The organism is Pandoraea sp. (assembly GCF_041919235.1).
GTDB lineage: Bacteria > Pseudomonadota > Gammaproteobacteria > Burkholderiales > Burkholderiaceae > Pandoraea.
Map to the genome: position 1 here is coordinate 147,860 of NZ_JAYRUC010000003.1, position 102,867 is coordinate 250,726.

96 protein-coding genes and 1 tRNA gene are annotated in these 102,867 nt (G+C 63.4%); 66 read left to right on the top strand and 31 right to left on the bottom strand.

Annotated elements, in window-relative coordinates; genetic code table 11:
- Positions 1–54: 54 nt before the first annotated feature.
- Positions 55–699: an endonuclease III gene (nth, locus tag ACE3UG_RS03495; RefSeq protein ID WP_374619691.1), complete on the bottom strand. Its 645-nt coding sequence runs from the start codon at positions 697–699 to the stop codon at positions 55–57.
- Positions 700–764: 65 nt separating this feature from the next.
- Positions 765–1,703: an electron transport complex subunit RsxB gene (gene rsxB, locus ACE3UG_RS03500; RefSeq protein WP_374619694.1), complete on the bottom strand. Its 939-nt coding sequence runs from the start codon at positions 1,701–1,703 to the stop codon at positions 765–767.
- A gap of 104 nt (positions 1,704–1,807) precedes the next feature.
- On the opposite strand from rsxB, the gene ACE3UG_RS03505 reads away from it, so the two are divergent.
- Entirely contained in the window at positions 1,808–2,446 is a 639-nt protein-coding gene (locus tag ACE3UG_RS03505) for a TetR family transcriptional regulator (protein ID WP_374619697.1), read from the top strand.
- 112 nt (positions 2,447–2,558) lie between these two features.
- On the opposite strand, the gene ACE3UG_RS03510 is transcribed toward ACE3UG_RS03505, so the two are convergent.
- Positions 2,559–3,800, bottom strand: coding sequence for a polyhydroxyalkanoate depolymerase (locus ACE3UG_RS03510; protein ID WP_374619699.1), 1,242 nt, complete (start codon positions 3,798–3,800; stop codon positions 2,559–2,561).
- A gap of 218 nt (positions 3,801–4,018) precedes the next feature.
- Positions 4,019–5,218, bottom strand: coding sequence for an amino acid aminotransferase (locus tag ACE3UG_RS03515; RefSeq protein WP_374619702.1), 1,200 nt, complete (start codon positions 5,216–5,218; stop codon positions 4,019–4,021).
- A gap of 318 nt (positions 5,219–5,536) precedes the next feature.
- On the opposite strand from ACE3UG_RS03515, the gene uvrB reads away from it, so the two are divergent.
- The 12 genes from uvrB (at position 5,537) to iscX (ending at position 16,554) form a co-directional block, all read left to right on the top strand.
- Positions 5,537–7,624 carry an excinuclease ABC subunit UvrB gene (gene uvrB / locus ACE3UG_RS03520; RefSeq protein ID WP_374619705.1) on the top strand — a complete coding sequence of 696 codons (2,088 nt, stop codon included), beginning with the start codon at positions 5,537–5,539 and terminating at the stop codon, positions 7,622–7,624.
- Positions 7,621–8,097, top strand: a complete 477-nt coding sequence (locus ACE3UG_RS03525; protein ID WP_374619708.1) for a low molecular weight protein-tyrosine-phosphatase — start codon at positions 7,621–7,623, stop codon at positions 8,095–8,097. Before uvrB ends, ACE3UG_RS03525 begins: the two co-directional genes overlap by 4 nt.
- A 185-nt stretch (positions 8,098–8,282) precedes the next feature.
- Complete coding sequence (locus tag ACE3UG_RS03530) at positions 8,283–10,391, top strand: site-specific recombinase (RefSeq protein ID WP_374619710.1); 2,109 nt, start codon at positions 8,283–8,285, stop codon at positions 10,389–10,391.
- Positions 10,392–10,507: 116 nt separating this feature from the next.
- Positions 10,508–11,044, top strand: a complete 537-nt coding sequence (gene iscR, locus ACE3UG_RS03535; protein ID WP_374619712.1) for a Fe-S cluster assembly transcriptional regulator IscR — start codon at positions 10,508–10,510, stop codon at positions 11,042–11,044.
- Positions 11,045–11,075: 31 nt separating this feature from the next.
- Positions 11,076–12,299: an IscS subfamily cysteine desulfurase gene (locus tag ACE3UG_RS03540; protein WP_374619715.1), complete on the top strand. Its 1,224-nt coding sequence runs from the start codon at positions 11,076–11,078 to the stop codon at positions 12,297–12,299.
- Positions 12,300–12,317: 18 nt separating this feature from the next.
- Entirely contained in the window at positions 12,318–12,725 is a 408-nt protein-coding gene (gene iscU / locus ACE3UG_RS03545; RefSeq protein WP_374619718.1) for a Fe-S cluster assembly scaffold IscU, read from the top strand.
- Between the two features lie 31 nt (positions 12,726–12,756).
- On the top strand, positions 12,757–13,080 hold the full coding sequence (gene iscA, locus ACE3UG_RS03550) for an iron-sulfur cluster assembly protein IscA (protein WP_374619721.1): 324 nt from the start codon (positions 12,757–12,759) through the stop codon (positions 13,078–13,080).
- Positions 13,046–13,291: a DUF3565 domain-containing protein gene (locus tag ACE3UG_RS03555; protein ID WP_374619724.1), complete on the top strand. Its 246-nt coding sequence runs from the start codon at positions 13,046–13,048 to the stop codon at positions 13,289–13,291. The genes iscA and ACE3UG_RS03555 overlap by 35 nt, the downstream gene beginning before the upstream one ends.
- A gap of 159 nt (positions 13,292–13,450) precedes the next feature.
- The gene (gene hscB / locus ACE3UG_RS03560) at positions 13,451–13,981 is read left to right on the top strand and encodes a Fe-S protein assembly co-chaperone HscB (protein ID WP_374619726.1); all 531 of its coding nucleotides are present in this window, start codon (positions 13,451–13,453) and stop codon (positions 13,979–13,981) included.
- An 86-nt stretch (positions 13,982–14,067) separates the two neighbouring features.
- The gene (hscA, locus tag ACE3UG_RS03565; RefSeq protein WP_374619728.1) at positions 14,068–15,945 is read left to right on the top strand and encodes a Fe-S protein assembly chaperone HscA; all 1,878 of its coding nucleotides are present in this window, start codon (positions 14,068–14,070) and stop codon (positions 15,943–15,945) included.
- Between the two features lie 21 nt (positions 15,946–15,966).
- Positions 15,967–16,308 carry an ISC system 2Fe-2S type ferredoxin gene (gene fdx, locus ACE3UG_RS03570; protein WP_374619731.1) on the top strand — a complete coding sequence of 114 codons (342 nt, stop codon included), beginning with the start codon at positions 15,967–15,969 and terminating at the stop codon, positions 16,306–16,308.
- Positions 16,309–16,362: 54 nt separating this feature from the next.
- Positions 16,363–16,554 carry a Fe-S cluster assembly protein IscX gene (gene iscX / locus ACE3UG_RS03575; RefSeq protein ID WP_039373678.1) on the top strand — a complete coding sequence of 64 codons (192 nt, stop codon included), beginning with the start codon at positions 16,363–16,365 and terminating at the stop codon, positions 16,552–16,554.
- A gap of 163 nt (positions 16,555–16,717) precedes the next feature.
- Here the strand turns inward: iscX and ACE3UG_RS03580 are convergent, their stop codons facing one another.
- The 5 genes from ACE3UG_RS03580 to ACE3UG_RS03600 all read right to left on the bottom strand — a co-directional run bounded on the left by ACE3UG_RS03580 (position 16,718) and on the right by ACE3UG_RS03600 (position 21,588).
- Complete coding sequence (locus ACE3UG_RS03580; protein ID WP_374619735.1) at positions 16,718–17,374, bottom strand: glycine zipper 2TM domain-containing protein; 657 nt, start codon at positions 17,372–17,374, stop codon at positions 16,718–16,720.
- Between the two features lie 608 nt (positions 17,375–17,982).
- On the bottom strand, positions 17,983–19,527 hold the full coding sequence (lysS, locus tag ACE3UG_RS03585) for a lysine--tRNA ligase (protein WP_374619738.1): 1,545 nt from the start codon (positions 19,525–19,527) through the stop codon (positions 17,983–17,985).
- 16 nt (positions 19,528–19,543) lie between these two features.
- On the bottom strand, positions 19,544–20,023 hold the full coding sequence (locus tag ACE3UG_RS03590; RefSeq protein WP_374619741.1) for an Ivy family c-type lysozyme inhibitor: 480 nt from the start codon (positions 20,021–20,023) through the stop codon (positions 19,544–19,546).
- A 3-nt stretch (positions 20,024–20,026) separates the two neighbouring features.
- A protein-coding gene (prfB, locus tag ACE3UG_RS03595) for a peptide chain release factor 2 (protein ID WP_374619744.1) occupies positions 20,027–21,131 on the bottom strand; the annotation gives its coding sequence in 2 pieces (ribosomal slippage) (positions 20,027–21,058 and positions 21,060–21,131; 1,104 coding nt in all).
- A gap of 235 nt (positions 21,132–21,366) precedes the next feature.
- Positions 21,367–21,588, bottom strand: coding sequence for a hypothetical protein (locus tag ACE3UG_RS03600; protein ID WP_374619747.1), 222 nt, complete (start codon positions 21,586–21,588; stop codon positions 21,367–21,369).
- A gap of 217 nt (positions 21,589–21,805) precedes the next feature.
- Here ACE3UG_RS03600 and ACE3UG_RS03605 point away from each other — a divergent pair, with 217 nt between their 5' ends.
- Entirely contained in the window at positions 21,806–22,720 is a 915-nt protein-coding gene (locus ACE3UG_RS03605) for a LysR family transcriptional regulator (RefSeq protein WP_374619749.1), read from the top strand.
- A gap of 98 nt (positions 22,721–22,818) precedes the next feature.
- Here the strand turns inward: ACE3UG_RS03605 and recJ are convergent, their stop codons facing one another.
- Complete coding sequence (recJ, locus tag ACE3UG_RS03610) at positions 22,819–24,516, bottom strand: single-stranded-DNA-specific exonuclease RecJ (protein ID WP_374619752.1); 1,698 nt, start codon at positions 24,514–24,516, stop codon at positions 22,819–22,821.
- Complete coding sequence (locus tag ACE3UG_RS03615; RefSeq protein ID WP_374619754.1) at positions 24,513–25,592, bottom strand: regulator; 1,080 nt, start codon at positions 25,590–25,592, stop codon at positions 24,513–24,515. Before ACE3UG_RS03615 ends, recJ begins: the two co-directional genes overlap by 4 nt.
- A gap of 172 nt (positions 25,593–25,764) precedes the next feature.
- On the opposite strand from ACE3UG_RS03615, the gene ACE3UG_RS03620 reads away from it, so the two are divergent.
- From ACE3UG_RS03620 to ftsB, 9 genes are all read left to right on the top strand, one after another.
- Positions 25,765–27,018, top strand: coding sequence for a lipoprotein-releasing ABC transporter permease subunit (locus ACE3UG_RS03620; RefSeq protein ID WP_374619757.1), 1,254 nt, complete (start codon positions 25,765–25,767; stop codon positions 27,016–27,018).
- A complete protein-coding gene (gene lolD, locus ACE3UG_RS03625; protein ID WP_374619760.1) occupies positions 27,011–27,754 on the top strand; it encodes a lipoprotein-releasing ABC transporter ATP-binding protein LolD in 744 nt (247 codons plus the stop codon). Before ACE3UG_RS03620 ends, lolD begins: the two co-directional genes overlap by 8 nt.
- 218 nt (positions 27,755–27,972) lie before the next feature.
- On the top strand, positions 27,973–28,821 hold the full coding sequence (locus ACE3UG_RS03630) for a TatD family hydrolase (RefSeq protein WP_374619763.1): 849 nt from the start codon (positions 27,973–27,975) through the stop codon (positions 28,819–28,821).
- A gap of 44 nt (positions 28,822–28,865) precedes the next feature.
- The gene (locus ACE3UG_RS03635; protein WP_374619766.1) at positions 28,866–31,901 is read left to right on the top strand and encodes a DNA internalization-related competence protein ComEC/Rec2; all 3,036 of its coding nucleotides are present in this window, start codon (positions 28,866–28,868) and stop codon (positions 31,899–31,901) included.
- A 320-nt stretch (positions 31,902–32,221) separates the two neighbouring features.
- Positions 32,222–33,052: an alpha/beta fold hydrolase gene (locus ACE3UG_RS03640; RefSeq protein ID WP_374619769.1), complete on the top strand. Its 831-nt coding sequence runs from the start codon at positions 32,222–32,224 to the stop codon at positions 33,050–33,052.
- A gap of 179 nt (positions 33,053–33,231) precedes the next feature.
- Complete coding sequence (locus tag ACE3UG_RS03645) at positions 33,232–34,890, top strand: CTP synthase (RefSeq protein ID WP_374619771.1); 1,659 nt, start codon at positions 33,232–33,234, stop codon at positions 34,888–34,890.
- Between the two features lie 36 nt (positions 34,891–34,926).
- Entirely contained in the window at positions 34,927–35,781 is an 855-nt protein-coding gene (kdsA, locus tag ACE3UG_RS03650) for a 3-deoxy-8-phosphooctulonate synthase (protein WP_374619774.1), read from the top strand.
- 396 nt (positions 35,782–36,177) lie between these two features.
- Entirely contained in the window at positions 36,178–37,461 is a 1,284-nt protein-coding gene (gene eno, locus ACE3UG_RS03655) for a phosphopyruvate hydratase (RefSeq protein ID WP_374619777.1), read from the top strand.
- 72 nt (positions 37,462–37,533) lie between these two features.
- On the top strand, positions 37,534–37,965 hold the full coding sequence (gene ftsB / locus ACE3UG_RS03660; protein WP_374619780.1) for a cell division protein FtsB: 432 nt from the start codon (positions 37,534–37,536) through the stop codon (positions 37,963–37,965).
- An 84-nt stretch (positions 37,966–38,049) separates the two neighbouring features.
- Here the strand turns inward: ftsB and ACE3UG_RS03665 are convergent, their stop codons facing one another.
- The 3 genes from ACE3UG_RS03665 to ACE3UG_RS03675 form a co-directional block, all read right to left on the bottom strand.
- Positions 38,050–38,517: a hypothetical protein gene (locus tag ACE3UG_RS03665; protein ID WP_374619782.1), complete on the bottom strand. Its 468-nt coding sequence runs from the start codon at positions 38,515–38,517 to the stop codon at positions 38,050–38,052.
- A 115-nt stretch (positions 38,518–38,632) separates the two neighbouring features.
- On the bottom strand, positions 38,633–39,568 hold the full coding sequence (gene hslO, locus ACE3UG_RS03670) for an Hsp33 family molecular chaperone HslO (RefSeq protein ID WP_374619785.1): 936 nt from the start codon (positions 39,566–39,568) through the stop codon (positions 38,633–38,635).
- A gap of 214 nt (positions 39,569–39,782) precedes the next feature.
- A complete protein-coding gene (locus ACE3UG_RS03675) occupies positions 39,783–40,307 on the bottom strand; it encodes a gamma carbonic anhydrase family protein (RefSeq protein WP_374619787.1) in 525 nt (174 codons plus the stop codon).
- Between the two features lie 298 nt (positions 40,308–40,605).
- Between ACE3UG_RS03675 and ACE3UG_RS03680 the strand changes: the two genes are divergently transcribed.
- From ACE3UG_RS03680 to ACE3UG_RS03725, 10 genes are all read left to right on the top strand, one after another.
- The gene (locus tag ACE3UG_RS03680) at positions 40,606–41,415 is read left to right on the top strand and encodes a ferritin-like domain-containing protein (protein WP_374619790.1); all 810 of its coding nucleotides are present in this window, start codon (positions 40,606–40,608) and stop codon (positions 41,413–41,415) included.
- An 88-nt stretch (positions 41,416–41,503) separates the two neighbouring features.
- On the top strand, positions 41,504–42,394 hold the full coding sequence (locus tag ACE3UG_RS03685) for an alpha/beta fold hydrolase (RefSeq protein ID WP_374619793.1): 891 nt from the start codon (positions 41,504–41,506) through the stop codon (positions 42,392–42,394).
- Positions 42,395–42,505: 111 nt separating this feature from the next.
- Positions 42,506–43,339, top strand: a complete 834-nt coding sequence (locus ACE3UG_RS03690; protein WP_374619796.1) for a 3',5'-nucleoside bisphosphate phosphatase — start codon at positions 42,506–42,508, stop codon at positions 43,337–43,339.
- Between the two features lie 12 nt (positions 43,340–43,351).
- Positions 43,352–43,978 (top strand): L-threonylcarbamoyladenylate synthase, encoded by a 627-nt coding sequence (locus ACE3UG_RS03695; protein WP_374619799.1) that lies wholly within the window; start codon positions 43,352–43,354, stop codon positions 43,976–43,978.
- 73 nt (positions 43,979–44,051) lie between these two features.
- The gene (locus ACE3UG_RS03700) at positions 44,052–44,717 is read left to right on the top strand and encodes a site-2 protease family protein (protein ID WP_374619802.1); all 666 of its coding nucleotides are present in this window, start codon (positions 44,052–44,054) and stop codon (positions 44,715–44,717) included.
- Between the two features lie 25 nt (positions 44,718–44,742).
- On the top strand, positions 44,743–45,945 hold the full coding sequence (locus tag ACE3UG_RS03705; RefSeq protein ID WP_374619804.1) for a tryptophan--tRNA ligase: 1,203 nt from the start codon (positions 44,743–44,745) through the stop codon (positions 45,943–45,945).
- A complete protein-coding gene (locus ACE3UG_RS03710; protein ID WP_374619807.1) occupies positions 45,942–46,541 on the top strand; it encodes a class I SAM-dependent methyltransferase in 600 nt (199 codons plus the stop codon). Before ACE3UG_RS03705 ends, ACE3UG_RS03710 begins: the two co-directional genes overlap by 4 nt.
- A gap of 42 nt (positions 46,542–46,583) precedes the next feature.
- Positions 46,584–47,501: a 4-hydroxy-tetrahydrodipicolinate synthase gene (gene dapA, locus ACE3UG_RS03715; protein WP_374619809.1), complete on the top strand. Its 918-nt coding sequence runs from the start codon at positions 46,584–46,586 to the stop codon at positions 47,499–47,501.
- A gap of 51 nt (positions 47,502–47,552) precedes the next feature.
- Entirely contained in the window at positions 47,553–48,695 is a 1,143-nt protein-coding gene (gene bamC / locus ACE3UG_RS03720; protein ID WP_374619811.1) for an outer membrane protein assembly factor BamC, read from the top strand.
- 8 nt (positions 48,696–48,703) lie between these two features.
- Positions 48,704–49,495 (top strand): MBL fold metallo-hydrolase, encoded by a 792-nt coding sequence (locus ACE3UG_RS03725; protein WP_374619814.1) that lies wholly within the window; start codon positions 48,704–48,706, stop codon positions 49,493–49,495.
- A gap of 178 nt (positions 49,496–49,673) precedes the next feature.
- Here the strand turns inward: ACE3UG_RS03725 and ACE3UG_RS03730 are convergent, their stop codons facing one another.
- Together ACE3UG_RS03730 and ACE3UG_RS03735 are read right to left on the bottom strand one after the other, a co-directional pair.
- Positions 49,674–49,931 carry a hypothetical protein gene (locus ACE3UG_RS03730; RefSeq protein ID WP_199071419.1) on the bottom strand — a complete coding sequence of 86 codons (258 nt, stop codon included), beginning with the start codon at positions 49,929–49,931 and terminating at the stop codon, positions 49,674–49,676.
- A gap of 178 nt (positions 49,932–50,109) precedes the next feature.
- Positions 50,110–51,330, bottom strand: coding sequence for a JmjC domain-containing protein (locus ACE3UG_RS03735; protein WP_374619819.1), 1,221 nt, complete (start codon positions 51,328–51,330; stop codon positions 50,110–50,112).
- 245 nt (positions 51,331–51,575) lie between these two features.
- On the opposite strand from ACE3UG_RS03735, the gene ACE3UG_RS03740 reads away from it, so the two are divergent.
- The gene (locus ACE3UG_RS03740; protein ID WP_374619822.1) at positions 51,576–52,103 is read left to right on the top strand and encodes a peptidylprolyl isomerase; all 528 of its coding nucleotides are present in this window, start codon (positions 51,576–51,578) and stop codon (positions 52,101–52,103) included.
- 172 nt (positions 52,104–52,275) lie between these two features.
- Here the strand turns inward: ACE3UG_RS03740 and ACE3UG_RS03745 are convergent, their stop codons facing one another.
- Both ACE3UG_RS03745 and mutS read right to left on the bottom strand, forming a co-directional pair.
- Entirely contained in the window at positions 52,276–53,667 is a 1,392-nt protein-coding gene (locus tag ACE3UG_RS03745) for a hypothetical protein (protein ID WP_374619825.1), read from the bottom strand.
- 11 nt (positions 53,668–53,678) lie between these two features.
- The gene (mutS, locus tag ACE3UG_RS03750; protein WP_374619828.1) at positions 53,679–56,387 is read right to left on the bottom strand and encodes a DNA mismatch repair protein MutS; all 2,709 of its coding nucleotides are present in this window, start codon (positions 56,385–56,387) and stop codon (positions 53,679–53,681) included.
- A gap of 312 nt (positions 56,388–56,699) precedes the next feature.
- On the opposite strand from mutS, the gene ACE3UG_RS03755 reads away from it, so the two are divergent.
- The 24 genes from ACE3UG_RS03755 to ACE3UG_RS03870 all read left to right on the top strand — a co-directional run bounded on the left by ACE3UG_RS03755 (position 56,700) and on the right by ACE3UG_RS03870 (position 79,654).
- Positions 56,700–58,691: a diguanylate cyclase domain-containing protein gene (locus ACE3UG_RS03755; protein ID WP_374619832.1), complete on the top strand. Its 1,992-nt coding sequence runs from the start codon at positions 56,700–56,702 to the stop codon at positions 58,689–58,691.
- A gap of 302 nt (positions 58,692–58,993) precedes the next feature.
- Positions 58,994–59,365 carry a response regulator transcription factor gene (locus ACE3UG_RS03760; protein ID WP_374619835.1) on the top strand — a complete coding sequence of 124 codons (372 nt, stop codon included), beginning with the start codon at positions 58,994–58,996 and terminating at the stop codon, positions 59,363–59,365.
- 428 nt (positions 59,366–59,793) lie between these two features.
- Complete coding sequence (locus ACE3UG_RS03765; RefSeq protein ID WP_374619838.1) at positions 59,794–60,798, top strand: NAD(P)H-quinone oxidoreductase; 1,005 nt, start codon at positions 59,794–59,796, stop codon at positions 60,796–60,798.
- Between the two features lie 217 nt (positions 60,799–61,015).
- Complete coding sequence (gene tpiA / locus ACE3UG_RS03770; protein ID WP_374619951.1) at positions 61,016–61,783, top strand: triose-phosphate isomerase; 768 nt, start codon at positions 61,016–61,018, stop codon at positions 61,781–61,783.
- Between the two features lie 93 nt (positions 61,784–61,876).
- A complete protein-coding gene (gene secG / locus ACE3UG_RS03775; RefSeq protein ID WP_374619841.1) occupies positions 61,877–62,245 on the top strand; it encodes a preprotein translocase subunit SecG in 369 nt (122 codons plus the stop codon).
- Positions 62,246–62,388: 143 nt separating this feature from the next.
- Positions 62,389–62,473, top strand: a tRNA-Leu gene (locus ACE3UG_RS03780).
- Positions 62,474–62,602: 129 nt separating this feature from the next.
- On the top strand, positions 62,603–62,962 hold the full coding sequence (locus ACE3UG_RS03785) for an NADH-quinone oxidoreductase subunit A (RefSeq protein WP_010807414.1): 360 nt from the start codon (positions 62,603–62,605) through the stop codon (positions 62,960–62,962).
- A 48-nt stretch (positions 62,963–63,010) separates the two neighbouring features.
- Positions 63,011–63,490: an NADH-quinone oxidoreductase subunit B family protein gene (locus ACE3UG_RS03790; protein WP_010807413.1), complete on the top strand. Its 480-nt coding sequence runs from the start codon at positions 63,011–63,013 to the stop codon at positions 63,488–63,490.
- A 12-nt stretch (positions 63,491–63,502) separates the two neighbouring features.
- Positions 63,503–64,102: an NADH-quinone oxidoreductase subunit C gene (locus ACE3UG_RS03795; RefSeq protein ID WP_374619844.1), complete on the top strand. Its 600-nt coding sequence runs from the start codon at positions 63,503–63,505 to the stop codon at positions 64,100–64,102.
- 9 nt (positions 64,103–64,111) lie between these two features.
- A complete protein-coding gene (locus ACE3UG_RS03800; protein WP_374619847.1) occupies positions 64,112–65,365 on the top strand; it encodes an NADH-quinone oxidoreductase subunit D in 1,254 nt (417 codons plus the stop codon).
- Between the two features lie 171 nt (positions 65,366–65,536).
- Positions 65,537–66,037 carry an NADH-quinone oxidoreductase subunit NuoE gene (gene nuoE / locus ACE3UG_RS03805; RefSeq protein ID WP_374619849.1) on the top strand — a complete coding sequence of 167 codons (501 nt, stop codon included), beginning with the start codon at positions 65,537–65,539 and terminating at the stop codon, positions 66,035–66,037.
- Complete coding sequence (gene nuoF, locus ACE3UG_RS03810; RefSeq protein ID WP_374619852.1) at positions 66,034–67,326, top strand: NADH-quinone oxidoreductase subunit NuoF; 1,293 nt, start codon at positions 66,034–66,036, stop codon at positions 67,324–67,326. The genes nuoE and nuoF overlap by 4 nt, the downstream gene beginning before the upstream one ends.
- 29 nt (positions 67,327–67,355) lie before the next feature.
- Positions 67,356–69,668, top strand: a complete 2,313-nt coding sequence (gene nuoG, locus ACE3UG_RS03815; RefSeq protein ID WP_374619855.1) for an NADH-quinone oxidoreductase subunit NuoG — start codon at positions 67,356–67,358, stop codon at positions 69,666–69,668.
- The gene (nuoH, locus tag ACE3UG_RS03820; protein ID WP_374619858.1) at positions 69,669–70,733 is read left to right on the top strand and encodes an NADH-quinone oxidoreductase subunit NuoH; all 1,065 of its coding nucleotides are present in this window, start codon (positions 69,669–69,671) and stop codon (positions 70,731–70,733) included.
- Between the two features lie 23 nt (positions 70,734–70,756).
- Positions 70,757–71,248: an NADH-quinone oxidoreductase subunit NuoI gene (nuoI, locus tag ACE3UG_RS03825; protein WP_374619860.1), complete on the top strand. Its 492-nt coding sequence runs from the start codon at positions 70,757–70,759 to the stop codon at positions 71,246–71,248.
- 79 nt (positions 71,249–71,327) lie between these two features.
- Positions 71,328–71,963, top strand: coding sequence for an NADH-quinone oxidoreductase subunit J (locus ACE3UG_RS03830; RefSeq protein ID WP_374619863.1), 636 nt, complete (start codon positions 71,328–71,330; stop codon positions 71,961–71,963).
- A 9-nt stretch (positions 71,964–71,972) separates the two neighbouring features.
- Complete coding sequence (gene nuoK / locus ACE3UG_RS03835; protein ID WP_023596640.1) at positions 71,973–72,284, top strand: NADH-quinone oxidoreductase subunit NuoK; 312 nt, start codon at positions 71,973–71,975, stop codon at positions 72,282–72,284.
- Between the two features lie 17 nt (positions 72,285–72,301).
- Positions 72,302–74,353, top strand: a complete 2,052-nt coding sequence (gene nuoL / locus ACE3UG_RS03840) for an NADH-quinone oxidoreductase subunit L (RefSeq protein WP_374619867.1) — start codon at positions 72,302–72,304, stop codon at positions 74,351–74,353.
- Between the two features lie 18 nt (positions 74,354–74,371).
- A complete protein-coding gene (locus ACE3UG_RS03845) occupies positions 74,372–75,853 on the top strand; it encodes an NADH-quinone oxidoreductase subunit M (protein WP_374619869.1) in 1,482 nt (493 codons plus the stop codon).
- Between the two features lie 20 nt (positions 75,854–75,873).
- Entirely contained in the window at positions 75,874–77,343 is a 1,470-nt protein-coding gene (nuoN, locus tag ACE3UG_RS03850; protein ID WP_374619872.1) for an NADH-quinone oxidoreductase subunit NuoN, read from the top strand.
- A 206-nt stretch (positions 77,344–77,549) separates the two neighbouring features.
- A complete protein-coding gene (locus ACE3UG_RS03855) occupies positions 77,550–77,864 on the top strand; it encodes a DUF2818 family protein (protein WP_374619874.1) in 315 nt (104 codons plus the stop codon).
- A 76-nt stretch (positions 77,865–77,940) separates the two neighbouring features.
- Complete coding sequence (locus ACE3UG_RS03860) at positions 77,941–78,534, top strand: NUDIX domain-containing protein (protein WP_374619876.1); 594 nt, start codon at positions 77,941–77,943, stop codon at positions 78,532–78,534.
- A gap of 65 nt (positions 78,535–78,599) precedes the next feature.
- Entirely contained in the window at positions 78,600–79,091 is a 492-nt protein-coding gene (locus ACE3UG_RS03865; protein ID WP_374619878.1) for a DUF1178 family protein, read from the top strand.
- A gap of 107 nt (positions 79,092–79,198) precedes the next feature.
- Positions 79,199–79,654: a MaoC family dehydratase gene (locus ACE3UG_RS03870; RefSeq protein WP_374619881.1), complete on the top strand. Its 456-nt coding sequence runs from the start codon at positions 79,199–79,201 to the stop codon at positions 79,652–79,654.
- Positions 79,655–79,708: 54 nt separating this feature from the next.
- Here the strand turns inward: ACE3UG_RS03870 and ACE3UG_RS03875 are convergent, their stop codons facing one another.
- The 7 genes from ACE3UG_RS03875 to ACE3UG_RS03905 form a co-directional block, all read right to left on the bottom strand.
- The gene (locus ACE3UG_RS03875; protein WP_374619883.1) at positions 79,709–80,044 is read right to left on the bottom strand and encodes a YegP family protein; all 336 of its coding nucleotides are present in this window, start codon (positions 80,042–80,044) and stop codon (positions 79,709–79,711) included.
- A gap of 305 nt (positions 80,045–80,349) precedes the next feature.
- Positions 80,350–81,042: a glutathione binding-like protein gene (locus ACE3UG_RS03880; RefSeq protein ID WP_374619885.1), complete on the bottom strand. Its 693-nt coding sequence runs from the start codon at positions 81,040–81,042 to the stop codon at positions 80,350–80,352.
- A 182-nt stretch (positions 81,043–81,224) separates the two neighbouring features.
- Positions 81,225–82,463, bottom strand: coding sequence for an acyl-CoA dehydrogenase family protein (locus ACE3UG_RS03885; protein WP_374619887.1), 1,239 nt, complete (start codon positions 82,461–82,463; stop codon positions 81,225–81,227).
- 11 nt (positions 82,464–82,474) lie between these two features.
- Positions 82,475–83,584 carry a phosphotransferase gene (locus tag ACE3UG_RS03890; protein WP_374619890.1) on the bottom strand — a complete coding sequence of 370 codons (1,110 nt, stop codon included), beginning with the start codon at positions 83,582–83,584 and terminating at the stop codon, positions 82,475–82,477.
- Between the two features lie 136 nt (positions 83,585–83,720).
- Positions 83,721–84,437: a histidine phosphatase family protein gene (locus ACE3UG_RS03895; protein ID WP_374619955.1), complete on the bottom strand. Its 717-nt coding sequence runs from the start codon at positions 84,435–84,437 to the stop codon at positions 83,721–83,723.
- A gap of 145 nt (positions 84,438–84,582) precedes the next feature.
- Positions 84,583–85,362 carry an oxepin-CoA hydrolase, alternative type gene (locus ACE3UG_RS03900; RefSeq protein ID WP_374619893.1) on the bottom strand — a complete coding sequence of 260 codons (780 nt, stop codon included), beginning with the start codon at positions 85,360–85,362 and terminating at the stop codon, positions 84,583–84,585.
- Positions 85,363–85,378: 16 nt separating this feature from the next.
- Positions 85,379–86,935: a 3-hydroxyacyl-CoA dehydrogenase gene (locus tag ACE3UG_RS03905; protein ID WP_374619896.1), complete on the bottom strand. Its 1,557-nt coding sequence runs from the start codon at positions 86,933–86,935 to the stop codon at positions 85,379–85,381.
- A gap of 570 nt (positions 86,936–87,505) precedes the next feature.
- Between ACE3UG_RS03905 and ACE3UG_RS03910 the strand changes: the two genes are divergently transcribed.
- Complete coding sequence (locus ACE3UG_RS03910; protein ID WP_374619899.1) at positions 87,506–88,162, top strand: glutathione S-transferase; 657 nt, start codon at positions 87,506–87,508, stop codon at positions 88,160–88,162.
- A gap of 398 nt (positions 88,163–88,560) precedes the next feature.
- On the opposite strand, the gene ACE3UG_RS03915 is transcribed toward ACE3UG_RS03910, so the two are convergent.
- Both ACE3UG_RS03915 and ACE3UG_RS03920 read right to left on the bottom strand, forming a co-directional pair.
- Positions 88,561–89,754 carry a pyridoxal phosphate-dependent aminotransferase gene (locus ACE3UG_RS03915; protein WP_374619902.1) on the bottom strand — a complete coding sequence of 398 codons (1,194 nt, stop codon included), beginning with the start codon at positions 89,752–89,754 and terminating at the stop codon, positions 88,561–88,563.
- A 139-nt stretch (positions 89,755–89,893) separates the two neighbouring features.
- Positions 89,894–90,340, bottom strand: a complete 447-nt coding sequence (locus ACE3UG_RS03920) for a putative toxin-antitoxin system toxin component, PIN family (protein WP_374619958.1) — start codon at positions 90,338–90,340, stop codon at positions 89,894–89,896.
- Positions 90,341–90,453: 113 nt separating this feature from the next.
- Here ACE3UG_RS03920 and yaaA point away from each other — a divergent pair, with 113 nt between their 5' ends.
- Positions 90,454–91,233 carry a peroxide stress protein YaaA gene (yaaA, locus tag ACE3UG_RS03925; protein ID WP_374619905.1) on the top strand — a complete coding sequence of 260 codons (780 nt, stop codon included), beginning with the start codon at positions 90,454–90,456 and terminating at the stop codon, positions 91,231–91,233.
- 66 nt (positions 91,234–91,299) lie between these two features.
- A complete protein-coding gene (locus ACE3UG_RS03930; RefSeq protein WP_374619907.1) occupies positions 91,300–92,448 on the top strand; it encodes a M14-type cytosolic carboxypeptidase in 1,149 nt (382 codons plus the stop codon).
- A gap of 120 nt (positions 92,449–92,568) precedes the next feature.
- Here ACE3UG_RS03930 and ACE3UG_RS03935 read toward each other — a convergent pair whose 3' ends face one another.
- The gene (locus ACE3UG_RS03935) at positions 92,569–93,267 is read right to left on the bottom strand and encodes a BspC domain-containing protein (protein ID WP_374619910.1); all 699 of its coding nucleotides are present in this window, start codon (positions 93,265–93,267) and stop codon (positions 92,569–92,571) included.
- 273 nt (positions 93,268–93,540) lie between these two features.
- Here ACE3UG_RS03935 and ACE3UG_RS03940 point away from each other — a divergent pair, with 273 nt between their 5' ends.
- Positions 93,541–94,281 carry a tRNA (guanosine(46)-N(7))-methyltransferase TrmB gene (locus ACE3UG_RS03940; protein ID WP_374619912.1) on the top strand — a complete coding sequence of 247 codons (741 nt, stop codon included), beginning with the start codon at positions 93,541–93,543 and terminating at the stop codon, positions 94,279–94,281.
- 126 nt (positions 94,282–94,407) lie between these two features.
- On the opposite strand, the gene ACE3UG_RS03945 is transcribed toward ACE3UG_RS03940, so the two are convergent.
- The 3 genes from ACE3UG_RS03945 to ACE3UG_RS03955 form a co-directional block, all read right to left on the bottom strand.
- Complete coding sequence (locus ACE3UG_RS03945; protein WP_374619914.1) at positions 94,408–95,586, bottom strand: DUF2863 family protein; 1,179 nt, start codon at positions 95,584–95,586, stop codon at positions 94,408–94,410.
- A gap of 135 nt (positions 95,587–95,721) precedes the next feature.
- Positions 95,722–96,282, bottom strand: a complete 561-nt coding sequence (locus ACE3UG_RS03950) for a methylated-DNA--[protein]-cysteine S-methyltransferase (protein ID WP_374619961.1) — start codon at positions 96,280–96,282, stop codon at positions 95,722–95,724.
- Between the two features lie 50 nt (positions 96,283–96,332).
- Entirely contained in the window at positions 96,333–97,814 is a 1,482-nt protein-coding gene (locus ACE3UG_RS03955; RefSeq protein WP_374619916.1) for an AlkA N-terminal domain-containing protein, read from the bottom strand.
- Between the two features lie 315 nt (positions 97,815–98,129).
- On the opposite strand from ACE3UG_RS03955, the gene ACE3UG_RS03960 reads away from it, so the two are divergent.
- From ACE3UG_RS03960 to ACE3UG_RS03975, 4 genes are read left to right on the top strand one after another with little or no spacing between them, the layout of a single operon-like run.
- A complete protein-coding gene (locus tag ACE3UG_RS03960) occupies positions 98,130–100,295 on the top strand; it encodes a type I secretion system permease/ATPase (RefSeq protein ID WP_374619919.1) in 2,166 nt (721 codons plus the stop codon).
- 2 nt (positions 100,296–100,297) lie between these two features.
- A complete protein-coding gene (locus tag ACE3UG_RS03965) occupies positions 100,298–101,725 on the top strand; it encodes an HlyD family type I secretion periplasmic adaptor subunit (RefSeq protein WP_374619922.1) in 1,428 nt (475 codons plus the stop codon).
- Between the two features lie 18 nt (positions 101,726–101,743).
- Positions 101,744–102,325: a hypothetical protein gene (locus ACE3UG_RS03970; RefSeq protein ID WP_374619924.1), complete on the top strand. Its 582-nt coding sequence runs from the start codon at positions 101,744–101,746 to the stop codon at positions 102,323–102,325.
- A 23-nt stretch (positions 102,326–102,348) separates the two neighbouring features.
- The gene (locus ACE3UG_RS03975) at positions 102,349–102,822 is read left to right on the top strand and encodes a hypothetical protein (RefSeq protein ID WP_374619927.1); all 474 of its coding nucleotides are present in this window, start codon (positions 102,349–102,351) and stop codon (positions 102,820–102,822) included.
- Positions 102,823–102,867 lie beyond the last annotated feature (45 nt).

Sequence of the window (102,867 nt, forward strand, 5' to 3'; positions counted from 1 at the left end):
CGATGTCGGGGCCGCCCGCTTGCGTTTTCGGGGCTGCGCGCGGTAGGCAGTGGGTCAGTGCTTGGGGGCAGGTGTTTTGGGACGGAAGTCGCACAGCGGCTCGATGGCGCAATGCCAGCACTCCGGCTTGCGCGCCTTGCACACATAGCGGCCGTGCAGGATGAGCCAATGATGCGCGTCGTGCTTGAACTCGCGCGGGGTCACGCGCTCCAGCGCCAGTTCCACGGCCAGTGGGTCCTTGCCGGGCGCAAGGCCCGTGCGGTTCGCCACGCGAAAGATATGCGTGTCGACGGCAATGGTGTCTTCGCCGAACGCAGTATTGAGAACGACGTTGGCCGTTTTGCGGCCAACGCCCGGCAACGTTTCTAGCGCCTCGCGCGAGCGCGGCACCTCACCGCCGTGCACGTCGAGCAGCAACCGGCAGGTAGCGATGACGTTCTTGGCCTTGGTGCGATACAGGCCAATCGTTTTGATGTATTCAGCCAGACCCGCTTCGCCGAGCGCGAGCATTTTCGCCGGCGTGTTCGCCACGGCGTAGAGTTTGCGGGTGGCTTTGTTCACGGAAACGTCGGTCGCCTGGGCGGAGAGCAGCACGGCAATCAGTAACTCGAACGGCGACGTGTATTCCAGCTCCGTCGTCGGATGCGGATTGAGGCGTTGCAGCGTCTCGAACAGGGCACGGCGTTTGGCGTCGTTCATGGCGTGGGGCGCGGGAGTTGGGGCGTCGGTCTGGTCGGCTTGCGACGGCGCGTGCTGCGGCCTGTCTAGCCCTTGTGGGGTATGTCGCCAGGTGTCGGCGGTGGGGAGGTGTCGTTGGTCGCGAGGCCCAGGCGCTTGCGCCGGGCTTCGGCTTCGTCGATCTGGGCTTGAACGGCGGCAGAGACGTTCTCCGTGTTTTTCGGCCCCAGCCCCTCGGCGGCCAGCGTGGCCGATTTCTGGCGGGCCCGTGCCAATGCCGCCTGAATGATGGCGTGCTTGCGAGCCGCTGCGGCGGCAGCTTCGTCGCCAGCGCTGGAGGGCGCCGTCTCGCGATTGCCTTGGGAGCGTGGCGATGCAGCGGCGCCCTGCGCAATCGCGTCGGCCGCATCGGCCGCATCGGTCGCCTCAGACGTGCCGTGTTCGGTGGCGGGTGCCGTGGGCGCCCCGGCGGCAACGCGCGCCGCGCGCGCTGCCAGACGCGCCTCCCGCTCGGCCTTGTCCTTCGCGAGACGCGCCTGATGCGCTTCGAAATGCGAGCGGGCGTTGTCGGCCTGTGTTTGCGACCAGGCGTCCCAGCCGGTGCGCTCGCCGGTGACCGGCACCATGTCGATACAGTCGACCGGGCAGGGCGGCACGCACAGATCGCAGCCGGTGCAGCGGTCTTCGATCACCGTATGCATCAGCTTGGCGGCACCGGCGATGGCGTCGACGGGGCAAGCCTGCAGGCAGAGCGTGCAGCCGATGCAAAGCGACTCGTCGATGACGGCGCGCGGGCGGGGGCGCGCTTGGCCATGTGCCGGATTGAGGGGAATTACGGGACGGTCCAGCAGCTTGGCGAGGCGAGCGATGCCCTCGGCACCGCCCGGCGGGCACTGGTTATAGAGCGCCTGCCCGCTGGCGATGGCGTCGGCATACGGGCGGCACCCGTCGTAACCGCACTTAGTGCATTGCGTCTGGGGCAATAGGGCATCGATGCGCTGCGCGAGCGCGCTGACTTCGGACACGTCTTTAGTAGGGGATTCGGCGGAAAGTCGAATTATCCTGCATTTTGCCGAAACACTGAAACCGTTGTGCCATAATTCCGCCCGTTGAGAACGACCGGCCGATCATGACAACACCCCAAACCAAGATCAAACGGGACCCCGAACGCACCCGCCAGCGCATTCTGGCCGCTGCGATCGAGGAGTTTGCCGAACGTGGTTCGAGCGGGGCGCGCGTGGACAGCATTGCACGCCGAGCAGACATCAATGAACGCATGCTGTACTACTACTTCGGCAACAAGGACCAGCTCTATCTGGCCGTGCTCGAAGAGGTCTATGGCGAGTTCAACCGCGCCGAACACGCGCTCAGGCTCGATGTGCTTGCGCCGCTCGACGCCGTGGCCGAGTTGGCCCACTTCGTGTGGGACTACTACGCCGATCATCCGGAACTGATCCAGCTCATCAACAACGAGAATCTGCACGAAGCGAAGTCGATGCGCCAGTCGACGGAGATTCGTCAGCAGGTCTCGCCCATTGTCGAGTTGCTCGCGCAGACGCTCAAGCGTGGCGAGGCGAGCGGCGAGATTCGTGGGGGTGTCGATCCGGTCGACCTTTACGTGACGATTTCTGCCATGGGCTATTACGTGATGTCGAACCGCCACACGCTGTCGATCGTGATGGGGCGGGACATCATGGCCGGCGATTCGCGCAAGGCGTATTCGTCGTTCAATACGCAGATGTTGCTGGATTCGTTGCGCACGCGTTGACCGGAGGGGGCGCGCTGAGCGGGCCGCAGACGGCGTCTTAAAACAATACCGCCGCGCGGGCTGACGCCCTCGCGGCGGTGTTGTGACCTCGGCCCGGCGAATCGAATTCCGATCAGGCGTGCTTGGCGATGAAGTCGCGGATCTGCGGATAGATCACCGTGCGCCAGCGGCTACCGGAGAAGATTCCGTAATGGCCGCACGACGGGGCGGTGAAATGCGCCCGGCGCTTTGCAGGAATGCCGACGCACAGTTCATGTGCCGCTTGTGTCTGACCGCTGCCCGAGATATCGTCCAGCTCCCCCTCGATGGTGAAGAGCGCCGTCGTCTTGATGTCCTGCGGACGGACACGCTGGCCTGCCACATCCCACGTACCGCGTGCGAGACTGAAGTCCTGGAATACGGTCTTGATCGTATCGAGGTAATACTCGGCTGCCATGTCGAGCACCGCGTTGTACTCGTCGTAGAAGCGACGGTGCGAGTCGGCGTCGTCGTTGTCGCCGCGCATCAGATCCAGATAGAAATCCCAGTGCGACTTCAGATGGCGGTCCGGATTCATCGCGACGAACCCCGCGTGTTGCAGGAAGCCCGGATAGACCAGTCGTCCCGAACCCGGATAGTTGGCCGGGACCGGATGAATCACATTATTTTCGAACCACTCGTAGGACTTGTTCGTCGCGAGCGAGTTGACCGACGTTGGGCATTTTCGTGCGTCGATCGGGCCGCCCATCATCGTCATCGTCCTGGGCGTCTTTTCGCCGTTCGATGCCATGAGCGAGATCGCGGCGAGCACCGGCACGGTCGGCTGGCATACCGAAATGACGTGCAGGTTTTCCGCGCCGATGTGGCGAATGAATTCCTGAATGTACGCGACGTAGTCGTCCAGATGGAACGCGCCCGCTTCAAGCGGCACCATGCGGGCATCGACCCAATCGGTGATGTAGACCTTGTGGTCCTTGAGCAGCGTCGTGACCGTGTCGCGCAGCAGTGTGGCGTGGTGGCCCGAGAGCGGTGCGACCACCAGCACGACCGGGTCGTCCTTGAGCTGCCCGACGGCGCCCGCGTCGTCTGCGTAACGCTTGAAGCGTTGCAGGCGACAGAACGGCTTCTCCATCGACGTCATTTCCACGACCGGAATATTATGACCGTCGACTTCGACTGCCTTGATATTGAACTCGGGTTTTTCGTAGTCCTTGCCAAGCCGGTAGAGCAACTCGTAGCCGGCCGCAATTCGGGGGGCGCCGGGCATCATGGCCAGCAAGCTGCCCGGGTTGACGAACGTTGTCGCTGCCGCTTTTGCCCACGTGGTGAGGGGATTCAGCCACGCACGGTTGTACTCATGAATCTGATACAGCATGTTGTGTGCCCAGAGGCGGAAGGTGAGGGAATTATGCAACCGTTTATCGCGGCTGTGCAACGCAGCATAACCCTGATATATGGCATTTCCGCATCATGTCGATAGTCTTGGGTTATTGTTGTCATTGTTATTAACTATCGTTGCTGCAACGCAACAATTTTGGGCGCAAAAAAAGCCCGCCGGGTGGCGGGCTGCTTTACCGATGACGCGTGACGTACTCAGCGCAGCACTTGGGCGATGGCCGAGGCAACGTGATCGAGGTTCTTGTCGTTGAGCGCGGCCACGCAGATACGGCCGGTGCTCACGGCGTAGATACCGAACTCTTCACGCAGACGCTCGACCTGGTCGGCGGTGAGGCCCGAGTACGAGAACATGCCGCGTTGCTTGATGACGAACGAGAAATCGCGTTCCACGCCATGGGCGCGCAGCTTCTCGACCAGTGCCAGGCGCATCGCGCGGATGCGCTCGCGCATCTCGGCCAGTTCTTCTTCCCACAGGGCGCGCAGTTCGGCGTTGCCCAGCACGGCCGCGACGACCGAGCCGCCGTGCGTCGGCGGGTTCGAATAATTGGTGCGGATCACGCGCTTGAGCTGCGAGAGTACGCGGGTCGACTCGTCCTTGCTGGCGGTCACGATCGACAGGGCGCCGACGCGCTCACCGTACAGCGAGAACGACTTGGAGAACGAACTGGACACGAAAAAGTTCAGGCCGGCAGCGGCGAACAGGCGCACCACGGCGGCGTCGGCGTCGATACCGTCACCGAAGCCCTGATAGGCGATGTCGAGGAACGGCACCAGCTTGCGGGCCTTCACGACGTCCACGACTTGCGCCCACTGGTCCATCGACAGGTCGACGCCCGTCGGGTTGTGGCAGCAGGCATGCAGCACGACGATGGTGCCTTCCGGTTCCTTGCCGAGCATGTCGAGCATGCCCGCGAGGTTCACGCCATGCGATTCGGCGTCGTAGTACGGGTACGAGACGACGTTGAAGCCGGCTTGCGTGAACAGGGCGCGGTGGTTTTCCCAGCTCGGGTCGCTGATGGCGACGGTGGCGTTCGGATTCAGTTGCTTGAGGAAGTCGGCGCCAATCTTCAGGGCCCCGGTGCCGCCCAGCGCTTGGGCGGTGATCACGCGGCCTTCGGCGAGTACCGGCGATTCCTTGCCGAACAACATTTCCTGCACGGCCTTGTCGTAGGCGGCGATGCCTTCGATCGGCAGATAGCCGCGCGGCAGTCCGGCGGCCACGCGTTGTGCTTCGGCGGCCTTCACAGCCTTGAGCAGGGGCAGCTTGCCGTGCGCATCGAAATACACGCCCACGCCCAGGTTGACCTTATGGGTACGGTGATCGGCGTTGTAGGCTTCGTTCAGGCCAAGGATGGGGTCGCGCGGGGCGAGTTCGACAGCGGAGAAGAGGGTCATTTCGACGGCTCGAAGCAGGTAGTAGGAAAATGCAGCGGGTCGGCTGCAACTGACGCAGGATCGGCCCAACGCGCTATTTTAGCGAAGATTGTCTGCGCTTGTGGCAAACCCCGGCGGGCATCGCGCGAAATCTTGGCATTTCGGCACGAAAACTGCCACGTATTGCCAGAAATTGACGAAATGGCCGCGCTCAACCCATACGCCGACGCCGTTGGCCCCGTCCGCGCCGCTGACCACTCGTTTGTCACCCATCGAACTCAGGGAATCGTCCGGCGCGCTAAAATGCCGGATTACGTCTCTCAAGCTTGCGCTCTCGCCATGACCCCTGCGGCTGACAACGATCTCGACGAAAGCAAGTTCCTGACGTTTCCGGATTCGCCTTATCAGCTCTACTGCCCATTCTCGGCCGCGGGGGATCAGCCTGCAGCGATTGCTCAGTTGACCGAGGGGGTGGAGGACGGGCTGGCATTTCAGACCTTGCTCGGCGTGACGGGCTCGGGCAAGACGTTCACGATGGCGAACGTGATTGCGCGCCTTGGCCGCCCGGCCATCGTGTTTGCGCCCAACAAGACCCTGGCCGCACAGCTTTACTCGGAGTTCCGTGAGTTCTTCCCGCGCAATGCGGTGGAGTACTTCGTCTCTTACTACGACTATTACCAGCCGGAAGCGTACGTTCCGCAGCGCGACCTTTTCATCGAGAAGGACTCGTCCGTCAACGAACACATCGAACAGATGCGTCTGTCGGCCACCAAGAGCCTGCTGGAGCGGCGCGACGTCGTGATCGTGGCGACCGTCTCGGCGATCTACGGTATCGGCAATCCGAGCGAATACCACCGAATGGTGCTGACGGTGCGCCAGGGCGACAAGCTGGGGCAGCGCGAGATCATTGCGCGCCTGATCGCGATGCAGTATTCCCGCAACGAAACGGACTTTGGGCGCGGTACGTTCCGCGTGCGCGGCGACACCATCGATATCTTCCCTGCGGAACATGCCGAACTGGCGTTGCGCGTGGAGTTGTTCGACGACGAAGTCGACACGCTCCAATTGTTCGATCCGCTGACCGGCCGGGTACGGCAAAAGGTGCCGCGATTCACGGTATATCCGTCGTCACACTACGTGACGCCACGCGATACGGTGCTGCGAGCCATCGAGACCATCAAGGACGAACTGCGCGAGCGCCTCGATTTCTTCTACAAGGAGAACAAACTGGTCGAGGCGCAGCGCCTTGAGCAGCGTACTCGTTTCGATCTTGAGATGCTGCAGGAGCTGGGCTTTTGCAAGGGCATCGAGAATTATTCACGGCATTTGTCCGGCGCGGCGCCGGGCGAGCCGCCGCCGACGCTCGTCGACTACCTGCCGCCGGACGCACTGATGTTCCTCGACGAGTCGCATGTCCTCATCGGGCAGTTCAACGGCATGTACAACGGCGACCGGGCGCGTAAGGAAAACCTCGTCAACTACGGCTTTCGCCTGCCGTCGGCGCTCGACAACCGTCCGCTCAAGTTTGCCGAGTACGAACGCAAGATGCGACAGGCGATCTTCGTGTCGGCGACGCCTGCGGATTACGAGGCCAAACGAAGCGGGCAGGTGGTGGAGCAGGTGGTGCGTCCGACCGGATTGATCGATCCGATCATCATCGTGCGGCCGGCCCGCACGCAGGTCGACGACGTCCTGACCGAAATCAACAAGCGAGTGGCCGTGCAAGAGCGCGTGCTCGTGACCACGCTCACGAAGCGGATGGCCGAGCAACTGACCGACTACCTGTCGGATAACGGGGTGAAGGTTCGCTATTTGCACAGCGACATCGATACCGTCGAGCGCGTGGAGATTATTCGCGACTTGCGTCTTGGCGCATTCGACGTATTGGTCGGGATCAACCTGTTGCGCGAGGGGCTCGATATTCCGGAAGTATCGCTGGTGGCGATTCTCGATGCGGACAAGGAGGGTTTTCTGCGGGCCGAGCGGTCGTTGATTCAGACGATCGGGCGCGCGGCGCGTAACGTCAACGGGACAGCGATCCTCTACGGCGACAAGATGACGGAGTCGATGAAGCGAGCCATCGGCGAGACGGAGCGTCGCCGTGCCAGGCAGATGGCGCACAACGAGGCGCATGGCATTGTGCCGCAGGGGGTGAAGAAGCGGATCAAGGACATCATCGACGGTGTCTACGATCCGCAGGACGCCAAGGCGGAGCTCGCGGAGGCCAAGGAGCAAGCGCATTACCAGGATATGTCGGAGAAGCAACTGGCGCGCGAGATCAAGAAGCTCGAGAAGCAGATGCAGGAACATGCGCGCAACCTGGAGTTCGAGAAGGCCGCCAAGGTGCGCGACCAGTTGCTGCACGTCAAGGCGCTGGTGTTCGGCACCGATGGCGCGAGCGAAGCGGAGTTGGGGCCGGTCAAGTGAAAAAGGCATCCGTCCTTTTCGTCTGCATGGGCAACATCTGCCGCTCCCCCAGTGCCGACGGCATCTTTCGCCACCGGCTGGCCCAGGCCGGACGGTGTGACGTGGTCGACGTCGATTCGGCGGGCACGCACAGCTATCACATCGGTCACGCGCCCGACGAACGTACGCAGGCCGCCGCACAACGGCGTGGCTACGATCTGAGTGCGCTGCGGGCACGGCGCGTGCAAGCCGGCGATTTTGAACGCTTCGATTGGATCGTGGCGATGGATAACGCCAACGTGGCTGAGCTCATGGCGCGCTGCCCGGCTGAGTATCGTCACAAGATTGTGCGTCTGATGGACTTTTCGACGCGCTACGACGCGACCGAAGTGCCCGATCCGTATTACGGCGGCGCGCAAGGCTTCGAGACCGTGCTCGACTATATTGAAGACGGTCTCGACGGCTTGCTCGCACGGCTGGAAAGCGACGCCTGAACGACGCGCACGACGCGAACGACGCAGCGCGAGCGCGCGGCGGGCGATGGCGTCACTTTCGCGACACGCGTCGATGCGGCTATCATTCGGCCCACGACCGGTGCGGTCGCGCCGGTTTGGCGGTATCTCCGGTATCTCCGGTGTTTCCGTGCGTCTCCCGTCTTTCTTAATCCACGCTCCCATCGATGCTCAATTCGTTCAACTCGTACTGGCGTAAATGGCGCGCCTCGCGCCACGCCGGCCATCAGCTCGACGAACTGCTCGCGCATGCCGATCCGACGGCGCCGCTGGCCGTCCGGAATCAATGGCTGATCGAATTGGCGCATTGGGTGCAAAAGCGCGGTGCGCTGGTCAATGAGGAACGCGGCGAAGGGGAAGCGGCGCGCTATCGTCCTCACACACGGCTGCGCTATCTGCTCCAGATGCTTGAGCGCAACCCCGCGTGGCGACTACCGGTGGCGCGCACCTTGCGTAGCGTCATCAACGAGAGCGACGCAATTTCGCTGCTGTGCGATACCGGCATGCCGGTGCGCCCGGGGTTCTGGGGCGCGCTGATCGAGCGCATCGAGAAGGCGCTGATTCCGCCACCGCCGACGCGGCGCGATCTCTCGGCGTTGTGCTCGCTGATGTTCCCCGACGGAGATGCGGCCGACTGGATCGCCGCCATGCCGCCGGAACTGCTTGCCGACCTCATGGCGCTGCTGCATCACGGCGAGGACGAGGACGACAACACCGACTGGAACCCGTTTGCCGAAGACCTGCTCGCGGCCATGCATCATCTCGTCGATCAGATTGCATCGACCGGACTGTCGCAGGCGGTGCGCTCACGTCTGACGTATCCGCGCGCCACCGAATCGCCGTTCTATCGGCTCGGACGCGCCATGCAGGAACTTGAGACGGCCGGGCAGGAATTCGTGCACGGCGCGCCGCCGTCGCAGCACTTCGTACAGCAGATCAACGTCTTTCGCGCGTTGCTCGACGACTGCGCGCGCGCGGTGCGCCAGGTATATGCCCATCTGGACGAGAACGGCGTGAGCGTGGACATCGTGTTTCAGGTCGAGCGGGCCAAGGCGCGGATTCGTCGGCTCGAACGCTTGCTCGAAGCGTGGCTGACGCATGGCGATCGCAGTGATCGCGCCGCCGCGCGCGTCCGGCTGTTCGCCGACCTGGTGCGCGCCAACCGGGCGAGTCAGAGCGTCGGAGAACTGGCGCGTACGTCGTTCGGGCTGCTGGCGCGCAAGGTCGTCGAGCGCAGCGCCGAGACGGGCGAGCATTACATCGCGCGCAACCGCAGCGAATACTTCTCCATGCTGAAGATGGCCTGCGGCGGCGGACTCGTCACCGTGGTGACCGTCTACCTGAAGTTTCTGATTGTGAGCGCGCACTTGCCGACCGTCGTCGAGGGTTTTCTCGCCGGGGCCAACTACGCGCTTTGCTTCCTGTTCATGCACTTCTGCCATTTCACGCTGGCCACCAAGCAGCCGGCGATGACGGCGCCGGCGATCGCCAGAAAGCTCGACGAGGTCGACACGCCCGCGGGCATGGACGCCTTCGTGGGCGAGGTGATCGCCCTCGTGCGAACGCAAGCCGCCGCCATCTTCGGCAATCTGGCGATGGTGTTTCCCTTCTGTCTGCTGGTGCAGTGGGCGGTGTCGGCAACGCTCGGCCTGAATACGATCCCGCCCGAGAAGGCCCAGGCGACGCTGAACTCGTTCTCGATTCTTGGCGTCACGCCGCTCTTCGCCGCCCTGACCGGCGTGCTGCTGTGGTTCTCCAGCCTGATTTCGGGCTGGGCCGACAACTGGTTCGCGCTGCACGGCATTGGAGATGTGCTGGCCTATAACCGGCGTCTGCGTTTCGTCTTCGGCCGCAATGGGGCCGCCCGGCTGGCCGACGCGTGCCGCCGTCATATCGCGCCCGTGCTCGGAAACCTGACCCTCGGTTTCATGCTCGGGCTCGTGCCTGCCGTGCTCACGGCGTTCGCGCTGCCCTTCGAGGTGCGCCACGTCACCCTCTCGACGGGCGCCATCGCCACCTCGATTGGCGTGCTTGGCATGCCGGTGCTGCGCGATCCGGCCCTTTGGCTCGCCGTTGCCGGTGTCGGATCGATGGCGCTGCTCAACGTCGGCGTCAGTTTTGCGTTAGCATTTCACATGGCGCTCCAATCGCGTCCACTGCGATTGGGCGACCGCCGGCAGATCCATCGGGCCATCTGGCGCGCCGTGCTGCGCAATCCGCTGGTGCTGGTCTTCCCGCTGCGCGCACCGCAGACGGACGTTCGTCCCGAAAAATAGCAAATTTCCCAAACGGGCGAGGGAACTTCCGCAAAAAATGGGCCAGAAGTACTTGACTAAATTCGTAGGGAATTTATACTTGACGAAAATAGTCGAGATTAATCCCCAGCATCATCATGAGACTTACCACGAAAGGCCGTTTCGCCGTCACGGCGATGATCGACCTGGCCATGCGCCAGGACGCGGGTCCGGTGACGCTGGCGGGTATTAGTCAGCGTCAACGGATTTCCCTCTCTTATCTTGAGCAGTTGTTCGGCAAGCTGCGCCGCCACGAAATCGTGGAGAGCGTGCGCGGGCCGGGCGGCGGTTACAGCCTTGCGCGTCGCGCGGAAGAGGTGACGGTCGCGGACATCATCATCGCGGTCGACGAGCCGCTCGACGCCACGCAGTGCGGGAGCAAGGGCAATTGCGAGAAGGGCCAGGACGGCCATCGCGGTCACTGCATGACGCACGAGCTGTGGGCGACGCTCAACCAGAAGATGGTCGAGTATCTCGATTCCGTTTCGCTGCGCGACCTTGTCGAGCAGCAGCGCAGCAAACAGGCCCAGCAGGCCGTTCTGCGCGACACGCGCGAGTCCGGTACCTCCGGTACCAATACTCAGACCCTCGCGACGCGCATTCCCAATTCGGTCTTCGATATGGCCCGTTCATAACAGGCGCCACGGCACGATCCTGGAGCACCCCATGAAAAACGACACCCTCAACCTCCCCATCTACATGGATTACAGCGCCACCACGCCGATTGACCCGCGCGTCGTGGACAAAATGTTGCCTTACCTGCGCGAGCAGTTCGGCAATCCGGCGTCACGCAGTCACTCGTTTGGCTGGGCCGCCGAGCAGGCAGTGGAAGAGGCACGCGAGGAAGTCGCGAAACTGGTCGGCGCCGATCCGCGCGAGATCGTCTGGACGTCGGGCGCGACCGAATCGAACAACCTCGCCATCAAGGGCGCGGCGCACTTCTATCAAGGCAAAGGCAAGCACCTCATCACGGTGAAGACCGAGCACAAGGCCGTGCTCGACACGACGCGTGAGCTGGAGCGCGAAGGCTTCGAGGTCACGTATCTGGATGTCAAGGACGACGGCCTGCTGGATCTGGACGTCTTCAAGGCGGCGCTGCGTCCGGACACGATCCTCGTGTCGATCATGGCCGTGAACAATGAGATCGGCGTGATCCAGGATATTGAGACCCTGGGCGAGATTTGCCGCGAGAAGGGCATTATTTTCCACGTCGACGCCGCCCAGGCGACCGGCAAGATGCCGATCGATCTGGGCAAGCTGAAGGTCGACCTGATGTCGTTCTCGGCACACAAGACGTATGGCCCGAAAGGGATCGGCGCGCTGTACGTGCGTCGCAAGCCGCGCGTGCGCATCGAAGCGCAGATTCATGGCGGCGGTCACGAGCGTGGCATGCGTTCGGGCACGCTCGCGACGCACCAGATCGTGGGCATGGGTGAGGCGTTCCGTCTGGCGCGGGAAGAAATGGCGTCCGAGAACGAGCGCGTGCGCATGCTGCGCGATCGTCTGTTGCGCGGACTGACGGAAATGGAAGAGGTCTATGTGAACGGCGACATGGAGCAACGTGTGCCGCACAACCTGAACATCAGCTTCAATTTTGTCGAAGGCGAATCGCTGATCATGGCGATCAAGGATGTGGCGGTGTCGTCGGGTTCGGCGTGCACGTCCGCTTCGCTCGAGCCTTCGTACGTGCTGCGCGCGCTGGGTCGCAACGACGAACTCGCGCACAGCTCGATTCGCTTCACGGTGGGACGTTTCACGACCGAGCAGGAAGTCGACTACGTGGTCGAGCTGCTCAAGCGCAAGATCGGCAAGCTGCGCGATCTGTCGCCACTGTGGGAAATGTACAAGGACGGGGTCGATCTGAATTCGATCCAGTGGGCCGCACACTGAGCATTCAAGGAGTTAGCCATGTCTTACAGCAAGGAAGTTCTGGACCACTACGAAAATCCGCGTAATGTCGGTTCGTTCGAAAAGGGCGATGACGCCGTCGGTACGGGCATGGTCGGCGCGCCGGCCTGTGGTGACGTGATGAAGCTGCAGATTCGCGTGAACGAAGCCGGTGTGATCGAAGACGCCAAGTTCAAGACCTACGGCTGCGGTTCGGCGATTGCATCGTCGTCGCTGGTGACCGAGTGGGTCAAGGGCAAGACGCTCGATCAGGCGCTCGAGATCAAAAACACCGAGATCGCGCACGAACTGGCACTGCCGCCGGTGAAGATTCACTGCTCGATCCTGGCCGAAGACGCCATCAAGGCGGCCGTGGCCGACTACAAGCAGAAGCACGGCCAGACGGCCGAGCCGGCGAAGGCCGCCTGAGCGGCGAGACGGATAAAGGAATCAGGCAAAGATGGCCATTACATTGACCGAGAAGGCCGCGCAGCACGTATCGCGTTATCTGACGCGGCGCGGCAAGGGCGTGGGCCTGCGGCTGGGCGTGAAGACGACCGGCTGCTCGGGCCTGGCCTACAAGCTCGAGTATGCCGACGAGGTGGCGGGCGAGGACACGATCTTCGAGAGTCACGGCGTGAAGGTGATCGTCGATCCGAAGAGTCTGCCGTATATCGATGGCACGGAGCTCGACTTCGCTCGCGAGGGCTTGAACGAAGGGTTCCGCTTCAACAATCCGAACGTCAAGGATGAGTGCGGCTGCGGCGAGTCGTTCCGCGTCTGACGCCGCGCCGTTGCGCGAGATCGTCGGCTTTCGGCAAGACGACGAAGGCCAATGGGTCGCGCGACTGGCCTGTGGGCACGGACAACATGTCCGGCATCTTCCCCCGTGGCAGATCCGGACATGGACGCAGAGCGCGGAAGGCCGTGACGCGATGATCGGCAGCAAGCTGCCCTGTCGGAAATGTGAACGCGGCGAGCCGCCCGATGCTTAGGGCGACGCCTCGGCCGTGCCGGCAAGCCTTGGTTGGCAGGTGAATCGGTAGTAGCGTAGGCAACGAGGCGGCGCGAGCCGCTTTTTTTACGGGCGGAGTACGAACGAAACGGCATGACGGCATGCCGATCCGGCCCCTGCGACCCATGATGAGAGCGCGATGAGTGCGTTGACCGATAACTATTTCACGCTGTTCGATCTGCCGCAGCGCTACACGCTCGATGCCGACGCGCTCGATGCGGCGTACCGCGCGGTTCAATCGCGCGTGCATCCGGATCGATTTGCGAGTGCGAGCGATGCCGAGCGCCGCGTGGCCATGCAATGGGCCGCGCAGGCGAACGCCGCCTACCGCACCTTGCGCGACCCGTTGCAACGCGCGACCTATCTGCTCACTTTGCAGGGCATCGATGTGGGGGCGGAGAGCAATACCGCGATGGCCCCCGATTTCCTGATGCAGCAGATGGAGTGGCGCGAAGCCATCGACGACGCCGTTGCCGCGCGCAATATCGGCGCGCTCGATGCGCTCGCGCGATCTCTCAGAGACGATCGCCGCGTGCGGCTCGACAAGCTCGGCGACTGGCTCGAGAGCTGCGCATGGCAACCGGCGGCGGAAGCCGTGCGGCAACTGATGTTCATTGCGCGCGCCGAAGACGACATCGTGCAGCGCATCGAAATGCTGGAAAACGCGTGACGGCCCGGTGCGGCGCCGTCACATGTCATTGAGAACCGCTTGAGAACAGGGCGTGCGCGCGAGCGCGTCGCCCGCATTGCAAAGTCATGGCCCTTCTGCAAATTTCCGAACCCGGCATGTCCCCCGCGCCGCACCAGCGGCGACTCGCCGTGGGCATCGACCTGGGCACGACGCATTCGCTCGTGGCCACCGTCCGTAGCGGCGTGGCCGAAGTCCTCCCCGACGAACAGGGCCGCGTGCTGCTGCCCTCCGTCGTGCGCTATCTGGGCGGTGCTCGCACCCAGATCGGCTTTGAGGCCAAGGCGGCTGCGGCCACCGATCCGCGCAACACCATCGTCTCGGTCAAACGCTTCATGGGCCGGGGTCTGGCCGATGTGGCCCACGCCGACAATGCGCCGTACGCGTTTGTCGACGCACCCGGCATGGTGCAGATGACGACCGCCGGTGGCGTGAAGAGCCCGGTGGAAGTGTCTGCCGAGATTCTCGCCACGCTGCGTCAGCGCGCCGAGGATACGCTCGGCGACGATCTGCTGGGTGCGGTGATTACCGTGCCTGCCTACTTCGACGACGCGCAGCGACAGGCCACCAAGGATGCCGCGCGCCTGGCCGGTCTGAACGTGCTGCGCTTGCTCAACGAGCCGACGGCCGCCGCGATTGCGTACGGCCTGGACAATGGGTCAGAGGGTCTCTACGCGGTCTACGATTTGGGGGGCGGCACCTTCGATATCTCGATCCTGCGCTTGACGAAGGGCGTGTTCGAAGTGCTTGCGGCGGGCGGCGATTCCGCGCTTGGCGGCGACGACTTCGATCAGGCGATCTATCGTTGGGCGGTGGAGGCTGCAGGTCTCGACGCGGCCTCGCTCACGCCTGAGGACGTGCGCGGCTTGCTCGACCATGCGCGCACGGCCAAGGAGGCGTTGACCGACGCGGAGCAAGCGGCGATCGCACTGACGCTTTCCGGCGAGCGCCACGTCGCGCTGCACCTCACGCGCGAACAGTTCACGGCGTTGGGCGCGCCGCTCGTGCAACGCACGATTGGCCCGATGCGCAAGGCGCTGCGCGACGCCGGCATGAGCGTGGAAGACGTCAAGGGCGTTGTGCTGGTGGGTGGCGCAACGCGCATGCCGCAAGTCCGTGCGGCAGTGGCGACCTTTTTCGGTCGCGAGCCGTTGATCAATCTCGACCCGGACCAGGTGGTGGCGCTTGGCGCCGCTGTGCAAGCCAATCTGCTCGCGGGCAATCAGGCGGAGGGCGACGACTGGCTGCTGCTCGACGTCATTCCGCTGTCGCTCGGTGTCGAGACGATGGGGGGACTCGTCGAGAAGATCATTCCGCGTAATGCGACGATTCCGGTGGCGCGTGCGCAGGAGTTCACCACATTCAAGGACGGCCAGACGGCGATTGCCATTCACGTGCTGCAAGGCGAGCGAGAATTGGCGTCCGATTGCCGTTCGCTGGCCCGGTTCGAACTGCGCGGCATTCCGCCGATGACGGCGGGGGCGGCGCGTATTCGTGTGACGTATCAGGTCGATGCCGACGGACTGCTGTCCGTCTCCGCGCAGGAGATGCATTCTGGTGTGGCGGCCTCCATCGAAGTCAAGCCGTCGTACGGTTTGGCCGACGACGATATTTCGCGGATGCTGCAGGACAGCTTCGGCGCGGCCGACAAGGATATGCGTGTGCGTGCGCTGCGAGAGCAGCAGGTGGAAGCCGAGCGTCTGCTGGTGGCCATCGACAGCGCCCTGCAGGCCGACCCGGAGTTGCTCGACGCCGAGGAGCGCGCGCAGATCGACGGCCTGTTGGCGGATCTGCGTCAGAAGGCCTCCAGCGACGATCAGAACGCCATCAAGACGGCGACCGAAACGCTCTCGCACGCGACCGACGCATTTGCCGCACGCCGCATGGACAAGAGTATCCGCGCTGCGCTGGCCGGCCGGCGCGTGGCGGACATCGACAAACTGTAAGACACACGGAAATCCAAAGCCATGCCTCAAATCGTTGTTTTGCCTCACGTCGAGCTGTGCCCCGAGGGCGCGGTGCTGGATGTTCCGACGGGTACGTCCGTGTGCAGAGCGTTGCTGGATAACGGCATCGAGATCGAACATGCGTGCGAGTTGTCCTGCGCATGCACCACCTGCCATGTGATCGTGCGCGAGGGCTTCGAGGCGCTGGCGCCGGCCGAAGACGAGGAGGAGGATCTGCTCGACAAGGCCTGGGGCCTGGAGCCGACGTCGCGCCTGTCATGCCAGACGATCGTGCTCGCGGACACCGATCTGGTCGTCGAGATTCCGAAGTACACGATCAACCACGCCAAGGAAAATCACTGAGCCACGCCGCTTGGCGTCGCGTAGTGACAAGTCAGGAGAAAAGGAGCCTGCCCCATGAAATGGACTGACATTCAGGACATCGCGATTGCGCTCACTGAAGCGCACCCCGACGTCGACCCGCAGTATGTGCGCTTTACCGACCTGCATCAGTGGGTCATGGCCCTCGACGGCTTCGACGATGCGCCCGACCGTGCCGGTGAAAAGGTGCTGGAAGCCATTCAGATGGCCTGGATCGACGAAGTCTGATCCAACGGGCTGGGGGCGGTGGCGCCCGCCCATGGAGGGCGAGTTCGCTGCGCCCACCCGGTCTCGACGATCCAGCAGAAACGCAAAAGCCGCTCATTTCGAGCGGCTTTTGCGTTTCTGCGATGGCCGTGATGGTCGTGTCACGGCATGCGTTGCACGCCCGTTAGCCTGCGCGTACCAGTGCATTGTTCTCGAGCCGCACACGGTCGCCAGGTTGGACCCCCGGCGCCGACTGATATGTCCAGTAGCGCGTCTTGCCGGAATCCATGCGCACGTACACGCGATAAACCGTCTCGGCGCGAACTCGCTTCTCGACTTCGTTGCCTGCCAGACCGCCGCCGAGTGCACCGACCACGGTCATTGCGGTACGGCCGTTACCCGCGCCGAACTGGTTGCCGAGCAGGCCACCGGCGACGGCGCCACCCACGGCCCCCAGTCCGGAGGCCTGACCTTGCGTGCGGATCGGTTCTACCGACTGCACGGTGCCGCAGGTTGAGCACGCGACCGCGCGTTGCTGTGGCTGCGATTGCGCGTAAGAGGGCTGCGGGGCAGGGGCCCGTTGTGCCGAACCCTGCTGCGGCGCAAAGGTTTGCTGCGGCGCCGAAGCCCGCGGCGTCTGCAGGGATGAAGGCGACGGTTGCGGCGTCGACGTCAATGCGTACTGCGACGGATTGCTGGACGGCGCGGGGCCGTCAGTGCTCTTCGCGACCGGTAGTACGCCCGTGATGGCGGCAACGCCGAGCAGGCTGACGACCACGATACTGCCGGCGGCGGCAGCGACCAGCGGATGCAGGCGACGCGGTTGCAGATCGTTATCCATATTGTTTTCTCCATCGTGCGGTTGATGCGAACCCCTTTCTGCGTGCAGGTATACACGGGCGATTTCGCATGAGAAAAGTCTCCGTCATGGCGAGCGCGGCATCCGTTTCATTTTGTAACGCGATGTAAGATCTGCATCGCGGCGAGACCGGGCTGACATCGTTTGATCTTGTGCTAAGTGTATGAAAAACAAGGGGATGTGCGCCGGTCGACACATTTCCCTGCATCGCTCCTGCGAGGGCGACTTAACAAATGAAACAAGTGACGCGGCAAGGCGACGGGCATCGATTCGCTGCGTCAGCCGATTTGCGCGTGACGTGGGCCGGCGACGTGGACCGGTGACGTAGGCGGGTGACGTGGGCAGGCGACGTGGGCGGGGGCGCGGTGCGCCGGATCGCGATGTCCGATCGTGCTGGATCGCCCGGAGAGCGTAGGGTGGCAACGATCGGCAGTCGACTGCGTACAAAAAAATGCCGCAGCGATTGTGAACTGCACGCCAAACGCTTGGACGGGTGTCCAACGCTCCGGGACCAGTTCATTCACGCTGCGGCATGTTTGATTCGCGCGTGACGATCGGCCTAGCCATCGTCACGCTGGCGCCGGCGATGCTCAGTCTTCGCGGCGCAGGTGCGGGAAGAGCAGCACGTCGCGGATGTTCGGGCTGTCGGTGAGCAGCATGATGAGTCGGTCGATGCCGATCCCGCAGCCGCCCGTCGGGGGCATGCCGTATTCGAGTGCGCGAATGTAGTCGGCATCGTAGTACATGGCTTCTTCGTCGCCTGCGTCCTTTTGCTTGACTTGCGCATGGAAGCGTGCGGCCTGGTCTTCCGGGTCGTTCAGCTCGGAGAAGCCGTTCGCAATTTCGCGACCGGTGATGAACAGCTCGAAGCGCTCGGTGATGCCTGGCACGGTGTCCGACGCGCGCGCGAGCGGCGACACTTCCACCGGATAATCGACGATGAAGGTCGGCTCCCACAACTGGCTCTCCGCCGTCTCTTCGAACAAGGCCAGTTGCAGCGCACCCAGCCCTGCGTTCTTGAACTGCGGCGCGTCGACCTTCACGCCATACTTGCCCAGGGCATCACGCACGAACGCGATGTCGGCGAGCTGCGCGTCGGTGTACTCGGGCGCGTACTTGCGGATCGCTTCGACGATCGTCAGGCGGTGGAACGGCTTGGACAGGTCCAGCTCACGGCCCTGATATTCGATGGTTGCGGTGCCGCGGGCGTCGATCGCCGCGTTGCGGATCAGCGCTTCGGTGAAGTCCATGAGCCAACGGTAATCCGTGTAGGCCGCGTAGAACTCCATCATCGTGAATTCCGGATTGTGGCGCGGCGACACGCCCTCATTGCGGAAGTTGCGGTTGATCTCGAACACGCGCTCGAAGCCGCCGACGATCAGACGTTTCAGATACAGCTCGGGCGCGATACGCAGATACATCTGCATATCGAGCGCATTGTGGTGCGTGATGAACGGCTTGGCGGCTGCCCCCCCAGGAATCGGATGCAGCATCGGCGTCTCGACTTCCATGAAGTCGGCGTCCGTCATGTACTTGCGCATCGAGGCAATGGCCTTTGCGCGCGCACGAAACGTATTGCGCGTCTCGGGCGAGGTGATGAGGTCGACGTAACGCTGACGGTACTTGGTCTCTTGATCGGACAGACCGTGAAACTTGTCCGGCAGCGGACGCAGCGCCTTGGCGAGCAGACGCAGTTCCTTCACCTTGACCGACAGTTCGCCGGTGCGCGTGCGGAACAGCGTGCCGGTCGCGGCGATGATGTCGCCGATATCCCAGCCCTTGAACGCGTCCATGCTATCGTCGCCGACGTCATTGCGCCCGATGAAGAACTGGATGTGACCGCTGCCGTCCTGCACGGTGGCGAACGCGGCTTTGCCCATCACACGCTTGAGCATCATGCGACCGGCCACCGACACGGCAACGGGCTCGGCTTCGAGCGCTTCGTTATCGACGTCCTTGTAGCGTTCGTGCAGATCGTGCGCGTGCTGCTCGGGACGGAAGTCGTTCGGAAACGCCACGCCATTGGCGCGCAGCGCCTGCAATTTCTCGCGACGCTCCACGATGAGCTTGTTGTCGTCGTGCGGCAGGTCGCCAGCCGGGGTGCCCGTTTGGGCCGAGGTGTTTTGAGCGGTCATGATGCGAACGATGAGGTTATTCGGTAAAACGCAGCGTGTGCAGCAGGGCATTCTTGAGCGAGCCATCGGGCGCGCCCAGCCAGATCAGTTCGGTGCGATCCCGATGCGCCCCGGCATTGGCCACCGCACTCGGGTCTCGTACGAACAACGCGGCAATCGCCTGCGAACGCGGCTCGTACAAAATGTGGACATACTCGCTCGGGCAGTCGTGGGGTTTGCAGCTCTGCACCAGCAACCACGGCTTGCCGGCGAAGCTCACGCGTTGCGACGGGGTCGACGTTCCGCCCTGGCGCACCCACGCGGGAACGTTGCGCGACGCGACGATGCGCGCGTAGGCGCCCGAGAAATCCGGGCGCTTGAGCAGCTCGTGCAGGTACGGTCCCGACTCGGGATTGGCACCCGGCGCACCCGGCGCACTGGCCGGGGCAGCCACGGCCGCACGATACATGCACAGCGCACTCATCACCCACACGGCTAGCGTGCGGACAAACACCATTCCTTACACTCCCTGCTTGAGACTCGCGGAGATGAAGTCATCCAGATCGCCGTCGAGTACCTTACCGGTATTGCCGGTTTCCACACTGGTGCGCAGGTCCTTGACGCGCGACTGGTCGAGCACATAAGAGCGAATCTGATGGCCCCAGCCCACATCGGTCTTGCTCGACTCGAGCTTGTCCTGCTCGGCACGACGCTTGCGCATCTCGTGTTCGAACAGGCGCGAGCGGAGCATGTCCCACGCTTCGGCGCGGTTACGGTGCTGCGAACGGTCGTTCTGACAGGCGACGACGATGCCGGTCGGGATGTGCGTCAGACGAACGGCGGAGTCGGTCTTGTTGATGTGCTGACCGCCTGCACCGGAGGCGCGATACGTATCGGTACGCACGTCGGCCGGATTGATGTCGATGTCGATCGAATCATCCACTTCGGGGTACACGAACAGGCTGGCGAACGACGTGTGGCGACCGCCCGACGAGTCGAACGGCGACTTGCGCACCAAACGGTGCACGCCGGTTTCCGTGCGCAGATAGCCGTAAGCGTAGTCGCCAGTGACCTTCAGCGAGGCGCTCTTGATGCCAGCGACGTCGCCGTCCGACACTTCGAGCACTTCGGCCTTGAAGCCCTTGCGCTCGCAGTAGCGCAGATATTGGCGCAGCAGCATGCCGGCCCAGTCGTTGGCCTCGGTGCCGCCGGCACCGGCCTGGATGTCGATGAAGCAGTTGTTCGGGTCGGCCGGGTTGTTGAACATCCGGCGGAACTCCATGTCGCCTACGCGTGAGGCGAGACCTTGCGTGTCGCTTTCGAGCGCCAGCAACGAGTCTTCATCGCCCTCGTCGCGGGACATCTCGAACAGTTCCTGCGTATCGGAAAGGCTGGTGTCGAGTTCGGTCAGGTTGGTGACGATGCTATCGAGCGCCTTTTTTTCCTTGCCCAGTGCCTGCGCACGCTTGGAATCGTTCCAGATGTTGGGGTCTTCGAGTTCTTTGTTGACTTCAGTCAGACGAGCTTGCTTGACATCGAAGTCAAAGATACCCCCTGAGCTCGCCAACGCGGGTGCGCAGGTCGGCGAGCAGGGATTCAAGTGCGTTAAGGCGTTCGGCTTCCATGAGCTATGACGGTTGCGAATTCGGGAAAACCGCAATTATAGCGCAGCGAAGCCCCTGTTTCCCCCACTTTTCGGGGGCCGTTGAGCGACTTTCGGATGGAAATCGATGCCCGCCGTGCCTGCCGGATTCACCTGCAGCCAAGCAGAGCATGGCCCCAGACGCCACAACGGCGCCATGCACCCCGCCGGTTGCCGATTGCCCATTGCCGCTTGCCGCGGCATGGGGCGTTCGCGGCTCAGCGTGCAGCGCGACGCAGTCCGAAGGCGTCGCGGGCATAGCCGGCATCGGCAAGCGACGTGTCATCGAGTGTCGCAAGGGCTTCGGCCTGCAACGTCTGCTCATAGTGCATGCGCCACTGATCGACGGCACGGAAGAAAAGGCCGAGCGGTGTGACCGGCACAGCCACCAGCGGGGCGGCAGCGTTGATGTTGGCAGCGGCGGACATAGGGCGGAACATGATGTGACTTCCTTCGCGAGCGGCGGCGTTGTCGCCGGGGCGGAATGCCGTGGCAAACGTCGCACTAGGGATAACCCGAATGTTATGCCTTTCGCTTGCGCTAAAAAAGTGAAATGTTCAGGCGATTTGCTTCATTATTATTGAAGTATCGCCGCACGACGCGTAACCTGCGTCGATTCGATGCCGTGCTTTCCAAGCGCCGACCCGGGAGACGCTCATGGACTTTCTGCAACTTCAGACCTTCAAGGCCATCGTCGATGAAGGCAGCGTGCTTGGTGCCGCCGAGGCGCTGCATTGTGTGCAGTCGAATGTGACGGCCCGTATCCGCGCGCTCGAGCACACGGTGGGCGTCAAGTTGTTTCACCGGCAGGGCCGCCGCCTGCAACTCACGCCGAGCGGGCGCACGCTGCTCGGTTATGCAGATCGGATTCTGGCACTGGCGCGAGAAGCCGGCGCTGCGCTCAATCCGGCGAGCGAACCGGCGGGCGACTTTGCGCTCGGGGCCATCGAATCGTCGGCCACGTCACGCTTGCCGGCCGTGCTGGCCCGGTTTCATGCGGCGTACCCGAAAGTGCGCCTGAATCTGGTGACCGACACGTCGCTCAATCTGCTCGACGAAATTCAGCACGGTCGTGTGGATGCGGCGCTGATCGCGGGCACGGCCTGTCTTGAAGCACAGGCACAGACGTCGGTGGTGGCCGACGAGATTTATCGGGAGCCGATCGTGCTGGTCGCGCCGGCGCGTGCCGGACGAGTGCGCGAAGCGTCGGACCTTTCGGGGGCAACGCTGCTGATGTGGCCACCAGGGTGCCCCTACCGCGCCACGATGGAGCAGTGGTTGGCGGCGAACGCCGTGACGCCGGGACGTATCCTGAGCTACGGCAGCTACGCGACCATCGTGGCCTGTGTCGGCGCGGGGGTGGGCTACTCGCTGGTGCCGCGTGGCATCTATCTGCGGTATCGGCAAGAGGCGAACATCGTCGGCCACGCGATGGAAGATCTGGCCGCCGTGCCGAACTTCTTCGTGCGGCATCGCGGCGTCGACGTGCATCCGGCGCGTGAAGCCTTCCTGCGCGTGATGCGCGAGTATGTCGCCGAGGCGCAACCCGCTCAACCCGCTCAACCCGCATAGCGCGACGGCCCGCACGGCGACGACATGGCGACGTGGAGACGCGACGCCGTGACGCGGTGACGACGTGACGCCCGACCCGGCGCGGCGGCCGGGGGCGCTCAGCCTTGCGCGTGTTCGACGATCATCTGCACGCGCGACACGCCGTTGAACGAGTCTGCCGCCAGTCGATAGGCGAACCTCGCACGGCTTGGCAAGGTATCGGCGTGATTGAACCAAATGGCGTTGAAGCGCATGCGTCCGCGACCGAGCTGCAACTTCAGATGCTTGTCCTTGAGGATCGCTTGCGAGAGCACATCGAACTCGCCCGAGAACACCGGGGGCGGGAAGCCTTGGCCCCACACTTGCGCCTCGAGCAGCGCGACGAACGGCGGCACGAAGCACTCGTCGCCGATATCGCCGTCGGTTTCGATCACGCGCGAGAGTGTCTTTTCGTCGAGCCATGCCTGTCCCACGGCTTCGAACGCTGCCTGGAAGCGCGGCAGGGCGTCGGCAGCCAGAGTGAGACCGGCGGCCATCGCGTGGCCGCCGAACTTGGCGATGAGACCCGGTTCGCGTTTGGTGACGAGATCGAGTGCGTCGCGCAGGTGGAAGCCGGGGATCGAGCGGCCGGAGCCCTTGATCTGGCCGTCGTCGCCGGGAGCGAACACGATGGTCGGCCGGTAGAACTTCTCCTTGAGCCGCGCGGCCACGATGCCGATCACCCCTTGATGCCACGTCTCGTTGAAGGCGCACAGCGTCGTGGCGGCGCGGGGATCGAAGCGCGCCAGATCGGCCAGCGCTTCCTGCTGCATGCCCGCTTCGATTTCACGACGTTCGCGATTCATCGCGTCGAGTTCTTGCGCGAGCGTCCAGGCGCGGGCGTCGTCGTCGGTCAGGAGGCATTCGATGCCGAGCGACATGTCGGCGAGGCGTCCGGCGGCATTCAGGCGTGGTCCCAGCCCGAAGCCCAGATCGAAGCTGCCCGCCTGCCGCGCGTTGCGGGCGGCTGCGCGAAAGAGCGCGTTGATGCCGGGGTGCATGCGCCCCGCGCGCATACGCGAGAGTCCTTGCGCCACCAGAATGCGATTGTTGGCATCGAGTTTGACCACGTCGGCGACCGTACCCAGGGCGACCAGATCGAGCAGTGCGTCGAGACGGGGTTGCTCGCGCGCATCGAATGCGCCGCGCGTGCGCAGCTCGGCACGCAACGCGAGCAGAACGTAGAACATCACGCCGACGCCGGCCAGATGCTTGCTCGGGAAGGCGCAGCCGGGCTGGTTCGGATTGACGATGCAGCGCGCGTTGGGCAATTCGCTGCCGGGCAGGTGGTGGTCGGTCACGACGACTTCGATGCCGAGCGCCTGCGCGGCGGCCACGCCGTCGAGGCTGGCAATGCCGTTGTCGACGGTAATCAGCACGTCGGGGGGTCCCTGCTTGGCGCTCGCCGCCAAGGCGACGATCTCGGGCGTCAGGCCGTAGCCATACTCGAACCGGTTCGGCACCAGATACTCGACCGTCGCACCGAACATGCGCAGACCTCGCACGGCGACGGCGCAGGCGGTCGCGCCATCGCAATCGTAGTCGGCCACCACGAGCATGCGCTTGCCCGTGGCGATGGCGTCGGCAAGGAAGACGGCGGCGTCCTGCGCCCCCTTGAGCTGCGTGGGCGGAATCAGGCGGGCGAGCGCGGTCTCGGTCTCTGCGCTTTGCGCCACGCCGCGTGAGGCGAACAGGCGGGCGAGCACCGGGTGGATGCCGTCGCGCGCGAGGGCGTCGGCCGTTGCGTCGTCGACTGAGCGGGTCACGATATCGGTCATGCAACTTCCTCGCCAAGGCGGGCGAGCGGCACCATGCGGGCTTCGAGCGGCTGACGGCGCCAGAACTTGCGCAAGTCGCCGCTGCGCGTGCTGAGCGTCACACTATGGCTGTCGCCGCACAAGGTGAGCGCGACTTCACGGGCCTCGCCCTTGATCACGCGCGCCAGCGAGGGGGCCAGCCACGTGCGCTCGATATCGACGAGGGCATCGCGCCAGCGCGCCCAGTCTTCCGTCAGGAAATGAGGCGTCAGTGTATCGAGCTGCACGAATGTTCTGCCGTTCGCGGCGGCGAGGCCGGCGTCGGTGCCGTGCAATGCGATTTGCAGATGGTTCGCCAGGCCGCGCGTGGCGGGGTCGTCGGCCAGGATCGTCACGCACGGCCGGTTCAGGCGCGGTGCGGCGATGCGCTGACCGCCGGCGTATAGCCAGATGGCGTTGACCGGCGGCAGGCCGCGTGCTTCGCGCGCCTGGTTGGCCGGGTGGTCGTACCAGGCCATCTGCACTTCGTTCTGCCATTTGCGCCAGGCCAGCTCGGCCTTGCCCTGGGGCAGCCAGATGTCGACGTTACGGCCGGCCGCGCGCGCGGGCGAGGCGGTCAGCAAGTCTCCCAGCGCCGGTGCGCTCAGGTACCACCGGTCCGGACGCGGCGCGACCAACTCGCCGTCTTCGTCGGCAAACAACGCTTGCGCCGTGGTGAAGAGAGCGGCAGCGTCCTCTGCGCTCAGCGCCAACTGGGCCGGATCGGTCAGCACCAGGTGATCGGTGGCGATGTGAATGTGCGCGGGCTGCGCGCAATACCAGAAGCGGGTGTCGAGCGCGCCGCTGTCTTCGAGCAGCATGAACGGCGCGAGCGGTGCGCGCGACGGCCCACCGGGCAGGCCGAAGGCCTCGGTCAGCCAGCGTTCGTGCGGCAGCGTCGGGACAAACGGGTCTTCCGGCACGTCTTGCGCCGACAGAACGCCGCGCGCGAGCAACTTTTCGAGCGCGGGCAACTCCAATTCGGCCAGCAGTGCGGGCAAATGGGCCGACGCGGGCAGCGCGAACGGCAAGAGAAAGTGCAGGGCAGGTGTATCCATGTCGAGGCGAATTGTATGGCAAACTTCGCGCTGGCAGTTGGGCGACCCTGGCGACAGTAACTGAATGTACCGTGCGTCGCATCGGGCGATGTCCGGTGGCAGGGGCCCAGGCGCTGGTGCAGACCGGCGCCGGTACGCTCCGATCGATCCTTATCAAGAATCAGGAATCCGTTTGAAATTCCCATACGAATGGCAGATCGGCTGGCGCTATACGCGCACCGGCAAGCGATCATCCGGCAACGGTTTCATTTCCTTCATTTCGTTCATCTCCATGGCCGGCATTGCGCTGGGCGTGGCAGCGCTCATCGTGGTGCTCTCGGTGATGAACGGTTTTCAGAAGGAAGTTCGCGACCGCATGCTCTCCGTGCTGGCGCACATCGAGGTCTTCGCGGTCGAGGGCAATCTGCCTGACTGGCACCGTACCGCCGCCGAGGCGTTGCAGAACAAGAACGTGATTGCGGCCGCACCCTACGTGGGCGAGCAGGCGATGCTCACGCGCGAGGACAACGTTCGCGGCGTGGTGCTGCGCGGCATTGTCCCCAGCGAGGAAGCCAAGGTCTCCGATCTCGGCAAGCAGATCACGTCGGGCTCGCTCGCCAACCTGACGCCGGGCAGCTTCGGCATCGTGCTCGGACGCGAACTGGCTCGGGCGCTGGGCGTGACCATCGGCGACAAGATCACGCTGGTCGCCCCACAGGGGACGATCACGCCCGCGGGCGTGTTGCCGCGCGTGAAGCAGTTCACCGTGGTGGCGGTCTTCACGGCGGGGCACTATGAATACGACAGTTCGCTCGCACTGATCGATCTGCACGACGCCGAGACGCTTTTCCGTCTCGACGGCCCGACCGGCGTGCGGCTGAAGCTCCACGACATGGAGAAGGCGCCGCTCGTGGCACGCGAGTTGGCCAAGACACTGTCCGGCAATATGTGGGTGCGTGACTGGACGCAGCAGAACAAGAACTGGTTTGTCGCGGTGCAGACCGAGAAGCGCATGATGTTCATCATCCTGACGCTCATCATCGCCGTGGCCGCCTTCAATCTGGTGTCCTCGCTCGTGATGACGGTGACCGACAAGTACGCGGATATCGCCATTCTGCGCACGCTCGGCGCACAGCCCGGCTCGATCATGAAGATCTTCATCGTTCAGGGGGTGACGATCGGTTTTGCGGGGGCGTTGCTCGGCGTGGCGCTTGGTTGCCTGATCTCGGTCAACATCGGCACCATCGTGCCGTTCATCGAGCACTTGCTGGGCATCCACTTCCTGCCGCAAGACATTTACTTCATCTCCGAATTGCCCTCGGATCTGCAATCGTCGGACGTGATCCGCATCGGGGTGATTTCCTTCATTCTCTCGGCGCTGGCGACGATCTACCCGAGCTGGCGTGCTTCGCGCGTCAAACCGGCGGAGGCCCTGCGCTATGAGTGACGCCAACCAAACCATCCAAACCCACCCAACACTCGCCCGCGAGCCGAATCGGGTCTACGACGGACCGGTGCTGCGCGCGCGCGATTTGCACAAGACGTTCCGGCAGGGCCAGCTCAATGTGACGGTGCTCAACGGCGCGAGCCTCGACGTTGCGCCCGGCGAAAAGGTGGCGATCGTGGGGGCGTCGGGGTCGGGCAAGAGTACGCTGCTGCATGTGTTGGGCGGGCTCGACGATCCGTCGCGTGGCGAGGTGTCGCTGCTCGGCAAGCCGTTTTCGTCGCTGCGCGAACGCGAGAAGACCTCGCAGCGCAACCAGTCGCTCGGCTTTGTCTATCAATTCCACCATCTGCTGGCCGAGTTCTCGGCGCTCGACAACGTGGCGATGCCGCTGCGTATTCGCCGTCTGCCGATCGAGCAGACGCGCGCGGTGGCCCAGGCGATGCTTGAGCGCGTCGGGCTTGGCTCGCGCATGAAGCATCGCCCGTCGGAGTTGTCGGGCGGCGAGCGTCAGCGCGTGGCGATGGCACGGGCGCTGGTCACACAGCCGGCGTGCGTGCTGGCCGACGAGCCGACCGGCAACCTCGACGGGCATACCGCCGAGACGGTGTTCGAGCTGATGCTCGAGTTGTCGCAGACGCTCAACACCAGTTTCGTGATCGTGACGCACGACATCGATCTGGCGCGGCGTTGCGACCGTGCACTGCGACTACGCGACGGGCTGCTTGAGCCGGCATAAACATCGTACGAGCGTGCTGGCACGCTCAGTCGAGCAAGATGGCGAAGCGCCGGGGGTGGTTCATTCCCCGGCGTTTTGCTTTTCCTTGACGCGATGCGCCAGGGTCGCTTTTCGGCAAAGTCTTAGACCATGACGCGGTGTCGTCCGATGGTCGTCGCGGGCGCGGCGTGCGAGTCTTGTCATCGACCCGTAGAATTGACGCTCAAGGACCTGTGACCATGTGGATCGATACTCATTGCCATCTCGATGCGGCCGAATTCGACGCCGACCGCCCGAGCGTGATCGCCGATGCCGCAGCGGCTGGCGTGGCGGGGCTTGTCGTGCCCGCGGTCGAATGCGCGACGTTCGACGCGGCGCGCGCGGCGGCAAGCGCGATGCCCGGCGGCGCATACGCGCTCGGTATTCATCCGCTATACACACCACGCGCGCGGGACGAGGACATTGCAACATTGCGCCGTGCGGTGGGGCGAGCGATGGGCGATCCGCGCTTCGTCGGTATCGGCGAGATCGGTCTGGATTTCTTCGTCCCGACGCTTGACCCCGAGCGTCAGCAATTCTTCTATGTCGAGCAATTGAAGATCGCGCTCGACTTCGATTTGCCCGTCATCCTGCATGTGCGCCGCTCGCAGGATGCATTGCTCAAGCAGTTGCGCATCTTCATGCCGCGCGGCGGCATCGCGCACGCGTTCAACGGCAGTCGCCAGCAGGCGGACATGTTCGTCGAACGGGGCTTCTGCCTGGGATTCGGCGGGCAGATGACGTTCGAGCGTGCCTTGCAGATTCGCCGTCTTGCGGCGGACATGCCGCTCGATGCGCTGGTGCTGGAAACCGACGCCCCCGACATTGCACCCGAATGGCGCTACAAGCAGCGCAACAGCCCGGTCGAGTTGCCGCGCATTGCGCAGGTGCTGGCGGCGCTGCGCGGGGTGACGCCTGAGGCGCTGTCGCAAACGACGTGCACCAATGCCTGGCGGGTGTTGCCGCGTCTGTCGGGCGCCATGGCGATGGCGCCGGGCGACGGGCCTGACGTCGGCCGCTCTCTCATCTCAGACGATCAAGCGCGCTGACGCTGCGGTGTCGCGCGATTGTCGACGCATGACGTGGTGACGTCATGAGAACGGTGCTGCTTGCGTGGGTTGCGGGCGTCTGGTGGTTGCAACAGGCTTCTGCGTTACCCGGGGGGACGTGGTTCGGCGTGACGGCGGGCGTTGCCGGGGGGGTGTTTTCGGCATGCGCGATCTGGGCCGTGGCGCGGAAGGGGGGCGGTCGCGCCGTTGGTGCGTCAACGGTGCCCGGCGCCGCGCATTCACTGGATTTCTCGCGTGCCGACGACCGCTGGCGTGATCGATGTGCGGTGGCGATATTTGCGCTTTGCGCCGGGGTATTCGGATATTCGTGGGCCGCGCTTCGGGCCGATGTGCGAATGGGCGACCGATTGTCCGTCGAGTTGGAAGACCGGGATGTGACAGTGATCGGCGTCGTTTCCGGTCTACCCTCGTCGACCGGTGACGGATTGCGCTTCGCATTCGATGTGGAGCGTGCTTATGTCACCCACGCTGGATGCGAATTACCCGTACTGGGGGCGCCGAAGCCAACGTTCGGGGTTCGCCCCCATCGACGTGACGCAAATGCCGATGTCGGCGTCGGTGCACAGGCGGGTGAAGGTGCGGGTGCGGGGGCGGGTGCAGGGGCGGGTGCAGGGGCGGGTATAGGTGCACGTACAGGTACAGGTGCTGGTGTCGGTGTGGGTGTGGGTGCGCGGACCGGTGCCCACGATGTCGACGCAGGAGTCGACGCGAATGTTGATGTCGATGCCCGGTCAGGTGCCAATGTCAGGGCGTGCCGGCAAGTGCGCGTGCCGCCGCATATCGAGCTGATGTGGCCGGGGCGTGCTTCGTTCGGCGGCAAAGCGGAGGCGCTTGCCGATGTTGCGGCGCAGGCGCGTCGTACGCCGATGGGGCCCCGCGCGCTCAGCGAAGCTGGACGACTGCGCGCTGGCGAGCGTTGGCGCTTGCCGGTGCGACTTAGGGCGCCGAGAGGTTTTGCGAATTGGCACGGCTTCGATGCCGAGTTGACGGCGTTGGTTCGCGGCATACGTGCGACCGGATACGTGCGGGCACCCTACGGCAAGGGGGCGGCAACGGCAGCGGCGGCGGGGACGAACGGCGCACTTCGTCTGCAAGCCGGGACGATGCCGGGATATCGATGGTTGGCGTGGCGTGCGCGACTGCTTGACGACTTTCGGGCCGCGCTCGGGCCGTCGGCGCGATACGGTGGTGTGCTGATCGCGCTGGCGTTGGGGGAGCGCGGCGATATTGCCGACGATGACTGGCAAGTTTTTGCCGATACCGGTGTGAGTCACCTCCTCGCCATCTCCGGGCTGCATGTTTCGCTCGTTGCCGGCGCGCTGGCAGGGCTTGCCGGAATGCTCTGGCGGCGCGCTTGCAGTCGGCACCTGAGCTTGCCGCTGTGGTGGCCAGCGCCCAAGGCGGCCGCCATCGCCGGTTTGCTGGCGGCAGTGGCATACGGGGCCGTGGCGGGCTGGGGTGTCCCGGTGCGACGCGCGGTTGGCATGGTGGCGATTCTGGTCGGCGCGCTGCTCGCCGGCCGATTCGCCGCGCCGTCCTACGTGCTGGCGTGGGCGTTGGCGGTCATCGTCGCGCTCGATCCATGGGCGGTGGTGACCCCGGGCCTTTGGCTGTCGTTCGGCGCGGTCGCGGCGCTTGTCATGGCGGCGAGGCGCGGCGAGCCGGTGCGCGAAGCTCGCAGTGGGGCGACACCGCACGCAGGTCAGGCACCGGCGCTATCCCGTGACACGCACGGCGCGTTGCGCGGCGCGCGTCCGACCGGCGTGCTCAGTCGCTGGCGCGCAGCGCTCTCGATCCGCCTGGCGCAGGCGGTACGCGCACAATACGCGGTCACGATCGGGATGGTGCCGTTGACGTTGGCATGGTTTGGCGCCGTGCCGCTGCTTGGGCCGCTGGCGAACGCGATCGCCATTCCGGTGATGACGCTGATCGTTACGCCGTTGGCGCTGGCGAGTCTGTTGCTGCCGCCGGGGCTCGCGCATTGGACGCTTGCGGTCGCGCACACCGTGGTCGTTTGGCTGGCCGATTGGCTCGCGATGCTCGCGGCACGACCGTGGGCCGTTTGGCGTGCTGCGATTGCGCCGGCCTGGGCACAAGCGGCGGCGGTCTGCGGCGTGATCGCGTGCCTGATGCCTTTGCCTGTGGGAATGCGCCGGGCGAAAGGGGGGCTGGTCGGTATTCGCTTCGCCGGTTTGGCGCTGATGGGGCCGGCAATGCTCGCCTCGTCGCAGCGGCCTGACGGCGGATCGTTTCGCGTCACGATGCTCGATATCGGGCAGGGCAATGCCGTGCTGGTCGAGACGGCGACGCGAACGCTGCTCTTCGATACCGGACCTACGCTGGGGCGGCGCACCGATGCAGGACGCCGTGTGATCGTTCCTTATCTGCGGGCGCACGGCATTGGCCGACTCGACCGCCTCGTTGTCAGCCACGCCCATGACGATCACTTCGGCGGTGCGTTGAGTGTGCTCAAGGCGTATCCCTCGACCGAGGTGTTTTCGTCGCTGCCGGCGACGCATCGCGTGCGTCGTGCGGCCTCGGCGCACCGGACGTGCCTCGCCGGACAGCAATGGACATGGGACAACGTGACGTTCCGGTTTTTGCACCCCGATGTGCCGGCGTTGCGCGACGGTTGGGCCGGACGCATCGGGCCGAACAGCGTCAGTTGCGTGCTGCGCGTATCGAACGCCCAACACAGCGTACTGCTCGCAGCGGATGCCGAAGCGCCGCAGGAGCGCACCATGCTCGCTCGATTCGGCCCGGCGTTGCGCTCGGATATTCTGTTGGCGCCTCATCACGGCAGCCTCACGTCGTCGACGCCAGCGTTCGTGGGCGTAGTACTGCCGGGCCACGTGGTGTTTCAAGCGGGCTATCGCAACCGGTTCGGGCATCCGAGACCCCAGGTTGTCGCGCGCTATCGGGCCGCGGGCGCGACCCTCTGGCAGAACGTGAGACATGGGGGCATTCGGTTCTCGATCACGCAGAACGGTATCGAGGCGCAGTCGTACCGTGAGCAATACCGGCGGTATTGGCACGCCGACGTACCGGATACGTGGTGAAATCGATGTGGCGCGACGGATGCCCGGCCCTTCGGGGGCGGACACGCGCTCGCGATTCGACGGAAACCTCTACCGGTACTCGACGGGCGGTTCGCTAGAATGGACCGATGAGCGCCACGTCACCCGTTTTTGCGGATTTCGGTTTGTGCGATGGCGCGGCTGAACCGGCTGAATCGGCTGAATCGGCTGAATCGGCTGAATCGGCTGAATCGGCTGAATCGGCTGAATCGGCCGGACCGGCCGGGCGGCTGCAGCACTGGGCGCAGGTCGACCGATGCGACGGCATGGCGCGGGGCTGGCTTGCCACGACGACGAATTCCATGACAAGAGACATCCTCCATTTTTCGCACGGGAATGGTTTTCCCGCCGGCGTGTACCGCAAGATGCTGGGCGCGTTGGCCGACGAGTACGACGTTCGCGCCATCGATCGCATCGGCCACGATCCGCGCTATCCGGTCACGCCGGGCTGGCGTTATCTGCGCGACGAACTGGTCGACACGCTCGAGCGACAGTATCGCGGCGAGCCGGTCTGGCTTGTCGGTCACTCGCTCGGCGGGTTCCTGAGCCTCATGGCCGCCCTCAAGGCGCCTCAATGTGTACGCGGCGTGGTCATGATCGATTCACCCATCGTCACACCGGGCTGGCGCACCCAAATGCTTCGCCTGGGGCTGGTGACCGGGCTGTACGAGCGGATGTCGCCCGCGGGCGTGACCAAAAAGCGCCGCGATCACTGGCCCGACTGGAAGGCCGCGTGGCAGCACTTCGCCAAAAAGCCGGCGTTCGCCAGTTGGGACCCGGACGTGCTGCGTGACTATATCGACTGCGGCACGTTGCCGACCGGCGAGGGCGAAGCGCGACGCCTGGCGTTTGCGCGTGAGATCGAATATCGGATCTACCTGACGCTGCCTCGTCTGCTTGCCGTGCGCGCCATGCGCGGTGTGCCGGTGCCGGTCGGGTTTCTTGCGGGCACCGAGTCCCGCGAACTGCGGCAGGCCGGAATCGGTGCGACACGTCGTATCGTCGGCCCCCATCTGCGTCACGTCCACGGCACGCACCTCTTCCCGATGGAGCGGCCGCTGGAGACCGCCGCTGCAGTACGCGACATGCTCGCGGAACTGCGCGGCGGGCACCGCCACCCATTGGCGGCCTGACAACGGCGGGCGTTGCTCGTGTCGAGCGGTGCCCGAGCCGGACGGGAGTATGCGATGATGCGCCGACCACGCCGCGCAGTGCGCCGGGGGGCTCGTCAAGGGCAAAATTTGCCGCGCTGCACGTCGAGGGCGGGGCGGCTTTCGGGTATAATCCGGCTTTCCCGCGAGCAATTACTGCGATGACCAAATTTGTTTTTGTCACGGGCGGCGTGGTTTCCTCTCTTGGTAAGGGAATTGCTGCTGCATCTCTGGCCGCGATTCTCGAATCACGTGGCCTCAAAGTCACTCTCCTCAAGCTTGATCCCTACATCAACGTCGACCCGGGCACGATGAGCCCGTTCCAGCACGGCGAGGTGTTTGTGACCGAGGATGGTGCGGAAACCGACCTCGATCTGGGCCACTACGAGCGCTTTATCAGCGCCAAGATGCGTCGTGCGAACAACTTCACGACAGGCCAGATCTACGAGTCGGTGATCCGCAAGGAGCGTCGTGGCGAGTACCTCGGCAAGACCGTTCAGGTCATTCCGCACATCACCAATGAAATTCAGGCGTTCGTCGAGCGCGGCGCGCGTTCGACCTGGGACGGCCATCCGGACGTCGCCATCGTCGAAATCGGCGGTACCGTCGGCGATATCGAATCGCTGCCGTTCCTCGAAGCCGCGCGTCAGATGAATCTGCGCCTGGGCCGCAACAGCGTGGCCTTCGTGCACCTGACGCTCGTGCCGTACATTGCGACGGCCGGCGAACTCAAGACCAAGCCGACGCAGCACAGCGTGCAGAAGCTGCGCGAAATCGGCATCTCGCCAGACGTGCTGTTGTGCCGCGCGGACCGTCAGATTCCGGAAGACGAGTGCGCCAAGATTTCGCTGTTTGCGAACATTCCGCAGGACGCCGTCATTTCGGTTTGGGATGTCGACACGATCTACAAGATTCCGCAGATGCTCCATGACCAGGGCATGGACAAGATCATCTGCGACGAACTGAAGATCGAAGCCAAGCCGGCCGACCTGTCCATGTGGACGCGCCTGGTGGAGGCGGTCGAGAATCCGAAGCACGACGTCACCATCGGGATGGTCGGCAAGTACGTCGATCTGACCGAGTCGTACAAGTCGCTCATCGAAGCATTGCGTCACGCCGCGATCCACACGGAAACGCGCGTGAATATCGAGTACATCGATTCCGAACAGATCGAGAAGGACGGCACCGACGCGCTCAAGCATCTGGACGCCATTCTGGTGCCGGGCGGTTTCGGTCGACGCGGTACCGAAGGCAAGATCAAGGCGATCCGGTATGCTCGCGAGAACCGCGTGCCGTATCTGGGCATTTGCCTTGGCATGCAGCTCGCCGTGATCGAATTCGCGCGTGACGTGGCCAATCTGGGGAGCGCGAACAGCACGGAATTCGACCCGTCGACGCCGCATCCGGTCGTCGCTCTCATTACCGAGTGGCAAGACCGCGACGGCAAGATCGAGCAGCGAACCGAGAATTCGGATCTGGGCGGCACCATGCGCCTGGGCTCGCAGCGCGTGCCCGTCAAGTCGGAGACGCTCGCCTCGCGCATCTATGGCGACACGGTCAACGAGCGCCACCGTCATCGTTACGAAGTCAACAATCACTATGTCCCGCAGCTCGAATCTGCCGGTATGGTGATCTCGGCTCGCACGCCGACCGAGAACCTGCCGGAGATGATGGAGCTGCCGCAACAGGTGCACCCGTGGTTTGTGGGCGTTCAGTTCCACCCCGAGTTCACCTCGACGCCGCGCGACGGCCATCCGCTCTTCAAGGCTTACGTTGAAGCGGCGCTGGCCGGTCAGCAGGCGCGCAAGAAGGCCGCCTGAGACTGAACCGCAGCGAGCGAGAAACAAGGAGTTCCCATGAAACTGTGCGGTTTCGAGGTTGGCCTGGATAAGCCGTTTTTCCTGATTGCGGGCACCTGCGTCGTCGAGTCGGAGCAAATGACGATCGACGTTGCGGGGCAGCTCAAGGAAATCACGAGCGCGCTTGGCATCCCATTTATCTACAAGTCGTCGTTCGACAAGGCGAATCGCAGCTCGGGCAAGTCGTATCGCGGTCCCGGGCGCGAGGCTGGCCTGAAGATCCTCGAGGAAGTGCGTCGCCAACTCGGCGTGCCGGTGCTCACCGACGTGCATTCCGAAGAGGATGTGGCCGTGGCCGCGCCCATCGTCGATGTGCTGCAGACACCGGCATTCCTGTGCCGCCAGACCGATTTCATCCGGGCCTGCGCGCAGTCCGGCAAGCCGGTGAACATCAAGAAGGGGCAGTTTCTCGCACCGCACGACATGATCAATGTCATCGACAAGGCCCGCGACGCCGCGCGCGAAGCCGGTCTGCCCGATGACGTGTTCATGGCGTGCGAGCGCGGCGTCTCGTTCGGTTACAACAACCTGGTCTCGGACATGCGCTCGCTGGCGATCATGCGCGAGACCGGTGCGCCGGTCGTGTTCGACGCCACCCACTCGGTGCAGTTGCCCGGCGGTCAGGGAACCAGTTCGGGGGGGCAGCGCGAGTTCGTGCCGGTGCTCTCGCGCGCGGCCGTGGCCGTGGGCGTGTCGGGCCTGTTCATGGAGACACACCCGGACCCGGCGTGCGCGCTCTCGGACGGCCCGAACGCGGTGCCGCTCGGGCGCATGCGCGAGTTGCTGAGCACGCTCAAGGCGCTCGATGCGGCGGTGAAGCAGGGCGAGTTCCTGGAAAGTAATTTCAACTGAAATGAGACAAGCCGTCCTGGGGGCAATATCAGCACGCTCACAGGACGGGTATAGCGCTCAGACGCCTTGGCAGCGCGGCGTCGAGTCGTTAAGCTTGTGGCGCAGTGGCCGTCAGCGGCCGCCGCGAGGGCGAGCCCTCAAGGAGATGCCCGTGTGCCGTACGCCGAGCGCACCGTCGACATCGATGTCATCCCACAGGCCGCTGTGCCTCATTTCGAGACGCCGTTGCATCCCCGTTTATCTACTATCTCTTGTTCTGCCGATGCGCGCGCGAGTGCAGCATCGGCATTCACGTCAGGATTCGGCGCGCGCGCCCGACGTGTACGCGGCAGGTGACGGGGCGCGGCGCGAAGCAGTTCCCTTTAGCGTTTTTGACATTCAAATACCGAGGAATACATGAGTGCAATCGTAGATATCATCGGGCGCGAAGTGCTGGACTCGCGCGGTAACCCGACGGTCGAGTGCGACGTGCTGCTGGAGTCGGGGGTGATGGGGCGTGCGGCAGTGCCGTCCGGCGCATCGACCGGTTCGCGCGAAGCGATCGAACTGCGCGACGGCGACAAGAGTCGCTATCTCGGCAAGGGCGTGCAGAAGGCTGTCGAGCACATCAATACCGAGATTTCGGAAGCGATCATGGGCCTGGATGCCGCCGAACAGGCGTTCCTGGACAAGACCCTGATCGAACTCGACGGCACCGACAACAAGTCGCGCCTCGGTGCGAATGCCATGCTGGCCGTGTCGATGGCCGTGGCCAAGGCGGCTGCGGAAGAAGCCGGCCTGCCGCTGTACCGCTACTTCGGCGGTTCGGGAGCCATGCAAATGCCGGTGCCGATGATGAACATCGTCAACGGCGGCGCGCATGCCAACAACAGCCTGGACATCCAGGAATTCATGGTCATGCCCGTCGGGCAGGCGAGTTTTCGCGAAGCGCTGCGTTGCGGCGCCGAAATCTTCCATGCGTTGAAGAAAATCATCGCTGAGAAAGGCATGAGCACGGCCGTGGGCGACGAAGGCGGCTTCGCACCGAACTTCGCGTCGAACGAGGAGTGCCTGACGACCATTGAGCAGGCCGTCGAGAACGCCGGCTATCGCATGGGCGACGACGTGTTGCTGGCGCTGGACTGCGCCTCGACCGAGTTCTTCAAGGACGGGAAGTACGAACTGGCCGGCGAGGGACTTTCGCTGACCTCGGAAGAGTTCGCCGATTATCTGGCCAACCTGTGCGACAAGTTCCCGATCGTCTCGATCGAGGACGGCATGTCGGAAGACGACTGGGCCGGCTGGAAGATTCTGACCGAGAAGCTTGGCCAGAAGGTGCAATTGGTCGGTGACGATCTGTTCGTGACCAACACGAAGATTCTGAAGCAGGGCATCGAGCAGGGTGTTGCCAACTCGATCCTCATCAAGATCAACCAGATCGGTACGCTCACCGAGACGTTCGCGGCCATCGAAATGGCCAAGCGCGCCGGTTACACGGCGGTGGTGTCGCACCGCTCGGGTGAGACCGAAGACTCGACGATCGCCGACATCGCCGTGGGTACCAACGCCGGTCAGATCAAGACCGGTTCGCTCTCGCGCAGCGACCGTATTGCCAAATACAACCAGCTCCTGCGCATTGAAGAGGATCTCGGCGATATCGCGTCGTATCCGGGCAAGGAAACGTTCTACAATCTGCGCTAATTCCGTTTCCCGGGAAGTTGAGCCCCAAAGCCCGTCGGGGCGGCCTTCCCGGAATTCTTGCCAGGCGAAAGCATGCGAATGGTGACCTCGATACTGGTGCTGCTGCTGGTGGCGATCCAGTATCCGCTCTGGTTCGGCCACGGCGGTTGGTTGTACGTGCACGAACTGCGCGACGAATTGAGCGCCGAACAGCAGAAGAATGAGCAATTGAAGGAACGTAACGATCGTCTTGCCGGCGAAGTGCAGGATTTGCAGGACGGCACGGCGGCGATCGAGGAACGCGCTCGTTTCGAGCTGGGTATGGTCAAGGACGGGGAAGTCTTCGTACAGTTCGTGGCGCCGGACGGCGCTGGCGGACCGCAGACGGCTTCCGCTGCCGATGGGCCGCTCGTTTCATCGACCGAACCCGCACACAAGTCGGTCGCTGCTGCGCCGCCAGCCGCACCCACTGCGTCACCGACGAAAGGCCGGGCGCCATCGGGACACAAGGCTCAGCATAATTGATCGCCTTCGGCATGACGCGCGCACGATAAAAGGAAAAGGCACCCCGAGGGTGCCTTTTTTCATGCCAGCGCGCGATGGCGTGCGTTAGAAGCCCACGCCGATCCCGATCGACGAGTGCGGGCTATATCCGCCGTATCCGCCGTATCCGCCATATCCTCCCGGTCCGTACCACCCGGGGCCGTACCACCCCGGCCCGTACCCTGCGGCCCCGCCCCAACCGCCATAGAAATATGCGCTGCTACCGTAGCTGCGCAACGCATTGTCAATGGCGCGTTGTGCGCGTTCGCGCTCGATGGCCGTTTCCTGTTCGTCGTAGATCCGCTGGTTCAGGCGTGTCAGATTCTGCTTCTGAGCGTCGGTCATGTCCGGGGCGCCGTGCGTCTCGGGCAGGCGCGCCGCGGGCGCGTTGGGCGGTGGCAGTTGCAATTGCGTGCAGCCGGCTGCGATCGTCAGCACAAGCGCGCTCAGCCCGGCGGCGACGGGTTGACTTCGCCGGGCGGTGGACGAACGAGCAACAGGAGCGATGGGAGCGATGGGAGCGATTCGTGACATGAACGATTCTCCTTGGATCGACCGCGTTGCGGCGAGGCGCAAGGCCGGGCGCGGTCACCGACGCGAAATTCACGCGCGCACGGGGCGTCGCGCGCGTCTGTGATCTCGACGTCTTTCAATGCTGCCCGGTCGGCGCAGCGTGCGACGGCTGCGTGAAGAGCTGCGCCGCATCCACCTTGTCGAAGTGATAGGTCTGGCGGCAAAACTCGCATGCCACTTCGACATCGGGACGTTCTTCGAACACGCTCATGACTTCCGCTTCGCCGAGCGTGCGCAGCATACCGGCCACCCGCTCGTGCGAGCACGTGCAGCGAAACGCCGTGACCTGAGGCTCGAACACGCGCACCGTCTCTTCCCAAAACAGGCGATTCAGGAGGGTTTCCCGGTCGGTGCTCAGCATTTCGTCGCGCTTGAGTGTGTTACCCAGTTGGCAGACGCGATTCCACATGTCCTCGTCCTGCTCGGGGGCGCGTTCGGCGCCGGCGCCTGCCGTGCCGCCATGACCGGGCAGCTTTTGCAGCAGCATGCCGATGGCATGGTGGTCGTCCGCCGCCAGCCACAGACGTGTGTCGAGCTGCTCGGAATGATGCATATAGTGCTCGAGTACCGATGCCATGTCCGGAAGCGGGCCGTGTTCGTCGGAGAGCGGCACCACGCCTTGATACGGTTGCTGGCCCGGTTGCTTGACGCGCGGGTCGAGCGTGATGGCAAAGCGTGCGCGGCCATTGACGTCGACGAGCGACTTGAGCGTTGCGTTCTCCGGGATCTCCCCGCTGTACTTTGCTGTGGCGCGCATCGTCAGGTCGGCGTTGCATTCGACGACGACCATGGTGACCGGGCCGTCGCCGTGCAGTTGCAGAATCAGTGCGCCATCGAATTTGACGTTGGCCGTGAGCAGGGCGGCAGCGGCCATCATCTCGCCGAGCAAATGGCGCACCGGCACCGGATAGTCGTGACGTTCCAGCACGGCGCGCCAGGTGGCGTCGAGGCTGACATACTCGCCGCGCACCGGGGCGGCGTCGAACATGAATTTCTGAAGTTGATCGGACACGGTCGAATTCCTGAAAAACGCGGCAACGGCAGTTGTGTTGGCGGGCGGCGCTGCATGGGAGAAGCCGCACCAACGGGCCCATGTGAGACACAACGGCTGGCGATTGGCGCGTCAATATTGCGTAATCTGGGGGCGCACGCCGCGTTTTCAACACACCGCCACGGCGCAGGCGCGCCCACCGGACTGTCAGCGTGTGCCGCCGCCGTCGGCTCGCTCAGCCGATGCGCACCAGTTGTTCCTTGAAGACCTGACGGCGCGTCGCATAGCTGTCTGCGTTGCGCTTGAGGTTCGCGACTTCCTCGTCGGTCAGCTCGCGCACGACCTTGGCGGGCACGCCCAGAATCAGGGAACGGTCAGGGAACGTCTTGCGTTCGGTGACCAGCGCGCCCGCACCGACCAGACTGTCGCGACCGATGACCGCGCCGTTGAGCAGCACTGCCTGAATGCCGATGAGCGAGTTTTCGCCCACGGTGCAGCCGTGCAGCATCGCCTGGTGGCCAATGCTCACGCCGTCGGCCAGCGTGAGCGGATATCCCGGGTCGGCGTGCAGGACGGCACCCTCCTGCACGTTGGTACCGATGCCGACCTTGATCGGCTCGTTGTCACCGCGAATTGCCACACCCGGCCACACGCTGCTGTTCTCCGCGAGAATCACTTCACCGATGATGCTGGCGGTGTCGGCCACGAAAGCACTCTCGTGGATCTGCGGGGTCTTGTCTCCAAGTTTATAGATCGGCATGGCGGCTTCGGTTCGCGGTTAAAATCGAGGAATTCGCTATTGTAACGTCATGGCCGATTCCACTCCTTTGCCCAGCGGCGGTCCGGCGGGCAACGCCGTCCCCGTTAGTCCCGTCCCCGAGGATCTCGCCGGGGCTGATCTGAGCCGCAACGCGTCAGGCATGCCCGATTGCGCTCGCTCGCGTGCGCTGGCGTTGCTGCGTCTTTGCGACCCGTACGAAAAGGCCGAGCGCGTGACGGCGCTTCGCGACGCCGTGCGCAATGGCGTTGCGTGTTGGCACCCAGGACAGCACTTCGCAATGGCCGGTTCGGTTCCTTCGTCCGCCTCGACCGCCTCGTCCGCCTCGACCCCTTCGACCCCTTCGACCCCTTCGACCCCTTCGACCCCTTCGACCCCTTCGACCCTTCCGGGCACATTGACCGGTGACGCAAACGCGGGCGATATGGGCATTCCCGGGCGTCCTGCGACGCCCCGGCTGGTGTCCCCGCGGGCGTTGAAGCAGCGCGCCGTGACGTCGATCGAGGGCCGTGCCGCGCTGCTGCATGCGCTTGCGCACATCGAATTCAACGCGATCAACCTTGCGCTCGACGCGCTGTGGCGCTTCGACGGCCTGCCCGTCGAGTACTACGACGACTGGCTCCAGGTCGCGGCGGAGGAGGCCTATCACTTCTCGCTGCTCGCCACACACCTCCAGACGCTGGGCGACGCCTATCACTACGGCTGCTTTCCCGCGCACGACGGCCTGTGGGAGATGGCGCGGCGCACGTCCGGCGACTGGCTGGCCCGCCTCGCGCTGGTGCCGCGCACCCTGGAGGCGCGCGGGCTCGACGCCAGTCCACCGATCAAGGCCAAGCTTGCCAGCGTGGGCGATGCAGCCGGCGCGGCCATCCTCGATATCATCCTGCGTGACGAAATCGGGCATGTCGCCATCGGGAACCGATGGTATCGCTGGGGCTGCGAGCGTTCGGGGTGCGATCCCATCGAAACGTACACCCGGCTGGCGGCGCAATACGGCGCACCGCGGCTGCGCGGGCCGTTCAATCTGGAAGCGCGCCGGGCGGCGGGTTTCGATGACGATGAACTCGCGGCGCTGCAGGCGCTCGCATGACGGGCGCGGCCACTCCGCCATGTGCATTTGTGATGCCGATATACTCGGCAATTCCCCCGTCGTTTCCACCTTCACTCTCGCCAGCGTCATGACCGAATCGCGATCCGAATTTCTGACCGTGCGCGGGCTGCGCCATCATGTCCGGCAGTGGGGCACGCCCGGCGCGCCGAAACTGTTTGCGCTGCACGGATGGATGGACGTGTCGGCGTCGTTCCAATTCGTCGCGCAAACGCTGGCCCAGCGGTGGCATCTGCTCGCGCCGGACTGGCGCGGCTTCGGCCTCACCGACTGGCCGGTCGCCGACGGCCGCTGCGGCAGCTACTGGTTTCCGGACTATCTGGCCGATCTCGAAGCGTTGCTCGACGTCTACACCGCGCCCGGCGAAGCCATCAACCTGATCGGCCACAGCATGGGCGGCAACGTCGCGTGCCTGTATGCCGGGGTACGGCCGACTCGCGTGCGGCGGCTCGTGAACCTCGAGGGCTTCGGCCTGCCGCCGTCGCAGCCGACTGCGGCGATCCGACAGCTCGGCCGCTGGCTGGACGACTTGCAGAATGTGCCGACGCTGCGGCCCTACGCCTCGCTCGACGAGGTGGCGGCGCGGCTGCGCAGGACGAATCCGCGCCTCACGCAGGCACGGGCGGCGTGGCTGGCGCAACGCTGGGCGCGTCAGGCGAGCGACGGGCAATGGCATTTGCTCGCCGATGCGGCGCACAAGATCGCGAATCCGTACCCGTACCGGCTCGACGAAGCAATGGCCGTATGGCGCAACGTGAGTGCGCCGGTGCTCCATGTCGAAGCGACGGACTCGGAAGTTCTGCAACATTTCGTCGGGGCGCAGGGCAAAGCGGCGTTCCGGGAGCGCTTCACGGCCTTTCCGAGCCTGACGGAAGCCTTCGTGGCCGATGCGGGCCATATGCTCCATCACGATCAACCCGAAGCGGTGGCGAAGCTGATCGACGACTTCTGCGGGACGTGAGTGCGCGGGCAACTCGCGTCGCGCTCACTTGAGCGGTAGAATGAAGACGTCATTACCACGTCACACGCCGGCGTAAGACGGAGCGGACGTGTCATCGCCCGGCGGTTCACCATGCTCAACGCGGATCTTCATTGTCATTCCAAAGTGTCGGACGGCACGCTTGCGCCGGCCGACGTGGCGCAGGTCGCGTTCGAAGCCGGTGTCGACCTGTGGTCGCTGACCGACCACGACGAGATCGGCGGCCAGCGCGAGGCGCGTGAGGCGGCCGAAGCGCTCGGCATGCGTTACGTGAGCGGCGTGGAAGTTTCCATTACGTGGGCGAATCGCACGGTGCATATCGTTGGGCTGAATCTCGATCCGGATAACGCCGCGCTGATCGACGGGCTGGCGGCCACGCGGGGCGGCCGGGCAACGCGGGCGCAGCAGATGAGCGAGCAATTGGCGGCCGCGGGCATTCCGAATGCCTACGAGGGTGCGCTGCGCCACGTCGGCAATCCCGATCTGATTTCCCGCACGCATTTCGCGCGCTATCTCGTGGAGATCGGCAAATGCGCGTCGGTCTCCGAGGTGTTCACGAAGTACCTTGTGGAGGGGCGTCCCGGCTATGTGCCGCACCGATGGGCAACGCTCGAGGACGCCGTGACGTGGATTCGGGGCGCGGGCGGCATTGCCGTCGTTGCGCATCCGGGCCGCTACAAATTCACGCCGCTCGAGTTCGGGGTGCTGTTCGATCAGTTCCGCGAACTGGGGGGCGAGGCGATCGAAGTGATCACCGGCAGCCACACGCCGGAGCAATACCGCGAGTATGCCGACGTCGCGCGTCAGTACGATTTTCTGGCGTCGCGCGGCTCGGATTTCCATGGACCGACCGAGAGCCGTGCGCTGCTCGGTAAGCTGCCTGCGCTACCCGACGATCTCACGCCGGTCTGGAGCCGCTGGCAGTAACCTTCCGACGCTATGTCGCAATTCTTCCAGATTCATCCGGAAAACCCTCAGTCACGACTCATCAAGCAGGCCGCGCAGATCATCGACAAGGGCGGTATCGTGGCCTTGCCGACCGACTCGAGCTACGCGATTGCCTGTCACATCGACGACAAGCAGGCCGTCGATCGCCTGCGCCGCATTCGCGGTCTCGACGACAAGCAACTGCTCTCGCTACTGGTGCGCGACCTGTCGGAACTGGCCGAGTTCGCCATGGTCGACAACCGGCAGTACCGGCTGATCAAGGCGACGACACCGGGGCCGTACGTATTCATCCTGGAGGCGACGAAGGAGGTGCCGCGCCGGCTCTCGCATCCGTCGCGAAAGACCATCGGCCTGCGTGTGCCGGAACATGCCATCACGCTGGCGTTGCTCGCGGAACTGGGGCAGCCGTTGCTCGCCACCACACTGATTCTGCCGGGCGAAACCGAGCCGCTGAACGACCCCGAAGAGATCCGCGAGCGCCTGGAAAAGGAACTGGATCTGGTGATCGACGGCGGGGCCTGTCCTAAAGAGCCGTCGACCGTGGTCGATCTGACCGTGACGCCCCCCGAAGCGTTGCGCCGCGGGCGCGGCTCGCTCGCGCCGTTCGGCCTGTCGTGACACATCGCTTCCCTACCGCTTTGCAATACGCCGTAATACTGGCGTGCAGGTGTGCTTGATACAATAGCCGGCTATGAATGCAGACCTGATCCAGACCATTGCGGTCTACGCGCTCCCCGTCCTCTTCGCCATCACGTTGCACGAGGCCGCCCACGGCTACGTGGCAAAGTATTTTGGCGACCCCACGGCGTTCCTGATGGGGCGGGTGACGCTCAATCCACTCAAACACATCGATCCCATCGGTACGGTACTCGTGCCGCTGGCGCTCTATTTCATGACGAGCGGGGCGTTCCTGTTCGGCTATGCCAAGCCGGTGCCGGTCGCGTTCGGCAGTCTGCGCAACCCGCGCGTCGACACGATCTGGGTGGCGCTGGCTGGTCCGCTCTGTAACTTCGCGCAGGCGATTCTGTGGGCGCTGCTCGCTGTGGGGCTCCAAATGGCCGGTGTTCGCGAGCCTTTCTTCATGATGATGGCGCAGGCCGGCCTCGTGGTGAACCTCGTGATGTGCATGTTCAACCTGTTTCCGGTGCCGCCGCTCGATGGCGGACGCGTGCTCGTGTCGCTACTGCCCGCGCGTGCGGCGTACCTGCTCTCGCGCGTGGAACCTTATGGTTTTTTCATCGTGATGGCCCTGGTGGTCAGCGGGGTGCTCGGCCGCCTGTGGCTGTGGCCGCTGATCCAATGGGGGCGCGACCTGATCGTCTGGATGCTCACGCCGCTGCTGTCGCTGATTTCCTGAAGTTTTTGCAGAACATAACGAGACCATGTACCCCGAACGCGTTTTCTCTGGCATGCGACCGACCGGCCGTCTGCACCTCGGTCATTATCACGGCGTGCTCAAAAACTGGATTCAGCTTCAGTCGGAGTACCCGTGCTACTTCTGTGTGGTCGATTGGCACGCGCTCACCACGCACTACGAAACGCCGGAAGTCATCGCACAGAACGTATGGGATGTCTTGATCGACTGGCTGGCCGCAGGGATCGATCCGAATCAGGCCACGCTCTTCATTCAGAGCAAGGTGCCCGAGCATGCCGAACTGGCGCTGCTCATCGGCATGAGCACGCCGCTGGGCTGGCTCGAACGCGTGCCGACATACAAGGAACAGATCGAGAAGCTCAAGGAGAAAGACCTGTCGACGTACGGCTTCCTGGGGTATCCGGTGCTCATGGCGGCCGACATTCTGCTTTACCGCGCGCTGCATGTGCCGGTGGGTGAAGATCAGGTGCCACACGTCGAGATGACACGCGAAATCGCGCGCCGCTTCAACCATCTGTACGGCCGCGAGACCGGCTTCGAAGAGAAGGCGTTGGCGGCAGCACGCAAGCTCGGCGGCAAGCGCTCAAAGATATACCTGGAACTGCGTACGGCCTATCAGGAGCAGGGCGACGACGAGGCGCTTGAGCAGGCGCGCGCAATGCTCTCCGAGTCGCAGTCGCTGTCCATGGGTGACCGTGAGCGGCTTTTCGGCTATCTCGAAGGCGCGCGCAAGCTGATTCTGGTCGAGCCGCAGGCGTTGCTCACGCCGGCGTCGCGCATGCCGGGGCTCGACGGCCAGAAGATGTCGAAATCGTACAACAACACCATCGGCCTGCGCGAAGACGCGGAGTCGATCACCAAGAAAGTGCGCACGATGCCGACGGATCCGGCACGCGTGCGTCGTACCGATCCGGGCGATCCCGACAAGTGCCCGGTGTGGCAATTGCATCAGGTCTATAGCGATGACGACACGCGCGCCTGGGTGCAGAAGGGCTGTCGCAGTGCCGGTATCGGATGCCTCGAGTGCAAGCAGCCGGTGATCGAAGGCATTCTGCGCGAGCAGCAGCCCATGCTCGAGCGCGCTCAAAAGTACATGGACGACCCATCGCTGCTGCGCGCCATTGTGGCCGACGGATGTGAGAAGGCTCGGAAGTCCGCGCAGGAGATCATGCGCGAAGTGCGCGAAGCGATGGGACTGCAATATTCATGACGGACACGGCCGTTCGCAGCGCGGAAGTGCACGGCACCGGCGCGCCATCGTCGTGGCTGGTGCGCTGGGCGCACCTGATCCCGTCGGGTGCGCGTGCGCTCGATCTTGCTTGCGGCCATGGACGCCACGCGCGGTGGCTCGCGTCTCGCGGCGTCCACGTGAGCGCCATCGACCGCGATGCGGCGGCGCTTGCCACGATGTCAACCCTGGCGAACGTCACAACGCTCGTCGCCGATTTGGAGCATGGGCCGTGGCCGTTGGCCGAGGGGGTGACGTACGATGCCGTCGTCGTCACGAACTATCTGCACCGGCCGCTGTTCCCGCGTATCGTTGCCAGTGTCGCGCCTGGCGGCGTTCTGATTTACGAAACCTTCGCGCAAGGAAACGAACGGCACGCAAAGCCGTCCAATCCGCTGTTCCTGCTCGCGCCGGGTGAATTGCTCGACGTGGCGCGCGAGGCGGGTTTGCGCGTGGCGGGCTTCGAGGACGTTACGTTGGTGGCACCGCGTGCAGCGTGCGTACAGCGCGTGTGCGCGACGCGCGCCGCCCCCGGGGAAAACCCCGGCGGTGCCGCGCTGTACGAGCCGGCGGCGTAATCCGCTACAATCCACCCTTATCGCTGAATTGTTCGATCAACCATGACTACCCAAACTCCGATTCAAGGCAGTATCGTCGCGATTGTCACGCCGATGGCAGAGGATGGCAGCCTTGACCGTGAAGCCCTGCGTAACCTGATCAACTGGCACGTCGACGAAGGCACCGACGGTATCGTAATCGTCGGCACGTCGGGCGAGTCGCCGACGGTCACCGTCGAAGAACACTGTGAGCTCATCGAGATCGCCGTACGGCAAACCGCTCAAGCCGGCGAGTCGCGCGGCCGCAAGGTGCCGGTGATCGCGGGCACGGGCGGCAATTCGACGGCTGAAGCCATCGAGCTGACGAAGCATGCGAAGCAGGTGGGCGCCGATGCGTCGCTGCAGGTCGTGCCGTACTACAACAAGCCCACGCAGGAAGGCCAGTACCAGCACTTTCGTGCCATTGCCGAAGCCGTCGAGCTTCCGGTCATCCTCTATAATGTGCCCGGCCGTACCGTGGCGGACGCCAGCAACGACACGCTGCTGCGTCTGGCGCAAGTGCCCGGCATTGTGGGCGTGAAGGACGCCACGGGCAATCTGGATCGTGGCATCGACCTGATCCGGCGTGCCCCGAAGAGCTTCGCCGTGTACAGCGGCGACGACCTGACGGCTGTTGCGCTCATGCTCATGGGCGGTCAGGGTAATATCTCGGTCACTGCCAACGTGGCACCGCGTGCGATGCACGAACTGTGCGTCGCTGCGACGGCCGGCAATGTGGCCAAGGCACGCGAGCTGCAGTTCCAGTTGTTCGAGCTGCATCGCGCCATGTTCGTCGAATCCAATCCGATCCCCGTGAAGTGGGCGCTGCAACAGATGGGCATGATCGCGTCGGGCATCCGACTGCCGCTCACGCCGCTTGCGCAGGCGTATCAGGACACGGTGCTTGGTGCCCTCAAGTCGGCCAACATCGCCGTTGTCTAAGCTGTCGTTCCGGCACCCGGGTTCGATTGCCCACCCCTTTTTTTGCGACTCATGAAACGAATCGTCAGTAATTCCGTAGCTCGTCCCGTGCTGGCATGGGCCGCTATCGCCTCGGTGGCCCTCGTCGCCGGATGCAGCTCGCTTTCGAGCGCTTTGTCCTCCGACAAGGTCGATTACAAGAGCGCGAAGCTCGGCCCCACGCTCGACGTTCCGCCCGACCTGACCAACGTTCAGGTTACCGATCGAAAGTATGTGACGCCGGGTGGCACCGCCACGCTGTCGAACTACGAGACCCAGCAGAAGGTGGTCGAGGCCAACCCGACGGACACCGTGCTGCCGGCCGTGCCGGGCATGAAGGTCGTGCGCGATGGCAATGAGCGCTGGCTGGTGATTCAGAAAGCCCCGGGCGACCTGTGGCCGACGCTGCGCGAGTTTTGGCAAGAGAATGGCTTTGTGCTCACGACCGATTCGCCGGACACGGGCGTGATGGAAACCGACTGGGCGGAGAACCGCGCCAAGCTGAATCAGGACATCATCCGCGATCTGCTCGGCAAGGTGCTCGACGGCTTGTATTCGACCGGCGAGCGTGACCGCTTCCGCACTCGGGTGGAGCGTGATCCGGACGGTGGCACCGACATCTACATCACGCATCGTCGCATGGTGGAAGTGTTCACGAACTCGCAGAAGGATACGACCAAGTGGGAACCGGCGCCGAACGATCCGGGTCTCGAGGCGATCTTCCTGACGAAGTTGATGCAGCGTTTCGGTGTGCAAGCCGATCAAGCGAAGGCGCAGGTCGAAAGCGCCAAGGCGGGCGGCCCGTCGAGCCAGATCGTGCGGACGGCCGATGCTGCGTATCTCGACATCAACGAGCCGTTCGATCGTGCCTGGCGTCGTGTCGGCGTTGCGCTCGACCGGGGTAACTTCACCGTGGACGATCGTGACCGCGAGAAGGGTCTTTACTTTGTCAGCTACGTCGATCCGGCATCGCTTGCGAAGGACAATGGCTTCTTCTACAGCCTGTTCCATGCCAAGGAAGTGCAGGACAGCAAGAAGGCCAAGAAGTACAGCGTGAACGTGCAGGGGCGTGGCGATAGCCAGACCCGCGTGCAGGTGCTCGACGACAAGGGTAACGTCGACAACTCGAAGATCGCGCAGACGATCATCAGTGTGATCGGCAACCAGCTCCGTTAGGGCGGGGCATGCGGTTCGCCAGTCTGGGCAGCGGCAGCGAAGGTAATGCCCTGCTGGTGGAGGCGTCGGAAGGCGCCTCCACGACACGCATTCTTCTCGATTGCGGTTTCTCGATGCGAGAGGTCGAGCGACGCCTGTCGGCGCGCTCGATCGATGTGGCGTCGCTCGACGCCATTGTCATCACCCACGAGCATGCCGATCACATCGGCAGCGCGCTTTCCCTCACTCGCAAGTACCAGATTCCCCTCATCATGAGTTGGGGGACGGGGCAAGCCGTCAAGGTGCACGCCACGCTCAAGGCTGACGGCGACGACGCGCGCGTGCGCTGGTGCCGCGCCGACGAGCGGTTCGCCGTGGGGGCCATCGAGCTATATCCCTACACCGTGCCGCACGACGCGCGTGAACCGTTGCAGTTCGTGTTTTCCGACGGCGCTCGCCGCTTGGGCGTGCTGACGGATGCCGGATGCCCGACCGCGCACCTCATCGCCGCACTCGGCGGTTGTGATGCCCTGGTGCTCGAATGCAACCACGACCGGAACATGCTGGCGAACAGCAAATATCCAGCGTCGCTCAAGGCGCGGATTGGCGGCACCTATGGTCATCTGGCGAACGATGCGGCGGCGGAGATTCTGGGCGCGATCGACCGGGTGAAGCTACAGCGCGTGATTTGCGCGCATCTGAGCGAGCAGAACAATACAGCGGAACTGGCGATGGCGGCGATGTCGGGCGTGATCGGCAGCGAGGCGACAGAGATCCTCGTGGCGACACAGGCGGGCGGTTTCGACTGGCTGACCTGCTGACCGACGATGGCGTTGCCGCTTGATCGGGGGCGCGATCGCGTGTTGTCCGAAAGAGGGCGGGCGTCTGCGGCGGGCGCCGGCGAGTGTGAGGCGTGTAGGACGTGTGGAGCGTAGGGGCGACAAAAAGCCGGTCGAAAGACCGGCTTTTTTTGCTCAACTGCCTTGCGGCAGCGGGCGATTACTTGCTGGCAGCAGCGTCAGCAGCCGAAGCAACGGCGTCAGCAGCAGCGCCGGCAGCCGAAGCGACCGTGTCAGCAGCAGCACCAGCAGCCGAAGCAGCCGAATCAGCAGCAGCGCCAGCAGCCGAAGCAGCGTCCGAAGCAGCGGCAGCAGCCGAAGCGGCAGCGTCAGCAGCCGGAGCAGCGGCTTCTTCCTTCTTGCCGCAGGCGGTCAGGGCAATAGCCAACAACGAAGCGACGAGGAGAGACTTCTTCATGATCACGTCCTTTTATGGTAGAAGACAAGCGAATGAATATTAGTTACGGTAATACGCTCTTGCCAGCGCAAAGCCGATTGCGAGACTTCGGCAATTGAGGATTACCCTTGGTCATGCAAGCTGCTTGGCGAGAAATTATATTGGGTTTTCCCCAACCCGTCACGTCAATCTCGCGTAATTACCCCGCTTTTTTCCTTACCGGGCGCAACTTTCGCACGGTCTTCGAGTCGGCCTCGAGTCTCAACCATCCCGAAGCATACCAATCGTACAGAATTTCAACGATTTCTTGGTCTTTTTGCTCGAAACTCGCGCATTCGCTGGCATTTAGCTGGCGTCGATCGGCAAGCAGCCGTAACGTCGATCGTGCATTGACGGGGACTTCGAGCGGCTCGCCGTTGATGTAATACCGGTTGCGTCGATACAACAATTGCGTCTTGGGCGAGAGCGCCAGACCCTGTGTGGAGGCCTCGCGCACGAAACGCGTCATCGATATCGGCGTCTGTGGCGGTTCGAAAAACACATGCGATTTCGGCTCGCTCAGCCAGCGTCCGAGAAAGTCCTCCACCTCTTTCTGTCCCCAGCGCACTTTCTCGAGCTGGGCGACGAGAGTCTCGATCATGGCGTCGGGCAATGCCGCCGGATGCTTCACCGCAGACTGCCCAGGATCGGCGTATCGGCCGGCGAAATGACGCGCGAACGGCAATTCGGGGGCATTTTCCGCAAGGTAGTACAGAAAGTTCTGAAGCATTTCCTGCTCCAGCGGGGCGCGAAAACCGATGGAATACGTCATGCATTCGCCTTGCGCAACGCCGTCGTGCGCATAGCCGGGCGGCAGATACAGCATGTCGCCGGGCTCCAGCACCCATTCCTCTTCGGCTTCGAAGTGCTTCAGGATGCGCAGAGGCACGCCGTCGAGCCACGTGCTGTCGCGCGGCGCGCCGATGCGCCACCGCCGCTTGCCATGCGCCTGGAGCAGAAAGACGTCATAGGAATCGAGATGCGGGCCGACGCCACCACCGTCGGTGGCGTAACTGATCATCACGTCGTCGAGACGGGCATCGGGAACAAAGCGAAACTGTTGCATGAGGGCATCGACTTCCGGCGCGTGAAGATTCACGCCTTGCACGAGAAGGGTCCACTGTTTGCGCGTCAATGGCGGAAGCGCGTCGGCGTCGAACGGGCCGTGCTCGAGTTGCCAGTGCTTGCGCGTGTGACTGACGAGGCGCGATTCGACGTCATCGCGTGCGGCCAGCGCGAACAGCGCGTCGTGCGAGAGCGGCGCCGTGAAGCCGGGGATGGCCTGACGAATGAGGAGTGGGCGCTTGTGCCAGTAGCGCTTCATGAAGGCGTCGGGCGCGAGGCCGCCGAGCAGCGTCGAGGGAGAGCGGGAGGTCGTCATGCGTAGATCGATGCGTTAATAGGTGACGGCAAAAGTCGGGATGACATGTGCGGCCTCCCGATAGCAGCCTTGCGCGAAACCGTGCAAAGTGGCGCAAGCGGCACGAAGCGGCACGAAGCGATTGCAGGCGGCGCGATGCGAACGCGTTCGGTGCTCGTTCGTTCGCCTTGATATGGCGTCGTGCCGCTTTCGGGGCGCTGTCATGCGGCTGCGCGTATAATGCGGGCTGTTTTTCGGAGAGTTTGATGAAGATCGAAAAGAATACCGTCGTCTCGGTGACTTACAAGTTGTCGGACGCTCAGGGCAACCTGATCGAGGAAAGTGGCGCCGAGCCGATGGTTTATCTGCACGGCGGCTATGATGGCACGTTCCCCAAGATCGAGGAAGCGCTCGATGGTCAGGACGTGGGCTATCAGACGCAGCTTCAACTGGAACCGGCCGACGCGTTCGGCGACTACGATCCCGAGATGGTCAAGGTCGAAGAGCGTGGCCGTTTCCCCGAGCCGCTCGAAGTCGGCATGCAGTTCGAAGGCACGCCGGAAGATGGCGACGAAGAGGCTGACGCGCTGATCTACACGGTGACGGACGTGGCTGAAGACAAGGTCGTGCTCGATGGCAATCACCCGCTCGCGGGCATGGCGCTGCGTTTCGACCTGACGGTGGCCGACGTGCGCCAGGCGACCGAGGAAGAGATCGAGCACCAGCATGCGCACGGCGCATCGGGGCTTGAAGTCGTCGACGAAGACGAAGACGACGCACCCACGCTGCACTGACGCTGCGGCGTCACCCCGCCGCCCCACCATCGCGCCACCTCGTGGCAAGGCGGGCGGCGCACAGCGTGCGGGCCGCCACAAGACATTCGCCGAGCCGGCGCATTGCGTAACGCGATGCGCCGGACTCGGCGTTTGCGCTTTAAAGATCACACTTGGCCCTACGTGATCGTGCTCAGTCGCGGTGCGTGGCCGCGCGCGCAGCGGCGTTCGGGCGCAGCGCGGGTCCGATGGGCATGACTCCCTGGTTGGGATCGGAGGCCTCGGAATCGGCACTGTTCGGTGAGCCCGACGACGAGTAGAGCGCTGAATATGGCGCGGCGTAGGGCATGACACCCGAGGCCGAAGCGGCTGCGCTGGCAGCGCTTGCACTCGACGCGGCGTTCGGTGCGCCAGCCGGCACGGGCGCTGTGCTGGCGTTGCGTTGTCCGCCCGGCGCGGCAGCGCTATTGGACGGCAACAACTCGCTCTCGAAATGAAACAGTTGTGGCGTGCGTGGATCGACGCGTACGCGTACCCATCGATTCGCCGTCGGCGAACCGTAGGTGCTCAGTTGCGTGAACGTGCTTACCAGCGTGCCCCGGGCGTCTCGCAGCGGTTGTGTGCGATGCATCGTCTTGCCGCTGTCGATGAGCAGGATCGGCGCCTTGAATCGGCTCGCAAGCCGTTGCAATTGCGTACGAAAATCCTGGTAACCGTCCACGCCGTGCCGTTTGGTGCGATTCGAGAAAATACCTCTCAGTCCTGCGCCACGCTCCGCTTCGAACACCGGGTCTGCCTGGGCGACGATCACCATGCCGATTGCGTCCTTTTGCTGCGCGTAGACGAGTGCATGTTGCAGCCAGACACGCGTTGCAATGACCCGATCCTCGAACTCGCCGTTACGGCCACCGGCCGAGCGGTAATTGTTGTTGTTGCCCGGAATGTTCAGGCCGACGAACACCACGCCGCCATAGAACCAACGTACATTTTCGTGATACTGGCGAAAGCGCGCCATGTCGCTCTGACGGGTGAGATCGAAGTGTGCGTAGCCCACGGGGCCCGGCCCGAGCAGTGCGTCGTCGTCGAACGCGTGATCGCGCAGGAAGTCGAGGCGCTCCACTGGGTTGTAACCGCCTTCGGAGGCGCGCTGACAGTCCGCCCAATCGTTCGCGCCGGGCACATAGATCAGCGGCTTGGGTGAGCTGGCGAACAGGCTCAGGCGCTGCGTGATGAGCTCGTCTCGGCACGATTCCGTGACACTTTTGAGATTGCCCGCGTGCACGACGAAAGCGGCCTGGCTATCGCCGATGCTGGCCAGCACGCTGCGCACCACGGGCATCTCGGTATTGCCGAACGGCGTGTTGCCCAGCACCGCGAATTCGAACGGCGGTGGCTTGCGCGGGCCTTTCGCCTTCGCCTTCGCTTTCGCCGCAGACTTCTGGGCCGCCGTGGCGCTTGCCGTCACGCTTGTCGGTGCGGCCGTCGTCGGTGCCGGCCCGGTCATGAGCGCGAGCGCTACCAGGCACACGGCCAGCAGACCGATGCTCGAGTGGCGAGGGGCGCGCAAGCGACGCAGACTGGACATAAGCGGTGGTGTCAGTGGGCGGAGCCGTTCAACAGGCCGCGCAGTTCGTACAGCAGGTCGAGTGCTTCACGAGGACGCAACTCGTCTGGATCGATCTGCGCCAGTCGCGCAAGTGCTGCCTCGGCCGCCGGATCAAGCGCGGCTGCACCATCCGTCGCTGCGTGAATGCCGTCCACCGTGTCGCTATCGTCGGAATTTCCGTTCACATCGCCATCGACGGCGCTTTGCGTCGGGGTTCGCGGTGCGAATAGATCGAGCTGCGGTGCCGTCGGATCGAGCGCCTGTTGTTCGAGCAACGCGAGATGCTTGCGCGCGGCGCGAATCACCGGCATCGGAACCCCGGCAAGTTGCGCGACCTGCAAACCGTAGCTCTGGCTCGCGGGGCCATCCTGCACCGCGTGCAGGAACACGATCCCTTCACCGTGCTCCACCGCCGAGAGATGCACGTTCGCGCATTGCGGAAATTCGTCGGGGAGTTGCGTCAACTCGAAATAGTGCGTGGCGAACAATGTGTAGCAGCGATTGTGACCGAGTAGATGCCGTGCAATGGCCCATGCCAGCGCGAGGCCGTCGAAGGTCGACGTGCCGCGTCCGATCTCGTCCATCAGCACGAGGCTTTGATCGGTGGCCGTGTGCAGAATTGCGGCCGACTCGGTCATCTCGACCATGAATGTCGAGCGCCCGCCGGCAAGGTCGTCCGATGCGCCGATGCGCGTGAAGATCGCGTCGAGCGGCCCGAGGCGCACGGCTTCGGCGGGCACGTAGCAGCCCACGTAGGCGAGCAGCGCGATGAGGGCCGTCTGACGCATGAACGTCGACTTACCGCCCATGTTCGGGCCGGTAATGAGCAGCAGGCGGCGCGCGTCGCCCAGCGAGCAATCGTTGGCGATGAACCGCTCCACTTGTTGCTCGACGACCGGATGGCGACCCTGGCGAATGTCGACCACGCGTTCGTCCACCAGGTCGGGCTTCACCCAACCCAGCGTTTCGGCGCGTTCGGCCAGCGCGGCGAGCACATCCAACTGGGCGAGCGCCTGCGCAATGCGTTTGAACTCGGCGATGTGCGGCAGCAGCGCTTGCAGCAACGCGTCGTACAACACCTTTTCCCGCGCAAGCGAGCGCTCCTGCGCAGACAGCGCCTTGTCTTCGAACGTCTTGAGTTCCGGGGTGATGTAGCGCTCGGCGTTCTTCAGGGTCTGGCGGCGGCGATAGTCGTCGGGTACCTTGTCCGTCTGGCCACGCGTGACTTCGATATAGAAGCCGTGCACCTTGTTGAACTCGACCCGAAGATTGTTGATGCCGGTACGCGCACGCTCTCGCGCCTCCAGGTCGACGAGAAACTGGCCGCAGTTCTCCGAAATGTCGCGCAACTCGTCGAGATCGGCGTCGTGACCGCGCGCAATGACGCCACCGTCGCGCAGCATCGCCGCCGGCTCTTCGGCGACGGCGCCGAGCAGTGCGAGCGCCGCCTCGGGAATTGCGAGGTCGTCGTGCAACATGGCCAGCAGCGGCGAACGCGCCTCGACGGCGCGCAGCGTGGTGTGCAGTTCGGGCAGGCGGCGCAATGCGTCGCGCAGACTCGACAAGTCGCGCGGACGCGCCGTGAGCAACGCCAGGCGCGCCGTAATGCGCTCGACGTCTGCCACGTTTCGCAATTCGCTGTGCAGCGCACGCCACACACCCGGGCCTTCGAGCAGTGTTGCGATCGCCAGTTGCCGCGACTGCGGCACCTGCTGGTCGCGCATCGGATGATGCAGCCAGTGGCGCATCAGACGGCTTCCCATCGTCGTGCCGCAGGTATCGAGCAGGGAGAGCAGCGTGGGCGATTCGGTGCCGCGCAGCGTCTCGGTCAGTTCCAGATTGCGCCGCGTGGCCGCGTCGAGACCAATATAGGCCGCTTCCCGCTCCACGTTCAGACTTTGCACATGACGCAAGGACTGGCCCTGCGTGGCGGCTGCGTATTGCAGCAGCGCACCGGCCGCGCCCAGCGCCGGGCTCAGGCCGTCGCAGCCGAAGGCCGTCAGGCTCGCAACGCCCAGTTGATCGCGCAGGCGCTGTGTGCCGGCGGCCGTATCGAAATGCCAATCGGGCACGCGCGTCGTGGTGCCCAGCGAGAAATCCTTGAAGGCATCGACGTCACTGTCCGGCACGAGCGTCTCGGCCGGCCGAATGCGCTCAAGCTCGCGCGGCAGTTTGTCGGCAGCCACTTCCATCAGGCGCAGCTCTCCGCTGGCGAGCGACAGCCAGGCGAGTCCGGCAATGCGTTCGCGCGCACGGCGCGCCTCGGGCATTTGCACGGCGAGCAGATACTGGTCGACCTTGTCGCTGAGCAGCGCGGCGTCGGTGAGCGTGCCGGGCGTGACGATGCGCACGACCTTGCGCTCGACCGGACCTTTGGCGGTGGCCGGGTCGCCGATCTGCTCGCAGATGGCCACCGATTCGCCGAGCTTGACCAGTTTGCCGAGGTACTGCTCCACGGCGTGATGCGGCACGCCTGCCATGCGGATTGGTTGGCCACCGGATTGGCCGCGTGCCGTGAGCGTCAGGTCGAGCAGGCGCGCCGCCTTGGCAGCGTCGTCATGGAACAGCTCGTAGAAATCGCCCATGCGATAGAAGACGAGCATGTTCGGATGCTCGGCCTTGATGCGCGTGTATTGGGCCATCATCGGCGTCATGGGGGCGTGGGCGGTGGGTGTGGCTTGGGCTTGGGTGCTCGTCATGAATTCAGTCGGGTCGGGCGAGTCGGGTCACGAGGGGGTGCGGCGACTTGCGCCGACCCGGCGCGGTATCGCGGGCGCTTCGGCGTGGCGCGGGTCGTTTCGCACCCTCGTGGCGCTTTGGATGCGCAATTTTACGACGGGTTCGACGTTCGTCGTTAGCCGCCGACCGGCAACGTCGCATGCGCGTGTCGATGCGCCGGTTACGCGAAGGCTGCGAATCTTGCTCAAGTTTCCCGAAAATATGCCGTTCCGGAGGGTAAGGTCTCGCAAAAATACCCAAAAGCAGCACAAGCTACTCTCGCACGGGCCAGTATGGTGAAGTCGTTGAAAGGACGGGTCGCGGCCACGACGGCGCTCGTCTCGATGATATTGATCGTCGGCGTGGCCGTCGGTATCGAGTTCTTCGTCTACGGCGAATTGCGAAGCTCGCTGCAAGCGCAACTGGACACGCAGGTCAAGCTCGTGGCCGAACAGCTTGACGACAAGATGCGCGGGAAGTTTCTCGCGTTGCATCGCATGGCGCGCCACATCGGCGCTCCGGCGGCGATGACGAGTGCGCAGTTCGACGCCTTCGCGAATCTGTCGGTGTCGATGCCGGAGACCTTCAATACCCTTTTTGTGGCAGGGCCCGATGGCCGCATGCTCTACGACTCCACGTTTCCGGCCACGGCCATCGACATTGCCGACCGCGCCTATTTCCGGCAATTGCTCGCGGGGGCGCCTCAGGCCGTGTCGGGGCTGATTGCGGGCAGGATCACGCGTTCGCCGGGCATTGTGCTCGCTGTACCTGTCGTGGACGCGCAAGGCAAGGTGATCGCCGTGATCGGCGGCGCGGTCAATCTGCTGCGGCAAAATTTCATGGTCGACCTGGCAAGCAACGCCATCGGCGAGACCGGCCGCTACTGCGTGACGACCAACGAGCATCCCCCGCGCTACGTCATTCAGGCGGACGTGACCAAGATTCTCGCCCCCGTCGGGGCCGTGCAGACGTTGTGCGGTGTGCGAGTTCCCGGCGCGAAAGAGATTTTGCCGATGCATCCCCTGGTGGCGCGCGCGACCATGGCCACGACGGGCTGGTCGGTCGTGGCGGTGATGCCGGGCGCTGAAGCGTTCGATCCGCTCGCGCGCGTGCGCCGTCGCGTGATCCTGCTCGCGATGGCGGCGATCGGCGTTGCGGCATTCGCCATGTGGTGGATGGCGCGGCGCATGTTGCGTCCACTCGATACGATGCGAGACCTCGTGCTGCGCAGCGCCGGAGATATGCGCGCCGTCCAATCGCTGCCCGTGCAGCGGGCCGACGAGATCGGCGCGCTTGCGAACGCATTCCGCGACATGATGGAGCAACTGGGCGATCGCACCGAGGCGCTCGAGATGTCGCGCGAGGCGGCGCGCGCGCACGTACGCCGTATGCAGGAGATTGCCGACCGTGTGCCCTATCTGGTGGCGTTTCTCGACGGCGACGAGCGTTTTGCGTTTGTGAATCGGGCCTGTGAAATGCGGTTGCGTCGTCCGCGCGAGCACATTCTTGGCGCGACGGTGCGCGAGTTGCTCGGGGCGTCGCTCTATCGCGAATTCGCGCCGCATCTCGCGCGGGCGTTCGCAGGAGAGGCCGCCACTTTCGTCTGGGATTTTGGCGAAGACGCGGCGTTTCGCTGCTTCGAAGTGAGCTATCAGCCGGAATGGGCGACACCCAACGTGCTCGCCGGCGTTCACATGTTCGTGCGCGATATCACGATCGAGCGCTCGAACGAGCGGCGCTGGCGGCGGGAATCGCATACCGACCATCTGACGGGACTGCTCAATCGCAAGGGCTTCGATCAGGCGCTGGCCGCCGCAGTACGCCGCGCGCGCGAAGGGGCTGGTGCGCAGGCGCTGCTGTTCGTCGATCTGGATCGCTTCAAGCGGGTCAACGATACCTGGGGACACGCGCTGGGCGACGAGCTATTGGGACGTCTGGCCAAACGGCTCGTCGCGAGTGTGCGCGAAGGCGACGCGCTCGCGCGCTTCGGTGGCGACGAGTTCGCCGTCATCATGCGTGACGTCCGGGATGTGCGCGACGTTGAGCGCACGGCGAGGTCGATTCTCGATGCGGCATCGCGCCCCATGGTGCTGTCCGTCGCAGAGGTGACCGTGGGCGCATGCGTCGGCGTGGCGATGGTGGCATGCGCGGAGGACAAGACCCCGGCCATGCTGTTCGAGGCGGCGGATCGGGCGTTGTACGAGGCGAAGCATGGCGGACGCGGACGCTTCGTGCTTGGCGACGGCGCTGGCGCTGGCGATGGCGATGGCGTGCGCGCAGTGTAAGCGGGTACTCACCGGGGCAGTGCGATGGCGCGGGCACGCCGCGTCGTGTCGGTCGGCGTCGACGTTTGTCCTGAGTGCGGCCGCGCGCACATTCATTGGGCACATTCAAAGGGTACATTCCGGGCGCACATTGAGAGGTCATTAGGCGCGGCCAATCGGACGCGCGACGGCGATCAGCTTCGCTGAAGTTACGAGCGTGAATGAACTGACGCACAATAGGCCAGCCCACCGTTCGCCTTGCAGCGAGGCAGGCGGCTCGGGCATGGGGAAGTCCTTCGCAGTCATTGACAAGGGAGGCAGGCATGAAACTCGAAGGCGGACGAAGCCGGGCGGCCACGCGGGCGGCTTCCGACGCAGGGGGGCGCGAGCCGGACACGCGCCGAAAGCCACCGCAGGCATCGCATCGGGGGCCGCGTTCGCGGCGCCACACCGATGTGCGCGACGACGGCGAGAGGCATCTGGGCCTGTCGATTCGCGAGAACGAAGTGTTTCACATGCTGATCGACGGCCTGGCCGTCAACGAGGTCGCCCACGCGATGCACTTGAGCGAGCGGACGATCGCATCGCACGTCGCACAAATCCTGCACAAACTCGCGCTTGGCGATCGCGCGGAGCTGACCGGCTACGCCATACGGCACGGGCTGATCGACGAAGGGGCGGAAGGCGTCGCCTGATGGTCCTCGCGGCGATGACGGGGCGCCGATTTGCCCGTAGCGGCCGGCGCCCCGCTTTTGGGGGTAACCAGGTGCGTCGCGCGAAGTTTTCACGACCCGACACGACCGCACCCGTCGAGTCGCCCGAATACGACGGGCAACGGTGTCCCTGCACGTGTTCCGAGTCGTTCGGCGTGGACAGGAATGGCCTCGATGGGTCCCGAATAATCTTCATTGCACCCGAATGCGGCGCAGTTCCGCATCGACGCCCGGCGCGATCGCGCCGTCAGTGATAAGGTACCGGCTCGACACAATTTTCAAGGCGGGTTCGTGTCATTGCGCGTGCGCGGATTTCGCCGGCACGGCAGCGGCATGGCCGTCGCGCCCCTAATGAGACGGGCCGCCCGCGTTCGCGCGGGACGTCGCCCCGAAAACCGAGGACAGACAAGATGCAGGCGATCGAGATTACCCAATTCGGTGCACCGGAGGTGCTCAAGCTTACCGAACGGCCGCGCCCCGAACTCAAGCCGGGCGAAGTGCTCATCAAGGTGACGGCGTCGGGCGTGAACCGTCCCGATGTGCTTCAGCGCATCGGGCAATACCCGGTGCCCCCGGGGGCGTCGGATCTGCCCGGGCTCGAAGTGGCGGGCGAGATCGTCGACGGCGTGCTCGATGGCGCGGATAACCGCTGGGGCCTGAAGCTCGGCTCGCGCGTATGTGCGCTCGTGCAGGGCGGTGGCTATGCCGAGTACTGCGCCGCGCCGCTTGCGCAGGTGCTGCCGGTGCCGCAAGGCCTGTCGGATGTCGAGGCGGCGTCACTGCCGGAAACATTCTTCACGGTGTGGAGCAATGTGTTCGATCGCGCCCACCTCGGTGAGACCGAATCGGGCGAGAAGGAAACACTGCTGGTGCAGGGCGGCACGAGCGGTATCGGCGTGACGGCGATCCAGCTCGGCGTGGCGCTCGGCCATCGCGTCTTTGCGACCGCCGGTTCCGACGAGAAGGCGCGCGCGTGCGAAGCACTCGGCGCGGAGCGCGGCATCAACTACAAGACCGAAGATTTCGTCGCCGTGACGAAATCGCTGACCCAGGATCGTGGCGTGGACGTCGTGCTCGACATGGTCGGCGGCGACTATCTGCCGCGCGAAGTGCAGGCGCTGGCATTCGACGGTCGCATTGCGGTCATCGCGCTGCTCGGCGGGAGCAAGGCGACGCTCGATATGGGCGCGCTGCTGCGCCGACGCCTGACGGTGACCGGTTCGACCCTGCGCCCGCGTTCCGTCGCGTTCAAGGCGGCAATTGCGCAGAACCTGCATGAGAAGGTCTGGCCGTTGTTCGCCGCAGGCAAGATCCGCCCGGTCATTTATCAGACGTTCCCGGCCGCGCAAGCGGACAAAGCCCACGCTTTGATGGAAACGAGCACGCACGTCGGCAAGATCGTGCTGACCTGGTAAGTAGGCTGGTAAGTAGGCTGGTAAGTAGACTGGCAAGCAGGCTGACGCCGATTGACGGGGTGAATCCGCGCGAAATTCCTATTTTGTGCGGATTCCCGTGTCCGGGACCCGTCGAAATTGACCCCCATGGCCCGGACGCACTAGAATGAGAGGTTTTTCGTCCATACGCATTGGGGGATAAGGCGTGACAATCGGTACTGCAGCTTCGGCTCGCACCCTGGGTCGCAAGGCTGGCAAGCTCGTCGTGGGGAATTGGAAACTGCACGGCAGCGTGGCCGGCAATGAGGCGTTGCTGGGCGACCTGCTGGCGTCGCCCGTGTTGAGTGCGCCGGGCGTCACTGCGGCGGTATGCGTGCCGTTCCCCTACCTCGCTCAATGCCAGTCCCGCCTCTCGGGGCAGGTGCTGGGTTACGGTGCGCAGGATGTGTCGGCGCAGGTGAGCGGTGCTTTCACGGGCGAAGTCGCGGCGCCGATGATTGCCGAGTTCGGTGCGCAGTTCGTGATCGTGGGGCACTCGGAGCGACGCACCTACCACGGCGAGACCGACGCCAGCGTCGCGGCGAAAACGTTGCGCGTGCTCGATGCCGGCATGACCCCGATCGTGTGCGTTGGCGAGACGCTCGCCGAGCGCGAAGCCGGCGAGACGACGGCGGTCGTGGCGCGTCAGCTCGGGGCGGTGCTTGCGGCGCTGACGGTGGAGCAGGCGGCGCATGTGGTCGTCGCTTACGAGCCGGTCTGGGCGATCGGCACGGGCAAGACGGCAACGTCGGCCGAGGCGCAGGCAGTGCATGCACATCTGCGGTCGCTATTGCGCGCGAAAGGCGAGGCGCTCACGGATGTGGCGGTGTTGTACGGCGGCAGTGTGAAGCCGGATAACGCGGCCGAGCTGTTTTCGATGGCGGATGTCGATGGTGGATTGATCGGCGGTGCGGCATTGAAAGCGGCCGATTTTCTGGCGATTTGCGAGGCGGGTTTGTCGCGCTGACGCCGATGCCGTTCGTCGTAACGGCATGAAATAGTCATGATGCAGTGCACCAAAAATGCACGGCAAATCAGATTCTTCTATACGGGTGATGAGATGGGGTTGTTGAAAACGTTGTTGATCGTGGTGCAGGTGCTTTCCGCGCTGGGCATCATCGGTCTGGTGTTGCTCCAGCACGGCAAAGGCGCCGACATGGGCGCTGCATTCGGTAGCGGTTCGTCGGGGAGTCTCTTCGGCGCGTCGGGGTCGGCGAACTTCCTCTCGCGCACGACGGCGGTGTTGGCGGCCGTGTTCTTCGTGACGACGCTGGGGCTCACGTATCTCGGCTCGTACAAGCCGGCGACAAACATCGGTGTCCTTGGTAATTTGCCGGCTGCGACTTCGCCGGCAACGGCGTCGGCGCCGGGTGCGGCGAGCGTTGCATTGCCGGCTTCGGCGGCCAATCCGCAAGACGTGCCGAAGTAGTTTCGGGGCGGGGTTGTGACAAGTAATAAACTGTAAGGAAGATCGAAAAAAAATCGATTTGTGCGTTGAACAAAATGCCGAAGAGCGCTAATATAGCGGTCTTGAAGCGATTCGTAAGTGACAGCGGATTGCAGAATATGAATGCCGACGTGGTGAAATTGGTAGACACGCTATCTTGAGGGGGTAGTGGCGAAAGCTGTGCGAGTTCGAGTCTCGCCGTCGGCACCACAGTTCTCCGATGCCAGCCTTGCGTTTATGCTTTGGCTGGCATTTTATTTTGTGCTCACCGTTCATCCGCTTTCTGGTCCCCATAACATCGACGAGAGCGGTTTTTGGACTAACCAAAAGAGGGTAGAGTTGAACCTCGGAACCTATTATCCCGTCCTGCTGTTTCTCCTGGTAGGTGGCGGTCTTGGGGCGGTACTGATTGGGGTTGGTAAATTCCTCGGCCCCAATAAACCCGACAGCGAAAAACTCTCTCCGTACGAGTGCGGCTTCGAGGCATTCGAAGACGCGCGCATGAAGTTCGATGTGCGCTACTATCTCGTCGCCATCCTTTTCATCCTGTTCGATCTCGAGACGGCGTTCCTGTTTCCGTGGGGCGTCGCGCTGCGCGATATCGGCTGGGTGGGCTTTATCTCCATGATGGGTTTCCTGCTTGAACTGCTCGTCGGATTCGTGTTCCTGTGGAAGCGCGGTGCGCTTGACTGGGAATAAGGCCGTCATCGTCTTGGGCAGCATTGCAGAAGGATTCAGGGTAAGCATATGAGCATCGAAGGGGTTTTGCGCGAAGGGTTCGTCACCACCACGGCTGACAAACTCATCAACTGGACGCGCACGGGTTCGCTGTGGCCGATGACATTCGGCCTCGCCTGCTGTGCCGTCGAAATGATGCACGCCGGCGCGGCGCGTTACGATCTGGACCGGTTTGGGGTGGTGTTTCGCCCGAGCCCGCGTCAGTCGGACGTGATGATCGTGGCCGGTACGCTGTGCAACAAGATGGCGCCCGCACTGCGCAAGGTGTACGACCAGATGGCCGAGCCGCGCTGGGTGATCTCGATGGGGTCGTGCGCCAACGGTGGCGGCTACTATCATTATTCCTACTCGGTGGTGCGCGGTTGCGATCGCATCGTGCCGGTCGACGTCTACGTGCCGGGCTGTCCGCCGACGGCCGAGGCGCTCGTCTACGGCATCATCCAGTTGCAGTCGAAGATCAAGCGGACTGCGACGATCGCGCGTAAATAACCGCTCCCGCCCATGGCCAAACTAGAACAACTCAAGACCACCCTGCAAAACGTGCTTGGCCCCCGTGCCGAGCAGTTGGTGGAAGCCCTCGACGAGCTGACGCTGACCGTCAAGGCAAGCGACTATCTCGAGGTAGCGCGCACGTTGCGCGATCATCCCGAGCTGAAGTTCGAGCAACTGATGGACGTGGCTGGCCTGGACTACTCGGCCTACGGCGACGGTGCCTACGACGGCCCGCGTTACGCGGCTGTTTCGCATCTGCTCTCGCTCACCCACAACTGGCGTCTGCGTGTGCGCGTGTTCGCACCGGACGACGATCTGCCGGTTGTGGCGTCGCTGATCGATCTGTGGAGTTCGGCCAACTGGTTCGAGCGCGAAGCCTTCGATCTGGTTGGTATCGTGTTCGAGGGTCACCCGGATCTGCGCCGTATTCTGACGGACTACGGTTTCATCGGTCACCCGTTCCGCAAGGACTTCCCGACATCGGGTTATGTCGAGATGCGTTACGACCCGGAGCAGAAGCGAGTGATCTATCAGCCGGTGACGATCGAGCCGCGCGAAATCACGCCGCGCATCATCCGCGAAACGCATTACGCCGGTCTGAAACATTAAGGTGGCCTTGTGGCAGACATCAAGAACTACACTCTGAACTTCGGTCCGCAGCACCCGGCAGCGCACGGCGTGCTGCGCCTGGTGCTCGAGCTGGACGGCGAAGTGATCCAGCGTGCCGATCCGCATATCGGCCTGTTGCACCGTGCGACCGAGAAGCTCGCCGAGTCGAAGACGTTCCTGCAATCCGTGCCGTATATGGATCGTCTGGACTACGTCTCGATGATGTGCAACGAGCACGCCTATGTGATGGCGATCGAGAAGCTGCTCGGCGTCGACGTGCCGATTCGCGCACAATACATTCGTGTGATGTTCGACGAAATCACGCGGATTCTGAATCACCTGATGTGGATCGGCTCGCACGCACTCGATGTGGGCGCGATGGCGGTGTTCCTGTACGCCTTCCGTGAGCGCGAAGACCTGTTCGACGTGTACGAAGCCGTCTCGGGTGCACGCATGCACGCGGCTTACTATCGTCCGGGCGGCGTGTATCGCGACCTGCCGGACGCGATGCCGAAGTATCGTGCGTCGAAGATGCACAACGAACGCGCGATCAAGAAGATGAACGAAGCACGCGAAGGCTCGCTGCTCGACTTCATCGAGGACTTCACCGACCGCTTCCCGAAATGTGTCGACGAGTACGAAACGCTGCTCACCGACAACCGTATCTGGAAGCAACGCCTGGTGGGCATTGGCGTGGTATCGCCGGAGCGTGCCATGCAGCTTGGCTTCTCGGGCGCGATGCTGCGCGGTTCGGGCATTGCCTGGGATCTGCGCAAGAAGCAGCCGTACGAAGTGTACGACCGCCTCGAGTTTGACATTCCGGTGGGTAAGGAAGGCGACTGTTACGATCGTTACCTGGTACGCGTGGCAGAAATGCGCCAGTCGGTCGGCCTGATCCGCCAGTGCGTGAAGTGGCTGCGTGCCAATGAAGGTCCGGTGATTACGGACAATCACAAGGTCGCACCGCCATCGCGAGTGGAAATGAAGTCGAACATGGAAGAGCTGATTCACCACTTCAAGCTCTTCACCGAAGGCTTCCATGTGCCCGCTGGCGAGACGTATGCCGCTATCGAGCATCCGAAGGGCGAGTTCGGCATCTATCTGGTGTCGGACGGTGCAAACAAGCCGTATCGTCTGAAGATTCGTGCGCCGGGCTTTGCCCATCTTTCTGCGCTCGATGAGATGGCCAAGGGTCACATGATTGCAGATGCTGTCGCGATCATCGGTACCCAGGACATCGTGTTCGGTGAGATTGATCGCTAAACGCGCAGCGGGCGCCTCTGGCGCCCGCAAGTTTTAATTCGGCAGGGTTTCGCAGGTCGATGCCATTGCCGTTCCAGTTGCCGTGCCGGTGAGTCACGGGTGGCCGAGATGATCGGCTCGCCCGTGCTGGCGCGAGCGGGGATAACGTTTTAAAGAACCGTCGGATCGGAAATGCTTTCTCCCGAAGCCCTGAAGAAAATCGACCGTGCCGTTGCCAAATACCCTGCCGATCAGAAACAGTCGGCGGTGATGCACGCCCTTGCCGTAGCGCAGGTCGAGAAAGGCTGGTTGTCGCCCGAAGTGATGCAATTCGTGGCGGACTACCTCGAGATGCCCGCAGTCGCGGTGCAAGAGGTCGCAACCTTCTACACCATGTTCAACACAAGCCCGGTGGGCAAGTTCAAGTTGACCGTGTGCACGAACCTGCCTTGCCAACTCACGCGTGGCGAAGAGATGGCCAAGTACCTGAAGGAGAAGCTGGGTGTCGACTACAACGACATCACGCCAGATGGTCTCTTCACGGTCAAGGAAGGCGAGTGCATGGGCGCTTGTGGCGACGCGCCCGTCATGCTGGTGAATAACCACCGCATGTGCGGCTTCATGAACGAGGAAAAGGTCGACGCGCTCATCGATGAGCTCAAGGCCAAGGGCGCTGCGGGAGAGAAAGCATGACGTCGCTGCACAACCGTCACATCAAGCCGCTGATTCTCGCCGACCTCGATGGGCAGAACTGGCACCTCGAAGATTACGTCAAGCGCGGTGGTTACCAGCAGCTCACCCGTATTCTGAAAGAGGGCCTCACGCCGGAGCAGGTCATTGCCGACGTCAAGGCGTCGGGTCTGCGTGGCCGTGGGGGGGCTGGCTTCCCGACCGGCCTGAAGTGGAGCTTCATGCCGCGTGCGTTCCCCGGGCAGAAGTATCTCGTCTGCAACTCTGACGAAGGCGAACCGGGCACGTTCAAGGATCGCGACATCCTGCGCTACAACCCGCACTCGCTGATCGAGGGCATGGCCATTGGCGGTTACGCCATGGGCATCACCGTCGGTTACAACTACATTCACGGCGAGATCTACGAAGTGTACGAACGCTTCGAAGAGGCGCTAGAGGAAGCGCGCGCTGCCGGTTTTCTGGGCGACAACATTCTCGGCACGGACTTTTCGTTCCAGTTGCACGGCCACCATGGCTATGGCGCGTACATCTGCGGCGAAGAGACTGCGCTGCTTGAATCGCTTGAAGGCAAGAAAGGCCAGCCGCGCTTCAAGCCGCCGTTCCCGGCGAGCTTCGGTCTGTACGGCAAGCCCACGACCATCAACAACACCGAGACGTTCGCCGCCGTCCCGTTCCTGCTGGCCATGGGCCCGCAGCAGTATCTTGAAATGGGCAAGCCGAACAACGGCGGCACCAAGATCTTCTCGGTGTCGGGCGATGTCGAGCTGCCGGGCAACTACGAAGTACCGCTGGGTACGCCGTTCCCCGAATTGCTGGAACTTGCCGGCGGCATGCGCGGCGGCAAGAAGCTCAAGGCCGTGATTCCGGGCGGCTCGTCGGCGCCGGTGGTGCCGGCCGGGCTGATGATGGAAACCACGATGGACTATGACAGCATCGCCAAGGCTGGATCGATGCTGGGTTCGGGCGCGGTGATCGTGATGGACGAGACACGCTGCATGGTGCGCTCGCTGCTGCGCCTGTCGTACTTCTATTACGAAGAGTCGTGCGGTCAGTGCACGCCGTGCCGTGAAGGTACCGGCTGGCTGTGGCGCGTGGTCAATCGTATCGAGCACGGTGAAGGCCGCAAGGAAGATCTGGACCTGCTCAACTCGGTGGCCGAGAACATCATGGGCCGTACCATTTGCGCGCTGGGCGACGCCGCAGCGATGCCGGTGCGCGGCATGCTCAAACACTTCTGGGACGAGTTCGCCTACCACGTCGAGCACAAGCATTGCTTGGTCGGCGCTCACTAATCCCTTTTGACGCTTGGCATTGAACCGCTATGGTTGAAATCGAAATTGACGGCCAAAAGGTCGAGGTGCCCGAAGGCAGCATGGTGATCCAGGCTGCCAAGAAGAACGGCACCTATATTCCCCACTTCTGCTACCACAAGAAGCTCTCCATCGCTGCGAACTGCCGCATGTGTCTGGTCGAGGTCGAGAAGGCCCCGAAGGCGGTGCCGGCGTGTGCAACGCCAGTGGCCAACGGCATGATCGTGCGAACCAACTCCGAGAAGGCTGTGAAGGCACAGCAATCGGTGATGGAATTCCTGCTGATCAACCACCCGCTCGATTGCCCGATCTGCGATCAGGGCGGCGAGTGCCAACTGCAGGACTTGGCCGTGGGTTACGGCAAGTCGGCATCGCGCTATCAGGAAGAGAAGCGCGTGGTGTTCCACAAGAACGTGGGGCCGCTCATCTCGATGGAAGAGATGTCGCGATGCATTCACTGCACCCGCTGCGTGCGCTTCGGTCAGGAAGTGGCCGGCGTCATGGAGTTCGGCATGCTGGGGCGCGGCGAGCATTCGGAAATCACGTCGTTCGTCGGCAAGACGGTCGACTCCGAACTCTCGGGCAACATGATCGATCTGTGCCCGGTCGGCGCGCTGACGTCGAAGCCGTTCCGCTACAGCGCCCGCACTTGGGAACTGTCGCGCCGCAAGTCGGTAAGCCCTCACGACGGCGTGGGCGCGAACCTCGTGGTGCAGGTGAAGAACAACAAGGTCATGCGCGTTGTGCCGCTCGAGAATGAGGCGGTCAACGAGTGCTGGATCTCGGACAAGGATCGTTTCTCGTACGAAGGCCTGAACAGCGACGACCGTCTCACCAAGCCGATGCTCAAGCAAGGCGGTGAGTGGCATGAAGTCGACTGGCAGACCGCGCTCGAGTATGTCGGTCACGGTCTGACGGACATCATCCGCGACTTCGGCGCCGACGCCGTCGCTGCGCTGGCTTCGCCGCACGCCACGATCGAAGAACTGCATCTGCTGCAGAAGTTCGTGCGCGCACTGGGGAGCGATAACGTCGACTTCCGTCTGCGTCAGACGGATGTGTCGGGTGGGTCGCAGGGCGCGCCTTGGCTCGGCCTGCCTATCGCTGAACTCGACAAGCTGCAAAGCGCGCTCGTCGTCGGCTCGTTCCTGCGCAAGGATCATCCGCTGTTCGCTTCGCGTCTGCGCTCCGCCGTGAAGGCAGGCGGCCAACTGAGCGTGCTGCACGGCTCGGACGACGATCTGCTGGTCAAGCTCGCGAACAAGATCATTGCGGCACCGAGTGCCTGGGTGAGCGAACTGGCCGGGATCGCCGTGGCCGCCGCGGCTGCCAAGGGCGTTGCCGCCCCGGCGGCGCTGGCCGGAGTGAGCGCCAGCGATACCGCCAAGGCCATCGCCGCTTCGCTGGTGAGCGGCGAGCGTCGCGCCATTCTGCTGGGTAACGCCGCTGCGCAGCATCCGCAGTTCGCACAACTGCATGCCATCGCGCAAGTGATCGCCGACATCTCCGGCGCAACGCTGGGCTTCCTGACCGAAGGCGCCAACACGGTGGGCGGCTACGCGGTGAAGGCCACGAACGCGAAGGGCGCGGCGGCACTGTTCGCACAACCGCGTCAGGCTTATCTGCTGCTCAATGCCGAGCCGGAATACGATTCGGCCGACGCGAAGCAAGCCCTCGCGGCGTTGAACGCCGCGAAGATGGTCGTCTCGCTCTCGCCGTTCAAGCACGGCCTCGAATACGCGGACGTGCTGCTGCCGATCGCCCCGTTCACGGAGACCGCCGGCACGTTCGTCAACGCTGAAGGGTTGCCGCAACACTTCAATGGTGTGGTGCGCGCGTTGGGTGAAACGCGTCCGGGCTGGAAGGTGCTGCGCGTGCTGGGCAATCTGCTCAAGCTGCAGGGCTTCGAGCAGGACACGGCCGAGCAGGTGCGCGACGAAGCGCTCGCCGGATTCTCGGCCGCGTTGCTCGACAACCGCGCCACGGCCACGCTGGCCGCACCGAAGGCCGCGGGGCAGGGCCTGGAGCGTCTGGCCGACGTGCCGATCTACGCCGCCGATGCGCTGGTGCGCCGTGCCCCGTCGCTGCAACTGACCAACGACGCCAAGGCTTCGCTGCGCGCCACGTTGCCGGCTGCGCTGTTCGATCGCCTGGGCCTTGCCGCTGGCGACGCCGTGCGTGTGCGTCAAGGCGACGCCGTGGTCACGCTGCCGGCCGCTCGCTCGGAAACGCTGCCTGCCAATGTGGTGCGTGTGCCGGCCGCCACGTCGGCGTCCGCCGCGCTTGGCGCGATGTTCGGTGAAATTTCGGTGGAGAAGGCGTAAATGAGCCTGAACGAAGTCATCAATCAATACGGCACGCAACTGCTGGGCGTGGCCTGGCCGACCGTGTGGGCGCTGGTCCGCATTCTGGTCGTGGCCGTGATCCTGCTGCTGTGCGTGGCGTACCTGATTCTGTGGGAGCGTAAGCTCATCGGCTGGATGCACGTGCGTCTGGGTCCGAACCGCGTGGGTCCCGGTGGTCTGCTCCAGCCGATCGCCGACGTGTTGAAGCTGCTGCTCAAGGAAGTCATTACGCCGTCGCAAGTCAGCAAGGGCATTTACGCGATCGCGCCGGTGATGGCCGTGCTGCCGGCCTTCGCGATCTGGGCGGTGATCCCGTTCCAGCCCGGCGCGGTGCTGGCCGACGTGAATGCCGGTCTGCTCTACGCCATCGCGATTTCGTCGATCGGGGTGTACGGCGTGATTCTCGCCGGCTGGGCGTCGAACTCGAAATATGCTTTCCTCGGTGCCATGCGTGCCTCGGCCCAGATGATTTCGTATGAAATCGCCATGGGCTTCGCGCTGGTCACGGTGCTCATGACCGCCGGCTCGCTCAACCTGTCGGACATCGTGCGCTCGCAAGAGCACGGCATGTTCGCGGGCATGGGTTTCAACCTGCTGTCGTGGAACTGGCTGCCGCTGCTGCCGATGTTCGTCGTCTACTTCATTTCCGGTATTGCGGAAACGAACCGCCACCCGTTCGACGTGGTGGAAGGCGAATCGGAAATCGTGGCCGGTCACATGATCGAGTACTCGGGCATGGGCTTCGCGCTCTTTTTCCTGGCCGAGTACATCAACATGATCATCATCTCGGCGCTGGCCTCGGTGCTGTTCCTGGGGGGCTGGAGTGCGCCGTTCGGCTTCCTGTCGTTCATCCCCGGGGTGTTCTGGCTGGCGTTCAAGGTGTTCCTGCTGCTGTCGGTGTTCATCTGGGTGCGTGCGACGTTCCCGCGCTACCGCTACGACCAGATCATGCGTCTGGGCTGGAAGGTGTTCCTGCCGCTGACGATCGTCTGGGTGATCGTGGTGGGTTTCTGGATCATGTCCCCCTGGAACATCTGGGGCTGAGGCGAACGGAGTAGAGGAATCCCATGGTAAGGGCAATCAAGGACTTTTTCGGCAGTTTCCTGTTGTTGGAACTGCTCAAGGGCATGGCGCTCACAGGGCGCTATACATTCGCGCGCAAGGTGACGGTGCAGTTTCCGGAAGAGAAAACGCCGATGTCGCCGCGTTTTCGCGGTCTGCATGCGTTGCGTCGTTATCCGAACGGCGAAGAGCGCTGCATCGCGTGCAAGTTGTGCGAAGCGGTGTGTCCGGCAATGGCCATCACGATCGAGTCGGATGTGCGTGACGACGGTACGCGCCGTACCACGCGCTACGACATCGATCTGACGAAGTGCATTTTCTGCGGCTTCTGCGAAGAAAGCTGCCCGGTGGACTCGATCGTCGAGACACACATTCTCGAGTATCACGGCGAGAAGCGTGGCGATCTGTACTTCACCAAGGACATGTTGCTCGCGGTGGGCGATCGTTACGAAAACGAAATCGCGGCGGCCAAGGCAGCCGATGCGCCGTACCGTTAAGCAGGACGGGGCGCGGCAGATCGACGGCGCGCCCGGTACGGCAATTGACGTTGGCTAATTCTCGCAACACCCGGTGATTATGGAATTCACAACCTTTCTTTTCTACGTGTTTGCGCTGATCCTCGTGGTCTCCGGCCTGAAGGTCGTGACTGCGCGCAACCCCGTACAGTCGGCACTGTTCCTGGTGCTGGCCTTCTTCAACGCTGCGGCGATCTGGATGCTGCTCGGGGCCGAGTTCCTCGCGATCATGCTGGTACTCGTGTACGTCGGCGCGGTGATGGTGCTGTTCCTGTTCGTGGTGATGATGATCGACATCAATCTCGACGAGCTGCGACGCGGTTTCGGCAAGTTCATTCCGCTGGCGAGTGCGGTCGGCGCGATCATGATCGTCGAAGCGGCGCTGGTGCTCATGCGCGGCTACGGCGCCACGCGTGCGCCGGTCAAGGCCGTGTCGGCGCCGGACGTGCCGAATACCAAGGCACTCGGTATTGCGCTGTACACCGACTATATCTTTGCCTTCGAAGTGGCAGGTCTGATCCTGCTGGTCGCGGTCGTGGCGGCTGTTGCGCTGACGATGCGCACCCGTAAGGACCACAAACAGACCGACCCGAGCCAGCAGGTGCGCGTGAAGGCGCGCGACCGCGTGCGTCTGGTGTCGATGCCCGCCGAAGCCCGGCAGCAGTCCACCGGCGCCGACAAGCCGGCGGCGGAATAAGGAGACAGCATGATGTCGTTGTCGCTAGCGCATTATCTGGTGTTGGGCGCGATTCTGTTTGCGATCAGCATTACCGGTATCTTCCTCAACCGCAGAAATGTGATTGTGCTGCTCATGGCCATCGAGCTGATGTTGCTCGCGGTCAATCTGAACTTCGTCGCGTTCTCGCATTACCTGGGCGACATTGCCGGCCAGGTATTCGTGTTCTTCATTCTTACGGTGGCTGCGGCGGAAGCCGCAATCGGTCTGGCCATTCTGGTCACGCTGTTCCGTAAGCTCGAAACGGTCAACGTCGAAGATCTCGACCGCCTCAAGGGTTAACAAAAGCGAACGCTGTTATGGCATCCACATTGAATCCCAACCTGCTGCTCGCGATCCCGCTGGCGCCGCTCGTAGGCTCCGTGATTGCCGGCCTGTTCGGCAAGCAAGTCGGACGCGCGGGCGCCCACACGGTCACGATCCTCGGCGTGCTGGTCGCGTTTGTCCTGTCCGTCATGACCTTCATCGACGTCATGAACGGGGCGAGCTTCAACGCCACCGTCTATGAATGGGCGCGCATCGGCGAGCTCAAGCTCGAGATCGGCTTCCTCGTCGACACGCTCACCGTCACGATGATGTGCGTGGTCACTTCCGTCTCGCTGATGGTGCACATCTATACCATCGGCTACATGGCGGAAGACCCTGGCTACCAGCGCTTCTTCTCGTATATCTCGCTGTTCACGTTCTCGATGTTGATGCTCGTGATGAGCAACAACTTCCTGCAACTGTTCTTCGGCTGGGAAGCGGTGGGCCTGGTCTCGTACCTGCTGATCGGCTTCTGGTACACGCGACCGACCGCGATCTACGCCAACATGAAGGCGTTCCTGGTCAACCGTGTGGGCGACTTCGGTTTCCTGCTCGGGATTGGCCTGCTGCTGGCCTTCACCGGCACGCTGAACTACGGCGAAGTGTTCGCCAAGGCCAACGATCTCGCGGCCTTGTCGTTCCCGGGCACCGACTGGCGCCTGATTACCGTGGCCTGTATCTGCCTGTTCATCGGCGCGATGGGTAAGTCGGCGCAGTTCCCGCTGCACGTCTGGCTGCCGGATTCGATGGAAGGCCCGACCCCGATTTCCGCGCTCATTCACGCGGCCACGATGGTGACCGCCGGGATCTTCATGGTGTCGCGCATGTCGCCGCTGTTCGAACTGTCGGACACGGCCCTGTCGTTCATCACGATCATCGGTGCGATCACGGCGTTGTTCATGGGTTTCCTGGGCATGATCCAGAACGACATCAAGCGTGTCGTGGCCTACTCGACGCTCTCGCAGCTCGGTTACATGACCGTCGCGCTCGGCGTGTCGGCCTACCCGGTCGCGATCTTCCACCTGATGACGCACGCGTTCTTCAAGGCGCTGCTGTTCCTCGGTGCGGGTTCGGTGATCATGGGCATGCACCACGATCAGGACATGCGCAACATGGGTGGCCTGTGGAAGTACATGCCGATCACCTGGATCACGTCGCTGCTGGGCTCGCTCGCCTTGATCGGCACGCCGTTCTTCTCGGGCTTCTACTCGAAGGATTCGATCATCGAAGCCGTGGCCGCCTCGCATCTGCCGGGCTCGGGCTTCGCCTACTTCGCGGTGGTCGCCAGCGTGTTCGTGACGGCGTTCTATTCGTTCCGCATGTACTTCCTGGTCTTCCACGGCAAGGAGCGTTTCGGTCAGGCGCATCACGACCATCACGACGCCCATCATGAGGCCGAGGAAGAAGACTCGCACGGCGAGCACCACGGTCTGGCACCGGGTCAGAAGCCGCACGAGTCGCCGGCCGTCGTGACGATTCCGCTGATCCTGCTGGCGATCCCGTCGGTCGTCATCGGTGCGATTGCGATTGCCCCGATGCTCTTCGGCAGCTTCTTCAAGCAAGGTGTGGCGTTCAAGGACGTGATCTTCGTCGGCGAGAACCACCCGGCAATGGAAGAGCTGGGCCAGGACTTCCACGGCTGGCTGGGGATGGCGCTGCACTCGTTCGGCACGCTGCCGATTGCGCTGTCGGCGCTGGGTATCGTGCTGGCCGCGTTCTTCTACCTGAAGCGTCCGGACATTCCGGAAGCGCTCAAGCACCGGTTCTCGGGCATCTACAACCTGCTCGACAACAAGTACTACATGGACAAGATCAACGAAGTGGTCTTCGCCAAGGGCGCACTCAAGATCGGCCGCGGCCTTTGGAAGGCGGGCGATCAAGGCCTGATCGACGGCGCAGTCGTGAACGGCAGCGCGCGTCTGGTCGGCTGGTTCGCCGGTGTCATTCGCTTCGTTCAATCCGGTTACATCTACCACTACGCGTTCGCCATGATCCTCGGCATGCTCGGGCTCCTGACGCTGTTTGTGACGTTGAACGGCAAGTAATAGGGGGAGCCAATAATAATGCAATCGCTACCGCTTCTGAGTCTGGCCATCTGGCTGCCCATCATCTCGGGGATCGTTGTCCTCGCGGTGGGTAACGACCGCAATCCGGGGGGCGCACGCGTCCTGTCGCTCATCGGTTCGCTGCTGAGCTTCCTGGTCACGCTGCCGTTGATCTCGAACTTCGACGCCAATACGGCGGCGCTCCAGTATGTCGAGAAATCGAGCTGGATCGACCGCTTCCACATCAACTACTTCCTCGGCATCGATGGCATCTCGCTGTGGCTGATCGTGCTGACCTCGCTCATCACGGTGATCGTCGTGATCGCGGGTTGGGAAGTGATCACCGAGCGTGTCTCGCAATACATGGCCGCGTTCCTGATCCTCTCGGGTCTGATGATCGGCGTGTTCTCGGCGCAAGACGGCCTGCTGTTCTACGTGTTCTTCGAAGCCACGCTGATCCCGATGTATCTGATCATCGGTGTGTGGGGCGGCCCGAACCGTGTGTATGCCGCGTTCAAGTTCTTCCTGTACACGTTGCTCGGCTCGCTGTTGATGCTGGTCGCGCTGATCTATCTGTACAAGGCAACGGGGTCGTTCACGCTGACCGACTGGTACGCCGCGAAGCTGCCGATGAACGTGCAGATACTGCTGTTCGCGGCGTTCTTCATGGCCTTCGCCGTGAAGGTGCCGATGTGGCCGGTGCATACCTGGCTGCCCGACGCCCACGTGGAAGCGCCGACCGGCGGCTCGGTCGTGCTGGCCGCGATCATGCTGAAGCTCGGGGCCTACGGGTTCCTTCGCTTCTCGCTGCCGATCGCACCGGACGCCAGTCACTACCTGTCGGGCTTCATGATCACGCTCGCGCTGATCGCCGTCGTCTACATCGGCCTCGTGGCGCTGGTGCAGACCGACATGAAGAAACTGGTGGCTTACTCGTCGATCGCTCACATGGGCTTCGCGATCCTCGGCTTCTTCATGTTCAGTGAAATCGGCATGCAAGGCGCGCTGGTGCAGATGATCTCGCACGGCTTCGTCTCGGGCGCCATGTTCCTGTGTATCGGTGTGTTGTACGACCGCATGCACTCGCGCAACATCGCCGATTACGGCGGTGTGGTGAACACGATGCCGAAGTTTGCGGCACTGTTCATGCTGTTTGCGATGGCCAACAGCGGTCTGCCGGCCACGTCGGGCTTCGTCGGCGAATTCCTGGTGATTCTGGGCGCGGTGAAGCTGAACTTCTGGGTGGGCTTGCTGGCGGCGACCTCGCTCATTACCGGCGCGGCTTACTCGCTCTGGATGTACAAGCGCGTGATTTTCGGCGCCATCGCCAACGATCACGTGCGCGAGCTGGTCGACATCAACAAGCGCGAGTTCTTCATGCTGGCAGTGCTGGCCGCGCTTACGCTGTTCATGGGTATCTATCCGAAGCCCTTTACCGACCTGATGCACACCTCCGTGGTTAACCTCCTCGCCCATGTGGCGCAGACCAAACTGCCCTAATCGGGGAGGAAATCTAGATCATGCAAAACATTAATCTGCTGCCTGCACTGCCGGAGGCCATTCTCCTGCTCATGATCCTCGTGATCATGATGTGCGACGCGTTCCTCGGCCAGACGCGCAAGCTGAACTACGTGCTGGCGCTCATCACGTCTGCGGTCGTGACCGTGCTGTGGGCCTGCAACGCGGCTGATCCGGCCTCGCACTACCTGTTCGGCAATGTGTTCGTCGCCGATCCGATGTCGAACCTGCTCAAGGCCTTCGGTGGACTGGCTACGTTCGTCACGTTCATCTACGGCCAGAAGTATCTTGAAGCGCGCGGTCTCGCTCGCGGCGACTTCTACGTCCTCAGTCTGTTCTCGCTGCTGGGCCTGTCGGTGATGATCTCGGGCAACAACTTCCTGACGCTGTATCTGGGTCTGGAATTGATGTCGCTGTCGCTGTACGCCCTTGCCGCTGTGTGGCGCGATTCGACGAACGCAACCGAGTCGGCCATGAAGTACTACGTGCTGGGCGCGCTCGCATCGGGCTTCCTGCTGTACGGCATGTCGATGATGTATGGCGCGACCGGTTCGCTCGAACTCTCCAAGGTCTTCGAAGTCATCGCGTCGGGTGCCGTGAACAAGGTCGTGCTGCTGTTCGGCATCGTCTTCGTGGTGGCCGGCCTGGCATTCAAGCTCGGCGCCGCGCCGTTCCACATGTGGGTGCCTGACGTCTACCAGGGCGCGCCCACGCCGGTCACGCTGCTCATCGGCGGCGCACCGAAGCTGGGTGCCTTCGCGCTGCTGCTGCGCTTGCTCGTCGAAGGCATGTTGCCGCTGGCGATCGACTGGCAGCAGATGCTGATCATTCTGGCCGTACTCTCGCTGGTGATCGGTAACCTGACGGCCATCGTGCAGACCAACGTCAAGCGTCTGCTCGCGTACTCGACGATCTCGCACATGGGCTTCGTGCTGCTGGGCATGCTCTCGGGCGTGGTGGGCGGCAAGATCGACGGTATCGCCGACGCCTACGGGTCGTCGCTGTTCTACAGCGTGATCTATCTGCTGACGACGCTCGGCACGTTCGGTATCGTGCTGCTGCTCTCGCGCCAGGGCTTCGAAGCCGAGAACCTCTCGGATCTGAAGGGCCTGAATCAGCGGAGTCCGTGGTTCGCGTTCGTGATGTTGATGTTGATGTTCTCGCTGGCCGGCATTCCGCCGCTCGCAGGCTTCTATGCCAAGCTGGCTGTGCTCGAAGCCGTGGTGAACGCGGGCATGGTGTGGTTGGCGGTCGTCGCCGTGATCGCTTCGCTGATTGGGGCGTTCTACTACCTGCGAGTCGTCAAGCTGATGTACTTCGACAAGCCCGACGACACCAACGCGCTGCAAGGCAGCGGCACAATGCGCTTCGTCCTGTCGCTCAACGGTCTGGTACTGCTTTATCTGGGCCTGATGCCGGGCTCGCTGATGGATTGGTGCCTGCGTACCATTAAACTGACGCTGGCCAGCTAAGCGGCTGAGCGTTCGGAAAGCAAAACGCGGCAAAGCGCGGCGAATCGCGGCGAATCGCGGCGAAAGCCGACGAAAGCTCGCGGAAGCGACGGAAGCGACGAAAGCGACGGAAGTGATGAAAAAGGGGCAGGGCGGGCCGAGACGGCCGCGCCAGCCTCCGAGAGATCCGAGAGATCCGAAAGACCAACAGGCGGAGGGAAACAACGATGGGCATGTCGGCAGGCGGTGCGCTTGTGATTCTGCTGGCCGTGCTGGGTGCGAATCTGCCATTCGTGAACCAGCGCCTGTTGGGTCTCGTTGGGCTCAAATGGGCAGTCAAGCCACTTTGGCTACGGTTGGTCGAGATGGCGGTGGTGTACTTCGTAGTGGGTGCACTGGGTCATTTGATCGAGTCGGGCATCGGTAACGTGTTTTCGCAGAGCTGGCAATTCTATGCAGTCACGGCGAGTCTGTTCGTCGTGTTTGCGTTTCCAGGCTTCGTGTATCGGTACCTGTGGCGTCATCGACCGGCGACTGCCTGAGATGTACGCTTCGCAAAACGCCGCCCTTGGGCGGCGTTTTGTGTTGGGTTCGCCAATTTTCAGCCGTGGAGGGCTTATGACCCAAGGTCAATTCGACGATCAACATCTGATTGAGACGTGTCTGACGTCCGAGACCGTCTATGACGGATCGTTCCTGACCATCAAGCGCGACCGCGTGCGTTTGCCCGACGGGAAGACGACAACTCGGGAATACACGACCCACCCCGGGGCGGTCATGGTGATCCCGCTCTTCGACGACGCGCAGGTGCTCATGGAGCGTCAGTATCGATATCCGCTCAAGCGCGTGATGACGGAGCTGCCGGCTGGCAAGCTCGACGAAGCCGAAGGCGGACTGGCGTGCGGTCAGCGGGAACTGCTGGAGGAGACGGGATATCGCGCCGAGCGCTGGGACTACCTCACGCGCATTCACCCGGTGATCTCGTACTCGACGGAATTCATCGACATCTGGCTCGCGCGCGACCTCACGCCCGGCGAGCAGCGTCTCGACGAGGGCGAGTTTCTCGACGTGTTCAAGATGCCGGCCACCGAGCTTCTGCAATGGGTGCGAGACGGTCGTATCACCGACGTGAAATCGATCATCGGCACGTTTTGGCTGGAAAAGATATTATCGGGAGTCTGGCAGCCGAGCGAGCGTTCGCCGCTGCGCTGACCCATCGTCCATTTTTCGATCCGGCGCGCTACCCTTGGTGCAGTCCGGCAAACACCCATCGCGTCATGAAGGTTTTTGATTTGCGTTGTGCGCACGAGCACACCTTCGAGGGCTGGTTCGGCTCGGAGGACGATTACCTTGCCCAGCAAGCGCGGGGACTGGTGACGTGCCCCGTCTGCGGCGGCACGGAGATCGTTCGCATGCCGTCGGCGCCGCGTCTGAACTTGTCGGGAGCAACCGCTCGTGCCGCTCGTACCGCTCGTACCGACGGTGCCCCGGCCGTGCCGGACCGCAGCGAGGCGGTCTCACCGGACGCGGGCAAAGCGAAGCACGCGCTCCAGGCGCTCTGGATGAAAGCCGTGCGTCATGTCATGGCGAACACGGAAGATGTCGGCAGCAATTTTGCCGAGGAAGCGCGCAGGATCCATTACCAGGAAGCCCCGGAGCGCAATATTCGCGGCACGGTCTCGCGCGACGAGAGCGAGGCGCTCGCGGAGGAGGGTATCGACGTGATGCCGCTCCCCATTCCCGAGGGCTTCAAGGATACGTTACAGTAAGTGCGTGAGTGTCTCGAGGGGCGGGGTGCGGTTTTCCACGCCTTGCGCATATTCCATACTTGCACGCCTGACGCATGGCACGGGCGCGCTGCAGCGAGGAGGTAGCGATGGCCACGCTCGAGTATTACTTCGAAGACTTCGCGGTCGGTGACACCTTCGATCTGGGCGAATACACGTTCACGGCGGACGAGATCGTGCACTTTGCCCGGCAATTCGACCCACAGCCTTTTCATGTCGACGAAGCGGCGGGGCGCGAGTCGCATTTTGGCGGTCTGGTGGCCAGCGGCTGGCATACGTGCAGCATCATGATGCGGATGAACGTCGACAATCTGCTCTCGCGCTCGTCGAGCATGGGCTCGCCCGGTGTCGAGCAGATCGAATGGCTCAAGCCGGTGCGCCCGGGCGACACGATTACAGTGACGAGCAGCACGCTGGAAGTGCGCGCATCCAAGAGCCGGCCGGATCGCGGCATCGTGCGGCAGCTCTGGACCGCCACCAATCAGCACGGCGAAGAGGTATGCCGCTTCCGGGGAACAGGGCTCTACCTGAAGCGCGCCGTCTGAAGCACGCAAGCTACCGGTCGAGCGCCCGGTACTTCGCCCAGTCGCCCCGCGCGCTCAGTGCGACAAATCACTGACCGACGCTGCAGGGGCATCGCGTTTGACCTGAGTGATGCCGTCTTCCATTTGCTCGGCCGTCGAGAACATCTGGCTCTGGCCGATGATCTCGCCATTGCGCGCCTTGAGCACGAAATAGGGCCGCCCCGACGTCGATGTCTTGCGCTCGAAACGGTGATCCTCGGCCGAGTTTTTGCGAACGGACTCGATGCCGTTTTGCGCCGAGGCGCGTGCTTTGTAAGTCTCGGAGGAGAGGATGATGTGCCCGCTGTCGGCCAGCAGGTGAAAGTGGAATTCACCGTTGGGGCTGCGCTTGAGTTCGAACTTGCCTGACATATGTGGATCTCCCGGATCTTCCAAAAGCCAGCGGCGAGGGACTGCGAACTGCAAGGGGACGACGGCGGCCAGCCGCGTCGGGACGTATGGAAAACGACTTCGAGAACGTATTCGGCGTACCCGCGCACTGAACGTAGTTCGCTTAGATTAGCACCGCCAGCGTCCCGGCGAAACCGCAGTATGTTTCGAAGTGTAAACCACTTCGCGCCGCACCCGGCCTGACCACGGTCAATGGCGCGCGACAAGGCCGGGGAGCGAGAAAGCGCAATCGCGGCTGCTTGGACGGGGAGCGGGCTGTGTGCGGCCTAGCGGCGAGCGTACTGCGTGTCGCCGAACAGCATTTCGCGGGCCTTGTCGTCCTGCAATGGCTTACGTGCGTCGGCAAGCACCTTGACGCCGCGCTGCACCGCCGGACGCGCCTCAATGGCCTCGAACCACTTCTGCACATGGGGAAAGTCCGAGAGCTCGACCCCTTGATTCTTCCACGAGCGCAGCCACGGCCAGATCGCGATGTCGGCGATGGTGTACATGTCGCCTGCAATATACGGATGCGTGCCCAGCCGGCGGTCGAGCACGCCATACAGACGCCGGGCCTCGTTCGTGTAGCGCTTGATCGCGTAATCGATCTTCTCGGGGGCGTAGATCCGGAAGTGGTGCGCCTGACCGAGCATCGGTCCCACGCCCCCCATCTGGAACATCAGCCATTCGAGCGTTTCGTACTTGCCGCGCACGTCATCGGGCAGGAAGCGCCCGGTCTTGCCCGCCAGATACAGCAGGATCGCCCCCGACTCGAACAGCGAGATCGGCTTGCCGTCGGGGCCGTCTTCGTCGACGATGGCGGGAATCTTGTTGTTCGGCGAGATGGCGAGAAAGTCGTCCTTGAACTGATCGCCCGCGCCGATATCGACGGCGTGTGCGTGGTAGGGCAACCCGCACTCTTCGAGCATGATGTGGACCTTGTGGCCGTTGGGCGTGGCCCAGGAGTAGACCTGAATCAATTGCGGCTCCTTGTTGAGGCGTCGGTCGACGCGATTCCCCGTCAGGCACAGCGACGATCCCGTCAGGCGCCCGGCACGGTGCGACACAGATGGCGAAACAGGCGGGGGGCACGCGCGTCGCCCCCCGGGAAAAGCTGCCCGGAAATTACACCACAGAACGTTTGTCCCTGCCGGGCGTGGGGTCAGTGGGCCCCGTCGGTGTCGGCGCTCATGTACCGTGCCAGCTCCAGTTTGGCGATGGCATTGCGATGGACTTCGTCCGGGCCGTCCGCGAAGCGCAACGTGCGTGCGCTCGCGTAGGCATAGGCCAGCGGGAAATCACCGGAAAGACCCGCCGCGCCGTGCGCCTGCATCGCCCAATCGAGCACCTGGCACGCCATGGTCGGCGCGACGACCTTGATCATGGCGATCTCGGCGCGCGCCGCTTTGTTGCCCGCCGTATCCATCACGTAAGCCGCCTTGAGCGTGAGCAGGCGCGCCTGTTCGATCAGACATCGCGCCTCGGCGATGCGCTCGCGCGTGACCCCCTGCGCCGCGATCGGCTTGCCGAACGCCACGCGTGAGAGCGTGCGTCGACACATTAGCGAGAGTGCGCGCTCGGCCAGTCCGATGAGGCGCATGCAGTGGTGAATGCGCCCCGGGCCAAGACGCCCCTGGGCGATTTCGAAGCCGCGGCCCTCGCCGAGCAGCAGGCTGCTCGCAGGGACACGAACCTCGTCAAGCACGATATCCATGTGGCCGTGCGGGGCGTCGTCGTAACCGAAGACCGTGAGCGGGCGCACGCGTGAAATGCCCTGGGCGTCGGACGGCACGAGCACCATCGACTGTTGCGCGTGCTTTGGCGCGTCCGGGTCTGTCTTGCCCATCACGATATAGAGGGCGCAACGCGGGTCGCCTGCCCCCGTCGACCACCACTTGCGGCCGCTGATGACGTAGTCGTCGCCGTCGCGGCGAATGCGGCATTGCACGTTGGTGGCGTCGGAAGAGGCGACGTCGGGCTCCGTCATCAGGAACGCGGAGCGGATCTCGCCGCGCAGCAACGGTTCGAGCCATTGCGTCTTTTGAGCGTCGGTTGCGTAGCGCTCGAGCGTTTCCATGTTGCCGGTGTCGGGTGCATTGCAATTGAAGACTTCCGGCGCCCAGGGGACCTGGCCCATGATCTCGCAAAGCGGTGCGTACTCGACGTTGGTCAGCCCTGCGCCGCGCCCGGAATCGGGGAGAAACAGGTTCCACAGTCCTGCCTGTCGTGCCAGCGGCTTGAGGCGCTCGATGACCTGCGACGGCTGCCAGGCATCGCCATGGCGCCGTGCGATCTCGATCTCTTCGAGATAGCGTCGCTCGTTAGGGAAGATGTGTTCGTCGAAGAACGCCGTGAGGCGCGCACGCAACGCTTCGACTTTCGGGCTGTAGCTGAAATCCATGAGCTCTCCGTTCAGTGACTGCCGGTGTTGTTGGGGCGCATGCTGCGCTGCGCGTACGCCCAGGCGAGTTCGGCCATCGGACGCGCGCGCTGGCCTGCGTCGAGCGCCTGCTGGCTGGCGGCGGTGCCTTCGGCGACACGCTTCATGATGCCTTGCAGGATCGCTGCGATGCGGAACATGTTGTAGGCGAGATAGAAATACCACTGCGCGGGCTGGGCGATGCCCGTACGTTCGCTGTATCGGGCGACGTAGGCGCTTTCGTCCGGTATGCCGAGGGCTTGCCAGTCGAGACCGGCAATACCGCGAAACACCCCGGGGCTGACGTGCCACGCCATGCAGTGGTAACTGAAGTCGGCGAGCGGGTCGCCGAGTGTCGACAGTTCCCAGTCGAGCACGGCGAGCACGCGCGGCTCGCTTGGATGGAAGATCAGGTTGTCGATGCGGAAGTCGCCATGCACGATGGTCGTGCGCTCGGGCACGCCGGTGGGCAGATGGGCGGGCAGCCAGTCGATGAGCCGGTCCATGGCGTCGATGGTCTGGGTCTGCGAAGCACGGTACTGCTTGCTCCACCGGGTGATCTGCCGCGCGATATAGTCGCCTGGCTTGCCGTAAGACTCGAGCCCGACGCTGCGATAGTCGACCCGGTGCAGCGCTGAGATGACGCGGTTCATCTCATCGTAGATGGCAGTGCGCTGCGCCCGCGTCATGCCGGGCAGCGACGGGTCCCACAGCACGCGTCCCTGCACGAAATCCATGACGTAGAACGCCAGCCCGATCACGCTTTCGTCTTCGCATAAGCCTCGCATGCGGGCGACAGGGACGTCGGTGCCTGCGAGGGCATCCATCACACGATACTCGCGCTCGATGGCGTGGGCAGACGGCAGAAGTCTGGCCGCCGGCGCGGGCTTGGTGCGCAGTACGTAGGCGGCGCCGGGCGTGGTCAGGCGATAGGTCGGATTGGATTGACCGCCGTTGAATTGCGTGAGCGTCAGCGGCCCGGCAAAGCCGTCGACGTGCGCGGCGAGCCAGCGTTCGAGCGCGGCGGTATCGAAAGGCACGCGCCCATCCAGCGCGCGTTCGCCTGCAAATGCGGAAAAGTCCTGCGGAAGCTCCTCGGCCATGCTGTCTCCTGCATTTCCGGTACTGCGTTGATTGTGACGGCGTTGCCGGCACTCACGATGCCGACCGCGTTGCGGGTTTGCCGGGCGGTCGACCTTCCAGGCGCGGCGGCAAGCGCTCGGCCGGCGGTCTGCGTGCCTATCCGCGTTTTCGCGTTCGCAGGAACGACGCGAAGATCTTCTCCATGACGGTGAGCCGATTGTCGCGATGCAGCGGCTGCGGCGGCGCGAAGTTCATCAGGCGCACGACCCAGTCCTCGGGCTTGTCGCCCACGTCGAGGGCATTGATGCACGCAGGGGTCTGGGCGAGTTGGCCCAGAAACAGCCGTCCGCGCGGATGCATGGCATGCGAGAGAATCGCGCGGTTCACGCCCCCATGCAACACCAGCAGCACCGTGTCCCACGACGTATCGGCCCGCAGTTCCGCCAGTGCAGGCACCACGCGGTCGAGCAACTCGCGCACGGATTCGCCGTTCATGAACCGGGTGTCTTCAGGCACGAGGCCGTCGAAGGCACTCAGAAACGCTTGCGCAATCTCGGCGGGTGGAAGCTCGGAGAGGCTGCCCGCGCGAATCTCCTGCCAGCACGTCCACGTCTCGATATCGATCTGCTGCCCCGTCTCTGCAATCACGCGCTCGGCAGTCTCTCGGGTGCGGGGCAGGCCGCTCACGATCACTCGATCGAAACGGATGTTCTCGGTGGCAAAGGCACGCCCGGCGGCGCTGGCTTGTGCGCGCCCCAGCGCGTTGAGCGCAACGGTATCGGCGTCGATGGGCTTGCCGCTGTCGTCGAAGTACGTGACGTCGCCATGGCGCATGAGGTAGATGCGCCGACGCTGCGGTGGCGTGAATGCCAAGGGGTCGGCGGCGGGGCCAAGTTGGCCGAGTGAGCGCATGCGGAAATTCTCCTGAACGGGGCCCGCAGTCCATCGGGGACGGCGGCAAAGCATTGACCGGCGGCGCCCGTCCGAGGTTCGTGGGCGCCGCCGATGCGTGACGCGATCAGGCGTATTTTGCCGGACGTTTCTCGAGGAAGGCGCTGATACCTTCCAAGCCGTCTGCATGGTGGAGCGAGGCGACGAAATTATCGCGCTCAGCCTGCAACTGCGACGTGAGCGTCTCGCTGGCGCCGCTCTGGATGAGCGACTTGATGCGGCCGACCGCATTCGGCGAAAGCTGTGCGAGATCGGTCGCCCAGTTCAGCGCCTCGGCACGCGCCTGGCCCGGCGCAACCACGCGGTTGACGAGCCCGGCTGCGGCCAGACGCGACGCCGCCACCGGCTTGCCTTCGAGCAGTATTTCGGTCGCGAGCGGGCGGGGCAGTGCCTGCGAGAGAAACCACGAGCCGCCGCCATCGGGCGTGAGGCCGACCTTGACGTAGGCCATCACGAACTTGGCGTTGTCGGCCGCCACGAGCAGATCGCACGCGAGCGCGAGCGAAAACCCCGCGCCGGCGGCCGCCCCCTCGACGGCCGCGATGATCGGCTTCGGGCACGCGCGCAGCGCGTCGATCCATTCGGCCAGCGCGTCGATACTCGCCGCCTGCACCGATGGATCTTTCCGACGATTCTCGAGCAGCCGATTGAGGTTGCCGCCCGCGCAGAAAAAATTGTCGGCACCGGTGAGCACCACGGCCCGCACCGACGCATCGCGCTCGGCCGTGGCCAACGCTTCCACGCCGGCGGCGTACATGTCGGGGTGCAGTGCGTTGCGCGCCCCGGGGTTCGACAGCGTCAGCACCAACGTGTGGTCGACGCGTTCGGCAAGGAGTTCGGCGCTCATGAGTGAAGTCTCCGGGTCATTGTTCTTCGGTCAGCAGCGATACGCCCAGTTGCGCACGGCGGGTGAGCCACGGCGACGGACGATAACGTTGGTCGCCGTAAAACGATTGCAGATTGCGCAGCACGGTGAGCAATTGGCGTGCGCCGATGGCGTCACCCAGCGCGAGCGGGCCCTTGGCGTAGCCCAGGCCCAGCGTCACGGCGCGATCGATGTCGCCCGGCGTGGCGATGCGTTGTTGTGCGATGTCCGCGCCAATGTTCACGATGGTGGCGATCACGCGCTGGGCGACAAAGCCCGCCGAGTCACGGATCACCGTCACCGGCGTGCCGCCGTGCGCGAACAGGGCGTGCGCGGCATTGCGCGCGTCGGGTGTGGTCACCGGCGTGGTCATCAACGTGTGGCGCTTCGCGCCTGCGAGCGGCAGCAGCGTATCGATGGCCACCGTGCGTGCGGCGTCGAGGCCCTGTTCGACAGCACAGGTCGTGGCGTCGAGACCGAGTGGGGTGACCACGATGAGCGCCGTCTCGGACGGTTTGTCGCCGCCCTCGATGGGCACGCCCGTCGGGCCGAGCAGTTCGACCACGGCTGCGAAGCCGCGCATATCGGCACGGCTCACCCAGACGCTGGCGGGCAGCGTGTCGGGCGCCGGTGTCTCGGGCGGCACCTGCTGCTTGCCGTCGACATAGCGATAGAAGCCCTCGCCAACCTTGCGTCCGAGAAGTCCGCCGGCAAAGCGCACGGCAGTGATCGGCGACGGGCGGAAGCGCGCTTCTTCGTAGAACTGGTGGTAGATCGACTCCATTACCGGATGCGAGACGTCGAGCGCGGTGAGGTCGAGCAGTTCGAACGTGCCGAGACGGAAACCTGCCTGCTCGCGCAGAATGCGGTCGATATCGGCAAAGCTCGCCACGCCTTCGCTCGCCACGCGCAGGCCTTCGGTGTTCATGCCGCGTCCGGCGTGATTGACGATGAAGCCCGGCATGTCTTTGCAACGCACGGCCGTGTGCCCCATGCGCCGACCCAGTGCGAGCAGGGCGTCGCCGACCTCGGGGGCGGTACGCAGGCCGTCGATGACCTCGACCACCTTCATGAGCGGCACCGGGTTGAAGAAGTGATAGCCGGCTACGCGCTCAGGACGCTCGCACGCCGCAGCAATGGCCGTGATCGACAGCGACGACGTGTTCGATGCGAGGATCGCATCGGTTGCGACGATACTTTCGAGCGAGCGGAACAGATCACGCTTGATCTCGAGCTTCTCGATGATGGCTTCGACCACGAGTTGGCAATCGGCCAAATCTTCGAGGACGTTGCACGCGTGCAGACGGCCCATCGTCGCCTCGACGCTCGACGCGTCGATCTTGCCCTTCGCGGCAAGTTTTTCGAGCGTATCGCGCAGGGTGTCCAGCGCGGTCTGCACGGCGCTGGCATCGGTGTCGTACAGCATCACACGCAGGCCCGCCTGCGCGGCGATCTGGGCGATGCCACGGCCCATGGCGCCCGCGCCGACGATGCCCAGAACATCGATGGAATTGCCGGGGGAGCGCGCGGATGCCGGGGAGGAGGATGCAGTCATTCGGAGTGTCTCGAAATGGGGGTCGATTGTCGTCGATCGGTGTCGTTCTGTCGGCGCACACAGCGCGAGTGCGCTCGCGCTGCATCATTCTATCGTCCGACCGGTCGGTCGGGAAATGAATTTCCTGACGCGTCGCCAGACGATGCAAACGGATGCCCGAGCTGCGTTGCCGCTATTGTCGCCGATCTCGCTGCGGCTGCCAGCGCCTGTTCCGCTGGGCGGTCGGCGGCGAACGTGAGGACGCCTGGCGCACCGCCGGTTGGGCTGTCGGATTTCGGGACGTTTTCCGGCGCGCGCGTTTGACGAACCATCGTGCGATGCCGGTACACTGCGGGGTGCCGCCGGTCGCTTCGGCGGCGCATGACACATCGGTCGCACGTCGTGCGTCGCGCGCGTGCACCGTGAACGTGTCGATCGAGCACGGTGCCGCAGCCGTCACGCGGCCTGTAGCCAAAAAAGAGGTGCTGCCGTCGCTAACGGCAGCGCACCAAAGACGCATCATGACACTGCGCGTGGACCGCCGCGCCTCGACGACCCATGAGGCGCCGGCCCTGCCGCATCGGAGACATCATGTTGAAGTTGTACGGTTTTCCCATCAGCAACTATTACAACAAGGTCAAGGTTGTACTGTACGAGAAGGGATTGTCCTTCGACGAGTCCGAGTCGATTCCTTGTCAGGACGAGTCGATGTTGCAATGTTCGCCGCTCGGTAAGGTGCCCTACCTGGAGACGGAGAACGGATTTCTGTCCGAGTCGCAGGTGATATGCGACTTTCTCGAGGCGACGCATCCGTCGCCCGCGCTGTTCTCGACAGATCCGTGGCGGCAGGCGAAGGAACGCGAATTGATCACGATGGTGGAGCTTCATCTCGAGTTGGTCGTGCGCGAGGTATACGGGCAGGCGTTCTTCGGCGCGACGGTGTCGGATGGCACGCGTGGTCGCACGGAGAAGCTGCTGCGCCGGAACATTGTGGCGTTCAAGCGGCTCGCGAAGTTTGCGCCTTACGTGGCGGGCGATACGTTCTCGATGGCCGACGTGGCCGCCGGCATCCATTTGCCGATCCTTGGCATGGCCACGCAAGCCGTCTACGGCGAGGACTTTCTGCAAGCCGCTGACATCGACTGGAAGGCGTATGGCAAGCGGCTTGCCGAGCGGGAATCGTTTCAGCGCATGCGTGCCGAGCAAAAGGCTTATCAGCAGGCGCGGCAGTCGAAGCAGGCGGAATAGGCGGAATCGGTGGAATCGGTGGAATCGGCGGAATAGGCCGGCAGGCGCCGCCGGTGAGCTAAGTCGCTGAGATTTGCCGCTGAGTTAAGCCGCTGAGTTAAGCCGCTGAGATTAGCCACTGAGTTAAGCCACTGAAATTAGCCACTGAGTTCAGCCTCTGAGTTCAGCCTCTGAGTTCAGCCACCGAGATAAGTCGGCGGAGCAATTCGGCGGAGCAAGCCGGTGCGATTCGCGGGTAAGACGTGCCGCCGGAATTCGCCTGACCGATCAGCAGGCAATCACATCTGGACAGGCGAGTCCGGGGGGCGCGCCTGGCATGACTCGCTGTGTCAAAACGAACGGGCTGCAATGTCTTCGGATTTTGCGGCCCGTTTGCCGTCTGGGGACCTGTGCCGGTGTCAGATCTTGGCGAGTCGTGTCAGCGCCTCGCGCAGGGTGTCGTCTTTCTTGGCGAAGCAGAAACGCACCACGCCCGATTCATGCGGCTCGTGATAGAACGCCGAGACGGGAATGGCCGCCACGCCGATTTCGCCGGTCAGCCAAAGTGCGAAGTCGGCTTCGCTCATGTCGCTGATCGCGCTGTAATCCACGCACTGGAAGTAGGTCCCTTCGCAGGGCAGCAGCTTGAAGCGCGTGCCCGCGAGGCCCTCGCGGAACAGGTCGCGCTTCTTCTGATAGAAGTTCGACAGTTCCAGGTACGGCGCAGGGTCGCGCAAGTAATCCGCCAGCCCGACCTGCATCGGTGTGTTGACGGTGAACACGTTGAATTGATGCACCTTGCGGAATTCCGCCGAGAGCGACGCCGGTGCCGCAACGTAGCCCACCTTCCAGCCCGTCACGTGATACGTCTTGCCGAAGCTCGACACGATGAAGCTGCGGCGCGCGAGCTCGGGGTGCCGCGCCACGCTCTCGTGACGCTTGCCGTCGTACACCATGTGTTCATAGACCTCGTCCGAGATCAGCAGAATGTCGGTGCCCGCCACGATCTCGGCCAACTTCGTGAGTTCGTGCTCATGCCACACCGTGCCGCTAGGATTGTGCGGGGTGTTGAACAGGATCAGACGCGTGCGCGGTGTGATCGCCGCCGCCAACTTGTCGAACGGAATGCGGAACTCGGGGGCTTCGAGCGTGATGAACACCGGCTTGCCGCCGGCCAGCTCGATCGATGGAACGTAACTATCGTACGTTGGCTCGAACACGATCACCTCGTCGCCCGGATGCACGGTCGCGAGAATGGCGGTGAGCAGTGCCTGCGTGGCACCGGCGGTCACGGTGATTTCCGTGTTCCAGTCGTAGTGCTGCCCGTAGCGCTTGCCGATCTTGTCGGCAATGGCCTGACGCAGCGCCGGGACGCCCGCCATTGGCGGGTACTGGTTATGGTCTTCGCGCATGGCGCGTGCGACCGCGTCAACGATCTTCGGATCGCACGCGAAATCGGGGAAGCCCTGACCGAGGTTCACCGCCTGCTTCTCGGCGGCGAGCGCCGACATCACAGTGAAGATGGTGGTGCCGACGTTCGGCAGACGCGAGGCGAGCGGCGGGGCGACCCACTGTGCGGCGGGGACGGTAGAGGCGGTGTGAGGCGCGTTCATGTGGGCGGTCGACGATGCATTGATCAGGGGGCCATTCTAACGCCGCCGCGCCAGGCATGCGGGCGTCCGACTGCGGCTTTCCCTGGTTTTCGGATTTACCGCAGCCAGTCCGCGCCCAATCCAGCGCGACGCTCGGCGATCACCCGCCCGGGACCAGCAGCGACGTGAAGGCGCTCGCCGTCACGATACGAAACCCGAACTGTCGCGCCACCCGGCTTCGCAGCTTGAGTACGTCTTTGTCTTTGCTGACGAGCCAGTGCGCGTGACCGTCGCGCGCGGCTTCGAGGAATTTTTGATCGTCGCGGTCGCGGCACAACGGCAGTGGTGTGCCTGGCGCGGCGTCTTCCGGCACGACGATACGGTGCGTGTGCGCGTCGACCCAGGCGAGCGCGACGTCCCTGTCGATCTCGCGCGACGCAAATTGCGGGTAGGTGAGCACCACGGCGAGTTCGTCGCGGCAGCGTGGCGCGATGAGGGCCGTGAGGCGGCGCTCGACGAGGGCGTCGCGCACCGGACGCGCGACGGGATCGTCGAAGACGAGCAGGTCGATCCAGACATTGGTGTCGAGTACCACGCGCGGCGGCATGGCAAGCGTATCGAGATGTTCGGCGAAGGCCCGTTCGGCGGGCGTGGCGACAGCGTTTTGACGCATTGGATAGAATGTGGGTTTTTCGTTTTCGCAGGAACGCTGCACCCGATATGATAATTGTTCTCTCGCCGGCCAAATCGCTCGATTATGAAACGCCGCCGCACGTGAGCACGCACACCGTGCCACAGTTCGTCGACGACGCTGCCGAACTGATCGACGGCCTGCGCGAACTGAGCCCGGCACAGGTGGGCTCGCTCATGAGCATTTCCGATCAACTCGCCGCGCTCAACGTGACCCGCTACGCCGACTGGACGCCGCGTTTCGATACGCGCAATGCCAAGCAAGCGGTGCTTGCGTTCAATGGCGATGTGTACGAAGGGCTCGCTGCCCGCACGCTGAACGCCACGCAGCTCGACTTCGCGCAGCGGCATCTGCGCATTCTGTCCGGCCTGTACGGCGTGCTGCGTCCGCTCGATCTGCTGCAGCCGTATCGCCTGGAAATGGGTACGCGCTTTGCCAACAAGCGTGGGCGCGATCTGTATGCCTTCTGGGGCGAACGTGTGACGCAGACGATCAACGCGTCGCTCGCGGAGCACGGCGAGGCACGTCGCGTGCTCGTGAATCTGGCGTCCGAGGAGTATTTCAAGGTGATCAAGCGGCGTCTGGTGGCCGCGCCCGTGATTACGCCGGTATTCGAAGACTGGAAGAGCGGCAAGTACAAGATCATCAGCTTTTACGCCAAGCGTGCGCGCGGTCTGATGGCGCGTTACGCGATCGAGCGCGGCGTGACCGACGTGCAGCAGCTCAAGGCCTTCGACAGCGAAGGCTACGCATTCGACGACAGCGTGTCGAACGATTCGCTCTGGGTGTTCCGCCGTCGTGTGGCCTGACGTCGGCAAAGCTTCGGCCCCGGTCGATCGCCCGGGGCGTGTCCATTTCCGCCAGCGAGACAAATCATGACGGTGCACATCAGCAGCATGTTCGATAGTGGGGCCATCCACGTGGTGAGCGCCGAGCGCGCCGACGATATTCACGTGCGCATTGCGCAGGATTGCGCCGCCGAGTTTGCGCAGTGGTTCCACTTCCGCGTGCAGGGTGTGGGTGGGGCACCATGCCGTATCGTGTTCGACAATGCGGGGCAGACGTCGTATCCGCGTGGCTGGGAGAACTACCGGGCAGTGGCGTCGTACGATCGCGTGAGCTGGTTCCGTGTACCGACTTCATACGACGCGCAGGTCATGACGGTGTCGTTCACGCCGGCGCACGACAGCGTGTATCTGGCCTACTTCGAGCCCTATCCGGAGGAGCGGCATCTGGCGCTGCTCGGCACCGCGCAGAACTCGTCGCGGGTGGGCTCGCGCTCACTCGGGCGGACCGTCGACGGGCGCGACATGACCTTGCTCACCGTGGGTGAGCCTCGCGCGGGCAAGCGCAACATCTGGGTGATTGCGCGTCAGCATCCCGGCGAGACGATGGCGGAGTGGTTCGTGGAGGGGCTGCTGCGCCGACTGCTCGGCGCGGGAGACTGGGCGGGCGATCCCCTTGCCGCGGCGGTGCTCGACGAAGCGGTGCTGCACATCGTGCCGAACATGAATCCGGATGGGTCGGCGCGCGGCAATCTGCGCACGAACGCGGCAGGCGCGAACCTCAATCGTGAGTGGCTCGCGCCCGACCCGTTGCGCAGCCCCGAGGTGTACCACGTACGCTCGGCGATCGAGACGCTCGGATGCGACATGTTCTTCGATATTCACGGCGACGAAGCGCTGCCCTATGTTTTTCTCGCCGGGAACGATGGCGTCGAATGGGCGACCGAAGCGATGCTCGCGCGCGAAAAGGCGTTCGGCGCGCGTTTGAAGGCGGCCAGCCTCGACTTCCAGGACAAGTTCGGCTATCCGCCGGGCAAGCACGGGCCGGAGTCGCTCAAGCTTGCGTCGAAGTGGGTCGCCCATCGCTTCGGCTGTCTGTCGCTCACGCTCGAGATGCCGTTCAAGGACAATGCGAATCGCCCCGATGCGCAAGTCGGCTGGAGCGGCGCACGAAGTGCCGCGTTGGGGGCGTCGATGCTGGCCGCGATCTGGGCCCAGATGCAGGCGGATCACGCGTGAGCGAACCTCAGCAGGGTCAAGTCTGAGATGACGTAGCGAAGCACGACGCGCAATGCGTCGTGCTGCATCACGATGCCTGATCGACCCTGAACGCGCCTGAACGCGCCTGAACGGTCAGTGCTACTTTTTCTTCGCCGTCGTGTGCTTCTTGGCGGTGCCCGATTTCGACGACGACGCTTTCACCGGCGCTTTGCCATGCGATGCCTTGCCGTGCGACGACTTGGTCGTGGTGCCACGCTTGGCCGACCTCGCGCTCGCGTGCGACACCTTGCCATGCGCACTGCTGCGCTTGGCCCGTTTGACCTGCTTGACCTGCTTGACCGGTTGTTCGACCTGCGGAAGTGGCGACGTGTAGTTGAAGCCCATCATGCGGCCGTCGGCGTAGCCGCAGCGGATATGGATGTTGTCCGTCTGGCCGGTTGTACGTTTGCCGATGCCGTCGAGTTCGACCATCTGGGTGACGTCAACGCGCTGCTTGCGGTCGTCGAACGGACCGGACCACGGCAAGACCTTGGCGTGCTCCGCATCGAGCGCATGCTCCGCGTACTCGACGCTTTCGTACCCGGGCAGCGTGGCGACGACGAAACTGGCATGCGCAGCGCAGTCGGCCACGAGCGGATCGGCATGACGGGTGTTGACGTATTGCTCGACCAGCGCGCGATGCTGTTCGAGCGTGAATGCCTGAGCGGGGGCTGTAAAAACCATACCGGCCGACAGACACAGTGGCGCAGCGACAGACGCGATGGATGCGGTAGCGGCGACTTGGCGCACGGCTCGCATCACGGCGCTTGCTGCGCGTTGAAAAAATCGATTCGACATTGCTTGACGTATTCTCGGGGGCATTGCAGAGCAATGCGGGCATGCGACAACCCATCGTGTGGGTCTCTTGGACGCGCCGCTCGCGAGGAGGCATCGCCGCTTTTTGAAAGACAGCGGCAAAGCGGCTCCCATCTTAACCGAAAAAAAGGCGCTGACGCCCGCCGGGTAAGCCCTCAGACGTAACAGCGCCGGCCGAAAAAGTTACCGCGCGCTACAATGCGGGCCTGATCGCGCTTCGACGCGCCGTCGACCCCGCGTTTATCTCTATTCGGCATGTTCGCTAATTCACGCACTGTCGCCAGTGCTCAAACCGGTCCGCACGACAAACTGGCGGATCTCGTCAATCGCCATCGCAACGCTGTGTTTCGCAAGCCGCTCGCCGCCTACAGCGCGGCCGCCTTCGAGGCAGCGATCGCCGCGTGGCGCAATGCCGGGGCCGCACCGCTGATTATCGACGCGGGGTGCGGTGTCGGTGAAAGCACGTTGCGGCTGGCGGCGCAATTTCCCGATCACTTCGTCATCGGTATCGATCAATCGGAGAGCCGCATCGTGCGCGGTAAAGATTGGTGGGAGGGCGAGTGGCCCGAGAATTTCGTGTGGGTACGCGCCGATCTGGTCGATTTCTGGCGGCAACTGTTCGATGCCGGTATCCGTCCGGCACGCCACTACATTCTTTATCCGAATCCGTGGCCAAAGGTCGGTCAGCTTGCACGACGCTGGCACGCTCACGCGGTGTTTCCCACGGTGGTCGCGCTCGGTGGGGTGCTGGAATGCCGCAGCAACTGGGACATTTACATCGAGGAATTGGCCTTGGCCATCGAATGGCTCAGCGGTGTGCGTCCGGTCGTGCAGGCGTGGTCGCCTGACGCGAACGCTGCGCCCATCACGCCGTTCGAGCGCAAATATCTGGCCTCGGGGCACGGGCTGCATCGATGCGTCGTGACGTTGCCGCCGGCATCGCCTTCGTTGCCGTCAACTTCAACGTCAACGCCTTCACCGCCGCCATTGCGTTGATCGGCAGAGCACGCCGCAGCCACCACAAAAAAAGAAATGGCCGAGCGTTGATTAACGCCCGGCCATCGGTAGGGTGCCGTATTGCGCAGTATTACGCCATATTGCGCCGGATCGGCGCGACATCGGTCAGTGGAAATGCGGACGGCTTGGCTCGGCGTCCTCCGGCATTTCCGCATGGACGACTTCGCCCACCGGGTCCGGATACAGCGGCACGCCGCAGTCGTCGCAATACTCCGGATCGAAACGCCCCGGATGCTTGCGAATCTCGGTCACACCGCAAGCCTTGAGCAGATCGGTGACTTCGTCGAGCGCACCGCCTTCGACTTCGCCGTTCTCGCGACCGTACAGCGGCCATACGACACCATAGATGACATCGTTGCTGCCGCGCTGCGTAAAGCCGATGCGGTATTCGTCGATATTCTGCTCACCGAAGCCGCCCACGACCGCGCGCAGTTCGAGCGGGGTAAGGGTGAGCACGTCTTCGAGATAGCGCAGCGCAGTGCGGATCGTGTGCGGGCGGATGCGCTCGTCCGCCTCGCGGCAGCTCGCATAATAGGCATCAGGCAGCAGGCATTCGATTTCGCAACCCGGCAAGAGCGCATTCAGATTCGGTCCGCCCTGGGTCGACCAGGCTTCCTGGCATTGGCCGCGTTCTGCGTGGCGCGCGCCGTCCTCCTGCCAGCGGAACATCGGCGCCCCTTTGGGGACGGTGACGGCAGCAAGCAAAAAGCGCGGATCGGCGAGGATCGGGGCTGTTTCCGGCAGGTCGTTCGCCGGCTGCTTTACCTCGGTGCTGTCGACCGCCGCACGCACGAGTTGCTGGGTGACCTTCCACGATTCGCAATGGGTGCGCGGCAGTTGGTCGATGCTGTAGAGATAGGGGGAAATGGCCACGCGCGCGCATTCGGCCAGCACGTGCGCATGCAGATGCGCGCGAACGGGCATGAGGGCGTCGGCCTTGACCGGCCCGGACGGGATCGCGTAACGGGTCCAGGCGAGAATGGGGATGGCGACGAGCAGACCGTCCCACACCTGACCTTCGGCTTCCGGTTCGGCGGATTCGCTTTGCGACTCGATCAGATCGGCGAGCGCGCCATAGGCCTCGCTGTGGTTGGCCTGCAGGTGATCGAGTGCGGCGTCGATGGCCGGTTGATTGCCGGTGCGCAGCACGCGCGTGAGCAGCGTGTCGAGCTGGGCTTCCCAGAAGCGGTCTTCGATGCGACTACCCGAGGCAGCGAGCGCGAGCGCGTGGCCGACCAGCTTTTCAGCGTCGGGAGTCAGTCGTTTGGCAGTGCGTGAGCGCATAGTCGAGTAAAGCAGAAATACATGAACTCACGATTGTACGGCATGCGTGAACGCGATTGATGGGACGCACTCACCAATCGCGTCGTTTCTGAGCCTCGACGGGGGGGCGGCCCTCACGCCAGCCCCCGGATGCCGTCAGAAATCGAAGGCGAGATTGGCGGGCGAAGACAGTCGCGAACGACGTGTCGCCGCCGTGCCCGCGCCCGTGACCGGCGCGAGCGCCGCGCCTTCGAGCGAGAGCAGCGCCAGCTTGCGCTCGAGTCCACTGGCGTAACCGGTGAGGGTGCCGTCTGCGCCAATCACGCGGTGGCAAGGCACGATGATCGTTATCGGATTTCGCCCGTTGGCGGCGCCGACGGCGCGCGACTTGTTCGCGTCGCCCAGCGCGTGGGCGAGGTCGCCGTAGCTGCGGGTCTCGCCGAAGGGAATGCGGCACAGGGCTTCCCAGACACGTTGCTGGAAGGGCGTGCCTTCCGGGGCCAAGTCCAGTTCGAACTGGCGACGCCCGCCATGGAAATACTCGTCGAGTTGCTGCTTTGCCGCATCGAGCACCGAGACACCGTCGCCGTCGAGGCGTACGTCGCCGTTTTGCGGGAAGTACTTCTGGAGCGAGAAATAGACGCCGGTCAACGCTTCGCCGTTGGCGACGAGCAGCATCCGGCCCAGCGGGCTGTCGTAAAACGTCTCGTAGCGCATCACACAGGTCATTCGGGTCATTGGCGTCATTCGAATCGTATCGGGCATGCTCAGATCTCCAGCAAAATTTCGATCGGTTGGCCCGCCGGTCCTTGCGCGGCCGCGCGCCAGAGGTGCAGCGCGGCGTAGGCTCGCCAGGGAGCCCACTGTGCGGCGCGAGCGGCGACGGCGCGTCCGTCGGCGACGCCGAGCGCCTGACGCAGCACCAGATCGTCGACCGGCATGGCATCGGGCGAGCCAAGGGCGCGCATCGCGATGTACTGCGCCGTCCATGGACCGATCCCCTTGATCGCGAGCAACGAGGCGATCGTCGCTTCAAGCGGTGCCAGAGGATCGAGCCGCAGCCGGCCATCGACAATTGCCTGCGCCACGCCGTGAATGGCGGCAATGCGGCTTCGAATGATACCGGCTTCGCCGAGCGAGTCGGCCGGCACGGCAAGCATTTGTGCGGCGCTTGGGAAGGTATGTGTCAGGCCGTGTATGGCGCAGGGTAGCGGCGCACCGAAGCGTTGCGCGAGGCGTCCAAGCAAGCGTCGAGCGCCCTTGACCGTGATTTGCTGGCCGACGACGGCGCGCACGGCGATCTCGAAGCCATCGACGGCGCCTGGCACCCGCAGACCGGGGGTGGCGCAAGCCAGGGCGCCGAGGTGTGCGTCGATCACATCCGGGCGCGCGCCGAGATCGAACAAATGGCGCAGCTTGCCCAGCACCTGCGGCACGCTGCCGGCCAGCGCAGGCGGAAGCGTCACCTGAAGCGCGTGACGATCGGGCAGCGGGGCGATGCGACACCAACCGACCAACGATTGCCCGTCTTCGCGCTCTATACGTAGAGTGCGTGTGTAGGTGTCGCCGTCGCGGCGCTCCACGCCTTCGATGGCGCGCTCGCCGAGAAAGTCGAGCAGCGCATCCCAGGCAAACGGCGGCCGGTAGGCGACCTGGAAGACGAGGTCGCCATCGGGAATCGCCAACTGACGTGCGTTTTGACGCAGACGCCCTGGTGCGAAGCCGTACCGCGATTTGAACAGGCCATTGAAACGCCGCACGCTGCCGAAGCCTGCCGCGAGGGCGACTTCCGTCACGGGCAGGGCTGTGTCGGTGAGCAGACGCTTGGCGAGGAGCAGCCGTTGCGTCTGCGCGTACTCCACGGGTGAGACGCCGAATTCGTCGGCGAAGATGCGGCGCAGGTGCCGCTCGGTGATGCCGATACGCGCTGCCAGCGCGGGCAGGTCGGCGCGATTCAGGAAGCCTTCGTCGATCATGGCGGCGGCCGCGTCGGCGAGTTCGCGTGTCGCGTCGAAACGCGCCGCGCCTGGGGCGAGTTCCGGGCGGCATTTCAGGCAGGGACGAAAGCCGGCCTTTTCAGCGGCGGCGGCGGTACCGTAGAACGTGCAGTTCTCGAAGCGCGGCGTGCGCACGTTGCAGACCGGACGGCAGTAGACGCCAGTGGACGATACGCCGACGAAGAACCAGCCGTCGAAGCGACGGTCGCGGGCGGAGACAGCTTTGTAGCAGACTTCGGGGTCGAGCGTCATGGGCATGGGGGCGCCGGTGGTCTGGGGGGCGAGGGGGCAGAGACTGCGAACGTCACTCTACGCGCGAGGCGTATGAGGCGCTAGTCATTTTCGGACATGACAGCGGAGACGGCGGGGGCAAAGGGAGGGGCGTGTGTCGAAAGTCGGCCGGAAAGCTTGGGAAAGAGGCCGCGTCCCAAATTTTCTCGGATTCCGCCCATTTAAGCGTTCGCTGATATTCGATAACGTCGTGGACTGTTTCGCACAGTCCCCGAATAGTTCCGCTACGTCGGGTTGAAGAGGTACTTAGCCCCGTTCCGGAATATCAAAACCGTCATGTCGACGTCACCATCAACGCAACAGGCGGCTGTCGAAGCCCCGGATCCCGAACCTCACGCATCGCTGGACTCAGGCCTTGCATCGTTGATCCTGATTGCCCGATTTCACGCACTCTCCATCGACGCGGCGCAGCTCACGCATCAGTTCTGCGTTGACGGAAAACCCCTGGCGCAGGACGGGATTCTTCTGGCGGCCAAATCCCTCGGGCTCAAGGCCAAAGTGGCCAAACCCCGGCCGGAGCGGCTGGCACGAACGCCATTGCCGGCGATGGCTGCGGCACATGATGGCCGGTATTTCATCGTGGCACGCTGCGACGGCGTCAGCGTGCTGATTCAGGATCCGAACGAGAATCGTCCGCAAACGCTGACGCTTGCAGAATTCTCCGAACGTGCAACGGGCGAGCTGATTCTCTTCGCATCGCGGGCATCGCTCGCGGGCGAAATGGCGAAATTTGACTTTGCATGGTTCATTCCCGCCATCGTGAAGTACCGGCGGTTGCTGGCTGAAGTCGTGCTGGTGTCATTTGTGTTGCAGTTATTTGCGCTCGTGACCCCGCTGTTCTTCCAGGTTGTCATGGACAAGGTGCTTGTCCACCGCGGATTGAGCACGCTCGACGTGATTGCCACGGGCTTGCTCGCGGTTGTCGTTTTCGAGGTTGTGCTCACCGCACTTCGCAGTTTTGTCTTTTCACACACCACCAGTCGAATTGACGTCGAACTTGGCGCGCGTCTGTTTCGCCACCTGTTGAATCTTCCCCTTGCCTATTTTCAGGCACGACGGGTTGGCGATTCGGTGGCGCGTGTGCGTGAGTTGGAGAACATCAGGGCGTTCTTGACGGGCAATGCGATCACGTTGGTCCTTGATCTGCTCTTTTCCGTGGCCTTTCTCGCAGTCATGTTCCATTACAGCACGACGCTGACGTGGATCGTCATCGGCTCCTTGCCTTGCTACGTTGCGCTGACGCTGGCCTTTACGCCGATACTGCGCGCCCGATTGAACGAGAAGTTCAACCGTGGCGCGGAGAACCAGGCGTTTCTGGTGGAGACGATAAGCGGTATCCACACGGTAAAAGCGTTGGCGGTCGAACCGCAATGGATGCGGAAATGGGACCAGCAACTTGCCGCCTACGTCGCGTCGAGCTTCCGGACGGCGATGGTGGGTACGTTCGCGAATGGCGGCGTGTCGCTGGTGAGCAAGATCGTCACTGTTGCCACCATGTATGTCGGCGCCAGGTTGGTCATCGACGCCGATATGACGGTTGGGCAATTGATAGCTTTCAACATGTTAGCGGGACACGTCGCAACGCCGGTCATGCGGTTGGCGCAAATGTGGACGGAATTCCAGCAGACGGGGATATCGGTCCAGCGACTCGGGGACATTCTCAATACCCGAACCGAGATTTCGGGCGCCAAAAGTGTATTGCCTGCGATACGCGGTGCGATCCGTTTCGAACGCACCACGTTTCGTTATCGTCCGGACGCGCCGGAAGTGATCAAGGCCATCGACCTGGATATTCGGCCCGGAGAAGTCATCGGGGTGGTCGGACGCTCTGGCTCGGGCAAGAGCACGCTCACCAAACTGATTCAGCGTTTGCATGTGCCAGAGAGCGGGCGAGTGCTGGTCGACGGTGTCGATTTGGCGCTGATCGACGCGTCTTCGCTGCGTCGCCAAGTCGGCGTCGTGCTTCAGGAGAACGTGTTGTTCAACGGCACGGTGCGCGAAAACATTGCGCTTGTCGACCCAGGCGCTTCGCTGTCCGTGGTGATGCGCGTGGCAGAGCTGGCCGGCGCCCATGCGTTCATTACCGAGCTGCCGGATGGCTACGACACGCTGGTTGGCGAGCATGGCGCGACACTTTCCGGCGGGCAACGACAACGCATCGCGATTGCTCGGGCGCTGATGTCCAACCCGCGCATTCTGATTTTTGACGAAGCGACCAGTGCGCTTGACTACGAATCGGAGCGCGTTATCCAGAACAACATGCGCGCCATTTGTCACGGGCGCACGGTGCTCATCGTGGCGCATCGACTCTCGGCGGTGCGTGGTGCCAATCGAATCGTGGTGATGGAGCGGGGAACGATTGCGGAAGTGGGATCGCACGCGGAGCTTTTGCAGAAGCCGGACGGGATGTACACGAAGTTATACGGCATGCAACGGGGCTGACGATGATCCACACAAATCAATGGCGGGCGTTCGGTGACCTGTTGCAACGGTACGCGGATGTGTTTCGCGAAGCGTGGCGACAACGTCGTGAGAACGACGCAGCGCGCTACTTGCCGCAGGAGGCCGACTTCTTGCCTGCGGCTCTGGCGTTGCGTGAAAAGCCGGCACCCGTACTGCCCAGGGTCACGATGAGGCTGCTGATGGGGTTGGCGGCGCTTGCCGTGCTGTGGGCGGTGTTCGGAAAAATCGACGTCGTCGCGACCGCGCAAGGCCGGCTCATTCCGAGCGATCGCACCAAGACGATTCAACCGATGGAAACGGCGATGGTTTCAGCGATACACGTGAGCGATGGCGACGCTGTCCGGGCAGGGGATGTTCTCATCGACCTGGATGCCACCGGCGCAAGCGCTGACCGGGGACGTGTCGCTAACGATCTGCTGGTCGCGCGTTTGCAGGTCGCCCGGGCAAGGGCGATGTTGAAGGCGCTGGACGATGGACGATTTGATGCGATGGTCGCGCCGGAGGGCGCGCCGGCACCTCAGGTGTTGGAGGCGCGGCGGCATCTGGCGGGACAGTACTCCGAGTACGAAGCGCGCGTTTCCCGAGTCGATGCGGAAATAGCGCGCCGTGTGGAAGAGGCGCGATCGACACGCGCGCTGGTGGGCAAGCTCGAACAGACAGTGCCGATCGCCAAGCAACGGGCGCGCGATTTCGAGGCGTTGGCTGATAAGAAATTCGTGTCTCGTCACAGCTATCTGGAGAGGGAACAGTTTCGCATCGAACAGGAGGCCGACCTCGCCGCGCAACGCGGCCGGCTGCGGGAGATCTCGGCGGCGAAGCGCGAAGCGGAGCGACAACGTAGCGCGCTGACGGCGGAGACGCGCCGTGTCCATCTCGATGCGCTCAACGAGGGGATGCAGAAAGTGACCGGTTTGGAAAACGAACTGGTCAAGGCTGAAACGCGAGAACAGTTGATGCATTTGGTGGCGCCCGTGGATGGCACGGTTCAGCAGCTTGCGATGCACACGATCGGCGGCGTGGTGACGCCAGCGCAGGCCCTGATGGCCATCGTGCCGAAGGACAACCCGGTGGAAGTCGAAGCGTTTCTGGAAAACAAGGATATCGGGTTCGTCAATGTCGGCCAAGGTGTGGAAGTCAAGGTGGAGACGTTTCAGTACACCAAGTACGGGACGATCCCTGCGACGGTGGTCGGCATTTCTGAAGACGCGATTCGGGATGAGAAACGAGGCTTGATATATGCGACAAAGATCAGGTTGTCGCGATCGACGATCGATGTTGACGGGAGACGGGTGCGGTTGGCACCTGGGATGGTGGTGGTGGCAGAGATTAAAACGGGAAAGCGAAGGTTGATTGAATATTTCTTGAGCCCGTTGATGCAATACAACGCGGAGAGCTTCCGGGAAAGATGAGGGTATTGGGAGGGGGATATGCAGGATGTAAAGAAGAAAAAGTTGACGTTTCGCGATTGGTGTTTTGCGGTTTTTTTCTGGGGTGGACCGATAGGCTTGTCGGCGGCCATATCCATGCTGGTCCCAGATGACATATTGACGCATGACGTGGCAAGACAATGGGTTGAATTCGTTTTACAGGTTGCGCCGAAAATGCTGGATGTTCCTGTTGAATCTGAAATTCCACAAGTTGTGAAGTTCTATCACGCGACTATGCTTTCGGGTTTGGTCATCTGGGTTCCTGTATTGGTTTTTGTTTCGGTGAATAAGCTAATAAAAGATCGCTCGAACGGATTGTTGGATGGGTGCTATAAATTGGGAATTATTTACGTCATATTTGTAAGTTTTATAACTGATGCAATTCTTTGGTCTCATTGGGGGGTGGGGTACCAACATGGAAGAATGTCATTTTTTTGGTTTTCAAGGGGGAGTCTTTTTTTATTGGGATTTTTGCCATACCTATTGTTATTCATGGTGTTAGGGGTTGGGTTTTCAAAGTTGGTGGAGTTGTTTTTGTTTTCCAAAGGAGTTCCATGGTTTAAGCGCGATTCGTCGAGGTAATTTTTGCGAATTTGGAGGCAATAATGAGTGAAAGTAGGCAGGAAACAAGTGTTGTCCAAGTTGTGTTCGATTCCGGCATGGGGGCATTCAGCCAAGGGATGCAAGACATGCTGGCTAATGCGTTAAAGAATGCAGATACTCAAGCGAAGCTCGCGGCAAAGATCCCGGGTGCCAAGATATGGCTCGTTGGAAATCTCGGGAATACACTCCAAATTGGCATTGGTTTCGGCAAAGGCGATGCCAACATAGTCGGTGAAGCGCTGTTCAAGATTATCGGTAGTTCGATAGGTGGCGCAGCGGGAGCCATAGTTGGGGGTTTTTTGGGGGCGATGACTCCTCTAGCGGGGGTGGGGCTTTGGATCGGCCGAATCGGTGGGGCGGTTGGGGGGGCTTATTTGGTAGAAGATCACGTCGCGAGGGGGTGTCAGAATTTCCGTGTTCAAGGCGGGTTGAGAATTACACGGACGGTCGAACGAATCGATCCGCGTAAAGGATAGCGAATTGGTTCATTGCTGTCTTCCAGTCCTTGGCTGCGCGGCCCC

What these genes read in the sequence shown, in the direction of transcription:
- ACE3UG_RS03645 (WP_374619771.1), top strand. Translation starts at nt 33,232, where the DNA reads ATGACCAAATTTGTTTTTGTCACGGGCGGCGTGGTTTCCTCTCTTGGT.
- ACE3UG_RS03790 (WP_010807413.1), top strand. Translation starts at nt 63,011, where the DNA reads ATGAGCATCGAAGGGGTTTTGCGCGAAGGGTTCGTCACCACCACGGCT.
- nth (WP_374619691.1), bottom strand. Translation starts at nt 699, where the DNA reads ATGAACGACGCCAAACGCCGTGCCCTGTTCGAGACGCTGCAACGCCTC.
- ACE3UG_RS03580 (WP_374619735.1), bottom strand. Translation starts at nt 17,374, where the DNA reads ATGGATAACGATCTGCAACCGCGTCGCCTGCATCCGCTGGTCGCTGCC.
- ACE3UG_RS03910 (WP_374619899.1), top strand. Translation starts at nt 87,506, where the DNA reads ATGTTGAAGTTGTACGGTTTTCCCATCAGCAACTATTACAACAAGGTC.
- nuoL (WP_374619867.1), top strand. Translation starts at nt 72,302, where the DNA reads ATGGCATCCACATTGAATCCCAACCTGCTGCTCGCGATCCCGCTGGCG.
- bamC (WP_374619811.1), top strand. Translation starts at nt 47,553, where the DNA reads ATGAAACGAATCGTCAGTAATTCCGTAGCTCGTCCCGTGCTGGCATGG.
- hscB (WP_374619726.1), top strand. Translation starts at nt 13,451, where the DNA reads ATGAGTGCGTTGACCGATAACTATTTCACGCTGTTCGATCTGCCGCAG.
- ACE3UG_RS03960 (WP_374619919.1), top strand. Translation starts at nt 98,130, where the DNA reads ATGTCGACGTCACCATCAACGCAACAGGCGGCTGTCGAAGCCCCGGAT.
- ACE3UG_RS03700 (WP_374619802.1), top strand. Translation starts at nt 44,052, where the DNA reads ATGAATGCAGACCTGATCCAGACCATTGCGGTCTACGCGCTCCCCGTC.
- ftsB (WP_374619780.1), top strand. Translation starts at nt 37,534, where the DNA reads ATGCGAATGGTGACCTCGATACTGGTGCTGCTGCTGGTGGCGATCCAG.
- ACE3UG_RS03915 (WP_374619902.1), bottom strand. Translation starts at nt 89,754, where the DNA reads ATGAACGCGCCTCACACCGCCTCTACCGTCCCCGCCGCACAGTGGGTC.
- ACE3UG_RS03765 (WP_374619838.1), top strand. Translation starts at nt 59,794, where the DNA reads ATGCAGGCGATCGAGATTACCCAATTCGGTGCACCGGAGGTGCTCAAG.
- mutS (WP_374619828.1), bottom strand. Translation starts at nt 56,387, where the DNA reads ATGACGAGCACCCAAGCCCAAGCCACACCCACCGCCCACGCCCCCATG.
- ACE3UG_RS03930 (WP_374619907.1), top strand. Translation starts at nt 91,300, where the DNA reads ATGACGGTGCACATCAGCAGCATGTTCGATAGTGGGGCCATCCACGTG.
- ACE3UG_RS03745 (WP_374619825.1), bottom strand. Translation starts at nt 53,667, where the DNA reads ATGTCCAGTCTGCGTCGCTTGCGCGCCCCTCGCCACTCGAGCATCGGT.
- iscA (WP_374619721.1), top strand. Translation starts at nt 12,757, where the DNA reads ATGGCCATTACATTGACCGAGAAGGCCGCGCAGCACGTATCGCGTTAT.
- yaaA (WP_374619905.1), top strand. Translation starts at nt 90,454, where the DNA reads ATGATAATTGTTCTCTCGCCGGCCAAATCGCTCGATTATGAAACGCCG.
- iscX (WP_039373678.1), top strand. Translation starts at nt 16,363, where the DNA reads ATGAAATGGACTGACATTCAGGACATCGCGATTGCGCTCACTGAAGCG.
- nuoK (WP_023596640.1), top strand. Translation starts at nt 71,973, where the DNA reads ATGATGTCGTTGTCGCTAGCGCATTATCTGGTGTTGGGCGCGATTCTG.
- ACE3UG_RS03900 (WP_374619893.1), bottom strand. Translation starts at nt 85,362, where the DNA reads ATGAGCGCCGAACTCCTTGCCGAACGCGTCGACCACACGTTGGTGCTG.
- ACE3UG_RS03955 (WP_374619916.1), bottom strand. Translation starts at nt 97,814, where the DNA reads ATGACGCTCGACCCCGAAGTCTGCTACAAAGCTGTCTCCGCCCGCGAC.
- ACE3UG_RS03945 (WP_374619914.1), bottom strand. Translation starts at nt 95,586, where the DNA reads ATGCGCTCACGCACTGCCAAACGACTGACTCCCGACGCTGAAAAGCTG.
- ACE3UG_RS03685 (WP_374619793.1), top strand. Translation starts at nt 41,504, where the DNA reads ATGACCGAATCGCGATCCGAATTTCTGACCGTGCGCGGGCTGCGCCAT.
- ACE3UG_RS03505 (WP_374619697.1), top strand. Translation starts at nt 1,808, where the DNA reads ATGACAACACCCCAAACCAAGATCAAACGGGACCCCGAACGCACCCGC.
- ACE3UG_RS03635 (WP_374619766.1), top strand. Translation starts at nt 28,866, where the DNA reads ATGAGAACGGTGCTGCTTGCGTGGGTTGCGGGCGTCTGGTGGTTGCAA.
- iscU (WP_374619718.1), top strand. Translation starts at nt 12,318, where the DNA reads ATGTCTTACAGCAAGGAAGTTCTGGACCACTACGAAAATCCGCGTAAT.
- nuoN (WP_374619872.1), top strand. Translation starts at nt 75,874, where the DNA reads ATGCAAAACATTAATCTGCTGCCTGCACTGCCGGAGGCCATTCTCCTG.
- iscR (WP_374619712.1), top strand. Translation starts at nt 10,508, where the DNA reads ATGAGACTTACCACGAAAGGCCGTTTCGCCGTCACGGCGATGATCGAC.
- ACE3UG_RS03590 (WP_374619741.1), bottom strand. Translation starts at nt 20,023, where the DNA reads ATGGTGTTTGTCCGCACGCTAGCCGTGTGGGTGATGAGTGCGCTGTGC.
- ACE3UG_RS03950 (WP_374619961.1), bottom strand. Translation starts at nt 96,282, where the DNA reads ATGCGCTACGAGACGTTTTACGACAGCCCGCTGGGCCGGATGCTGCTC.
- ACE3UG_RS03735 (WP_374619819.1), bottom strand. Translation starts at nt 51,330, where the DNA reads ATGACGACCTCCCGCTCTCCCTCGACGCTGCTCGGCGGCCTCGCGCCC.
- ACE3UG_RS03760 (WP_374619835.1), top strand. Translation starts at nt 58,994, where the DNA reads ATGAAACTCGAAGGCGGACGAAGCCGGGCGGCCACGCGGGCGGCTTCC.
- ACE3UG_RS03730 (WP_199071419.1), bottom strand. Translation starts at nt 49,931, where the DNA reads ATGAAGAAGTCTCTCCTCGTCGCTTCGTTGTTGGCTATTGCCCTGACC.
- ACE3UG_RS03705 (WP_374619804.1), top strand. Translation starts at nt 44,743, where the DNA reads ATGTACCCCGAACGCGTTTTCTCTGGCATGCGACCGACCGGCCGTCTG.
- recJ (WP_374619752.1), bottom strand. Translation starts at nt 24,516, where the DNA reads ATGACCGATATCGTGACCCGCTCAGTCGACGACGCAACGGCCGACGCC.
- lysS (WP_374619738.1), bottom strand. Translation starts at nt 19,527, where the DNA reads ATGACCGCTCAAAACACCTCGGCCCAAACGGGCACCCCGGCTGGCGAC.
- kdsA (WP_374619774.1), top strand. Translation starts at nt 34,927, where the DNA reads ATGAAACTGTGCGGTTTCGAGGTTGGCCTGGATAAGCCGTTTTTCCTG.
- fdx (WP_374619731.1), top strand. Translation starts at nt 15,967, where the DNA reads ATGCCTCAAATCGTTGTTTTGCCTCACGTCGAGCTGTGCCCCGAGGGC.
- ACE3UG_RS03865 (WP_374619878.1), top strand. Translation starts at nt 78,600, where the DNA reads ATGAAGGTTTTTGATTTGCGTTGTGCGCACGAGCACACCTTCGAGGGC.
- ACE3UG_RS03630 (WP_374619763.1), top strand. Translation starts at nt 27,973, where the DNA reads ATGTGGATCGATACTCATTGCCATCTCGATGCGGCCGAATTCGACGCC.
- dapA (WP_374619809.1), top strand. Translation starts at nt 46,584, where the DNA reads ATGACTACCCAAACTCCGATTCAAGGCAGTATCGTCGCGATTGTCACG.
- ACE3UG_RS03740 (WP_374619822.1), top strand. Translation starts at nt 51,576, where the DNA reads ATGAAGATCGAAAAGAATACCGTCGTCTCGGTGACTTACAAGTTGTCG.
- uvrB (WP_374619705.1), top strand. Translation starts at nt 5,537, where the DNA reads ATGACCCCTGCGGCTGACAACGATCTCGACGAAAGCAAGTTCCTGACG.
- nuoE (WP_374619849.1), top strand. Translation starts at nt 65,537, where the DNA reads ATGCTTTCTCCCGAAGCCCTGAAGAAAATCGACCGTGCCGTTGCCAAA.
- nuoI (WP_374619860.1), top strand. Translation starts at nt 70,757, where the DNA reads ATGGTAAGGGCAATCAAGGACTTTTTCGGCAGTTTCCTGTTGTTGGAA.
- ACE3UG_RS03755 (WP_374619832.1), top strand. Translation starts at nt 56,700, where the DNA reads ATGGTGAAGTCGTTGAAAGGACGGGTCGCGGCCACGACGGCGCTCGTC.
- ACE3UG_RS03540 (WP_374619715.1), top strand. Translation starts at nt 11,076, where the DNA reads ATGAAAAACGACACCCTCAACCTCCCCATCTACATGGATTACAGCGCC.
- ACE3UG_RS03935 (WP_374619910.1), bottom strand. Translation starts at nt 93,267, where the DNA reads ATGTCGAATCGATTTTTTCAACGCGCAGCAAGCGCCGTGATGCGAGCC.
- ACE3UG_RS03555 (WP_374619724.1), top strand. Translation starts at nt 13,046, where the DNA reads ATGAGTGCGGCTGCGGCGAGTCGTTCCGCGTCTGACGCCGCGCCGTTG.
- ACE3UG_RS03640 (WP_374619769.1), top strand. Translation starts at nt 32,222, where the DNA reads ATGACAAGAGACATCCTCCATTTTTCGCACGGGAATGGTTTTCCCGCC.
- ACE3UG_RS03885 (WP_374619887.1), bottom strand. Translation starts at nt 82,463, where the DNA reads ATGGATTTCAGCTACAGCCCGAAAGTCGAAGCGTTGCGTGCGCGCCTC.
- hscA (WP_374619728.1), top strand. Translation starts at nt 14,068, where the DNA reads ATGGCCCTTCTGCAAATTTCCGAACCCGGCATGTCCCCCGCGCCGCAC.
- ACE3UG_RS03855 (WP_374619874.1), top strand. Translation starts at nt 77,550, where the DNA reads ATGGGCATGTCGGCAGGCGGTGCGCTTGTGATTCTGCTGGCCGTGCTG.
- lolD (WP_374619760.1), top strand. Translation starts at nt 27,011, where the DNA reads ATGAGTGACGCCAACCAAACCATCCAAACCCACCCAACACTCGCCCGC.
- ACE3UG_RS03940 (WP_374619912.1), top strand. Translation starts at nt 93,541, where the DNA reads ATGTTCGCTAATTCACGCACTGTCGCCAGTGCTCAAACCGGTCCGCAC.
- ACE3UG_RS03975 (WP_374619927.1), top strand. Translation starts at nt 102,349, where the DNA reads ATGAGTGAAAGTAGGCAGGAAACAAGTGTTGTCCAAGTTGTGTTCGAT.
- ACE3UG_RS03870 (WP_374619881.1), top strand. Translation starts at nt 79,199, where the DNA reads ATGGCCACGCTCGAGTATTACTTCGAAGACTTCGCGGTCGGTGACACC.
- ACE3UG_RS03710 (WP_374619807.1), top strand. Translation starts at nt 45,942, where the DNA reads ATGACGGACACGGCCGTTCGCAGCGCGGAAGTGCACGGCACCGGCGCG.
- ACE3UG_RS03515 (WP_374619702.1), bottom strand. Translation starts at nt 5,218, where the DNA reads ATGACCCTCTTCTCCGCTGTCGAACTCGCCCCGCGCGACCCCATCCTT.
- ACE3UG_RS03510 (WP_374619699.1), bottom strand. Translation starts at nt 3,800, where the DNA reads ATGCTGTATCAGATTCATGAGTACAACCGTGCGTGGCTGAATCCCCTC.
- ACE3UG_RS03665 (WP_374619782.1), bottom strand. Translation starts at nt 38,517, where the DNA reads ATGTCACGAATCGCTCCCATCGCTCCCATCGCTCCTGTTGCTCGTTCG.
- ACE3UG_RS03615 (WP_374619754.1), bottom strand. Translation starts at nt 25,592, where the DNA reads ATGGATACACCTGCCCTGCACTTTCTCTTGCCGTTCGCGCTGCCCGCG.
- ACE3UG_RS03680 (WP_374619790.1), top strand. Translation starts at nt 40,606, where the DNA reads ATGGCCGGTTCGGTTCCTTCGTCCGCCTCGACCGCCTCGTCCGCCTCG.
- ACE3UG_RS03860 (WP_374619876.1), top strand. Translation starts at nt 77,941, where the DNA reads ATGACCCAAGGTCAATTCGACGATCAACATCTGATTGAGACGTGTCTG.
- ACE3UG_RS03905 (WP_374619896.1), bottom strand. Translation starts at nt 86,935, where the DNA reads ATGACTGCATCCTCCTCCCCGGCATCCGCGCGCTCCCCCGGCAATTCC.
- ACE3UG_RS03965 (WP_374619922.1), top strand. Translation starts at nt 100,298, where the DNA reads ATGATCCACACAAATCAATGGCGGGCGTTCGGTGACCTGTTGCAACGG.
- eno (WP_374619777.1), top strand. Translation starts at nt 36,178, where the DNA reads ATGAGTGCAATCGTAGATATCATCGGGCGCGAAGTGCTGGACTCGCGC.
- ACE3UG_RS03890 (WP_374619890.1), bottom strand. Translation starts at nt 83,584, where the DNA reads ATGGCCGAGGAGCTTCCGCAGGACTTTTCCGCATTTGCAGGCGAACGC.
- ACE3UG_RS03690 (WP_374619796.1), top strand. Translation starts at nt 42,506, where the DNA reads ATGCTCAACGCGGATCTTCATTGTCATTCCAAAGTGTCGGACGGCACG.
- ACE3UG_RS03875 (WP_374619883.1), bottom strand. Translation starts at nt 80,044, where the DNA reads ATGTCAGGCAAGTTCGAACTCAAGCGCAGCCCCAACGGTGAATTCCAC.
- ACE3UG_RS03695 (WP_374619799.1), top strand. Translation starts at nt 43,352, where the DNA reads ATGTCGCAATTCTTCCAGATTCATCCGGAAAACCCTCAGTCACGACTC.
- ACE3UG_RS03830 (WP_374619863.1), top strand. Translation starts at nt 71,328, where the DNA reads ATGGAATTCACAACCTTTCTTTTCTACGTGTTTGCGCTGATCCTCGTG.
- ACE3UG_RS03845 (WP_374619869.1), top strand. Translation starts at nt 74,372, where the DNA reads ATGCAATCGCTACCGCTTCTGAGTCTGGCCATCTGGCTGCCCATCATC.
- ACE3UG_RS03530 (WP_374619710.1), top strand. Translation starts at nt 8,283, where the DNA reads ATGCTCAATTCGTTCAACTCGTACTGGCGTAAATGGCGCGCCTCGCGC.
- nuoG (WP_374619855.1), top strand. Translation starts at nt 67,356, where the DNA reads ATGGTTGAAATCGAAATTGACGGCCAAAAGGTCGAGGTGCCCGAAGGC.
- ACE3UG_RS03795 (WP_374619844.1), top strand. Translation starts at nt 63,503, where the DNA reads ATGGCCAAACTAGAACAACTCAAGACCACCCTGCAAAACGTGCTTGGC.
- ACE3UG_RS03605 (WP_374619749.1), top strand. Translation starts at nt 21,806, where the DNA reads ATGGACTTTCTGCAACTTCAGACCTTCAAGGCCATCGTCGATGAAGGC.
- nuoF (WP_374619852.1), top strand. Translation starts at nt 66,034, where the DNA reads ATGACGTCGCTGCACAACCGTCACATCAAGCCGCTGATTCTCGCCGAC.
- ACE3UG_RS03970 (WP_374619924.1), top strand. Translation starts at nt 101,744, where the DNA reads ATGCAGGATGTAAAGAAGAAAAAGTTGACGTTTCGCGATTGGTGTTTT.
- ACE3UG_RS03725 (WP_374619814.1), top strand. Translation starts at nt 48,704, where the DNA reads ATGCGGTTCGCCAGTCTGGGCAGCGGCAGCGAAGGTAATGCCCTGCTG.
- secG (WP_374619841.1), top strand. Translation starts at nt 61,877, where the DNA reads ATGGGGTTGTTGAAAACGTTGTTGATCGTGGTGCAGGTGCTTTCCGCG.
- ACE3UG_RS03920 (WP_374619958.1), bottom strand. Translation starts at nt 90,340, where the DNA reads ATGCCGCCGCGCGTGGTACTCGACACCAATGTCTGGATCGACCTGCTC.
- ACE3UG_RS03600 (WP_374619747.1), bottom strand. Translation starts at nt 21,588, where the DNA reads ATGTTCCGCCCTATGTCCGCCGCTGCCAACATCAACGCTGCCGCCCCG.
- nuoH (WP_374619858.1), top strand. Translation starts at nt 69,669, where the DNA reads ATGAGCCTGAACGAAGTCATCAATCAATACGGCACGCAACTGCTGGGC.
- ACE3UG_RS03675 (WP_374619787.1), bottom strand. Translation starts at nt 40,307, where the DNA reads ATGCCGATCTATAAACTTGGAGACAAGACCCCGCAGATCCACGAGAGT.